The sequence below is a fragment of the Enterococcus sp. DIV0294 genome, from assembly GCF_050558155.1.
Taxonomy (GTDB): domain Bacteria; phylum Bacillota; class Bacilli; order Lactobacillales; family Enterococcaceae; genus Enterococcus; species Enterococcus faecalis.
Map to the genome: position 1 here is coordinate 1,514,214 of NZ_CP187889.1, position 115,343 is coordinate 1,629,556.

Annotated in this window: 119 protein-coding genes and 1 pseudogene (2 of these 120 cut by a window edge); 19 read left to right on the forward strand and 101 right to left on the reverse strand. The window is 38.1% G+C overall.

What is annotated here, in order from left to right:
- The 12 genes and pseudogenes from IGJ20_RS07450 to IGJ20_RS07505 form a co-directional block, all read right to left on the reverse strand.
- Positions 1-588, reverse strand: the 5' portion of a protein-coding gene (locus IGJ20_RS07450; RefSeq protein WP_002357457.1) for an ABC transporter ATP-binding protein. The gene continues 93 nt to the left of window position 1, outside the view; 588 of the gene's 681 nt are visible here — the first part of the coding sequence; its start codon is at positions 586-588; the stop codon falls past the left edge of the window.
- 192 nt (positions 589-780) lie between these two features.
- A complete protein-coding gene (locus IGJ20_RS07455) occupies positions 781-1,512 on the reverse strand; it encodes a hypothetical protein (protein WP_002357455.1) in 732 nt (243 codons plus the stop codon).
- 1 nt (position 1,513) lies between these two features.
- Positions 1,514-2,368 (reverse strand): ATP-binding cassette domain-containing protein, encoded by an 855-nt coding sequence (locus IGJ20_RS07460; protein ID WP_002360208.1) that lies wholly within the window; start codon positions 2,366-2,368, stop codon positions 1,514-1,516.
- Positions 2,365-2,733, reverse strand: a complete 369-nt coding sequence (locus tag IGJ20_RS07465; RefSeq protein WP_002357453.1) for a GntR family transcriptional regulator — start codon at positions 2,731-2,733, stop codon at positions 2,365-2,367. The genes IGJ20_RS07460 and IGJ20_RS07465 overlap by 4 nt, the downstream gene beginning before the upstream one ends.
- Positions 2,734-2,881: 148 nt before the next feature.
- A pseudogene (locus IGJ20_RS07470) lies at positions 2,882-3,332 on the reverse strand (hypothetical protein).
- A gap of 114 nt (positions 3,333-3,446) precedes the next feature.
- Positions 3,447-4,001 (reverse strand): signal peptidase I, encoded by a 555-nt coding sequence (gene lepB, locus IGJ20_RS07475; RefSeq protein ID WP_002382369.1) that lies wholly within the window; start codon positions 3,999-4,001, stop codon positions 3,447-3,449.
- Between the two features lie 18 nt (positions 4,002-4,019).
- Positions 4,020-5,462, reverse strand: coding sequence for a S41 family peptidase (locus IGJ20_RS07480; protein WP_181366870.1), 1,443 nt, complete (start codon positions 5,460-5,462; stop codon positions 4,020-4,022).
- 87 nt (positions 5,463-5,549) lie between these two features.
- The gene (locus tag IGJ20_RS07485; RefSeq protein ID WP_002357449.1) at positions 5,550-5,768 is read right to left on the reverse strand and encodes a YozE family protein; all 219 of its coding nucleotides are present in this window, start codon (positions 5,766-5,768) and stop codon (positions 5,550-5,552) included.
- Positions 5,769-5,773: 5 nt separating this feature from the next.
- Positions 5,774-6,289, reverse strand: a complete 516-nt coding sequence (gene msrA, locus IGJ20_RS07490) for a peptide-methionine (S)-S-oxide reductase MsrA (protein WP_002365716.1) — start codon at positions 6,287-6,289, stop codon at positions 5,774-5,776.
- Between the two features lie 16 nt (positions 6,290-6,305).
- The gene (locus IGJ20_RS07495; RefSeq protein ID WP_202522540.1) at positions 6,306-6,959 is read right to left on the reverse strand and encodes a YpmS family protein; all 654 of its coding nucleotides are present in this window, start codon (positions 6,957-6,959) and stop codon (positions 6,306-6,308) included.
- On the reverse strand, positions 6,952-7,851 hold the full coding sequence (locus tag IGJ20_RS07500; protein WP_002365717.1) for an SGNH/GDSL hydrolase family protein: 900 nt from the start codon (positions 7,849-7,851) through the stop codon (positions 6,952-6,954). Before IGJ20_RS07500 ends, IGJ20_RS07495 begins: the two co-directional genes overlap by 8 nt.
- Before the next feature lie 103 nt (positions 7,852-7,954).
- On the reverse strand, positions 7,955-8,797 hold the full coding sequence (locus tag IGJ20_RS07505) for a DegV family protein (protein WP_029682810.1): 843 nt from the start codon (positions 8,795-8,797) through the stop codon (positions 7,955-7,957).
- A gap of 131 nt (positions 8,798-8,928) precedes the next feature.
- Between IGJ20_RS07505 and trhA the strand changes: the two genes are divergently transcribed.
- Together trhA and IGJ20_RS07515 are read left to right on the forward strand one after the other, a co-directional pair.
- Positions 8,929-9,582 (forward strand): PAQR family membrane homeostasis protein TrhA, encoded by a 654-nt coding sequence (gene trhA / locus IGJ20_RS07510; protein ID WP_002357443.1) that lies wholly within the window; start codon positions 8,929-8,931, stop codon positions 9,580-9,582.
- Between the two features lie 193 nt (positions 9,583-9,775).
- Entirely contained in the window at positions 9,776-9,973 is a 198-nt protein-coding gene (locus IGJ20_RS07515) for a hypothetical protein (protein ID WP_002360203.1), read from the forward strand.
- A gap of 106 nt (positions 9,974-10,079) precedes the next feature.
- Here IGJ20_RS07515 and IGJ20_RS07520 read toward each other — a convergent pair whose 3' ends face one another.
- From IGJ20_RS07520 to IGJ20_RS07560, 9 genes are all read right to left on the reverse strand, one after another.
- The gene (locus tag IGJ20_RS07520; RefSeq protein ID WP_002357441.1) at positions 10,080-10,592 is read right to left on the reverse strand and encodes an adenine phosphoribosyltransferase; all 513 of its coding nucleotides are present in this window, start codon (positions 10,590-10,592) and stop codon (positions 10,080-10,082) included.
- Positions 10,593-10,594: 2 nt separating this feature from the next.
- Positions 10,595-12,907, reverse strand: a complete 2,313-nt coding sequence (gene recJ, locus IGJ20_RS07525) for a single-stranded-DNA-specific exonuclease RecJ (RefSeq protein WP_202522541.1) — start codon at positions 12,905-12,907, stop codon at positions 10,595-10,597.
- Positions 12,908-13,061: 154 nt separating this feature from the next.
- A complete protein-coding gene (locus IGJ20_RS07530) occupies positions 13,062-13,529 on the reverse strand; it encodes a LapA family protein (RefSeq protein WP_202522542.1) in 468 nt (155 codons plus the stop codon).
- Between the two features lie 16 nt (positions 13,530-13,545).
- On the reverse strand, positions 13,546-14,334 hold the full coding sequence (locus tag IGJ20_RS07535) for an SDR family NAD(P)-dependent oxidoreductase (protein ID WP_430605136.1): 789 nt from the start codon (positions 14,332-14,334) through the stop codon (positions 13,546-13,548).
- Positions 14,335-15,276, reverse strand: coding sequence for a ribonuclease Z (rnz, locus tag IGJ20_RS07540; RefSeq protein WP_128437497.1), 942 nt, complete (start codon positions 15,274-15,276; stop codon positions 14,335-14,337).
- Between the two features lie 214 nt (positions 15,277-15,490).
- The gene (locus IGJ20_RS07545) at positions 15,491-16,057 is read right to left on the reverse strand and encodes a hypothetical protein (RefSeq protein WP_002357436.1); all 567 of its coding nucleotides are present in this window, start codon (positions 16,055-16,057) and stop codon (positions 15,491-15,493) included.
- Positions 16,058-16,177: 120 nt separating this feature from the next.
- On the reverse strand, positions 16,178-16,423 hold the full coding sequence (locus IGJ20_RS07550) for a KH domain-containing protein (protein WP_002357435.1): 246 nt from the start codon (positions 16,421-16,423) through the stop codon (positions 16,178-16,180).
- 11 nt (positions 16,424-16,434) lie between these two features.
- On the reverse strand, positions 16,435-16,710 hold the full coding sequence (rpsP, locus tag IGJ20_RS07555; RefSeq protein ID WP_002357434.1) for a 30S ribosomal protein S16: 276 nt from the start codon (positions 16,708-16,710) through the stop codon (positions 16,435-16,437).
- Between the two features lie 145 nt (positions 16,711-16,855).
- Positions 16,856-17,659 carry a GNAT family N-acetyltransferase gene (locus IGJ20_RS07560; RefSeq protein WP_002398327.1) on the reverse strand — a complete coding sequence of 268 codons (804 nt, stop codon included), beginning with the start codon at positions 17,657-17,659 and terminating at the stop codon, positions 16,856-16,858.
- Between the two features lie 141 nt (positions 17,660-17,800).
- Here IGJ20_RS07560 and IGJ20_RS07565 point away from each other — a divergent pair, with 141 nt between their 5' ends.
- Both IGJ20_RS07565 and IGJ20_RS07570 read left to right on the forward strand, forming a co-directional pair.
- A complete protein-coding gene (locus tag IGJ20_RS07565; RefSeq protein WP_002357432.1) occupies positions 17,801-18,355 on the forward strand; it encodes an NADPH-dependent FMN reductase in 555 nt (184 codons plus the stop codon).
- Between the two features lie 114 nt (positions 18,356-18,469).
- Complete coding sequence (locus IGJ20_RS07570; protein ID WP_202522543.1) at positions 18,470-19,225, forward strand: MerR family transcriptional regulator; 756 nt, start codon at positions 18,470-18,472, stop codon at positions 19,223-19,225.
- Positions 19,226-19,299: 74 nt separating this feature from the next.
- Here IGJ20_RS07570 and ffh read toward each other — a convergent pair whose 3' ends face one another.
- The 3 genes from ffh to IGJ20_RS07585 form a co-directional block, all read right to left on the reverse strand.
- A complete protein-coding gene (ffh, locus tag IGJ20_RS07575; protein WP_002360194.1) occupies positions 19,300-20,718 on the reverse strand; it encodes a signal recognition particle protein in 1,419 nt (472 codons plus the stop codon).
- 4 nt (positions 20,719-20,722) lie between these two features.
- Positions 20,723-21,061, reverse strand: coding sequence for a putative DNA-binding protein (locus tag IGJ20_RS07580; protein WP_202522544.1), 339 nt, complete (start codon positions 21,059-21,061; stop codon positions 20,723-20,725).
- An 83-nt stretch (positions 21,062-21,144) separates the two neighbouring features.
- A complete protein-coding gene (locus IGJ20_RS07585) occupies positions 21,145-21,609 on the reverse strand; it encodes a DUF523 domain-containing protein (protein ID WP_002364031.1) in 465 nt (154 codons plus the stop codon).
- A 162-nt stretch (positions 21,610-21,771) separates the two neighbouring features.
- On the opposite strand from IGJ20_RS07585, the gene IGJ20_RS07590 reads away from it, so the two are divergent.
- On the forward strand, positions 21,772-22,482 hold the full coding sequence (locus tag IGJ20_RS07590; protein WP_002360193.1) for a response regulator transcription factor: 711 nt from the start codon (positions 21,772-21,774) through the stop codon (positions 22,480-22,482).
- Positions 22,479-24,254: a two-component system histidine kinase PnpS gene (gene pnpS / locus IGJ20_RS07595; protein ID WP_202522545.1), complete on the forward strand. Its 1,776-nt coding sequence runs from the start codon at positions 22,479-22,481 to the stop codon at positions 24,252-24,254. Before IGJ20_RS07590 ends, pnpS begins: the two co-directional genes overlap by 4 nt.
- Before the next feature lie 41 nt (positions 24,255-24,295).
- On the opposite strand, the gene IGJ20_RS07600 is transcribed toward pnpS, so the two are convergent.
- The 4 genes from IGJ20_RS07600 to IGJ20_RS07615 form a co-directional block, all read right to left on the reverse strand.
- A complete protein-coding gene (locus IGJ20_RS07600) occupies positions 24,296-25,186 on the reverse strand; it encodes a phosphate ABC transporter substrate-binding protein PstS family protein (protein WP_002357425.1) in 891 nt (296 codons plus the stop codon).
- Positions 25,187-25,296: 110 nt separating this feature from the next.
- On the reverse strand, positions 25,297-26,475 hold the full coding sequence (locus IGJ20_RS07605; RefSeq protein WP_002365726.1) for a pyridoxal phosphate-dependent aminotransferase: 1,179 nt from the start codon (positions 26,473-26,475) through the stop codon (positions 25,297-25,299).
- A gap of 161 nt (positions 26,476-26,636) precedes the next feature.
- Positions 26,637-29,327: an alpha-mannosidase gene (locus IGJ20_RS07610; protein ID WP_010820022.1), complete on the reverse strand. Its 2,691-nt coding sequence runs from the start codon at positions 29,325-29,327 to the stop codon at positions 26,637-26,639.
- 11 nt (positions 29,328-29,338) lie between these two features.
- Positions 29,339-30,628 carry a glycoside hydrolase family 125 protein gene (locus tag IGJ20_RS07615; RefSeq protein ID WP_002357422.1) on the reverse strand — a complete coding sequence of 430 codons (1,290 nt, stop codon included), beginning with the start codon at positions 30,626-30,628 and terminating at the stop codon, positions 29,339-29,341.
- A gap of 156 nt (positions 30,629-30,784) precedes the next feature.
- Between IGJ20_RS07615 and IGJ20_RS07620 the strand changes: the two genes are divergently transcribed.
- Entirely contained in the window at positions 30,785-31,831 is a 1,047-nt protein-coding gene (locus IGJ20_RS07620) for a GntR family transcriptional regulator (RefSeq protein ID WP_002374726.1), read from the forward strand.
- Positions 31,832-31,879: 48 nt separating this feature from the next.
- Here IGJ20_RS07620 and IGJ20_RS07625 read toward each other — a convergent pair whose 3' ends face one another.
- The 16 genes from IGJ20_RS07625 to IGJ20_RS07700 all read right to left on the reverse strand — a co-directional run bounded on the left by IGJ20_RS07625 (position 31,880) and on the right by IGJ20_RS07700 (position 49,419).
- Complete coding sequence (locus IGJ20_RS07625; protein ID WP_002361904.1) at positions 31,880-32,809, reverse strand: LysR family transcriptional regulator; 930 nt, start codon at positions 32,807-32,809, stop codon at positions 31,880-31,882.
- A gap of 18 nt (positions 32,810-32,827) precedes the next feature.
- Positions 32,828-33,541, reverse strand: a complete 714-nt coding sequence (locus IGJ20_RS07630; protein ID WP_002399017.1) for a carbonic anhydrase — start codon at positions 33,539-33,541, stop codon at positions 32,828-32,830.
- Between the two features lie 182 nt (positions 33,542-33,723).
- Entirely contained in the window at positions 33,724-34,356 is a 633-nt protein-coding gene (gene pyrE, locus IGJ20_RS07635; RefSeq protein WP_002357418.1) for an orotate phosphoribosyltransferase, read from the reverse strand.
- A 1-nt stretch (position 34,357) separates the two neighbouring features.
- Positions 34,358-35,071: an orotidine-5'-phosphate decarboxylase gene (pyrF, locus tag IGJ20_RS07640; RefSeq protein WP_002365730.1), complete on the reverse strand. Its 714-nt coding sequence runs from the start codon at positions 35,069-35,071 to the stop codon at positions 34,358-34,360.
- A complete protein-coding gene (locus IGJ20_RS07645; RefSeq protein WP_002369312.1) occupies positions 35,061-35,999 on the reverse strand; it encodes a dihydroorotate dehydrogenase in 939 nt (312 codons plus the stop codon). The genes pyrF and IGJ20_RS07645 overlap by 11 nt, the downstream gene beginning before the upstream one ends.
- Positions 35,996-36,787 (reverse strand): dihydroorotate dehydrogenase electron transfer subunit, encoded by a 792-nt coding sequence (locus IGJ20_RS07650; RefSeq protein WP_002365731.1) that lies wholly within the window; start codon positions 36,785-36,787, stop codon positions 35,996-35,998. The genes IGJ20_RS07645 and IGJ20_RS07650 overlap by 4 nt, the downstream gene beginning before the upstream one ends.
- A gap of 107 nt (positions 36,788-36,894) precedes the next feature.
- Positions 36,895-40,077 (reverse strand): carbamoyl-phosphate synthase large subunit, encoded by a 3,183-nt coding sequence (gene carB / locus IGJ20_RS07655; protein ID WP_002361908.1) that lies wholly within the window; start codon positions 40,075-40,077, stop codon positions 36,895-36,897.
- Positions 40,077-41,156, reverse strand: coding sequence for a carbamoyl phosphate synthase small subunit (locus IGJ20_RS07660; RefSeq protein WP_002364043.1), 1,080 nt, complete (start codon positions 41,154-41,156; stop codon positions 40,077-40,079). The genes carB and IGJ20_RS07660 overlap by 1 nt, the downstream gene beginning before the upstream one ends.
- 2 nt (positions 41,157-41,158) lie before the next feature.
- A complete protein-coding gene (locus IGJ20_RS07665) occupies positions 41,159-42,442 on the reverse strand; it encodes a dihydroorotase (protein WP_002364044.1) in 1,284 nt (427 codons plus the stop codon).
- 8 nt (positions 42,443-42,450) lie between these two features.
- Positions 42,451-43,377 carry an aspartate carbamoyltransferase catalytic subunit gene (locus IGJ20_RS07670; protein ID WP_002357411.1) on the reverse strand — a complete coding sequence of 309 codons (927 nt, stop codon included), beginning with the start codon at positions 43,375-43,377 and terminating at the stop codon, positions 42,451-42,453.
- A 13-nt stretch (positions 43,378-43,390) separates the two neighbouring features.
- Positions 43,391-44,671, reverse strand: coding sequence for a solute carrier family 23 protein (locus IGJ20_RS07675; protein ID WP_002357410.1), 1,281 nt, complete (start codon positions 44,669-44,671; stop codon positions 43,391-43,393).
- Between the two features lie 16 nt (positions 44,672-44,687).
- Positions 44,688-45,224 carry a bifunctional pyr operon transcriptional regulator/uracil phosphoribosyltransferase PyrR gene (pyrR, locus tag IGJ20_RS07680; RefSeq protein ID WP_002357409.1) on the reverse strand — a complete coding sequence of 179 codons (537 nt, stop codon included), beginning with the start codon at positions 45,222-45,224 and terminating at the stop codon, positions 44,688-44,690.
- Positions 45,225-45,565: 341 nt separating this feature from the next.
- On the reverse strand, positions 45,566-46,471 hold the full coding sequence (locus IGJ20_RS07685; RefSeq protein WP_002357408.1) for an RluA family pseudouridine synthase: 906 nt from the start codon (positions 46,469-46,471) through the stop codon (positions 45,566-45,568).
- A complete protein-coding gene (gene lspA, locus IGJ20_RS07690; protein WP_002360174.1) occupies positions 46,458-46,934 on the reverse strand; it encodes a signal peptidase II in 477 nt (158 codons plus the stop codon). The genes IGJ20_RS07685 and lspA overlap by 14 nt, the downstream gene beginning before the upstream one ends.
- 5 nt (positions 46,935-46,939) lie before the next feature.
- A complete protein-coding gene (locus IGJ20_RS07695) occupies positions 46,940-47,644 on the reverse strand; it encodes a CBS domain-containing protein (RefSeq protein WP_002360173.1) in 705 nt (234 codons plus the stop codon).
- A 104-nt stretch (positions 47,645-47,748) separates the two neighbouring features.
- The gene (locus IGJ20_RS07700; protein ID WP_202522546.1) at positions 47,749-49,419 is read right to left on the reverse strand and encodes a formate--tetrahydrofolate ligase; all 1,671 of its coding nucleotides are present in this window, start codon (positions 49,417-49,419) and stop codon (positions 47,749-47,751) included.
- A gap of 178 nt (positions 49,420-49,597) precedes the next feature.
- On the opposite strand from IGJ20_RS07700, the gene IGJ20_RS07705 reads away from it, so the two are divergent.
- Positions 49,598-49,804 (forward strand): cold-shock protein, encoded by a 207-nt coding sequence (locus IGJ20_RS07705; protein WP_002357404.1) that lies wholly within the window; start codon positions 49,598-49,600, stop codon positions 49,802-49,804.
- A gap of 104 nt (positions 49,805-49,908) precedes the next feature.
- Here the strand turns inward: IGJ20_RS07705 and IGJ20_RS07710 are convergent, their stop codons facing one another.
- Entirely contained in the window at positions 49,909-50,370 is a 462-nt protein-coding gene (locus IGJ20_RS07710; protein WP_002357403.1) for an EbsA family protein, read from the reverse strand.
- A gap of 100 nt (positions 50,371-50,470) precedes the next feature.
- Here IGJ20_RS07710 and IGJ20_RS07715 point away from each other — a divergent pair, with 100 nt between their 5' ends.
- Positions 50,471-50,878: a ribonuclease HI family protein gene (locus IGJ20_RS07715; protein WP_202522547.1), complete on the forward strand. Its 408-nt coding sequence runs from the start codon at positions 50,471-50,473 to the stop codon at positions 50,876-50,878.
- Positions 50,879-51,005: 127 nt separating this feature from the next.
- Here the strand turns inward: IGJ20_RS07715 and ybaK are convergent, their stop codons facing one another.
- From ybaK to IGJ20_RS07755, 8 genes are all read right to left on the reverse strand, one after another.
- On the reverse strand, positions 51,006-51,521 hold the full coding sequence (gene ybaK, locus IGJ20_RS07720) for a Cys-tRNA(Pro) deacylase (protein ID WP_025186625.1): 516 nt from the start codon (positions 51,519-51,521) through the stop codon (positions 51,006-51,008).
- Positions 51,518-52,279, reverse strand: a complete 762-nt coding sequence (gene aroD, locus IGJ20_RS07725) for a type I 3-dehydroquinate dehydratase (RefSeq protein WP_002365737.1) — start codon at positions 52,277-52,279, stop codon at positions 51,518-51,520. The genes ybaK and aroD overlap by 4 nt, the downstream gene beginning before the upstream one ends.
- 155 nt (positions 52,280-52,434) lie before the next feature.
- Positions 52,435-54,219 carry an ABC transporter ATP-binding protein gene (locus tag IGJ20_RS07730; RefSeq protein WP_002374713.1) on the reverse strand — a complete coding sequence of 595 codons (1,785 nt, stop codon included), beginning with the start codon at positions 54,217-54,219 and terminating at the stop codon, positions 52,435-52,437.
- Positions 54,219-55,970, reverse strand: a complete 1,752-nt coding sequence (locus IGJ20_RS07735; protein WP_142957132.1) for an ABC transporter ATP-binding protein — start codon at positions 55,968-55,970, stop codon at positions 54,219-54,221. Before IGJ20_RS07735 ends, IGJ20_RS07730 begins: the two co-directional genes overlap by 1 nt.
- 197 nt (positions 55,971-56,167) lie before the next feature.
- Positions 56,168-56,386 carry a YneF family protein gene (locus tag IGJ20_RS07740; RefSeq protein ID WP_002357397.1) on the reverse strand — a complete coding sequence of 73 codons (219 nt, stop codon included), beginning with the start codon at positions 56,384-56,386 and terminating at the stop codon, positions 56,168-56,170.
- A 193-nt stretch (positions 56,387-56,579) separates the two neighbouring features.
- Positions 56,580-57,473 carry a deoxyribonuclease IV gene (locus tag IGJ20_RS07745; RefSeq protein ID WP_104866541.1) on the reverse strand — a complete coding sequence of 298 codons (894 nt, stop codon included), beginning with the start codon at positions 57,471-57,473 and terminating at the stop codon, positions 56,580-56,582.
- A gap of 10 nt (positions 57,474-57,483) precedes the next feature.
- Positions 57,484-57,951: a DUF1801 domain-containing protein gene (locus IGJ20_RS07750; protein ID WP_231414692.1), complete on the reverse strand. Its 468-nt coding sequence runs from the start codon at positions 57,949-57,951 to the stop codon at positions 57,484-57,486.
- Positions 57,951-58,613: a YdeI/OmpD-associated family protein gene (locus IGJ20_RS07755; RefSeq protein WP_202522549.1), complete on the reverse strand. Its 663-nt coding sequence runs from the start codon at positions 58,611-58,613 to the stop codon at positions 57,951-57,953. Before IGJ20_RS07755 ends, IGJ20_RS07750 begins: the two co-directional genes overlap by 1 nt.
- 436 nt (positions 58,614-59,049) lie before the next feature.
- Between IGJ20_RS07755 and IGJ20_RS07760 the strand changes: the two genes are divergently transcribed.
- Positions 59,050-59,340 (forward strand): hypothetical protein, encoded by a 291-nt coding sequence (locus IGJ20_RS07760; RefSeq protein WP_002393362.1) that lies wholly within the window; start codon positions 59,050-59,052, stop codon positions 59,338-59,340.
- 255 nt (positions 59,341-59,595) lie between these two features.
- Here IGJ20_RS07760 and tyrS read toward each other — a convergent pair whose 3' ends face one another.
- Positions 59,596-60,858 carry a tyrosine--tRNA ligase gene (gene tyrS, locus IGJ20_RS07765; RefSeq protein WP_137007128.1) on the reverse strand — a complete coding sequence of 421 codons (1,263 nt, stop codon included), beginning with the start codon at positions 60,856-60,858 and terminating at the stop codon, positions 59,596-59,598.
- A gap of 184 nt (positions 60,859-61,042) precedes the next feature.
- Here tyrS and IGJ20_RS07770 point away from each other — a divergent pair, with 184 nt between their 5' ends.
- Positions 61,043-63,448 (forward strand): transglycosylase domain-containing protein, encoded by a 2,406-nt coding sequence (locus tag IGJ20_RS07770; RefSeq protein WP_202522550.1) that lies wholly within the window; start codon positions 61,043-61,045, stop codon positions 63,446-63,448.
- Positions 63,449-63,552: 104 nt separating this feature from the next.
- Here IGJ20_RS07770 and ccpA read toward each other — a convergent pair whose 3' ends face one another.
- Positions 63,553-64,554 (reverse strand): catabolite control protein A, encoded by a 1,002-nt coding sequence (ccpA, locus tag IGJ20_RS07775; RefSeq protein ID WP_002357319.1) that lies wholly within the window; start codon positions 64,552-64,554, stop codon positions 63,553-63,555.
- Positions 64,555-64,768: 214 nt separating this feature from the next.
- On the opposite strand from ccpA, the gene IGJ20_RS07780 reads away from it, so the two are divergent.
- The gene (locus IGJ20_RS07780) at positions 64,769-65,872 is read left to right on the forward strand and encodes an aminopeptidase P family protein (RefSeq protein ID WP_002379504.1); all 1,104 of its coding nucleotides are present in this window, start codon (positions 64,769-64,771) and stop codon (positions 65,870-65,872) included.
- 120 nt (positions 65,873-65,992) lie between these two features.
- Here the strand turns inward: IGJ20_RS07780 and IGJ20_RS07785 are convergent, their stop codons facing one another.
- The 6 genes from IGJ20_RS07785 to hprK form a co-directional block, all read right to left on the reverse strand.
- Positions 65,993-66,538: a YtxH domain-containing protein gene (locus tag IGJ20_RS07785; protein ID WP_231414693.1), complete on the reverse strand. Its 546-nt coding sequence runs from the start codon at positions 66,536-66,538 to the stop codon at positions 65,993-65,995.
- Positions 66,539-66,553: 15 nt separating this feature from the next.
- On the reverse strand, positions 66,554-66,985 hold the full coding sequence (locus IGJ20_RS07790; protein ID WP_002357316.1) for a DUF948 domain-containing protein: 432 nt from the start codon (positions 66,983-66,985) through the stop codon (positions 66,554-66,556).
- Positions 66,986-67,162: 177 nt separating this feature from the next.
- On the reverse strand, positions 67,163-68,059 hold the full coding sequence (gene galU / locus IGJ20_RS07795; RefSeq protein ID WP_002357314.1) for a UTP--glucose-1-phosphate uridylyltransferase GalU: 897 nt from the start codon (positions 68,057-68,059) through the stop codon (positions 67,163-67,165).
- A gap of 11 nt (positions 68,060-68,070) precedes the next feature.
- Complete coding sequence (locus IGJ20_RS07800; RefSeq protein ID WP_002357312.1) at positions 68,071-69,093, reverse strand: NAD(P)H-dependent glycerol-3-phosphate dehydrogenase; 1,023 nt, start codon at positions 69,091-69,093, stop codon at positions 68,071-68,073.
- A 68-nt stretch (positions 69,094-69,161) separates the two neighbouring features.
- Positions 69,162-69,995 (reverse strand): prolipoprotein diacylglyceryl transferase, encoded by an 834-nt coding sequence (gene lgt / locus IGJ20_RS07805; RefSeq protein WP_002381830.1) that lies wholly within the window; start codon positions 69,993-69,995, stop codon positions 69,162-69,164.
- Between the two features lie 17 nt (positions 69,996-70,012).
- Positions 70,013-70,948 (reverse strand): HPr(Ser) kinase/phosphatase, encoded by a 936-nt coding sequence (hprK, locus tag IGJ20_RS07810; protein WP_002357309.1) that lies wholly within the window; start codon positions 70,946-70,948, stop codon positions 70,013-70,015.
- 209 nt (positions 70,949-71,157) lie between these two features.
- Here hprK and IGJ20_RS07815 point away from each other — a divergent pair, with 209 nt between their 5' ends.
- Positions 71,158-72,120 carry a GIY-YIG nuclease family protein gene (locus tag IGJ20_RS07815; protein ID WP_430605142.1) on the forward strand — a complete coding sequence of 321 codons (963 nt, stop codon included), beginning with the start codon at positions 71,158-71,160 and terminating at the stop codon, positions 72,118-72,120.
- A gap of 34 nt (positions 72,121-72,154) precedes the next feature.
- Here the strand turns inward: IGJ20_RS07815 and IGJ20_RS07820 are convergent, their stop codons facing one another.
- From IGJ20_RS07820 to IGJ20_RS07910, 19 genes are all read right to left on the reverse strand, one after another.
- Positions 72,155-72,511 (reverse strand): phage holin family protein, encoded by a 357-nt coding sequence (locus tag IGJ20_RS07820; protein WP_002357307.1) that lies wholly within the window; start codon positions 72,509-72,511, stop codon positions 72,155-72,157.
- Complete coding sequence (locus IGJ20_RS07825) at positions 72,511-72,834, reverse strand: PspC domain-containing protein (protein WP_002357306.1); 324 nt, start codon at positions 72,832-72,834, stop codon at positions 72,511-72,513. Before IGJ20_RS07825 ends, IGJ20_RS07820 begins: the two co-directional genes overlap by 1 nt.
- Positions 72,835-72,908: 74 nt before the next feature.
- A complete protein-coding gene (gene liaX, locus IGJ20_RS07830) occupies positions 72,909-74,510 on the reverse strand; it encodes a daptomycin-sensing surface protein LiaX (RefSeq protein ID WP_010717009.1) in 1,602 nt (533 codons plus the stop codon).
- A 209-nt stretch (positions 74,511-74,719) separates the two neighbouring features.
- Positions 74,720-75,397, reverse strand: a complete 678-nt coding sequence (gene phoU, locus IGJ20_RS07835; RefSeq protein WP_002357304.1) for a phosphate signaling complex protein PhoU — start codon at positions 75,395-75,397, stop codon at positions 74,720-74,722.
- 14 nt (positions 75,398-75,411) lie between these two features.
- Positions 75,412-76,170 carry a phosphate ABC transporter ATP-binding protein PstB gene (pstB, locus tag IGJ20_RS07840; protein ID WP_002357303.1) on the reverse strand — a complete coding sequence of 253 codons (759 nt, stop codon included), beginning with the start codon at positions 76,168-76,170 and terminating at the stop codon, positions 75,412-75,414.
- Between the two features lie 10 nt (positions 76,171-76,180).
- Positions 76,181-76,990, reverse strand: coding sequence for a phosphate ABC transporter ATP-binding protein PstB (gene pstB / locus IGJ20_RS07845; RefSeq protein ID WP_002357302.1), 810 nt, complete (start codon positions 76,988-76,990; stop codon positions 76,181-76,183).
- Between the two features lie 16 nt (positions 76,991-77,006).
- Positions 77,007-77,891: a phosphate ABC transporter permease PstA gene (gene pstA / locus IGJ20_RS07850; RefSeq protein ID WP_002357300.1), complete on the reverse strand. Its 885-nt coding sequence runs from the start codon at positions 77,889-77,891 to the stop codon at positions 77,007-77,009.
- Positions 77,891-78,811, reverse strand: coding sequence for a phosphate ABC transporter permease subunit PstC (gene pstC, locus IGJ20_RS07855; RefSeq protein WP_002357299.1), 921 nt, complete (start codon positions 78,809-78,811; stop codon positions 77,891-77,893). Before pstC ends, pstA begins: the two co-directional genes overlap by 1 nt.
- A gap of 122 nt (positions 78,812-78,933) precedes the next feature.
- Positions 78,934-79,788 carry a phosphate ABC transporter substrate-binding protein PstS gene (locus IGJ20_RS07860; RefSeq protein ID WP_002357298.1) on the reverse strand — a complete coding sequence of 285 codons (855 nt, stop codon included), beginning with the start codon at positions 79,786-79,788 and terminating at the stop codon, positions 78,934-78,936.
- A gap of 175 nt (positions 79,789-79,963) precedes the next feature.
- Positions 79,964-80,848 (reverse strand): permease-like cell division protein FtsX, encoded by an 885-nt coding sequence (gene ftsX, locus IGJ20_RS07865; protein ID WP_002360154.1) that lies wholly within the window; start codon positions 80,846-80,848, stop codon positions 79,964-79,966.
- Positions 80,841-81,527, reverse strand: a complete 687-nt coding sequence (gene ftsE / locus IGJ20_RS07870; RefSeq protein WP_002361935.1) for a cell division ATP-binding protein FtsE — start codon at positions 81,525-81,527, stop codon at positions 80,841-80,843. The genes ftsX and ftsE overlap by 8 nt, the downstream gene beginning before the upstream one ends.
- A gap of 105 nt (positions 81,528-81,632) precedes the next feature.
- Positions 81,633-82,734, reverse strand: a protein-coding gene (gene prfB, locus IGJ20_RS07875) for a peptide chain release factor 2 (protein ID WP_202522552.1) whose coding sequence is annotated in 2 segments (ribosomal slippage) — positions 81,633-82,661 and positions 82,663-82,734 — 1,101 coding nt in all. Because the reading frame shifts where the segments join, the coding sequence is not laid out codon by codon here.
- Positions 82,735-82,810: 76 nt separating this feature from the next.
- A complete protein-coding gene (secA, locus tag IGJ20_RS07880; RefSeq protein WP_202522553.1) occupies positions 82,811-85,348 on the reverse strand; it encodes a preprotein translocase subunit SecA in 2,538 nt (845 codons plus the stop codon).
- Positions 85,349-85,603: 255 nt separating this feature from the next.
- On the reverse strand, positions 85,604-86,155 hold the full coding sequence (gene hpf / locus IGJ20_RS07885) for a ribosome hibernation-promoting factor, HPF/YfiA family (protein ID WP_002357293.1): 552 nt from the start codon (positions 86,153-86,155) through the stop codon (positions 85,604-85,606).
- A gap of 138 nt (positions 86,156-86,293) precedes the next feature.
- Positions 86,294-86,980, reverse strand: a complete 687-nt coding sequence (locus tag IGJ20_RS07890; protein WP_202522554.1) for a ComF family protein — start codon at positions 86,978-86,980, stop codon at positions 86,294-86,296.
- The gene (locus tag IGJ20_RS07895; protein ID WP_202522555.1) at positions 86,970-88,286 is read right to left on the reverse strand and encodes a DEAD/DEAH box helicase; all 1,317 of its coding nucleotides are present in this window, start codon (positions 88,284-88,286) and stop codon (positions 86,970-86,972) included. The genes IGJ20_RS07890 and IGJ20_RS07895 overlap by 11 nt, the downstream gene beginning before the upstream one ends.
- Positions 88,287-88,462: 176 nt before the next feature.
- A complete protein-coding gene (tnpA, locus tag IGJ20_RS07900) occupies positions 88,463-88,918 on the reverse strand; it encodes an IS200/IS605 family transposase (protein WP_142957203.1) in 456 nt (151 codons plus the stop codon).
- A gap of 202 nt (positions 88,919-89,120) precedes the next feature.
- Positions 89,121-89,456, reverse strand: coding sequence for a PTS sugar transporter subunit IIB (locus tag IGJ20_RS07905; RefSeq protein WP_002360150.1), 336 nt, complete (start codon positions 89,454-89,456; stop codon positions 89,121-89,123).
- Positions 89,457-89,576: 120 nt separating this feature from the next.
- Positions 89,577-89,864, reverse strand: a complete 288-nt coding sequence (locus IGJ20_RS07910; RefSeq protein WP_002357286.1) for a DUF7662 domain-containing protein — start codon at positions 89,862-89,864, stop codon at positions 89,577-89,579.
- Between the two features lie 142 nt (positions 89,865-90,006).
- Between IGJ20_RS07910 and IGJ20_RS07915 the strand changes: the two genes are divergently transcribed.
- The 4 genes from IGJ20_RS07915 to IGJ20_RS07930 all read left to right on the forward strand — a co-directional run bounded on the left by IGJ20_RS07915 (position 90,007) and on the right by IGJ20_RS07930 (position 92,407).
- Positions 90,007-90,669 (forward strand): YigZ family protein, encoded by a 663-nt coding sequence (locus IGJ20_RS07915; protein WP_010708717.1) that lies wholly within the window; start codon positions 90,007-90,009, stop codon positions 90,667-90,669.
- Positions 90,659-90,892 (forward strand): DUF2829 domain-containing protein, encoded by a 234-nt coding sequence (locus IGJ20_RS07920; RefSeq protein WP_002357284.1) that lies wholly within the window; start codon positions 90,659-90,661, stop codon positions 90,890-90,892. The genes IGJ20_RS07915 and IGJ20_RS07920 overlap by 11 nt, the downstream gene beginning before the upstream one ends.
- Before the next feature lie 62 nt (positions 90,893-90,954).
- Positions 90,955-91,740, forward strand: coding sequence for a 3-oxoacyl-ACP reductase (locus IGJ20_RS07925; RefSeq protein ID WP_202242593.1), 786 nt, complete (start codon positions 90,955-90,957; stop codon positions 91,738-91,740).
- A 145-nt stretch (positions 91,741-91,885) separates the two neighbouring features.
- Positions 91,886-92,407: a QueT transporter family protein gene (locus tag IGJ20_RS07930; protein ID WP_002385866.1), complete on the forward strand. Its 522-nt coding sequence runs from the start codon at positions 91,886-91,888 to the stop codon at positions 92,405-92,407.
- 39 nt (positions 92,408-92,446) lie between these two features.
- Here the strand turns inward: IGJ20_RS07930 and IGJ20_RS07935 are convergent, their stop codons facing one another.
- The 14 genes from IGJ20_RS07935 to IGJ20_RS08000 form a co-directional block, all read right to left on the reverse strand.
- Positions 92,447-93,160: a hypothetical protein gene (locus tag IGJ20_RS07935; RefSeq protein WP_202522556.1), complete on the reverse strand. Its 714-nt coding sequence runs from the start codon at positions 93,158-93,160 to the stop codon at positions 92,447-92,449.
- Positions 93,161-93,180: 20 nt separating this feature from the next.
- Entirely contained in the window at positions 93,181-93,510 is a 330-nt protein-coding gene (locus IGJ20_RS07940) for a DUF1648 domain-containing protein (RefSeq protein WP_010821661.1), read from the reverse strand.
- A gap of 128 nt (positions 93,511-93,638) precedes the next feature.
- Entirely contained in the window at positions 93,639-94,886 is a 1,248-nt protein-coding gene (gene purD, locus IGJ20_RS07945; protein ID WP_142956437.1) for a phosphoribosylamine--glycine ligase, read from the reverse strand.
- Positions 94,887-94,904: 18 nt separating this feature from the next.
- Positions 94,905-96,491, reverse strand: coding sequence for a bifunctional phosphoribosylaminoimidazolecarboxamide formyltransferase/IMP cyclohydrolase (gene purH / locus IGJ20_RS07950; protein ID WP_376708767.1), 1,587 nt, complete (start codon positions 96,489-96,491; stop codon positions 94,905-94,907).
- Positions 96,443-97,015, reverse strand: a complete 573-nt coding sequence (gene purN, locus IGJ20_RS07955) for a phosphoribosylglycinamide formyltransferase (protein ID WP_202522557.1) — start codon at positions 97,013-97,015, stop codon at positions 96,443-96,445. Before purN ends, purH begins: the two co-directional genes overlap by 49 nt.
- On the reverse strand, positions 97,012-98,043 hold the full coding sequence (gene purM, locus IGJ20_RS07960) for a phosphoribosylformylglycinamidine cyclo-ligase (RefSeq protein WP_202522558.1): 1,032 nt from the start codon (positions 98,041-98,043) through the stop codon (positions 97,012-97,014). Before purM ends, purN begins: the two co-directional genes overlap by 4 nt.
- A gap of 1 nt (position 98,044) precedes the next feature.
- On the reverse strand, positions 98,045-99,484 hold the full coding sequence (gene purF, locus IGJ20_RS07965; RefSeq protein ID WP_024041554.1) for an amidophosphoribosyltransferase: 1,440 nt from the start codon (positions 99,482-99,484) through the stop codon (positions 98,045-98,047).
- Positions 99,460-101,679, reverse strand: coding sequence for a phosphoribosylformylglycinamidine synthase subunit PurL (gene purL, locus IGJ20_RS07970; RefSeq protein ID WP_016615174.1), 2,220 nt, complete (start codon positions 101,677-101,679; stop codon positions 99,460-99,462). Before purL ends, purF begins: the two co-directional genes overlap by 25 nt.
- Positions 101,676-102,350 carry a phosphoribosylformylglycinamidine synthase subunit PurQ gene (gene purQ / locus IGJ20_RS07975; RefSeq protein WP_202522559.1) on the reverse strand — a complete coding sequence of 225 codons (675 nt, stop codon included), beginning with the start codon at positions 102,348-102,350 and terminating at the stop codon, positions 101,676-101,678. Before purQ ends, purL begins: the two co-directional genes overlap by 4 nt.
- Entirely contained in the window at positions 102,351-102,602 is a 252-nt protein-coding gene (gene purS / locus IGJ20_RS07980) for a phosphoribosylformylglycinamidine synthase subunit PurS (protein WP_002357271.1), read from the reverse strand. It abuts the gene before it with no gap.
- Positions 102,603-102,615: 13 nt separating this feature from the next.
- On the reverse strand, positions 102,616-103,329 hold the full coding sequence (gene purC / locus IGJ20_RS07985) for a phosphoribosylaminoimidazolesuccinocarboxamide synthase (protein WP_010824718.1): 714 nt from the start codon (positions 103,327-103,329) through the stop codon (positions 102,616-102,618).
- Positions 103,330-103,481: 152 nt separating this feature from the next.
- Positions 103,482-104,606: a 5-(carboxyamino)imidazole ribonucleotide synthase gene (gene purK / locus IGJ20_RS07990; RefSeq protein ID WP_002399033.1), complete on the reverse strand. Its 1,125-nt coding sequence runs from the start codon at positions 104,604-104,606 to the stop codon at positions 103,482-103,484.
- The gene (gene purE / locus IGJ20_RS07995) at positions 104,599-105,087 is read right to left on the reverse strand and encodes a 5-(carboxyamino)imidazole ribonucleotide mutase (RefSeq protein WP_002365766.1); all 489 of its coding nucleotides are present in this window, start codon (positions 105,085-105,087) and stop codon (positions 104,599-104,601) included. The genes purK and purE overlap by 8 nt, the downstream gene beginning before the upstream one ends.
- 172 nt (positions 105,088-105,259) lie before the next feature.
- Complete coding sequence (locus tag IGJ20_RS08000; RefSeq protein WP_002357267.1) at positions 105,260-106,126, reverse strand: SPFH domain-containing protein; 867 nt, start codon at positions 106,124-106,126, stop codon at positions 105,260-105,262.
- 149 nt (positions 106,127-106,275) lie between these two features.
- On the opposite strand from IGJ20_RS08000, the gene IGJ20_RS08005 reads away from it, so the two are divergent.
- Positions 106,276-107,151 carry an NAD(P)H-hydrate dehydratase gene (locus IGJ20_RS08005; RefSeq protein WP_002365767.1) on the forward strand — a complete coding sequence of 292 codons (876 nt, stop codon included), beginning with the start codon at positions 106,276-106,278 and terminating at the stop codon, positions 107,149-107,151.
- Positions 107,152-107,248: 97 nt separating this feature from the next.
- On the opposite strand, the gene IGJ20_RS08010 is transcribed toward IGJ20_RS08005, so the two are convergent.
- From IGJ20_RS08010 to IGJ20_RS08025, 4 genes are all read right to left on the reverse strand, one after another.
- Positions 107,249-108,889 (reverse strand): peptide ABC transporter substrate-binding protein, encoded by a 1,641-nt coding sequence (locus IGJ20_RS08010; protein ID WP_202522560.1) that lies wholly within the window; start codon positions 108,887-108,889, stop codon positions 107,249-107,251.
- A 62-nt stretch (positions 108,890-108,951) separates the two neighbouring features.
- Entirely contained in the window at positions 108,952-109,272 is a 321-nt protein-coding gene (locus tag IGJ20_RS08015) for a cupin domain-containing protein (protein ID WP_002365769.1), read from the reverse strand.
- Positions 109,273-109,406: 134 nt separating this feature from the next.
- On the reverse strand, positions 109,407-110,426 hold the full coding sequence (locus IGJ20_RS08020; RefSeq protein ID WP_086317935.1) for a branched-chain amino acid aminotransferase: 1,020 nt from the start codon (positions 110,424-110,426) through the stop codon (positions 109,407-109,409).
- Between the two features lie 190 nt (positions 110,427-110,616).
- Entirely contained in the window at positions 110,617-111,069 is a 453-nt protein-coding gene (locus IGJ20_RS08025; protein WP_010709492.1) for a DUF2188 domain-containing protein, read from the reverse strand.
- 216 nt (positions 111,070-111,285) lie between these two features.
- Between IGJ20_RS08025 and IGJ20_RS08030 the strand changes: the two genes are divergently transcribed.
- Complete coding sequence (locus IGJ20_RS08030) at positions 111,286-111,855, forward strand: polymer-forming cytoskeletal protein (RefSeq protein WP_202522561.1); 570 nt, start codon at positions 111,286-111,288, stop codon at positions 111,853-111,855.
- A gap of 46 nt (positions 111,856-111,901) precedes the next feature.
- Here the strand turns inward: IGJ20_RS08030 and IGJ20_RS08035 are convergent, their stop codons facing one another.
- The 3 genes from IGJ20_RS08035 to IGJ20_RS08045 form a co-directional block, all read right to left on the reverse strand.
- Entirely contained in the window at positions 111,902-112,546 is a 645-nt protein-coding gene (locus IGJ20_RS08035; RefSeq protein ID WP_086317937.1) for a DUF998 domain-containing protein, read from the reverse strand.
- 120 nt (positions 112,547-112,666) lie between these two features.
- The gene (locus IGJ20_RS08040; protein ID WP_002386882.1) at positions 112,667-113,821 is read right to left on the reverse strand and encodes an AI-2E family transporter; all 1,155 of its coding nucleotides are present in this window, start codon (positions 113,819-113,821) and stop codon (positions 112,667-112,669) included.
- A gap of 683 nt (positions 113,822-114,504) precedes the next feature.
- A protein-coding gene (locus tag IGJ20_RS08045; protein ID WP_231414694.1) for an endo-alpha-N-acetylgalactosaminidase family protein crosses the window boundary here: on the reverse strand, positions 114,505-115,343 show its 3' portion. The gene runs 3,136 nt beyond the window's last position; the window shows 839 of its 3,975 coding nt (coding positions 3,137-3,975); its start codon lies off the right edge, out of view — the gene reads right to left on this strand; it ends in the stop codon at positions 114,505-114,507.

The following is a 115,343-nucleotide window of genomic DNA, read 5'->3' on the forward strand; positions in this document are numbered from 1 at the left end:
GGTAATTCCTTTATTTTTATTTAAATCAAATAATAATTCTTCAATTTTCTTCCCAGTGGCAGAATCTAAATTCCCTGTAGGTTCGTCCGCAAAAATAATTTGCGGATTATTAACTAAAGCACGCGCTATGCATACCCGTTGTTTTTGACCACCAGATAAATTATTCGCTTTGTTTTGAACTTTATCTTCCAAACCGACTGCTTTTAACGCATCTAAAGCCATCTTTTTCCTTTTGCTACCGGAAATTCCACCAATTTTTAATGGTAAAAGAACATTATTTAAAACTGTATCCTTGGCATTCATAAAGAATTGTTGAAAAACAAAACCAAATTCTTCATTTCTCGTTTTATTCAGCACTTTCTTTCTAATACTAGTAACATTTTTACCATTTAAATAAATATCTCCTGAAGTTGGTTGATCTAACAATGCCAAAATGTGCATAAATGTTGATTTCCCAGAGCCACTTTTACCAATTATGGCCACAGATTCACCTTTTTCAACTTTTAAATCAACACCTTTTAACGCATCAAATTTTGTTTCGTTCTTTCCATAACTTTTTTTAATATTTTTTGCTTCAATTACCGCCATGTTACCCCTCCATTTTTCATTCTTTGTCGTTTACTTATTTACAAAGTTTTTTACTCTTTTCATACTCCTTTCTTCTCTTTCTATTTTGACGGAAGCCCTTTCCTTTGTCATGGTACTTCCGATGTATCTCTTAATTAAAACAATAAGAACATGTTCCAAATTCACCTCATTGAACATGTTCTTATTAATTAGTTATGCATTTACGCGTTTAATTTCACGATGTTTATTCAATAAATAGGCCAAACCAAGATTAATGCCAACAAAGCAACTGATTGTCAGAAGAAGTGGTAGGACAGTAAAACCAGTGGATTGATAACCAACCATTGCTTGCAAGACATGGAGCATTCTCAGGCGCATTGGTGCCCCCCCTAATTGTGCAATCGTGCCCAGTAAAATAGGAATCATTAATAACAGCAATAAAACAATGAGTTTTTTTACGCCATCTATCCGATCATTAAAGACACCTGCTAACAAGCCAAGTGAGCCACTAAGCATTAGTAAGATAAAAAAGAGCAACCACGACATGAAAAAGTTTCCTTGCGCATAGACATCAATTAATTTCATTGATAATTGAAAATGAGAAATGAAATTGCCGCTAAATACTTTAATCAGTACAAGTACAGCCAAGGATCCAACCAAAGATAAAATAGCATTACTTACAAAATTCACCAAAAAAATCGTCCAGCGGGAAAGCCCGTTTTGAATAAACAGTTTAAAATCTGTGTTTACCCCTAAAAATGATAGTATCCCCATAAAAACCAGACAAGGAATTACTGCATCAGAGCTGACAGTATTCACGTCGTTAGAAAAGAGCAACCCAATAAGAGGAAAAAGAATGCCGAACAAAGCATAAAAGCCAAAATAAATTGCTAAGGAACGGACTTGATAAATAACACGATACTGCAAAGCTGTTTTAAATTTCATTTTACTTTTCCTTCTTTCTATTGGTTAATTGTACAAAATATGTTTGTAAATTTAGCGGCGCAATTTGAACCTCTGCTTTTTCAGTCGGCAAGTCGCCGTACACGTAAGCCGTAACTGCTCCACCTAAAGTGTCCATGCCTAAGATTTCCAATGACTGAGTATAGCGCTCTACTTGTTCTTTCGGACCAGAAACAATGCGACCGTTTTTCAAAATTGTTTCAATAGATTCTGCGCGAATCAATTTTCCTTGATCAATGATGATAATATCTTCTAATAAATTCGCAATTTCTTCAATCAAATGGGTGGAAATCACAAACGTACGGGGACGTTCTTGGTATGTCTCAATTAAATAAGTATAAAATAATTCCCGATGATTGGCGTCTAAACCTAAGACTGGCTCATCTAAAAAAATATACTCACAGGGGACGGATAGCGCCACTATTAGTTTAGCAATACTCCGATAACCAGTTGATAATTTTTTGAATGTCTTTTTACCATCTAAACCAAAATCGCTTAACATTTGTTCGGCTAAAGACCAGTCAAAGGATCCATAAAAACCTTCAGTCGTTTTAAAAATATCTTTAATTTTTAACTGAGGAGGAAATAAATTATCTTCACTCATTAAGTAAATATGATTCAAAGCAGTCTCATTATCGGTCACTGTTTCTCCCGCCAATTGAACGGAACCTGAAGTGGCAAAACTTCGATTATTAATGATATTTAATAACGTACTTTTACCAGCCCCATTCCTGCCTAAAAGCCCATAAATTGTTTCTTTTTCAAAAGTAATTGAAATATTATCTAATGCCTTTTTTTGATGATATTTTTTGCTTACTGATTCCACCCGCAAACTCATGCGTCATACCCTCTTTCAATTAGTTGTTTTAATTGTTCGGCTGTAATCCCTAATTTTTTAGCTTCTGCGACAACTTCTAAGACTTCTTTATTTAAAAATTCTTCTTTCCGTGCACTTCTTACTCTCTCTTGAGCGCCTGGTAAAACAAACATGCCAATCCCCCGTTTCTTTTCAATCAGCTGTCGTTCTACTAATAAATTCATTCCTTTTAAAACGGTGGCTGGATTGATTTGATAACTTTTTGATATTTCTGTGGTTGAGGGAATTTGTTCGCCTTCTAAGTAAGCGCCATTAAAAATTCCTTCGGCAATCTGATCGGCTACTTGCTGAAATAAAGGCTTTTCCCCCGAAAAATTAAATTCCATTTTTACACCTCGCTTAAACAGTTAACTACTTATGTAACTAACTATATATCTTAGAAATTCTTTTGTCAACAAAAAAACCATTGTTTCCAAAGAAATTTTTCTTTGAAAACAATGGCGATACTTTTGAGTTTATTGAATGGTTTCGTTCTTATAGGGTTCCATTGTATAACAATTCATCGGTTGTTTCGTTGACAATTTTTAAGCGATTTTGTTTTTTTTATCAAAATACTTTTATAGGTCGTTCCTGTAGCCTTTTCTTCCATCACAAGAATGCGTTTATACTCATTATCAGTGACTTTCTTAATCGTTGTTTGATTTAAGGACGGGATTTTTTCTTTTAGCGTTTTTTCTTCCGCCAGACCTTTTAAGATTTCTGATTCTGTAGTGGAACTTGTGGATTTACTAGAATCGCTTGATACACCTTCGTTATTAGACGCACTTTCAGATGACTTGCGACTTGATTCGGTTACTTTAGGCTGTGATGATTCACTGGTATTGGTTGAATTCATTTGGGTTTGGGTTTGGTTTCCACATGCACCAATTAGCAACCCAACGCCTAAGATAGAACTTGCTAAAATTGTTTTTCTAATCATTTGCATGACCTCCTACATCTATCATTACTTTAACCTTAACATTTTTCAGCTAAGAGAACAATTTTTCAGATTAGAAAAGACCACTAGTCGTTATTTAAATAAACGAACTAGTGGTCTTACTTATTTAGGAATGATCTTCATATGAGTGAGTGGGTAATAAACAAATTGTGCTTTCCCTAAGATTTGATCTGCATGTATTGCACCAAAAGAACGGCTGTCTTTGGACATACGGCGATTATCACCAAGCACAAAATAGCTATCTTTAGGTAATTTTTCTTGCATTAACAATTCTTTTGAATCAAAATTCGTAGTGTAAGGCATCGTTTCATGATCTTTTTTTCTGTTTTTAGTTAAATACGGTTCAGCGATTGGCTGATTATTGACATATAATTGATCGTTTTCGTAACGCACAGCTTCTCCTGGTAAACCAATCACACGTTTAATCAGAATCGATCCTGTGTCTGTTTTAAAGACCACCACATCAAACCGTTTAATGGCGGAGAATTTTTCCATCACAATCATATCTCCTTGATTCAAGGTTTTTTGCATAGAATGGCCATCCACCCGAACAGGAATCAGGAAAAATCCTCTTAAAATAAAAACGGCTACGATTGCTGGTACTAAAATTTTCAGAAAGTACATTAAATACCCAACATAATCACGTTTCTTCTTCAACTTCGTGCCACCTTTTTTCTAGTTTTTTTGAATTTCTTTGACTGCTGTATCGTAGGCAGCGTCATTTTCAAGAATTAATTTACCTAAAGTGGCTTCAATTTTTGTGGCTGTTTCATTGTCGATTTCTCCAGTTACAGGCAAGCCATTTTTCTGTTGAAGATCGCTGACCGCTGCTTTTGTTTCTGCGGTGTAGTTTGCATTGTTTTCATCAACAGGATACGCTAATACAGCTAAAATAGCATTTAAGTTCTGAATATCTTCAGATTGATCTCCTTCTTTTAGCGTTTTATCGCGAGGAATCAATTTTAAATAGGCATACTCGGGGTAATCAGCTTTGATGGTTGGTTCAATTCCTTTTTCGTTGATCCATTCGCCTTTTGGTGTTAACCATTTTAAAACAGTCAATTTTATTTCGGTTTGGTCATTTAAATCTTTCACCGTTTGGACCGTTCCTTTGCCAAATGTTTTCGTTCCAATTAGTGAGACATTCGCAGATTCATGCAGTGCTGCAGCAAAAATTTCGGATGCACTGGCACTATTACCATCAATGATAACTGCAACAGGTTCTTTTACTTTAAAGCCGTCGTCTAATTCTTTGGAAGCAACTTCTTTCATCGTACGACCTTTTTTGTCTTCAAATTGAACAATTGTTTCGCCATTTTTTAAAAACATACTGGCCATTCGCTCTGCTTGATCTAGCAGTCCACCAGGATTTTGGCGTACATCAATTACAAAGGATTTAGCTCCTTTGTCACGTAAATTCGTGATTGTTTCTTTCAATTCTTGATATGTTTTTTTACCAAAGGACGTAATTTTAATCGAGCCAATTTGTGCATCTTTTTTGTCTAACTCACCAGTCACTGTTTTAACGGGAATTTTCCCACGTTTGATTGAGATATTTTTAGTTTCTCCCTCTCTTTGGATAGTCAATTCAACGGAAGTTCCTTTTTTACCTCGGACTTTTGAGACGACTTCTGCTAGTTTCATCCCTTTTGTAGCTGTACCATCAACTTTTTCAATAATATCGCCTTCTTTGATTCCCGCTTTTTCAGCTGGGGAATCTGCTACAGGGGCCTCTGCTACAACTGGTTCGCCATCTTTCATTGTCATAGTGGCACCAATTCCTTCAAAATCACCAGATAAGCTTTCGTTTAAATCATTGGCAGCAGATTCATTTAGATAAGTTGAGTATGGGTCTCCAATAGCTTCAGACATGCCTTTTAAGGCGCCTTCAACTAATTCATTTTTATCTACTTCACCTACATAATTGGTACTAATTTCATTATATAAATCCTGCACTTTGCTTAAATCAGCATTGGTAATTGCCCCTTCTTGACTCATCTTTTTAACACGATGATCAAAATAAATATAACTACTTCCTCCAGCTAAAAATGCGACACAGAGGAGCGAAATAATATATTGATAAAAAGGAACAGTTCGTTTGTTCTTCATAGATTTCATCTCATTTCTAACAAATTCGTCACTACTTTTGTTTACTATAACATGAATGAAAAAAGAGGAAAAGCTTTGTTTGCTTTTCCTCTGGATTTATTTATTGTTTTCAAGGTACTTTTCCCATAACTCATCAAAGATGTCCATGTTGCTTAAATAGTCAGCATTCATTTCTAAATAAGAAGAAAGTTCATGATAATCCTCGGTTTGTTTTGGAAACTGAATATCTTTGGCCGCTTCATTGGCAAAATCAGTTTCAGGATCTTTAGCCGGACCTTTTAATGTCATTAAGTAATGGTAAAAGCTTCGTCTCATGTAAATTAATCACTCCATTTTTCTTCAATAAATTCACTTCTACGTTGATGGGACAATCCATAACGCAAAGCATCTTTTTTATAAAAGTCTTGATGGTATTCTTCAGCAGGATAAAATGGTGCTGCTGGTTCGATGGTGGTAACAATTGGTTCTGTAAAACGGCCGCTATTAGCTAGACGTTCTTTACTTTTCTCAGCAGTTTCTTTTTGTTCTTGAGAACGATAAAAAATAACTGGCCGATAATTATCGCCGCGGTCTTGAAACTGACCGAAAGCATCAGTGGGATCCGTTTGTTGCCAATAAATATCCACTAATTGTTCGTAAGAAATAATCGCTGGATCAAAAGTGATTTCTACTGCTTCCGTATGGCCTGTTGTGTGTGTTAGAACCTGTTCATATGTTGGATTAGGCACATGCCCACCTGTATAACCCGAAACAACTGAGATAATCCCTGGTTGTGTGTCAAAAGGCTGCACCATACACCAGAAACAGCCGCCTGCAAAAATTGCTTTTTCTTCCATCTCTAACACTCCTTTTTTATTTCTCTTTTGGCAAGTATATATTCATCCGAATGTCATCGTCAACTAAATTAATCTTTTCTGCTCGAACAAATAGACCATTTTGCATTCTAAACTGATCTAAACGTAATAAAACAGTTTGATCATCTGGATTGATTTCAACCCATTTAGGTAGTTTGTAAGAACGTTTAGCAAATTTCAATACTTCTTTAATTGGCAAGCCTAACGTTCCTATAGATAAACTTTTTGCTTTTAATTGTACATTGCCATTCGCCATCACGTAAGGATCAAAATATAAGTAAAAAGGAATGTCATGCCCTAACACCTGAAATGTTCCATTTAATAAAGCATCATTTTCTAAATAAAATTTATATTTGATCTCCGAACCTTTTTGAAAGTCGGCTAAATAAAAGTCAATCAGTTTGTTCACCTGTTGTTTTTTTGACTGAATGGTGACGACTGGCTCGCCTTCTTTTTCAACAATTGCTGGTATTTTCTTTAAATCTGGTTCGCGAACTTGTGTTGCTCGAAATGTCACGAAAGCTACACTACCAATGACTACACCCACTAGAACAAGAAAAGCGATTTTCCAGGGATTTCGTTTAAGATTGGTTGGTTGTGTCTTTTTAATTGATTTACTTGTTTTTGGCTTTTCTTCATTCATTTTATTCACTACCTTCTGATTTGGTTATCCATTCTTTCTCTGTCTTGACCATTTCATCCCGGACAGCTCCGGCCATAATTTGGTAGCCAAGATTATTCGGATGGAAGCGATCTTCTTCATATAACAAATTGTTTAAATCCTCTTTGCTAGCACTACTTCCTGTAGTTTCTGAGTCGCCACCAGTTACGCCAACTTCATCGCCACGACCTTTATAGAGTAAATCATTGATAGGAATGAAATAGGCTCGTTTTTGCTCTTGAACCATTTCTTCGGTTGCTTGATTCCAGTTATCAACGATTTCTTGCATTTCTGTAATTTCGGAAAAGTTTAAGTAGAAGGGATTGTAAATTCCTAAGACATAAATAGGGGCCTTCTCGTTGTACTCTCGGATTTCTTCAAGTAGTCGTCTTACTCGGCGTTGATAGGCTTTTTGGGGACGATTGAACGAGCTAACTTTCAAGTCGAAAATATTACTACTAATTACTTTCATTAAGTCATTTCCACCAACCGTTAGCGTAATCACGTCCGCAGAGGCAAGGCCCTTTTGAATTTCAGGTTTCTCTTTGATTCGTTTTAAAATTTGATCACTACGATCCCCATTTTTCCCAAAATTGTCTGTTTGAACACCGTTCAAGTTGTAGTGTTCTTTTAAATCATCTGCCACAATAGGAACAAAACCTCCACTATTCGTCAAATCGCCAATTCCTTCAGTTAAAGAATCACCGATAGCTGTATAATGAATGACTTCTTTTTGATTTTTTTGAGCAGTTGTGGCCACTTTCTCTTGCTTTAATAGTGGCTTTGCTTTGGGGATGGCCACACTTAACAATGTAAAAACACCTAGCGCAATGAGGATAGGTGTTAAGACGGTCAGCAAAATATGCTGTGTTTGTTTTTTCATCTTCGTCACTTCCTTCTAAATAAACTAACAAGAAATTTTCCTTTTCTTGTTAGAAAGAGGTTGCGTCTACTCATTTAAGAGTGAGACCCAACCTCGTTATTTCTTAGTCTGTATAGTACATAATAGCAAAGGCATTTTTTCCTGTATGTGTTGCAATGACTGGATTCGTATGTAATACGGGAATATCCATGTCTTTAAAGATTGCTTGTAATCCTTCTTTGAATCCATTTGCTAGTTCTAGCCCATCCGCATGAGAAATGCCAATTTGTCGAACATTTGGAATCTTACTTAATTCTGATTTCAATTCGTCAAACCATTTATTAAACGTTTTAACGCCTCGGCCTTTCGCTACAGGAATCAATTCCGTATTTTCAAAGTCCATGACAACTTTCATATTAAAAATGTTTGATAATAATCCTGTTGTACGGCTGATTCGTCCACCTTTAACCAAATTATCTAATGTTGAAATGCCAATGTATAATTTAGTATTTTGTTTGACGCGTTCAATTTCAGCTAAAATTTCTGGAACACCCGCTCCCGCTTGTGCCAATTTTGCTGCTTGAATGACTTGGAAAGACAAACCTTGGTCTGTAAAATCGCTATCAATCACCGTTACTTTACTTGATGATAAGTTACTAGCTTGACGGGCCGCTTCAACCGTTCCACTTAAGCCTTTTGTCATGTGAATCGAAATTACTTCACTGCCATCTCCACCTAAGCGATCATATAATTCTACAAATTCACCAATTGGTGGTTGACTGGTTTTGGGTAAGGCCTTCGCATTAGCCATCATGTCCATAAATTTTTCGCCTGGCAAATGATCATCATCTGGATAAACAACGCCATCAACCATAATTGATAAAGGCATCATATGGATATTTAATTCATCTCTAAGACTTTTTTCCATCGTACATGAAGAATCCGTTACGATTTTAACGTTTGTCATAAATTTATCACTCTTTCTTTAAAAGGAACCTGTTTTCATGGTAGAATACCATTAAACGGTTAATTATCTAGTTATAGTATAACAGACACTGCCGAATTTTTCATCAAATTAAAATAAAGGAAGTGAATTTATTGGAAAAAACGCATTTCTCAAAAAAATACCTAATCGTGAACGAAGTCTTAAATGCAGTTACACATGGCATAGGCGCAGGTTTAAGTATTGCTGGTTTAGTCATTTTACTTGTTAAAGGAGCTCGTTTAGGCTCACCGATTCACGTGGTATCTTATGCTATTTATGGCTCCATGTTGATTCTACTTTTTTTATCTTCAACGTTATTTCATAGTTTAATTTTTACAAGAGCCAAAAAGGTCTTTCAGGTCTTCGATCATAGTTCTATTTTCTTATTGATTGCTGGCAGCTATACGCCGTTTTGCTTAATTAGTATTGGCGGTTGGTTAGGTTGGACCTTATTTAGTTTAGTCTGGTTAATCGCCATTGTCGGTATTGTCTATAAATCCCTCACGTTGCATAAACAAGAAACAGTGAAAAACATTTCAACGATTATTTATATTGTTTTAGGTTGGCTCTGTATCATCGCTGCTCGTCCGTTATATGAATCCCTTGGGTTTACAGGAACAGCGTTATTGGTCGCAGGGGGTGTGTCTTACACATTAGGTGCAGCCTTCTATTCATTGAAAAATGTGCGGTTTATGCATGTGGTTTGGCATTTGTTCGTCATGCTTGCAGCAATCCTCATGTATTTTTCTGTTCTCTTTTATACGTAACCACAGCACAATAAGAACACGATGCTCAAAGCATCGTGTTCTTTTATTGCCCTAAATCTCTTTATTATAAAGGATTATTCTTCTTTTCGAATTATTTTAACATAAATTAGTAGAAAAGACTTTACAAAACGAACATACATTCGTATAATAACAATACGAACACTCGTTCGAATCAAATGAAGAGGTGATACACATGGAAGCAATTCGTCGTGTTGGATTTTTATTTTTTGTATTGGTTATAGGTATTTTTTTGGGAACATTAGGATTACGTCTTGCTTTTATGATCGTGACGCCGTTATTTATTCTTTGGTTTATGTCATGGGATGAGAAGCGTTATACACGTACACGTAAACAACAGCAAGCAAGATACGTTTATCGTAAGTTCCCTTAATAAATAATAAAACGGTGTGTTCCCCCCAAGCTACGCTCCGTTTTTATAAATATGTCAAAGAAAGAGCGAAGGATTAAATTCCTTCGCTCTTTCTAATTAAATTAGATTAATATTCCATTAAGGTAACAATATCGTAGCCATCAATTTTATCGCGGCCATGTAAATCCATTAATTCAATTAGGAACGCACAACCAACCACAATACCACCTAATTGTTCGACTAATTCGATGGTTGCTTTAATTGTACCACCAGTTGCTAACAAGTCATCACAAATCAAAACACGTTGACCTGGTGTGATGGCATCTTTGTGCAACGTTAATGTATCTGAACCATATTCTAAGTCATAAGTCACTTCGATGGTTTCACGAGGAAGTTTTCCTTTTTTACGAACCGGAGCAAAGCCAACCCCTAGTTCATAAGCCACTGGACAGCCGACAATAAAGCCACGAGCTTCCGGTCCTACAACCATATCAATTCTTTTTTCTTTCGCGTAATCCACAATTTGTTTCGTTGCTTCACGATAGGCATCCCCATTAGCCATTAATGGAGAAATGTCACGGAACACGATCCCTTTCTCAGGATAATCTGGAATGCTTGCAATGTAATCTCTTAAATCCATTTTTATTTGTCCTCCTCATTCCACAGCCATTGTTGTATTGTTTGACAATCACTGTAAAGTAGAAATTCTTCTGTTTTTATTTTTTTCAATCGTTGTTGGTATACTTGACTTTCAGTCAATGGTCGATTGTCGGGTTTCTCAATACTGTTTAAAACACCGCTTTCTATTGTAACAAATCCTAAGTCAAAAAACACCTGAATCATGAAAATTAATAATTTTTCTTGGATATTTAAGTAATTTGCCACCTTCGATAGCTGGGAACGTAGATTTACTTCTTTTTGCTGCAAAATAAATTTATACAATGTTGCAAATTGTTCACGTGAAGCCATACCGTTTAAATAAGCTTCTTCTGGTGAAATAAACATCATGTATATACGTTGTATCTCAGTCGCTTCAACAATTTCTTTAACCGTGATTGCTTCCACAGGACAGTCGACAAAAACCAGTTGTTCGATTTGATTTTGAGAAACAGCTTCCACCAATTCTTCTTGGTTTGACCAAACAATAATATTAGCGGTTGGATCTGAAATGAATTTTTGATTTTTTTCATCAAACAAAAGATAAGCTGTTGCTTCTGAAGGAATTGGTTTCGTTTGATTATTTTTGCCACGAAAATCAAATAATTGTCTTCCCGATACAGCAAAATCAGTCACCATTAATTGTGGTTTCTTACGACCATTCCATTCATTGATGGAAAGTTGGCCTGCCACATCGGCGGTTCCTTGTGCTAGTTCATCCGCTTGAGGCCCCATTTGAAAAGCAATTGCATCCAATTGTGCCCCTTCTTGATTCATTTGAAATTTCAGATGTGCATTATCTGCACCAATTTGACGAATTTGCGTAGGCGTGATTTCCTTAAATACAAAAGTTGGCACAGTATTATCAGTCCCAAAAGGCGCCAAAATACGCAATTGATCAATAAAAGCAGTCGTTGCCTGCGAAACCGCTAAGCTCTCACTAATGAGCAACTCTTGTCCATTAGCCATATCAATTTGATTTTTTTCAATAAAGTGTGCCAAATGTTCTTGAACAAAAGGAATATTTTCAACAGGTAAAGTCATTCCCGCTGCCATATGATGCCCACCAAAATGAGTGAATTGCTCACGCACTTCGTTCAACGCCTCATAGAGATTCAATGCGCTAATGCTGCGTCCAGACCCTTTAGCGGTCGTACCAGATTCATCTATTGCTAAAATAATGGTTGGTTTCCGCGTTTCTTGCATAATGCGGCCCGCGACAATCCCCAAGACGCCTTCATGCCAGCCTTGTTTCGCTAAAATATGGACCGGCGCATTCGGGTCAATTAAATCCAGCGCTTCTTTGGCAATCGTCGTTACAATGTCTTTTCGTTCATTGTTTTGTTGATCGATATATTTAGCGATTTCCAGCGCTTGCTCTTCATCAAATGTAGTCATTAATTCAACACCTGGTGCGGCTTCCCCTAATCGACCTAACGCATTTAAACGAGGTCCGATGGTAAAGCCAATTGATTCTTCTGAAACAGCTTCCTTTTTCACACCCGCTTCTTGTAGTAAAACGTCTAAACCAATTCGATCACCAGTTTGAATCATTTGAAGGCCCATTTTGACAAACGTTCTATTTTCATCGGTTAATGAAACCAAGTCAGCAATTGTCCCAATTGCTACCAAATCTAATAACTCAATTGGCAATTCACCAAGTAACGCAGTAGCGACTTTGAAAGCCACGCCAACACCAGCTAAATCTCCAAAAGGATAGTCACCTTGCGGATGTCTAGGGTGGACAATCGCATAGGCTTCTGGTAATTGTTCAGGCAATTCATGATGGTCAGTAACGATTACATCTACTCCTTGTGCCATAGCGTAGTTAATTGCTTCATGTCCGGCTACACCATTATCAACGGTTACAATTAATTGGACTCCTTGTTCAATTTGTTCAGCAAATACGTCTTTATTAGGTCCATATCCATGAACAAAACGATTCGGTAGAAAGTATTGAACCATGCCACCGACTAATTCGATTGCTTCTTTCATAACCGTGGTACTAGTGATGCCATCTGCATCATAATCCCCATAGACAAGGATTTGTTCACCCGCTTCGACGGCTTTCTGGATGCGGGCTACCGCTTTCTCCATATCATGCATTAAGAACGGATCATAAATATCTTCGATAGTCGGATGTAGAAACTTACGTAATGCTTCTTCTGTCCGGATATTGCGGTGCCATAAAAGTTGGCCAATTAATGGATTAATTTCTTCTTTTTTTAATTGTTCTATAAATTCTACAGGTAATTCTGTCTTTGTCTGTAACTGCCATTGATAGTTTGATTTTTTCACGACGTCACTCCTAACCAAGTAATTATAGCAAAATTTTTCCAAAAACTAAAGAAAGCATTTTTTTAAATCTGAGAAAAAAACTGTGATATCTGTTAGATAAATAGCAGATATCACAGTTTTATTTTAAAAGAAACTTAGCGATAAAGTCTCTTCCTTATTTTTGTTCCTCTTCATTCACACGAGGTTTCACATAACGATCAATACGACTACCTGACACAGGCGTTGCGTCTACTTCTGTGTTTGATGTTTGTTCGTTGACCACTGGTTCTGCGACTTGTGGTGCTGCCGCTTGTTTGGCTTGCAAATCAGCCAATTGATTATCAAAATAACGTTGAACTTTTTCCGTTTCTTCTTTGACTAATTTATCCATATCATTTTTATAAATATCCAACTCTTTTTGTACAGCTTTTAATTCCTTACGTTGGTTCCAAATGGTGGTTGTGGAGGTTAGTAATCCAACTAGTGCGCCAATAATTGCAGAACCTAAAATAATTAAGATTAACGGTCCACTAATTTTAGTAAAACCAAAGTTTACTGGAACAGCTTGATTATTTAAAACAGCAAAAATAACAACAATTAAGACCAACACAAGGCCCAAAATAACACGCCATTGATTTTTCATGACTTGATCGACTCCTTTATTTTTTATTTAAAATATTTCCCGCTATGAAATCTCCTAAATGTGGAAACAATGTATAAAAGCGGGCAGCTACTTCCATGACAAACGGACGATTAATCTCACGTCGAGAAGTCCCCATACTCCCAACCACTTCTTTCGCTAATTTCGTAGGGTCTAAAACAATTTTATCCACCGCAGCTAGATAAGTGCCTGTCGGGTCCGCTTTATCAAAGAATTCTGTTTGGATTGGTCCTGGATTGACAGTCGTTACTGCTACACCCAACGGTTTCAATTCTAAACGTAAAGCATTTGAAAAACCTAACACAGCAAATTTCGTTGCAGAATAAACGGTTGATTTAGCTGTAGCCATCTTCCCAGCCATTGAAGCAACGTTGATAATATGTCCTTGCCCAGCTTCAATCATTTTAATAGCTACTTTTTGAGTAAACGTCATCATTCCTAAAACGTTGACATCAAACATTTGGCGTGCAACAGCCAAGTCAATCTCAACAAAATTTTCAAACAAGCCAAAACCAGCATTGTTGACTAAAACATCTATAGGACCAACTTCTGCTGAAATAGCTTCAACCACACGTTCAACGCTTTCTGGATCGGCAATATCTAATTGATAAGAAAATGCTTCTCGTCCGCTCAAAGCAGCACACTGCTCGCGAACTTTACCAATCAAATTAATTCTGCGGGCGCAGACAACGACGACCGCCCCTTGTTTAGCTGCTTCATAACAAATTTGTTCACCTAAACCAGCTGAACCTCCAGTTACGACAACGACTTTATTTGTTAAATCCATCTAAGCTCCTCCTTCATTGGCAAATGGAATCTCAATGATATCCATATCTTTTACGATTTTTGTATTGGGGAAAATTTCTTGGGCTTCTTCTTGAAGCTGATAGGCCTCTTTGGTTAAATAACGGGCACTAATATGCGTTAAGATAAGTTGTTTTACTTGCGCTTCTTTTGCAACTTCAGCTGCTTGTTGACTGGTTGAGTGGAAGTAGGCTTTTGCCATTTTTGCTTCGTGTTTATTAAACGTACTTTCATGGACTAAAACATCCGCTCGTCGTGCTAAGGTTACACTATTTTTAGTTTTGCGAGTGTCTCCTAAAATCGTCACGATTCGTCCAGGTTTACGCTCTCCCACAAACGCTTGTCCATTAATTTCCTGTCCATCAAAAACAATCGTTTCACCACGTTTGAGTTTGCCATACAATGGCCCAGAAGGAATCCCTAAAGCTTGAAGTTTCTCTACTTGTAATTCTCCTTCATGCGCTGCTTCCTCAATTCGATAGCCAAAGCTCGTGATGCCATGGTCCAAGATATTACAGCGAACAGTGAATTGTTTATCTTTAAAAATAACGTCATTTTCTTTCGTTAATTCAATTAATTTCAGTGGATAGGACAACCGCGATTGCGAGACCCGTAAAGAAGTCTTGACAAAATCAGCAATCCCAACTGGTCCATAGATTTCTAAAGGTTCTGTCCCGCCCTGAAAAGAACGACTACTTAACAAACCAGGTAAACCAAAAATATGATCCCCATGTAAATGTGTAATAAAAATCTTTTCAATTTTTCTTGGGCGAATACTACTTTTTAAAATTTGCAATTGAGTCCCTTCCCCACAATCGAAGAGCCAAACTGCATTTCGTTCATCTAATAATTTCAACGCAATCCCTGTGACATTGCGATGTTTTGCTGGCACACCAGCGCCTGTTCCTAAAAATTGTATTTCCATCTGCTACCATACTTTCTTTTAAACTTCCTTTTTATTTTAGAAGAAGTTTGCTCCTTTAGCAAATAATAATTTATCTATTTTCTCAAAGTTTTCTTCTTAGTTTACCGTATTTTACGATAAAATAACAAAAAATTAGCAAACTACCATAAAAAACCGTGATTTCTTAGTATTTTAAAAGACTGTTTTCCTTTATTCAGAAAACAGTCTTTGCTCCTTATTCTTCTTTCGATGTTGCTTCTTTGTGTTGTTCTTTTTTTGCTTGCCACGATTGTTTCGCTTCATTTGCAACTTCGTTCGCATCGTTAATTTCTTGTTGGACTTCCTCTAAATCAAGCCGCGTGATTTCGCCACCTAAGTCAAACATAACCAATTGGTTGAGCGGACGGTTGTCTTCTTCTTCTGCAATTAATAATAATCCCGTTTGTCCTTCATCAATCTTTTGAATCACATGTTCAAAAACCGTTTGTGCTTCTTGAATTTCTTTGGCGTCTTTGCTTGCACCATACATACTTCCAGCAAACCAGCCAAAAAGAATGCCCAGAGGACCACCTAATATGCCTACTAGCATCCCAATCATGCTATCTTTTGATGTATGATTGTTGCCTGTAAAATCGATAAAATCATTGATTTTAAATTGATGCTGGCCATCATTAACATGCGTAACAACCGCCATTTGCTCACCTTTAAGCTGTCTTTCTGCCTGCATCTTTTTTATTTCGGAAAATGCTTGGTACGATTTACTTTCAATATCAAAGTTCATAATGATAATTCGTTTTGCCATACAAATCGCTCCTTTATTCTGGATACATCTATTTTAGCAAGAAAGGCCTGTCTCTAGCAATGAAAACTTTTTGGTTATGTATAAAAAAAGAAGATAGCTGGGCTACCTCCTTGTTAATGCTTATTTACCATCAAGAATATTTAAACGGACCTTTTTCGGACCATCGATACGTACACTATAAACAATTGTCCGAATTGCTTTTGCAACACGCCCTTGTTTACCAATGATACGTCCAATATCTTCTTTGGCCACAGTCAAATTATACTCGAGGAAATCAGTTGATTCCTCAATTTCTAATGAGACTGCTTCAGGTTGACTGACTAACGGACGGACAATAGTTAAAATTAACTCTTTCACATCTGCCATATTCAATCACCTTATTTCTTAACGTTTTTAGCTTCATGATGTTTTTTCATAACGCCTTCTTTTGAAAGGATGTTACGAACTGTATCAGAAGGTTGCGCACCTTTAGATAACCAATCTAAAACTAAATCTTCTTTTAAAACTACTTCTGCAGGGTCTTTCAAAGGGTTGTAAGTACCTACAGTTTCGATGAAACGTCCATCACGAGGAGAACGAGAATCAGCTACTACAATACGGTAAAAAGGACTCTTTTTAGAACCCATACGTTTTAAACGAATTTTAACTGCCATTATTAAATACACCTCCATTAACTTAATCACAAGAGTTAGTTTAACAGATTAACAACAACCTGTAAAGAGTTTTTTCTTGACACCTTTACTTTTTTTCAATTTTTTAGCCTATTTACAGGAAAACAAACGAAATAATGAAGAATTTTTACAAAATTTGATAATAGTTGTACTGGTTTCTCACTTGAAAGCCTTCTGTTTGATAGAGATGAAGCGCTGCTTGATTTTCTGTTTCAACTTCTAAAAAAATAGTCGCTGAAGCTGAATTTTCTAAAATCATTCGGAGCGCAGACTGTAACACTTGACGGCCAAGACCGCGACCTCGTTGCGTTTTTGTCACAACAAAGCCATAAATCCCCCATTCGTTTTCAAAATGATCCAAACGTAGCGTGGCTAAAAGTTGATTGTTTTCTTTATAAATAAGTGTTCGTTGAAGGTCCTCCGGCAAAGGCGTACCTTCTAGTAACCTAGCCAAGGAATCCAAATCAGCCACTTGCGGTCGGAGAAGTGTCAGCTTCGCCAACTCCTGTGAGTATGTTTCTCTTTGAAAAACCAGATACTGTTCTGAAAAAGCTGGCACAATTCCTTGTCTATTAAAATAATTCAGGCCAACAGATTGCTTGTCTTCCATCACGAGAAAGACTTCTTTCATTCCCCACAAAGCTGCTTGCTTTTCGAGTTCTTGAACAAGTTCTTCAAAAAATGGTCCTACATTTGGCGCAACAATCGTCGCTTCCAAGGTTTCCCCATCAAAACAATACCCTACGATATACGCTTGAATGGCTTGTCCCTTCCTGTATAAACCATAATAAGTATAAGCTGATTCCTCAGGAAATGTTTGTTCCAATTTATAAAAAGTTCCTTGTTTAATCATTTCCTTGTTTCTTAATTCAGTCAATGTTTGTTTCTCCGACGGTGTTAATTGTCGGCGCCAATTTATTTTTTTATTCAAGCAGTTGCTCCTTTACTCATCCTTTTACTAGCTATTATACGTGAAGTTACGAAGTTCAACAATGTACAAGGATAAAACGTTTGCGCTTTTTTCGAAAAAGTACTATCATAAAGTAAGTAAAAGAAAAATGGAGGGATTTACATGACAAAAAAAATTGGTATTTTTGTAGGGAGTTTAAGAAAAGATTCATTTAACAAATTGGTAGCAAAAACAATGGCGGACTTATTTCCAGCTGATTTCGAACCTGTTTTTATTAACATTGGTGATTTAGAATTATACAATCAAGATTTGGATGATGAAGGAACCCCCACTGAAGCTTGGACAACATTCCGTGAAGAAGTTAAACAAGTAGATGGCGTAATGTTTGTAACACCAGAATATAACCGTTCAGTACCAGCTGTTTTAAAAAATGCATTGGATGTCGGTTCACGTCCGTATGGCGAAAGCGTTTGGGATAAAAAACCAGGACTTGTGGTGAGTGTTTCACCAGGTGCAATTAGCGGATTTGGTGCAAACCATCATTTAAGACAATCATTAGTCTTCTTAAATGTTCCAACTTTACAACAACCTGAAGCCTATATTGGCGGCATCACGAACTTAATTGGTGAAGATGGTAAAATTATTGATGGCACTGTTGGTTTCTTACAATCAATTGTAGATGCTTACGTGGATTTCTTTAATCGCTTAACTGCCTAATTGAATCAATCGAGAAAAAATGAGGCAACTTTTAACAGGTTGTCTCTTTTTTTATTTTTTGCTTGACCTTCTCGTTACGTAAAGGTTTATGATAGATTTTGTCAGGAGGAATGAATGATGGAATATACAATTAAAAAAATGGCTTCACTATCTGGCGTCAGTGCACGGACGTTACGATATTATGATGAAATTGGTCTTCTTCAACCAGCCAGAATTAATTCTTCTGGTTATCGAATTTACGGGCAAGCCGAGGTGAATCGTTTGCAACAAATTCTTTTTTACCGTGAATTGGATCTGAAACTAGATGAAATTAAAGAAATTTTGGAGCAACCTGACTTTAATGTTGAACGGGCTTTATACGAGCATCAACAAAAGCTATTGGAAAAGCGCAATGAAATTGATCGTCTTTTAGCCTCTGTTCAACAAACCTTACACCATTACAAAGGAGAGATAAACATGTCAGATCAGCAAAAATTCGAAGCATTCAAACAACAACGAGTTCAAGAAAACGAAGAAAAATATGGTAAAGAGATTCGGGAAAAATATGGCAACGAAACGATTGAACAAGCCAACAAAAAATATTTAAACTTGACGGAAAAAGACATGCAAGCAATGCAGAACGTGGAAAAAGATTTATTTTCTAAGTTAGCCATGTATCAAAAATCACCCAAGTTGACTAGCCAACTTGCGCAAGAAATTTTCCAATTACACAAAGATTGGTTAATGTACTCTTGGTCAAGCTATTCGCCAGAAGCACACAAAGGGTTAGGCCTTATGTATGTTGGCGATGAACGATTTACGTCATATTATGAACAACACGGCGCTGGTTTTGCCGAAGCGTTAAACGCAATTATCCAAAACTACGCTTAAACAGAAAGTGCGCCATCAGTCGAAGAGACTGATGGCGCACTTTCTGTTTCTTATGATAATTAACTAAAGCCTGTTTATCTTTTTTTCTTTTTCTTTTTTTTGTTTTTCTTCATCATACGATTCATGGCCATTTTACCTAACTTGCCTTTAACGCCGCCACCTAGCATTTGATCCATACCAGGAATGTTCATATCCCCTTTGGACATTTGTTGCATCATTTTTTTGGATTCTTTAAATTGTTTAATCATACGATTGACTTCAACCACACTATTTCCTGAACCAGCTGCAATTCTGCGACGGCGACTAGGATTTAATAGATCAGGATTTTCACGTTCTGCAGGGGTCATTGATAGGACCATCGCCCGTTTCCGTGCCACATCTTTTGGATCGACTTTGACATTTTCAATACCAGGCATGTTACTCATTCCAGGGATCATTTTTAATAAGTCTTCAATCGGTCCCATGCCCATAACTTGATCCAATTGCTCAATGAAATCGTTAAAGTCAAAACTGTTTTCTTTCATTTTTTGAGCAAGTTCTTCTGCTTTTTTCTCATCGTAATCTTGTTGCGCTTTTTCAATTAGCGTCAACATGTCCCCCATACCTAGGATACGACTCGACATACGATCGGGATGGAAAATTTCTAAATCGGTTAATTTTTCACCAGAACCGACAAATTTAATCGGAGCCCCCGTTACTGCCCGAATTGACAGCGCAGCCCCCCCACGAGTATCGCCGTCCATTTTGGTAATAACAACCCCAGTAATTCCAAGCTGTTCATTAAAACTATCTGCAACGTTGACAGCATCTTGCCCCGTCATCGCATCAACAACTAACAGAATTTCATTGGGATTAGCCAACTCTTTAATTTGTTTCAATTCGTCCATTAAAGCTTCGTCAATGTGTAAACGGCCGGCCGTATCAATTAAGACATAATCATTTTTCTTTTCTTTTGCTAACGCTAACCCTTGACGAACAATTTCCACTGGATTAGCATCTGTTCCCATATCAAAAACGGGAACTTCTAATTGTTGACCTAAAACCTTCAACTGATCAATCGCTGCTGGACGATAAACGTCACCAGCAATTAAAAGCGGACGAGCGTTTTCAGTTTTCATTAAGTGTTTGGCTAATTTACCAGTAAAAGTTGTTTTACCAGCCCCTTGTAACCCTGTCATCATAATCACTGTTGGGATTTTTGGAGATTTATTCAGTTCAACCGTTTCTGAACCTAACGTTTTCGTTAATTCTTCATCAACAATTTTTACAATTTGTTGGGCTGGTGATAAGCTTTCTAATACTTCGACTCCTACTGCTCGTTCTCTGACGCGTTTTGTGAAATCTTTGACCACTTGTAAATTAACGTCGGCTTCTAATAAAGCCAAACGGATTTCTCGCATCATTTCTTTTACGTCGGCTTCGGAAACTTTTCCCTTACGACGGATTTTACTCATTGCCTGTTGTAGGCGGTTTGTTAAACTCTCAAAAGCCATAGTTTCATTCCTCTATTTCTTGAATTTGTTCAATATATTTTTTGATTTCACTATCTTTGGGATAAGTTTCTTGAACATACTGCTGTAGTTGTTCAAGATATTCTTTCCGTACAACATAGTTTGAATAAAGATGTAACTTTTTTTCGTATTCTTCTAAAATTTTTTCGGTTCGTTTAATGTTATCATAAACCGCTTGGCGACTAACCTCATATTCTTCCGCAATTTCTCCTAAAGAAAAGTCATCAGCATAGTAAAGCTCCATATAATTCATCTGCTTTTCCGTTAATAATGTCGAATAAAATTCAAATAACGAATTCATGCGGTTTGTTTTTTCCATTTCCATGAGCCGTGCTCCCATCTTCAATCCCTTATAGGTTACCGATTTCATAGGGAATAGTCAATCTTTTTTTACTAAGTTTTTACCTTTTAAAAAGAAATGTCCGCAAGTTGCCATGTTTCTTCAGAATAAACGGTCATTCCTTGTTGAATAAAATAAGCAGTTGCGACTCCAACTCCAGCTTTTTTAATGCCAGAAAATTGTCCATCATAAATCAGCTGGCTGCCACAGCTGGGACTTTTTTCTTTCAAAATCAAGGTTGTAATTTGTTGGGCTTTTAATTTTTGATACGCGCGTTGTGCCCCTGCTTTAAATGCCTCAGTGACATCTTCCCCGTTATCCGTATATACATAAGCAGTATTCGCCCAAACATCGAAGCCGTCCCCGCCAATGATTTCTGCTGGCGGACGTGGAATGGGCAACTCTCCTAAAACTTCGGGACAAATCATTATTGCTTTTCCATTAGTTACAAGTTGTTTTAACGCTTCTTGTTCTTGAGATTTTCCATCGTAACGGCAACAAATCCCACCTAAGCAACTACTAATACCAATCATTCGCTTCTCCTCATTTCATTTCTCTATTATACCATGAGTTGACTTTTCTCAAAAGTAGCATTCTCGCTTACTTTAAAGTACGTTCTTCCTCTAAAAATATGTTAAACTAACAATAGTGAAATATACACTTATTTTCAGAAATTTCTTGAAGGAGTTATGTAAATGAAAAAAGTTCTTGTCGTCGATGATGAACCATCGATTTTAACTTTGTTAACCTTTAATTTGGAAAAAGAAGGCTATCAGGTGACTACTTCCGAAGATGGTAAAAACGGCTTCGAATTAGCTTTGTCTAATCAATATGATTTTATAATTTTAGATGTAATGCTTCCTGGTATGGATGGCTTAGAAATTACCAAAGCACTTCGTCGAGAAAAAATTGACACGCCTATTTTGATTTTAACTGCCAAAGATGAACAAGTAGATAAAATCATCGGCTTAGAAATTGGGGCAGATGATTATTTAACAAAACCTTTTAGTCCCAGAGAAGTCCTAGCACGCATGAAAGCTATTTTTCGTCGTTTAAAACCTACCACGACCGAACCGCTTCAAGAGGACACACCTAAAGCTCCGCTTGTGATTGGCGAGATTCGTGTGGATGAACAAAATTATGAAGTCTTTGTGCGCAATCAGCCCATTGAACTAACACCAAAAGAATTTGAATTACTCGTTTACTTCATGAAACGCAAAGATCGGGTCATTAATCGGGAAACCTTGTTGGAACGAATTTGGCAATATGACTTCGCTGGACAAAGTCGCATCGTCGATGTCCACATTAGTCATTTACGTGATAAAATCGAGCCTGATCCCAAACGGCCCGTTTACTTAGTAACTGTCCGTGGCTTTGGCTACCGTTTTCAGGAGCCAAAACGATGAAAAAGAGACTGCGGATTGAATATTTTTTAGTTGCGGCAGTCATGCTTTTATTATTTGTCGGGAGTATTGCAGCGACCAATTTTTTCTTTCAAAAAGAAATGGTTGCTCAACAAGAAACCTATTTAAGAAGAAAAAATACCCTTTTAACAGACCAGTTGCCCCCTTCCGTTTTCGAAAAAGGGCAACTGACAAACCAACAACAACTCCTTGTCACCCATGCGTTAGATGATGCAGAAGAACGGGTAACTTTGTTGCAAAAAAATGGTACCGTCTTTTTTGACAGCAGCCAAAATGAACCGCTAGAGTCGCACAAAAAACGGCCTGAAATCGCTGCGGTTCTATCAGGAGCTACCTATGGTTCAGCTTTACGAAAGAGTAAAACGTTAAATAAAGAACTTCTGTACGTTGCCACGCCCGTTTTAAAATCAGGAGAAATCGTTGGCATTATTCGGATTTCGGAACAAACCGCGCTATTTTCTAAAAATATCCAATCTTTTCGTCGCTATATTATCTTTACATTTGGCATCTTGTTCCTACTAATTACCTTGTTTATCTTTTTATTGTTACGGCAAAAAAATCAACCGCTAGTGACTGTCTTACCGATTCTGAAACGAATGCTTAAACATCCAGATGAAAATCGATCCATTATCCAGCAATCTTCTGAATGGAATGAACTTTACGAAACTATTAACTTACTGAGTCAACAAGTAAGTCAAACGTATAAAGCGTATACGTCTGCGGATGAGCAATTTCACGAACTTTTAGATGAGCTGATGATTGGTGTCTTTATCATTGATACGCGAGGACGGCTTCGTCTGTTGAACCCTAAAATGCAGGAAATGTTAGGACTCTCTGCTAAAAATATGCAAAGCAATTATCTTGAAGTGATTCAAGACGCCGATTTGATTCATTTAATCCATCAAGTCGTCGCTGAAAAAAACAGTTTACATCAAGAAATTACTGTGACACAAGGACCCACACCTTTACGCTTAGATCTTTCTCTTCGTTACTTGGATGATCAAAGCGCCAATGATTATCAAGTGTTAGGAATTGCCTATGATTTAACGCGCGTTCGCCAACTAGAAAAAATGCAAAAAGATTTTGTATCAAATGTGTCTCATGAATTAAAAACGCCTGTCACTTCTCTTTTGGGCTTTACCGAGACACTCATAGATGGCGCCAAAGAAGATCCGGAAGTTCTTGATCAATTTTTGCACATCATGCAAAAAGATGCCCAGCGTCTGCAACAATTAATTCAAGAAATTTTAGAACTTTCTCGAGGCAGTGCAACAATTCCTTATGCGGAACAAGAAATTACTTTAGAAAAATTTATTACAGAAATTCTCAGCTCTTATCAGCAACAATTGGCAGCAAAACAGCTGAAAACAGTCGTTCATGGTCTGCCAGAGAGCCAGTTTTTCACCAAATACGAATTGTTTTATCCAATCGTGAAGAATCTAATTGAAAATGCCATTCAGTATTCCCAAGAAAATGGACAGATTACTATTTCTTATGCTATTGAAAATCAGCAATTACGTTTATCTGTTCAAGATACTGGCATTGGCATTAGTCAAAAAGACCAAGAACGGATCTTTGAACGGTTCTATCGTGTCGATAAAGCACGTAGCCGTCATTCTGGTGGCACCGGTCTAGGTCTAGCTATTGTCCAAAATTACACAGAATTATTAGGCGGTAAAATCGCCATTGATAGTCACTTAGGCTTAGGGACCACTTTTACAATCACCTTGCCTTTAACAAAAAAAGAAGCCTAAAAAAACTCAGCCAATCCTGTTTATTGGCTGAGTTTTTTTGTTTATTTTTCAGTTACTTTTCCATTTACATCACGTTCTACTTGCATGTCTGTGATGGCTAAATAACCTAAGTCTTTGACAATTGTCTTTTGAACATCATCGGTGACCATATAGTCTAAGAAGGCTTTTACTTCTTTATTAGGCTCCCCTTTTGTATACATATGTTCATAAGACCAGATTTTCCATGAATTGTCTTTCACGTGTTCTTCTTTTGGTTCAACACCATCAATGCTTAAGGCAACGGTGGAATCATCCATATAAGAAAAAGCTAAATAGCTGATTGCTCCTGGTGTTTGTTCAACAATTTTACGAACTGTTCCCGAAGAATCTTGTTCTTGTGATTGAACTGGTTTAGCTCCATCTAAGCCCCATTTTTCAAATGTTGCTCGGGTGCCACTTCCGTTTGCGCGGTTTATTACGACGATTTCTTGATCTTTGCCGCCCACTTCTTTCCAGTTTTTGACTTTGCCAGTAAAGACATCAATCAATTGTTGCTTTGTTAAATTCTTCACGCCGACTTCTTTGTTGACCACTGGTCCCATACCGACCACGGCCACCCGATGATCAACTAATTTAGAGGCATCCACGCCATCTTTCTCTTCGGCAAACACATCGGAATTTCCAATGGTCACTGCGCCATCTGCAACTTGCGAAAGTCCTGTTCCGCTGCCGCCACCTTGGACAGAAACTGTATAATTAGGATGTTCTTGTGTAAATTGATCTTTCGCAGCATCTACTAACGGTTGTAAAGCGGTGGAACCAACAGCGACAATTTTAACTGGTTTGTTACTATCCGCTTCGCTGGATTTTTCAGTTGTGCCTCCTTGAGCTCCGCACCCAGTTAATAATAACCCTAGACTCAGCATAGTTGCTGCAATTACACGTTTTTTCATCTTTGCACTTCCTTTTCAATTAGTTACAAGTTTAGTCTACCAAGACTCTGTTAATTCTGTTTCAATTAAATGTAAATAAAAGGTAAAGGTGTGTAAAGAATCTATAAAGGCTAGTGCGTTACGCGTTGTGTCGCCATGTAATGTGCAATTCGTTCCATGGCCGTTGTTAATTTATCCATATCGGACGCATAACTAATTCGGACGTATCCTTCTGCTTCTGGACCAAAAGAAATACCTGGAATCAACGCTACTGCTTCTTTTTGCGCTAAATCAATACAAAATTTCATAGAATCTTGTTCATAACCAGTAGGAATCTTAGCAAAAATATAAAAGGCGCCATTTGGACGCGCAACTTCAAACCCCAATTGAGTCATCTGTTCATAAACAAAATCGCGCCGTTTCCGATACTCTTCTTTCATAATTTCAGCATCATGCATTCCTTCGATTAGGGCACGAACAGCCGCTTTTTGAGACACAGTTGCAGCCGCAGTAACTAAATACTGATGAACTTTAATGATCTCCGCTGTTAAAATCGCTGGTGCAAAAATAAAGCCAATCCGCCAGCCTGTCATGGCATGTGATTTCGACAAACCGTTAATTAAAATCGTTTGGTCACGTAACATTTCAGCAATCGAAACATGACTCTCATCATAAGTTAACTCACTATAAATTTCATCGCTAATCACAAAAATGTCGTATTTTTTTAGAACATCAGCAATTGCTTGCAACTCTTGGCGGTTATAGGTGACACCAGTTGGGTTGCTAGGATAATTTAAAATAATTGCTTTGACTTGTTCCCCATGCTCGGCCATTGCCGCTTCAATCATTTCAGGGGTCAAGACAAAATCGTTGTCTCGTGTATCCAAATATACCGGCTCCGCCCCCGCCAATGTAATAATTGGTTCATACCCTGGGTAAATAGGTGCTGGCAATAGCACTTTGTCACCTTGTTCTAAAATTGCTAATAACGAAGCTGAAATCGCTTCTGTTGCTCCAACTGTTACTAAAATTTCTGTCGCAGGCTGGTAAGTCAAATGGTACTTTTCTTTCATAAAATAAGCGGCTGCTTCACGAACATCTAACAAACCAGACATCCCTGTATAATGAGAAAAATTCGCATCAATTGCTTCTTTGGCTGCTTTTTTGACATGCTCAGGTGTGTTAAAATCTGGCTCTCCTAGCGTTAATTTTAAAATACCTTCAATTCCTGAGACTTGTTCGTCAAATTGACGAATTAAAGAAACAGCAATTTTATTTACTTGACGATTAAAACGATTGGTTAAATCCATTTAGCTTCACTCCTTCAGTTGACGTTATAGTAGCACAAATTGACCGTAAAATGAATGATTTTCTCATTGTTTCGCTAGATTTTTATTATAAATATCTCAAAAAAACGACAGAAAAGAAAATAGGAGAACTTTGTCCTTTTCAACAAAGTTCTCCTATTTATTTATTTTTCGAAACGCCATGTCCGAATTTCAAACGGACGTAATGGTGCATCAACTTCTATCGCTGGTGTCAACGGTTCTTCTAATACATTTGTTAAACAAGTCGCTGGTTGTGTCTCTTTGTGAAGTTCGCAAGGAATATTTTGCGCTGTTAGATTAAAGCCACGAACGACTAAATGATTCGTTTGCTCTTGACGTTTAACGGCTGTCCAACCAATCGGTCCTTCTGCCGTTGTCAAATAAACATGGTTCGGTGCTAGTTTACCTTCATGACGCGCAGTAGTAGCTGCAGTAAAAGGAATTTGTGCACTATAGGCTTGTTGATACGTAGCAAAGCGTTCTTCTGGTTTTCCATGCAATGACAAACCATATTTAAAGGTATATTCTCCTTGGCATTGTGCTTCTGGTGTCGCAAAATAGCCCCAATCACCTAGTTCGCCAACACAACGAATTAATGTGACCGCAATGGTTCCATCTGCCAAGACTTCATACTCATTTAAGCCTTCATTGAAGATAGTCACGCCTTTGTTTTGGTCATGAACATTCACAAACGCTTGTTGGTGCTGCGGGTTTGTTGGATTTTCCCATGTGTCGCTTACTTGATTTGGTCGTGTCACGACTTCATAAATACTATCCGCTTCGTGTGTTTCTGTGACCATGCCAGTTGGGAAAAGCACGCGTAAACGATGATCTTTGATTTGATTATTAATGGTTGTTTCAAAGAACAATTGGTTACTTTCTTTGATCATTGTAACCACTGTCGTTATTTCGAACGGGCGAAGCGTCGTTGAACGTTGTGCTTGGCGTTCTCTAAACTCACGAACAGCCTTTTGTTCTTCTTCTAATCGTTCATCTGCTGAAACTGGTAACATGACGGTTTGTTTAATTTGATAACTTGCTTTTACAGGGGAATTTTCTTTATTCGTAATTTCAGCCGTTACATTTTCGGTTGTAATTCCTTGGTCTTCGGTCGGTTTGAAAAAGATATATTCATTCCCAATGTCGCCAGTATCTTCAAATGTTAACAATTTTGAAAATGTTTCTCCTGTTTTTTTGTCAGCAATGGTTAAGCTACCATTGTTTTCAATTTTCACTTGAATAAATTCGTTTTCCATTTCATTTGTTGCTGGTTGAGCCAAAAGACTTCCTTCAAAAGCTTTCGTTTCTCCTTGAATCAATGCAAAGCTATCCCAAGAGAATGGCGCCATTTCTTTGACAGATAATTCGACCGTTAGGTATTTAGCCATGTACGGTTGACGGAAAGCATCTTTAGGTAAATCGTAACCAAAACGAACATCTTCTTTGACAATACGGCTTGCAACGGCTTTTCCAGTTGGATCAATCACTTGATAATCTGGTGTCGCTTTTTGTTTTAATTCATGATAAAGATCTTCCGGTTTTCCTGTATAAAATGGCAATCGTTCAATCTCCACTTCCACAGTGACAACCTCCGTTTTCTGATAGCCACTAGTATTAAATAAAACAAACGGGTGCGCTTTTTCTGGGAAAACACTTGTATCAATTGCTTCTGTTAATTGTCGTGTTGCTTCATCTGCTAAGAAATGCCCGACATCATTGGCATTTTCAAAGCGAGTCATCATGCCTCGGTGAACCTCGTCGACAGAACAGCCACAAATGCTATCGTGCGGATGGTTTTGAAGCAATGTTTTCCAAGCATAATCAAATTGGTCATGTGGGTAGTCGCCAGTTACTTCGTAAGCCATTGCTGCTAAAGGTTCTGCGATATTTTCTAATTGGCGTTGTACTTTTGTGTTCCACTGTTTTAAATAGACGCGAGCAGAAGAAGTATTGGCTAATGTGTACCAGCCATCCGTTTCTTGACTCGTTAATTCGCCTGTTACTGTTCCTAAATCTTCTGGTAACTCCTCTTGAACAGCTTTCAAATAGTCATCGAAATTGGAATGAATAAATTCATATTCTGGGAATAGTTCATTGGCTAAAGCGATGGCCTTAGTAATATCTCTTTGTACAGGTTGGTGGTCGACCCCATTCATCATCAATAAATGGTTTGTGGAAGCGTAACGTTCCACATCAGCCAATTTTTGTTTCCAAAAAGCGATTGCCGCTTCTTTTTCTGAAGGAATTTCGTTCCCGTTACTATACCAGTTCGCAAAAAGCAAGCCGAAAATTTTCGTTTGGTCAGGACCTTCCCACCACATTTCAGAATATTGTGAGCTATAGTCGCTTTCTAAGACTTGGTTATCAAAGCCAATCGGTTTCACCCCGCGTCCAAAGGCAGCCGCAGGCAGATTTGCTAATTGCATCATTTGAGGCGTTTGACCCATGTTACCAAATGTATCCGGGAAGTAACCTAATTGAACTGGTGCTCCCCATTTTTGACTTTCTAAATGCCCAATCAGCATGTTTCGAACATTGGATTCAGAGCTAATTAAAAAGTCATCTTGTAAAATATAAAATGGTCCGATTTTTAGTTTGCCTGCTTGGACAGCTTTTTTCACGGCTTCTTTTTTCTCTGGGCGAACTTGTAAATAGTCGTCTAAGATAATCGTTTGTCCATCTAAATGGAAACTGTTAAACTCTGGATCATTTTCAATTAAATCTAATACATTATCCACTAATTCAATTAAGCGCATATGATGTTCTTCATAAGGAAGATACCATTCACGATCCCAATGACTATGGGAAACAATATAGACTTTTTTCTTTGTCATCACTTTTCCTCCTATTTTTCCACTCGGATGTCAAAATAATCCATAACTAATTCACAAAACATCATATTAGCCCATGAAAACCATTCTCTTGTATAATTTTCAGGATTATCTACGTCAAAACCTTCATGCATCAAATGAGTCCCCGCATCTGTGGCAACTAATAAATCTAAAATTCGTTCTTTTTCAGCTTTATCTTTGGTTGTCATTCCTTCCATTGCTAAAGCAATCGGCCACACGTAATTTTCTGGTGTATGCGAGCTACCAATCCCTTTCGCGTATTTGCCTTCATAGAAGTAAGGATTTTCTTTACTTAATAAGGTTTGACGCGTTGTTAAATATTGTTCATCCTCTGTTGAACAATAACCCAGATAAGGGGCTGCTACTAAATTGGGAACATTACTGTCATCCATCACGCTTGCATTGCCTAAGCCATCCACTTCATACGCATAAATCGTTTCGTTATTTTGATTTTTTGTTCGTCCAAATGTTTGGATGCCTTCTTCAATCTCTTCTTGTAATTTTTTAGCAATCGCCACAATCGTAGCATCTTCTAAAACATCAGAGAAAATTTCTTGAATATAGCCTAAAATTACGACTGCAAACATATTAGAAGGAACTAAGTAACCATATTGGCAGGCATCATCACTAGGACGGAAGCCTGACCATGTCATCCCTGTTTTGCCGACTGGCGTTCCTTTCCCTGCTTCAACCAACGTATCTTCTTGACGCCACGTATCTCGTTCAAATAAATAAGGTGACTGTGCGTGATCTTGTTCTGTTGTAAAAACGTTGAGAATTTTTTTGACGCCTTCCACAAAATCTGAATTAAATTGTTCGGTCATCCCAGTATTTTTATAAAGTAAATAGGCTAATTGGACCGGGTAACATAATGAATCAATTTCATATTTCCGTTCCCAAATCCAGCCATTCATTTCGGTCTTATCAGTTTGATGGCCTGCATGATTATCTGTTTCATTAAACGCATTGGCATAAGGATCAATGCAAATATAACGAAACTGGCGCTTAACCAACCCAGCAATCATTTGAGCAAGATCTTCGTCTTCTTTCGCAATCACTAAATAGGGACGAACTTGCGCTGTTGAGTCTCTCAACCACATTGCTGGAATATCGCCTGTTAATAAAAAGGTAGTACCATCTTCTTGACGTTTCACTGTTGTTAATAAAGTATTGGCAAAGGCCGCCTGAAAGTTTTTTGCCCAATCTTGATGTGCTTCACCGCATTTTTCTGTAATTGTCTCCATAAATGTTGCTACGGATTTTGGAACTTCTGTATAAACCATTCTCGTCACCTCTTAAATTTGATATATCATTTAACAATTGAATTATAGCGTTTACATTTCACTTTGTCTAGTGATTTCGATCATTTTTTTCATTTTAAAACCAATTAATTTATGGTAAACTATAAATAAGATATATCTTATTGTGAGGTGAAATGAATGAAGCAACCATTATATCAACAAATTATTGATTATTTACAAAATGAAATTGATTCAGGGCGATTGCCTGTTGGAGCGCAAGTGCCTACCGAAAAAGAATTATCGGCTCAGTTTAACGTCAGTAGAATTACGTCCAAACGAGCGCTAACTGAGTTGGAAACGCAAGGCGTAATCCAACGTCACCAAGGAAAAGGAAGTTTTGTTCAAGCGCCAAAGCATCCTCTTCATACCTCTTTAAATAAAGTTCTTTTTTTATTGCCTTTTGCAGACGATTTATCAGTAGGAAATTTCTATAGCGGTTTGGCCCCTACTATTCAAGCAGCTGGTTTAGAAGTCTTTATGACCTCGCCTAATTTTTTGAGAGAGAAAAATGCTGCGGACATTGTGAATGAGTTTGCCGGGCTTGTCTATTATGCTGCTACTAGTAATGACTACCTCGACTTATTGTTTGAGTTGGCTTTGATGAATTTTCCAGTCGTTGTCTTGGATAAAAAGATCCATGATTTACCTTTTGCAACCATTCAATCAGACAACTTTGCTGGTGGTAAAACAGCAACCGAACGCTTAATTGGCTTAGGACATACAAAAATTGGATATATCCTTTCAGGAAGTCCAGCCCTACAATCCGTTCGGCAACGTTATTTAGGTTATCTCCAAGCTTTAAAAGAAGCCAATCTGGCGTTCCATACAGCAATCACAGAAACCAATCTCTTAGATGAACACAACTTTAAACAGTATTTTGAGGCGCACCAACTCACAGCCGTGGTCTGCGATAATGACTTCAGCGCGTTACATTGTTTACGAAACTGTAAAAACCTAGGTATTCATGTGCCAGAAGAATTATCGATTATTGGTTTTGACGATATTCAAGCAGCAGCATTTGTCGAACCGCCATTAACAACCATGGCGCAAGACTTTAAAGAAATGGGAAAACTAGCTGGTGAAGTGTTATTACAAACGATGCAACAAGACCTTCAAATCATAGAAGACATTCAAGTGCCTGTAACATTAATTGAAAGAGAAACCATTTCTACTGTTTCAAAATGAGCCAAAAAAGAAGGAACTATCAGTCAACTCACTGATAGTTCCTTCTTTTTATTCCTTAGTGCTAAACGTTTTGGTATCTACCTCTTTTTTAAACAACGCTTTTAGTTCTTTGATAAAGTAGCGACCAATCGGACTGATTTCCCGATTTTTGGGAAAGAGTAAACAAATACGATTTTCCAAAGCTGGCGCCAATGGCACTAACCGAATTTCTTTCTTCGTAAAACCCGTTACGACACCTGAACCAGAAGCATAAGCATTGGTTTCTACCAACAAATTCATTAAAGTTCCACGATCCGTAGTATGAATGACCGATTCCTGTTCAGGAATTTCAACTAAATCTTCAGAAAAATAGGAAAAATTGCTTCCTTCTTGATTAAAGCGAACTTGTGGATAGGGAACTAATTCCTCTAAATGAATTTCTTTTTGCTTGGCTAAAGGATGATGATTTCCTAAAAAAATGTGTGTATTAAAAGTACTAATTACCTCGTAGGCTAGATTAGCTTGTTCTAAATACCGTTCAATACTGACACTATTTTGTTCATTTAAATAAATAATCCCCAATTCACTGTGAAATCCTTTGACGTCTTCAATTACTTTTAAGGTTGTGGTCTCAAAGACACGAAAATCTTTATATTGATCCCCATACTTTTTAAGAACTTTGGCAATTACCTCACCTAAAAAATCGTAATGTTGCGAAGAGATGGAGAATCGTTCGCTGGTCACTGTCTCGCGATAGCGATTTTCCAATAACTCCATTTGAACTAAGACTTTCTCTGCTTGTTCTAAAAAAACCATTCCTTCTTCTGTTAAAAAAGCGCCCTTATTGGTACGTAAAAAGAGGGAAATCCCTAGTTCTTCTTCTAATTCTCGAATACTATTTGACAAGCTAGGTTGTGTAATAAATAGTTTTTTGGCTGCTTCCCGAAAACTCCCATTGTTAGCTATGGCAGCAACATACTTCATTTGTTGAATATTCAACACTTTTTCCTCCACACACTAATCATTTGAAAAATAAATCTTACGCCCATTCAACGGCTGAAGGGGCCGATTATTAAAGGCCAACATACCTTCCTTGATCTTATTTAAAAAGGCTTGATCCATTTTTTGAATGGTATCAAATACAAACCATTTCACTGGACCCTTAGTTGGCGGTGTTGTTAACGAGCCTACATAATGGTAGTATAGACGCTCCTCTGGTAAAAAGATTGACGGATTAAACCATTGTTGGTGCGTGCCGTTTTCCCAGTCCATCGGATGATTCGCTTCTGAAAAACGATTTTCTTCCTCTGTGATGGTAAACAGGCAACCGACAACTAAATTTTCGCCAGCATCATTCATATGAACCAAATGGAATTCTAGCGGATACTGCTTTCCCGATAGCAAATGTTCGCTAGGCATATGAAAATGAATATCGGTTAAATGATACGCAACATTTTCAAACATTACGTAACTTTCCGTATTTGGTGGTACAAAATGAAACGTATTTTTGAATTCCTTTTCAGTGAATTCTTCTTTTTTATAATGAAACGTAATCTGAGAATTTACTGTCTCAGCACTTTCTTTTTCTAAAGCAATTGGCGATTGATAAGCAAACTTAGCACCTTCTGCAAACCAGTCACATAGCGTATGCCAATGTTCCGGTCCATCGTTGCCTGTATAGCTCCATTCAACGTCCATATTTTTTATTTTTTTCATACACTCTTCCTTCATTTCCACATAGTAATCAGGTAAAACTCATGTTAAAACTCTATCCTAACATCTTTTCTACGTCAAACAAAAGAACTTAGATCATTACGCTCCTCGGCAAATGACCTAAGTTCTCCTACCGTTAAATCTGGTTACTGAAAATGACACTAAAAATCAGACGACAAGAACTATCTTTAGTTCAACGTTTATTTGCCCCAGTTTTCAGGATCTTTTTTCCATTCTTGTAATAAGGTAACATCTTTTTCTTCGATATAATTTGCTTCTAATGCAGCATCAATTAAAGTTGAATAATTGGTTAACGTTAGTAACGTCATCTGTTTATCTGCAAAATTTGCCGTTCCTTTGGGTAACTCATAAGTGAAGATTGCCGCAACGCCTAAAACCGTTGCTCCTTCACGTTCCGCCGCTTCTGCCGCTTCTAAAACGCTACCGCCGGTTGAAATTAAATCCTCGATAACTACCATTTTTTGTCCTTCAGAAATTCGGCCTTCAATTTGATTCCCTTTGCCGTGATCTTTGGCTTTACTGCGGATATAAACCATTGGTAATCCTAAAATATCGGCTACCCATGCCGCATGTGGAATCCCTGCGGTAGCTGTCCCAGCAATCACTTCGACTTCTGGGAAAGTTTCTTTAATTTTTGCCGCTAAGCCTTCTGCAATTTCTTTACGCACAGCAGGATAACTCATCGTGATACGGTTATCACAATAAATCGGGCTTTTTATGCCACTAGCCCAGGTAAACGGCTCATTAGGGTTTAAAAATACCGCTTCAATATCTAATAAATCTTTGGCAATCTTTTTTGCTACTTTTGTCATGTTACTTTCCGCTCCAGTCTTTTTTGATTTCTTGATAGGCTTCGTAAGGATTTTCTGCTTGGGTAATAGGTCGGCCAACAACGATATATGTGGACCCGATTTCGCGAGCATGTTGCGGCGTAACGACCCGTTGTTGGTCACCTACTGCACTTCCTGCTGGACGAATACCAGGTGTTAAGCAAATAAACGTTTGCTTGGTTGCTTCTTGAATACCACGTGCTTCTAATGCTGAACAAACCACGCCATCCAGACCCGCTTTTTCCGCACATTTAGCATAATGAATGACACTTGTCTCTAAAGAAACGTTGATTAATTGATCATGGTGCATCTCTTCTTCACTAGTAGAAGTCAACTGGGTTACAGCAATTAACTCAGGAACCTTAGCGCCTGGCTGAGTCCCTTTGATTAGACCTTCCTTAGCTGCTTGCATCATTCGAACGCCCCCTGCTGCATGGACATTGGTAATGGCAACGCCTAATTTTGCTAAATTTGTCATCGCTTTTTCCACAGTATTCGGAATATCATGTAATTTTAAATCCAAGAAAACATCATGTCCTTGTTCTTTAAGCCAGCGAACAATCGCTGGTCCTTCTGCGTAAAAAAGTTCCATTCCCACTTTAACAAACAAGGCTTCTTCCTTAGGAAATTTTTCTAAAAAAACAGCCACTTCTTTTTGCGTGGGAAAATCTAACGCAATAATTGGTCTATCGTGCATTTTGCTGCCCCTCTCTCACTTCTTTAATTAATTGTTCCAACGATTCAATACCTAACTCTTCCATTCGCTTAGGTAATCCGTCAATCAACTTCGGACAAATATATGGATCTGTAAAATTGGCCGTACCAACACCGACAGCGCTAGCACCTGCCATGAACATTTCCAAGACATCATCCACTGTTTGAACACCGCCCATTCCAATAATTGGCAACTGAGAAACACTGGCGACTTGTCGGATTAAGCGAATAGCAACAGGTTTAATGGCTGGTCCAGATAGTCCACCAGTTTGATTGGCTAAAATAGGTTTTCTCGTTTTTAAATCAATGCGCATCCCGAGCAATGTATTAATCATAGAAAAACCGTCTGCGCCCCCTGCTTCAATTGCTTGGGCGATCGGCACAATGTCCGTTACGTTTGGTGATAGTTTAACATAAATCGGAACAGAGGCGACTTTTTTGACTGCTTGTGTTAATTGAAAAGCAACCTCTGGATCTGTACCAAAAGCTATGCCGCCATGTTTCACATTAGGACAGGAAATATTCAATTCAATTGCTTTGACGTTAGGCGCTTGCCCAATTTTTGCGCAAACAGCCACATAGTCCTCTTCGCAAGCACCTGCAACATTTGCGATAATCGGTAAGTTAGGGTATTTTTCTAATTTCGGTAATTTTTCTTGCATCACCACTTCTAAACCTGGATTCTGCAATCCAATGGCATTTAGCATACCACTAGGTGTTTCAGCTACACGTGGCGTGGGATTTCCATATCGTGCTTGGGGCGTTGTTGCCTTAATCATAATTGAACCTAATTGATCAAGGTCATAATAGTTAGCATATTCTTCCCCGAACCCAAAGCAACCACTGGCGGGAATAATTGGATTTTTTAATGTTAAACCTGGAATTGAAACAGCTAAAGGATTTTTCATCATAAGATAACCTCACTTGCTTTAAAAATCGGACCTTCATCACAGACCTTGACACTTTTTGCTCCAGTAGTGTCTCCTTTTTTATGGCAAACGCAGGCATAGCAAGCCCCAATTCCACAGGCCATCCGTTCTTCTAAAGAAAGGTAAACGTGTGGATGTGTTGGAAATAAAGAATCAATTGCTTTTAACATACCATTCGCACCACAAGCATAAACTGCATCAGGGATCCGTCCTTTTGCTAACGCTTCTGACAATAAACGGCCCACGTTGCCATGAGCGCCAAACGAGCCGTCATCTGTGGCAAAATGTGTTTCTCCTAATGCCATAAATTCTTGTTGGTAATAAGCAACCTCTTTTGATGCATAACCAAGAAAATGAATCACTTTCACGCCTTTTTCATTGAGTTGTTTTGATAATTCATACAATGGGGGAATCCCGATTCCTCCGCCAACGATAAAAGCAGTTTGACCAGCTGCTACGGTAGTTATATCAAAGCCGTTTCCTAAAGGACCTAAAATATCTAATTGTTCACCAGCCTTCATGGTGGCAAACACTTCCGTTCCAGCGCCTTCGACTCGATAAATCAAACGACAGGTTTCGTTCGAATGATCAATTTGGTTGATGCTAATCGGTCGCCGCAAAAGTAAATCTGCACGCGGAACCTTGATATGCACAAACTGTCCAGGTCGTGTCATCTCTTTCACTAACTCGCCTTGTAAGTCTAACTGATAAATCCGTGGCGCTAACTGTTTTTGAGCTACAATGGTCATCATTTCTTGCTTTCTCTGCATCAGTATCCTTCACTCCTTTATTCTCTGATTCCCCTATAAATGATTTTCTATTTCTTCGTAAAAGAATCTGGAACAGTCCTCCTCAGACGATTGTTCCAGATTTTTGCTTAAATGGCTTCTGTCGTAAAGGCTCTTGATTCTAAAACTTTTAAAATCGCATTCGCTGTGTCAAGTGAGGTAAACAATGGAATCCCATGTTCGACTGCTTCCCGACGGATTGAAAACCCATCTTGGTTGGCACTGGAACGATTTTTATCCATGGTATTGATTACCACTTGTGCATTCCCATTACGAATGACATCCAGCACGGTTTCCCCTTCAGGATTAGAAATTTTCGTCACTTTCTTAACAGGCAACTGATGCTTCGCTAAAAAGTCAGCGGTTCCTTCCGTTGCGACTAAACTATAGCCAATTGCTGAAAAACGCTTAGCAATTTCTAACGCCTCTTCTTTTGTTTCATCAGCAATGGTGAAAAGTACAGCTCCATAACTTGGCAAATGCAAGCCAGATGCTTCAAAGGCTTTATACAAGGCTTTTTCTAAATAATAATCACTACCCATAACTTCCCCAGTTGATTTCATTTCAGGCCCTAAGTACGTATCTACTTTTTGTAGTTTCGTAAAGGAGAACACAGGGGCTTTCACATGAACTTGTTTACTTTCAGGGTATAATCCATCTTGATATCCTAGGTCAGTCAGTTTCTCACCAAGAATCGCTTTTGTAGCAACTTGGGCCATCGGAATCCCTGTGATTTTACTTAAGAAAGGAACTGTTCGACTCGCACGAGGATTCACTTCAATCACATAAACACGATTTTCATGAATAACAAATTGAATATTCATCATGCCTACACAGTTTAAACCAAGTGCTAGTTTTTTTGTATAATCGGCAATTGTTGCCTGAATTTCTTGAGAAAGATACTGCGGTGGATAAACCGCCATTGAATCGCCAGAATGAACGCCAGCTCGTTCAATATGTTCCATAATCCCTGGAATTAGTACTGTTTCACCATCACAAATGGCATCAACTTCACATTCTTGTCCCAATAAATAGCTATCAACCAAGACAGGATGTTCTGGAGAAGCTTTGACTGCATGTCGCATATAATCTTCCAAATCCTTTTGATTTTCGACAATTTCCATTGCACGACCACCTAAAACATAACTTGGACGCACTAAAACGGGATAGCCGATACGATCAGCAATCACGACTGCTTCTTCTGCACTTGTGGCCGTATCTCCTGGTGGTTGAGGAATCTCTAACTCTTGCAAAGCTTGTTCAAATAAATCACGATTTTCCGCACGATCTAAATCTTCAATCGTTGTTCCAAGAATTTTAACGCCTTGTTTTGTGAGCGGCTCAGCTAAATTAATCGCTGTTTGTCCACCAAATTGGACGATCACGCCAATCGGATTTTCTAAATCAATCACATTCATGACGTCTTCTAAAGTTAATGGCTCAAAGTATAATTTATCAGAAACAGAGAAATCTGTTGAAACTGTTTCAGGATTACTATTCATAATAATTGCTTCATAACCAGCCGCTTGGATCGCTTTGACAGAATGAACCGTTGCATAATCAAACTCGACCCCTTGACCAATGCGAATGGGACCAGAACCTAATACTAGTACAGAAGGCTTTTTCGAAACATTGCTTTCGTTTTCCACTTCATACGTGCTATAAAAATAAGGCGTGTGTGATTCAAACTCTGCAGCACACGTATCCACCATTTTATAGACGGGCACAATTTGATTGGCTCTGCGGAAGTCAGCGATGGCTTGTTCTGTTTGTCCCCAAAGTGCTGCGATTTTCCGATCAGAAAAGCCATTTTGTTTGGCTTCTTTCAAGACAGCTACGTTGTCCACGTGACTTTCAAGGGTCGTTTCAATTTCGATAATGTGTAAAAGTTTATCCAAGAAGAATAAATCAATTTTCGTTAAACTTTGTAATTCTTCGATGCTATATCCTCTGCGAATGGCTTCTGATAAGTAGAACAATCGATCATCTTGCGCATGAACCATTTTCTTCGTTAATTCCAGATCACTGACATGACTTAGTTCTGCTAATTCGTTGTGATAAGCACCAATTTCTAAAGAACGAACTGCTTTTAATAAGGATTCTTCAATATTGCGGCCAATTGCCATGACTTCCCCGGTTGCTTTCATTTGCGTTCCTAGTTCTCGAGCACCTTTTTCAAATTTGTCAAAAGGCCAACGAGGAATTTTGGAAACAACATAGTCCAAAGCCGGTTCAAATTCGGCATAAGTGGTTCCAGTAACTGGATTTTTCATTTCATCTAATGTTAAACCAACAGCAATTTTTGCGGCTAACTTCGCAATTGGATACCCTGTGGCTTTACTAGCAAGTGCAGATGAACGAGAAACACGAGGATTAACTTCAATCACATAATAATTAAAGCTATGTGGATCCAAAGCTAATTGAACATTACAGCCACCTTCAATTTTTAATGCACGAATAATTTTCAAAGACGCATCTCGCAACATTTGGTATTCATAATCTGATAAGGTTTGACTCGGAGCAAAAACAATCGAATCCCCAGTGTGAATGCCGACAGGATCAAAGTTTTCCATGTTACAAACCACAATCGCATTATCAGCCGAGTCACGCATCACTTCATATTCAATTTCTTTAAAACCAGCAATACTTTTTTCAATTAAACATTGTGTAACTGGTGATAATTTCAGACCATTTTCAGCAATTTGGCGGAGTTCTTCTTCCGTATCGCACATGCCGCCGCCTGTTCCACCTAAGGTAAATGCGGGACGAACGATAATTGGATAACCAATTCGTTTGGCAAAAGCCACGGCTTGTTCCACCGTATTGACAATTTCACTTTCTGGAATCGGTTGTTCTAATTCTTCCATCAATTGTTTAAATAAATCACGGTCTTCCGCTTGGTCAATCGCACTGAGCTTTGTTCCTAGCAATTCTACATTTAGCTCATCTAAAATTCCTGATTCCGATAATTCCATCGCCATATTTAATCCAGTTTGACCACCTAATGTTGGTAGAAGAGCATCAGGACGTTCTTTTCGCAAAATTCTTGAAACAAATTCTAAAGTAATCGGTTCGATATAAACATGATCCGCGATTTCCTTATCGGTCATGATAGTCGCTGGATTTGAGTTTACTAAGACAACTTCATACCCTTCTTCTTTTAGCGCTAAACAGGCTTGTGTGCCTGCATAGTCAAATTCTGCTGCTTGTCCAATAATGATTGGTCCTGAACCAATCACCATGATTTTCTTGATGTCCGTTCGTTTTGGCATTAGTTTTGCTCCTTCCATGCATCCATTAATTCCATAAATTCGTCAAATAAATGAAGACCATCGTGCGGTCCTGGAGCCGCATCTGGGTGATATTGCACAGTAAAAGCTGGATAATCTCGATGACGCACGCCTTCAACCGTTCCATCATTGACTTCCACGTGGGTCACAAGTAATTTTTCTGGATCAATTGTTGCTTCATCTACGGCATATCCGTGATTTTGTGAAGTGAAATCAATGCGTCCTGTTGCAATTTCTCGTACAGGATGATTCAAACCGCGATGTCCAAACTTCATCTTATACGTATCCGCACCATTTGCTAATGAAAATAACTGATGACCTAAGCAGATGCCGAAAATTGGAACTTTTCCTTGGATTTCTTGAATCATTTCAATAGCTTCAGGCACATCTTTGGGATCTCCAGGCCCATTTGTCAACATGACACCATCGGGACTTAATTCTAAAATCTCTTCGGCCGTTGTATTATAAGGCAACACGGTTAAGTTGCATTGCCGTTTTGATAATTCTCGCAAAATACTATGTTTCAACCCGAAATCAACGACGACTACATTACGCCCAATACCTGGACTCGGATAAGGTTTAGTGGTGGAGACTTGTGCCACTTGATTTTTCGGCATGACCGTCGCTTTTAGTTGATCAAATGCATGCGGCAAATCATCCACGGCATCAATGATGCTCCCTTTCATTGTTCCAGCTGATCGTAACTTACGAGTCAGCGCACGCGTATCAATTCCTGAAATTCCCGGAATCCCTTTGCGCTTTAAAAATTCATCCAAGGTCATTTGTTGACGCCAATTTGAAGCAACCCGCGCATGCTCTTTAACAATGACACCTTTACAGGTTGGTGCAATGGATTCATAATCATCTCGGTTGACCCCGTAATTTCCAACTAATGGATACGTAAAAGTAATCATTTGTCCATTAAAACTTTGGTCAGTAATTGCTTCTTGGTAACCTGTCATGCCAGTAGTAAAAACAACTTCTCCTACTACATTGCCTTCTGCACCAAACGCTTTTCCTTCAAATACTGTTCCGTCTTCTAAAATCAATAACCTTTTCAAACCTACTGCGCCTCCTCCGACCAAGCTAATGCTCCGTCAACAAATGTCATAAGTGTCTTTCCTTTGACTGTCCACCCTGTAAATGGTGTATTGACAGCCATTGATTCAAATGCTTCTGCATCAATTGGTGCAGCTGTTGCTAAGTCAAAAACTGCAATATCTGCTGGTGCACCAATTGTTAGTGTTCCTGCGTTTAATCCAAAAATTTCTGCCGGTTTCACTGCCATCCAATCAATCACTTGTTCTAATGTGAAAATGCCTGTTTCGACAAAGTTCGTATAAATCAATTGGAAGGCCGTTTCACTACCGACAATGCCAAAAGGTGCGTTTAAAAATGATTGTTGTTTTTCTTCTAAACCATGGGGCGCATGGTCGGTAGCAATACAGTCAATCGTGCCATCTAACAAGCCGTCAATCAATGCTTGTCGATCTGCTAAACCACGTAATGGCGGGTTCATTTTCCAAAACCCTTCGTCACCAGGAATATCCTCATCGACTAAAATTAAATGGTGTGGCGAAACTTCGGCTGTTACGTGAATCCCTGCTTTTTTAGCATCTCGAATAACGCGCACGCTTTCTTCTGTTGAAACATGACAAACATGATAATGAACGCCTGTTTCTTTTGCTAAAGTAATATCCCGAGCAATTTGTGAAGCTTCCGTTGCACTTAAAATCCCTGGTAGGCCTAATTTCTTAGAAACTTCTCCTTCATGCATCACACCACCAAATAATAAAGATTCATCTTCCGTGTGCGCAACAAGCGCCATATTTAATGCAGCCGCTTCTTTCATGGCTAAGTACATCGTTCCTGCCGTTTGGACACCAACACCATCATTCGTAAATGCAAAGGCGCCCGCTTCTTTTAAGGCCTTCTGATTGGTTAAAACTTCACTCCGTAGCTCTTCTGTAATGGGGGCATATTGTAAAACTTTCACGACTGCATCTTTTTGAATTAAGTCGTAAACCTCACTTAATTTTTCAGCCGTATCTGGTACTGGATTCAAATTGGGCATTGCGCAAACCGTAGTAAAACCACCGCGAGCAGCAGCTTTACTGCCCGTTTTAATCGTTTCTTTATACGTAAAGCCTGGTTCTCTAAAGTGAACATGCACATCGACCAAGCCTGGTGTAATTAGTTGCCCTTTCGCATCAAACACTTGCTCAAAATCTGCTTCGTCAAACGATTCACCTATTGCGTGAATCACACCATTTTCTAGCCAAAGTGCTGCCTCAATCAATTGATTCTCTTTTTTGATGATTTTTCCATTCTTAATTAACGTCTTCATTTCTCCACCTAGGCCTTTCCATGTAAAATTGCTTCTAAAATTGCCATGCGCATAAAGACTCCGTTACTCATTTGCGCGACGATTCTTGATTGCAGACTTTCCACTAATTCATCTGCCAGTTCAACATCCCGATTGACTGGCGCTGGATGCATAATAATTGCGTGTTTCTGTAAACGAGTTGCCCGTTCGTTGGTTAAACCATATTCCAAATGATAGCCTTCTTTTGAAAAACTTTCCTTACCATCATGACGTTCGTGCTGCACGCGAAGCAACATCATCACATCGACTTTTTCAACAATTTCATCTAATGGCACATATTGTCCATAGACATCAAACTGATGATCGTACCACTCTTCTGGACCTGAAAAATAAATTTCAGCGCCTAAACGGTTTAATAACTGCATATTTGATTTAGCAACGCGAGAATGTGTAATATCTCCCACAATCGCCACTTTCAAGCCTTCAAATCCACCAAATTCTTCATAAATAGTCATCAGATCCAATAAACATTGTGTAGGGTGTTGTCCACTCCCGTCCCCACCGTTAATAATAGAACATTGAATCGTTTTACTTTGAATCAATTCATCGTAATAATTTTCTTTACCATGACGAATGACTGCTACATCTACACCAATTGCCGACATCGTTAGTACTGTGTCGTATAATGTTTCTCCTTTTTGAACAGAACTTCTACTTGCTTCAAACTCAATCACTTCTAAGCCTAATTTTTTCTCAGCTACCTCAAAACTTTTATGTGTTCGAGTACTATTTTCAAAAAACAAGTTTGTTGCAAAATATTGACGTTCTTCTGGGTGCCATTTTGCCCCCTGTTTAAATTCTCCTGCGCGACGGATTAACCCCATGACTTCACGGTCGGTTAAAGCCTCAGCAGTTAAAAGATGTTTTAAACTAATTCGTTCAGATGTAATAATCATTCGTCCAGTCCTCCTACTGTTCTTCGCTACGTGCGTTTTCCGGTAAAATTAAATTCAAAACAATTCCTAAGACGGTTGCTAATGCCATTGAAGACAATTCAAAGGTTCCTACTTTGAAGACTAAGCCACCAATGCCGATAACTAAAATTACTGAAGCAATCAATAAATTCTTTTTCTTATCAAAATTAATCTTATTATCGATTAAGATTTTCAAACCACTTGCGGCAATCACACCGAACAAGACGAAACTAATTCCTGAAATAACTGGTCCTGGGATACTTAGAATCAAGGCACTTAATTTTCCAACAAAGCCTAAAGCTACAGCGAACACCGCGGCTCCACCAATTACGAAGACACTGTGTACTCTTGTAATTGCCAGCACGCCGATATTTTCACCATAACTTGTAACTGGCGGTCCACCAACAAAACCTGCTACAATTTGCGCTAAGCCATCTCCCATTAAAGTTTTAGATAAGCCTGGGTCTTGGAAAAAGTTGCGCTTGGTTAATTTATTCAAGACCATTAAATGACCAATATGTTCTGTCATTGTTACAAAAGCAATTGGTGCCATTGTTGTAATGGCATTTAAATACAATTTCGGTTCATATTGAACAAAAGGTACTTCAAAATTAGGTAAAGCAAACCACGCAGCTTCTTTAATAGGGGTTAAATCAATAATTCCGAAAGCTAAAGCGACTAGGTACCCACTGACAATTCCCAAAAGAATTGGAATTAATCCTAAGAAGCCTTTGAAAAACATGTTGTAAAAAATGGTTAAGCCTAAAGTAATCAAGGCTACGGCAATATATTTAAAATCATAAACGTTGTTGTTATACATTGCGTTATTTGCGGCATTAGCTGCCAAGCCTAAACCGATAACCATCACGACAGGTCCTACAACGATAGGCGGTAAAATTTTATCCAACCAGTCGGAACCAATTTTTTTAATGATTAATGAAACGATTAGGTATACCAAGCCGGTTGTCATAGCACCTTGGGCAATGGCTGGATAACCATCACTCTTCATTAACATCTGCATCGCTGCAATAAAAGCAAAGCTACTGCCAAGATAAGCGGGGATTTTTCCTTTTGTAGTAATCAGATAGACCATTGTTCCTAATCCTGAACTGACTAACGCAATCCCTGGGTCAATTCCTACTAAGATTGGTACTAAAACCGTTGCACCAAACATCGTAAATAAATGTTGTAAACTTAGGCCAACCCAGTGAAAAGCTTGCGGTCTGTCTTTAATATCTAAGACTGCATCCTCATTTCGAAATTCTTTTTCTGACAACGTTGTTCACTCCTTTTTATTCGTTTCCTTTACTGATCATAATACGATCTGCGCCGTCACGCTCTTCCATTTCCACAATAATTTCCTCAGTTTTTGATGTTGGAATATTTTTTCCTACATAATCGGCACGAATCGGTAGTTCCCGATGCCCACGATCTACTAAGACTGCTAAAGAGATTTTTCTTGGACGACCTAAATCCATAACTGCGTCCATTGCAGCACGAATGGTCCGGCCCGTGTACAAGACATCATCCACTAAAATAACTTCTTTACCTTCAATTGAGACTGGTACGTCAGAAGAATGTAATTCAGGTTCCTCCATATCTTTCACATCATCACGATACAAAGTAATATCTAATTCACCAACTGGCACGTCAATATCTTCTAATTGTTTTAAGCGTTCGGCTAGACGTTGTGCAATGTATATCCCACGCGTTTTAATTCCTACTAAAACAATGTCTTGAATTCCTTTGTTTCTTTCAATAATTTCATACGAGATTCGAGTAAGCGCTCGTTTCATTGTGACTGCGTCAACAACTTCTTTCTTTGGCATAATAAATTCCTCCTCATTTCTTTTTTATCTACGTCCTCGCTGTCTTGGGGTCAGCGATTCTTCCTTCAATTGAGCAGCTGAAAAATAAGTGGGTTTTTATTGAAATTGTCCTGTTATTTTTTCCAACAAAAAATCCTCCTACCCGTATGAGGATAGGAGGATGTTGGTTACAGTTTAAAAAGGTACAAGGGTACTATGTAGCCCACACAACTTACTAACTAAGCGCACCTAGTGTTCTTTTGCATGATTCCTTCTTAGCCTCACGGGACTAAACTTAAAGGTTACAGTTATTTAGTTATTTTTCTTCTTAAAAAAGAGTTTACCTCTTCTTCAGAAAAAAATCAATGATTATTTCTTAATTGGTGTAAAGTTTTTTCAAAAACTTCTGGTAAAGGTGCTTCAAAGACTAATTGTTCACCTGTAGTAGGATGTGTAAAGCCTAATAACTTCGCATGTAAAAATTGTCCATTGCCAGGCAATGTTTTTTTCGGTCCATATAACGGATCTCCAGCTAATGGATAACCGATATATTTCATGTGAACACGGATTTGATGTGTCCGGCCCGTTTCTAGTTGTAATTCAACTAAGGTAAATGCATCAAAACGCTCTAAAACAGTAAAATGCGTGACTGCTTCTTTACCGCCTTCAATGACCGCTTGCATTTTGCGGTCAACCTTGGAACGACCAATAGGCGCATTTATCTCTCCCTTATCGTGAGGAATAACACCGTGGACCAAGGCAACGTATTTACGTAACGATGTTTTTTCTTTTAGCTGTTTCGCTAATGATTCATGGGCTTGATCATTTTTAGCCACCATCAATAGCCCCGAAGTATCTTTATCAATTCGATGAACAATTCCCGGTCGCACCACATCATTAATCGCCGATAAGTGATCCGCATGATGAAGTAACGCGTTCACTAATGTACCCTTGGGATGCCCTGCCGAAGGATGAACAACCATGCCTTGAGGTTTGTTGACGACAATCACATCATTGTCTTCATAAACAATGGTCAAAGGAATATCCTCTGCTACCATATCTAGCACTTCTGGTTCAGGAATCGTTACCACAATTTCATCGCCTGCTGTAACTTTGTAATTTGCGCGGACCGTTTCACCGTTAACTGTTACGTGTTTTTCTTTTAACCATTGTTGAATTTGCGAGCGGGAATGATTGGGTAAATGTTCACTTAATACTTTGTCAATCCGGCCTTTTTCTGTTTGAATCGTTACGTTAATTTGTTCCATTTTTGCCTTCCTTTGCTGCTTTTTCATCTAAAATCAAATAAATAAATATACAAATAACGCCGACCACTAACGTACTATCTGCAACATTAAAAATAGGAAAATTCATAAAATCCGTTTGGAGCATGTCCACCACGTAGCCTAACCGTACACGATCAATAAAATTCCCAATGGCACCTGCTAAGACAAAAGATAAACCTACAGAATACCAGATACTTTTTTTATAATTCTTAATTAATAAATAAATAATCACGACACTAACAATTACTGTGATGACATAAAAGAATATCATCTTTCCTTCTAATAAGCTCCAAGCAGCTCCGGTATTTCTTAAATGGGTCAGCGACAAAAATCCAGGAATGAATTCTTTTGTTTCACCCAAAGAAATGTTTTGGACCGTCAAATATTTGCTCCATTGGTCAAGCCCTACTAATAAGGCACTGATTAAAAAATATACTACTAACAATCGCGTCATTCCTTTTCTCTATGAATACTTGCTAAATCTCTTGGTCGAACAATGCCTACTAACTCACCATTAGGATGGCCACTTTTACTAATAAGCACAGCTTCTAAGCGTGGCTGCTCCCGAAACATTTGTTCAACTTCAAAAACGGTTGCTTCAATTGAAACAAATTGATAGTTGCTGCGTTTATAATTTGATGCCAACAATTCTCGCACCGTTCGGTTGGCAATGTGAACTTCGCCTTTGGTGCTCTCAATGGCAAACCATACACCAATCCCTCGAACCGTGATTAATCCTTTAAATACACCTTTTTCATAAATCGGAAATTGAGAATATTGTTTTTTTGCAATAATCGTTAATAACGTTTCTAAAGAAGTGGTGATTTCAAAAGCTGTAACACGTTTCGCAAATTTAGGCACTACTTTTTCTGGTTTTGTTAAAGCTTGTTCAATCGTTTCAATTCGTTGAACCGCCCATTCGTTTGGCTCTGCAATTACAAAATCATCAGCAATTCGCTCATGAACAATGGCATTTCTTAACTGAGCCATTTGAAGCAAATCCTCTTCAAATTGAGCAATCTGTCCTTTTTCTTTTCGGGAAAGACGTCTTGTCATTTCACTGAATCCCATGTTGACAGGATTGTTCAGTCTCTCTCTCATCCACTTTTCAATGCGATTAAAGTGTGCTAAAAATGTATCTGCTCGTTCCCCCATAATCGTTGCCCCTTATAATAAACTACGCAATAAATTTCCGTCATTATTTTTTATTGAGCTACTTTCAAGTATATACTAAAAATAGGTCTCAGGAAAGAGCGGCTTTAAAAGAGACCGCTCGCTTGACCCGTTTCGTCCACATCCATATTTAACGCAGCAGGAACTTTCGGCAAGCCAGGCATCGTTAAAATGTCACCCGTTAACGCCACGATAAACCCTGCACCGATTTTTGGAACTAGTTCACGAATCGTAATCGTAAACCCTTCTGGCCGTCCTAGTTTTTGAGGATCGTCAGAAAGTGAATACTGTGTCTTCGCCATGCAGATTGGTAATTGATCCCAACCATTTTTTGTAAAGTCTGCAATTTGCTTTTGCGCTTTCGGAGAAAAAATCGCCTGTTCCCCGCCGTAAATCGTTTGTACAATGGCTTGAATTTTTTCTTCAATTGTTTGGCGAGGATTATATAAAGGTTGAAACTGTTTTGTATTGGCTTCAATCTCTGCTACTACTGTTTTCGCTAGATTCGTGCCACCTGCGCCACCTTGCGCCCAAACACTTGTTAACTCGACGGGCACGCCTAACGCTTGGCAGGCTTCTTTCAACAGTTGAATTTCCTTCTCTGTATCCTGTGTAAACTCATTAATTGCAACAACTACTGGTACATCATAACGTTGCATGTTTTGAATATGTTTTTCTAAGTTGGCAAAGCCTTTTTGTAACGCTGGTAAATTTTCTTCTGCTAACTGATCTTTCGCCAAACCGCCATGCATTTTCAACGCGCGAATCGTTGCCACAATCACAACGGCATCGGGTGCTTTTCCTAAAGAAGGTACTTTAATATCTAAAAATTTTTCGCCACCCAAGTCGCCACCAAAACCTGCTTCTGTTACGACATAATCCCCTAGATGCAAAGCCGTTTTTGTCGCTAAAATACTGTTACATCCATGAGCGATATTGGCAAAAGGACCACCGTGAACAAAAGCTGGAGTTCCTTCAATCGTTTGAACTAAATTAGGTTTTAAGGCGTCTTTTAATAATAAAGTCAGCGCACCTGCCACGTTTAAATCTTTAACCGTCACCGGCTCTCTTTGGTCATTATAGGCGACAATAATCCGACTTAAGCGTTCTTTTAAGTCCGTTAAATTTTGCGCTAAACAAAGAATCGCCATAATTTCGCTCGCCACAGTAATATCGAAACCGTCTTCTCTTGGTACACCTTGGAAAGGACCGCCTAAACCAACAACGACCTGTCTGAGCGCACGATCATTTAGATCCACTGCCCGTTTCCAAATCACCCGCCGAGAATCAATCTTTAATTCATTTCCTTGCTGTAAATGATTATCTAGTAACGCAGCTAAGGCATTATTGGCTGTCGTAATCGCATGCATATCACCAGTAAAATGCAAATTGATTTCTTCCATTGGTAATACTTGTGCGTAACCGCCACCTGTTGCGCCACCTTTAATCCCCATCACAGGACCTAATGATGGTTCTCTTAGGGCAATAACTGTTTTTTTATTGATTCGATTTAATGCATCTCCTAAACCAATGGTCACGGTTGATTTTCCTTCTCCTGCTGGTGTTGGATTAATCGATGTAACAAGGATTAATTTACCTTCTGGTTGCGCTTCTAAGGATTGAAGCGTTGGAAAATCTATTTTCGCTTTGTATTTTCCATAAAGTTCGAGCGAATCTTCTGAAAGACCGATTGTTTCGGCAATCTCTTGAATAGGTTTTAATGTTGCTGCTTGTGCAATGTTAATATCTGTCTTCATAACGGACCCCTTTTCAATTCTTTATCGTCTTTGTGACACATTGTTTCTTTTAAATTATAGCTTGTATTGAATAGAATGGCTAGAATAACCTTTTTTAAACAACCCAACCATTGACGTTTGGTAGCCTTTTCTCGTATAATGAAAGTGTCTTTACAAATCTAAAAGGAGCGTGAATTGGATGCAAAAAGGAATTGTCAAATGGTTCGATAACAGAAAAGGTTATGGTTTTATCGTTTACAACGAAGAAGATGAGATTTTTGTCCACTTCACTGCTATAGAAGGTGACGGATTCAAATCACTTGATGAGAATCAATCTGTAGAGTTCGAGATAATGGAAGGCAATCGTGGGCTACAAGCAGCACATGTCAAAAAAATAGATAACTAAAAAAGCTGAACCAACAACGCTTTGCTCCAAAAAGTAAGTAAACGTAGCGTTTGTTTCAGCTGATTATTTTAAGATTTTGAGAGTGGGTCACCAGTCGTTTCGACTTATGACTCACTCTTGTTTTTTTCTTCTTTTTTATGAAGGCCCAAAGAATGATCTTCTGCTACCTTCAATTCAGGCTTTTTTACCTTAAGTGCCTCAAGAAATAACGGAATCGTTTTCTTTTTCATTAAAAAGACTTTTGAGCCTTCCTTAAATTCTGAGGAAAAAATTTCGATGCTTTTTTCATTGTAGGTTACTTTTTCTATCTGAGAAAGCGGAAGTGCTTTTTTGCGAAACCACAAAACATCTCTGACAATTAAAGATGTTTCTGTCATGTTAAAAGACCGCGCAATTCCTAGATACGCAAACACAAAAAATGGAACCATCACCAGATTACTAATCAAGTAAGGACCATTATTTTCCAATGCTAAAATTAAACTAATAAATAATATACAAAATGTGCAAGACCAGTAAATAATTGTTGATGCTAATTCTGGCTGCCAATAGAATTTCTGTTTTTTCATAAAGTGCCCTCACTATTTCTGGATCAACGCCGCTAAATTTAAATATGTTATAATAGTAACATACTTTTTTTAAGAACAAAAAGAAATTAGGAGTAATTTTATGTTAAGAATTTATGTAGATGCTGCAACAAAAGGCAATCCAGGTGAATCTGGCGGCGGTATCGTTTACCTCACCGACCAATCGCGGCAACAATTGCATGTGCCTCTAGGCATTGTTAGTAATCACGAAGCCGAATTTAAAGTGCTGATTGAAGCTTTAAAACAAGCGATTGCCAATGAAGACAATCACCAAACCGTTCTTCTCCACTCAGATAGTAAAATTGTTGTCCAAACAATTGAAAAAAACTATGCTAAAAATGAAAAGTACCAGCCTTATTTAGCAGAATATCAACAACTAGAAAAGAATTTCCCTTTGCTCTTAATCAAATGGCTACCTGAAAGTCAAAACAAAGCGGCCGATATGCTCGCACGGCAAGCATTACAAAAATTTTATCCCAATAAAAAGTAGCACAGATTAGTCAATGCTTTTCCTTTATTAATTTGATAGTTAAGCGTGGAGCAAAAATCCCTAGTGTTTTTTGCTCCACGCTTAAAAACAGATAAACGGTTCTGTCTCAACCTCTTCTTATAACCACTTATTCTTCTGTCGTTATTCCCGCAAATTGTCCATTGGTTAGCGAAAGGATTGCTTCAGGCGCTAATTCAATTTGCATGCCACGTTTGCCTGCAGAAACAATAATTGCAGAATATTGTTGAGCTTCTTCAGCCAAATAGGTGGGAAATTGTTTTTTCATCCCAATTGGGGAACAGCCCCCACGAATATAGCCTGTGGTTGCTTCTAAATCTTTTAAGTGAAGCATTTCTACCTTTTTGTTGCCACTAGCTTTCGCTAATTTTTTCAAATCTAATTCTTGATTACCAGGAATGACAGCCACGACTGGACCTGTTTTATTACCTACTGTAACCAAGGTTTTAAAAATTCGTCCTTTGTCAATACCTAAACTTTCAGCGACACTTTCTGCACTTAAATGATCTTCACTCCAAGCGAATTCATATTCTTTATATGGTACTTTATGTTGTTCTACCATGCGCATCGCATTCGTTTTTTGTTGTGTTTTTTTCTTTGCCACTTTTTTCACCTTCTGAATCACTTGTTTTGTTCGAATGTCTTTAAATAATTTCTTAATACTTGTACGGATAGTTGGCCTGGTGCAGACGCTTGCTGGGCTGAGCCAAAAGTTAGTGCCGACCCGAACAGTTGACCTGTTACGCGACTAATCATCCCTAACTGTCCCATTGACATAGTAACGATTGGGACGGATGCATAATGGGTGTACATTTCATTGGTTGCTGAAAGTAACGTAAGTACATCTGTCGCATCTTGTGGCATCACAGCTATTTTACAAATATCCGCCTGACGCATTTGCATTTGGCGTAACCGCGCGACAATCTCCTCTTGCGACGGTGTTTTCTGAAAGTCGTGATTACAGAGAACAATTTTAATCCCCATCTTTTTAGCTTCGTAAATTAACGTATCTGCCGCCAGCGGATTCGCAAATAATTCAATATCTAATAAATCCAACGCACCTTTTTTCACTAATTCATGATACAAAGCAAAATAATTTTCCTCAGAAAAAGCCATTTCGCCGCCTTCTTTTTGTGTACGAAAAGTTAACAATAACGGTTTTTGCCCCAACCGTTCCATTACTTGTTGTGAAAGATTACATACATCGGAAAAATCAGCGACATTTTCATAATAGTCTAAACGCCATTCCACCAAATCACAATCTAGTGTTTGGCTCGCCGTTGCTTCGGCCAAAATATCCTCGGCTGTTGGAGCAACAATGGGCACCACAATTTTGGGATTCCCTTCACCTATTCGCACATTTTTGACTATAACTGGCTTCACAGTTCCACCTAACTTCCTCGTTTGTTTTTCTCTCTTCATATCATACCATTTCTATTCTTTTTTGCAATTTAAAGAGCTACAAAGACACCTAGAATTAGGAATTTCCTAACACTAAATGTCTTTGTTTGGGTTATTTAACTCTTTCTGTTGTTACGTTAAACTTCCGTACTTTGTAACTGATACATATCCGCATAAAGGCCACCTTCTGCCAGTAACGTTTCGTGCGTTCCTCGTTCTACAATCTGCCCTTTGTCTAAAACTAAAATCAAGTTTGCGTCACGAATCGTCGAAAGGCGATGCGCAATCGCAATTGTCGTTCTCCCTTGACGCATTTTGGCTAATCCTTCTTGAATCAATCCTTCTGTTTCTGTATCAATATTAGCGGTTGCTTCATCTAAAACTAAAATTTTGGGATCAGTTACAATTGTTCGTGCAAACGAAATTAATTGACGTTGTCCGCTAGAATAACTCGCTCCTCGTTCAATGACTTTCGCATGATAGGTATTGGGTAACGTGTGAATAAATTTATCCGCCTGAACAAATTCCGCAGCCTGTTTAATTTGTTCATCTGTGATGTTTGGATTCAGTAAACGGATATTTCCAGCAATATCTCCATAAAACATGAAAGCATCCTGCAATACTAAGCCCATCTTTTCCCGTAATTCTGTCATGGGAAAATCACGAATGTCACGATCATCAATTAAAATCTGGCCTTCATAAAATTCATAGAAACGCATGAGTACATTAATAATTGAACTTTTACCACTTCCAGTATGACCGACTAAAGCGACGGTTTCCCCGGGATTTGCAACAAAGCTAATATTTTTCAATACTTCGTTTTTGCCGTCATAAGAAAAAGTAACATTGCGAAATTCAATTTTCCCGCGAATAATTTCCCCATTCGCACCTACTGATTGTTGCGGCGTTAATTCTTCCGTATCCATAATTTTTAAAATACGGCTACCTGCGACAATCCCATCTGTAAAGATACTTAGGAAGTCCATCATTTGTGTCATCGGATTAAAAAAAGCTTGGACATACGTTACAAAAGCATAAATCATCCCCGCTTCAACAGGTGAATGTAAAGCATCGATGCCAAACATAGTTAAGGCCAATGCAATCGCCAACGTATACAACAAATTAATGATGGGACTTAATAATAACGAATTCATACGAATCATTGCTACTCGTGTTTTTAAATAGTCATCATTGGTTTCTTCAAATTCTTTTTCCAAACGCTTTTCTTGGCGAAATTGTTGAATGATTTGCATACCAGAGATGTATTCATTTAGTTTGGTGTTTAATTGACTTAATTTTTCCCGCATACTGCGATATAATTTTGAACTAAATTTTTGGTAATACCAAATTACAACTAATAAAATTGGCAAGAAAATTAGACAATAAAATGAGATTTCTGGACTGAGTTGAAACATTGCAAAAAATGACGAAATTACGGCAAAAATTCCTGTAATCACCATTAAGAATACATACCAGAATTCAAACAATGTTTCTGTGTCATTTGTAACACGAGACACCGTCGAACCCGCTGGTGTTTGATCAAAATAACGCATACCTAAAGTGTGTAATTTTTCAAATAATTTCACTCGTATATATTGATACGTTTTTAAAGAAGCCATCGAATACAAATACCATTGGAAAAACCAAACAATACTTTTGACAATGACACCAAAAAAATAAATAGCAGCAAAAGTTAGAATCACTTGCATTGTAGCAGTTTTAGGCGTTAAATAATTATCCATAAAAACTTGAATGACTCTAGGCAAAAGAATATTGATAATTGATAAGCCAAATGCAAAGAGAATAGCTGTGTAAAACATGCGTCGAAACGGTTTGGCAAAACGAAACAAACGCTGAACAATCGTTAATTGTTCTTTCAGCGGTAACTCTCTGGACCATTCGGATTGATACTTTTCTTCCATTAACTCTCACTCCCTTCAATTTTCGCTTCTAATTGCTGTTTTTCCCACATCCGCTGATACCAACCCTTCTGAGCCAGTAACTCTTGATGCGTCCCCCGTTCAATAATTTTCCCTTCATCCAACACTAAGATTTCTTTTGCATGCATGACACTACTTAAACGATGTGCTGTAATGATAGTGGTTTTTTCTTGGCGCGTTTCTTTTAGATTTGATAAAATCGCCTCTTCAGTCTTCGCATCGACTGCAGATAAGGCATCGTCTAAAATTAACAATTCTGGTTCAACAATCAAGGCTCGTGCAATAGAAATCCGTTGTTTTTGTCCTCCAGAAAGCGAAACGCCACGTTCCCCAACCATTGTGTCATAGCCTTCAGGGAATGCTTTAATTTCTTGGTTAATAAATGCTAATGCTGCCGCTTGTTCAACTGCCGCTTGTCCCAAGTCTGGTTTAGCAAAACGAATGTTATCTCGTACCGTCATGGAAAAGAGAAAATGGTCCTGTGGCACGTAACCCATTGCACCCATCAATGCATCTAATGTGTAATTTTTAATGTTATGTTTTCCAAAGGAAATCGTTCCTTGGTATTGGTCATATTCACGCATCAACAACTTCAAAATAGTGGTTTTACCAGCGCCTGTTTTACCAACAATCCCCAAGGTTTCTCCTTCTTGCAACGAAAATTGGATATTTTCCAACGCCACCGTCTCTTCTTTTGGATAAGAAAAAGAATCAATCTTCATTGAAATTGTCCCTTGCGCCATTGTTTTGATGGCATCTTTTCGTTCGATAATATGCGTTTTTTCATGTAATAATTCGTTCACACGATCGTAACTAGCATTCCCACGTTCTAACACATTAAATAAGCGCCCAATCGCAAACATTGGCCAAACTAGCATCCCAATATAGGCAATGAAAGAGACCAACTGACCTAAACTAATCGTTCCTTCCATGATGAAACGACCACCAATAATAATTGTCAAAACATAAGAAACACCAATAATCAGCGTAATAAACGGATCAAATAGTGCATCTAAAAAGTTCGTTCGTTTATTTTTGACGATAGCATCATCAATTTTCTCTGTAAAATCAGCAAGATCTTCTTTTTCTTGCCCAAATGTTTTAATGACTTTAATTCCAGTGATACTTTCTTGTGTTTTATCATTAATCGCTGAAAAAGCAGCTTGTGAATCTCGAAAGGCATCATGCAACTTAGAACCTAGAACTCGTGAAGTGACGGCTAATAAAGGCAGCGGTAATAAAGCAATTAATGTTAAGCGCCAATCAACAAATAGAACCATTGCGATAATCGTTGTTCCTCCCGTAATCACAGAGTCGGCAAACGTTAAAATCCCAGCTCCAGCCACATTTTGGATGGCATTTAAATCATTGGTTGCATGCGCCATCAAGTCACCTGTCCGATATTTCTGATAAAAGATGCTATCCATTTTTGTGAAATGATGAAATAATTGAGTCCGTAGCTCTTTTTCCAAACGAGCGGCACTCCCCCAAATATGCATCCGCCAAATATAGCGAAAAAGATATTGGGCAAGCCCAGCACCAATCAAGAGTGCAACCCACACGATAATTTTCGTTAAGCGAATTTCTTTGTTAACGATTTCATCTACAACGACGCCAATAACTTTGGGCGGGACTAATTGAACAAGAGCGACCATCATTAATGAGAAAACCCCAATAATATAACTTTTTTTCTCTTGCTTAAAAAACCAGCCTAATTTTTTGAATATGGACATTCAGTTGTCCCTCCTTTTACTTTGTTGTTCTACGAAGACTACTTTCGAGCTAGAAGGTTTCTTCGTTATTGTTGTTTTTGATTAAACGTCTCGCTCTTTTCCTCCTAGATTATCCTATTCTCCCGCAAAACAACAAAAAAACGGACTGAAAATCAGCCCGTTTTTACACTTATTCATGATTACCTGAATAACCTTTACTATTTTCCTTGGTTTTTCATTTGTTGCATCATTTGTCTAACCTTTTTCTCTGACGGTTTTTGACCCATTGATGCCATCATCATGCGTAACATATCCTCATTAACGGGAGGATTTTTTTTGAAATAATCTTGCATATATTTGCGTGCAAGGAAAAAGCCCCCTGCAGCGCCTACTAATAAAGCGATTACTGCGATTAATACTACCCAACCTGTTGCCATTGAAACTCTCTCCTCTCCGTATAGTTTTGCTCTCAATGAATTATTTTACTAGAAATAGCAAAAAAAGAAAAGTTCTTTTTGCGGGATTTCTCTTAAATAATGAAAAAAGTCTGATTTTTTTGCAAAATAGTGATTAAAAGTCAAAAATATACGCTCTTAAATGTCAATAGGACCTTTAAGAGCGATTGTTGCTTTAGTTTTGTCCTTGAATTTTTTCTAATAATTCTGGATCAAATGTTTGATTTTTTAACATCGCAATTTCAAAGCCGTAAGGGGCCTTTTTATTTTTTTTGTCTTCTCCGACATAAGGTGTTTCTAAAATTTTTGGTAAAGCAGCTAATTTTCCATGGTGAACCACACCATTTAAAGCTTCAAAACCAATAGTGCCAAAGCCAATATTGGCATGACGATCTTTATGTGAGCCCATAGGATTTTTAGAATCATTCACATGAATAACTTTTAAACGATCCAATCCGATAATTTTATCAAATTCAACTAATACGCCATCAAAATCATCTTTTACATTATAACCTGCATCATTAATGTGGCAAGTATCCAGAGTGACAGAAAGTTTATCATTTAGCGTAACTCCGTCAATAATCGCAGCTAGTTCATCAAACGTACGGCCGATTTCGGTTCCTTTACCAGCCATTGTTTCTAAAGCGATTTGAGGGATTTGCTCTTTCCACAAGACTTCATTTAGACCTTTAACAATTTGTTTGATGCCGGCTTCTGGACCTGCACCAACATGCGCACCTGGGTGTAACGTGATTTGCGTTGCTCCCAACGCTTGTGCTCGCTCAATTTCTTGACGCAAAAAGTCTACGGCAAAACCGAAATTTTCCGTTTTAATTGTATTACCTAAATTAATAATATACGGGGCATGAACGACGATATTACTTAAATTGTGTTCCTTCATAAAAGCTTGCCCAGCTTCAATATTCATTTCTTCAATCGGTTTCCGGCGCGTGTTTTGTGGCGCACCTGTATAAATCATAAAGGTTGTTGAGCCATAACTAGCCGCTTCCTCGGCAGATCCTAATAGCATTTTCTTGCCACTCATACTAACGTGTGATCCTAATAACATGTGGTTCCTCCTAATAATTCTTCTTTTTCTTTTGGTAGTGTTGATACTGTTGCAGCCATTCTTCTAGCGTGATTTTTGTTACTAATTCGCCAATTAGTTCATAGGGTATTCGCTTAGGATTAGTGAAGCGAAGACAACTTTTCCCCATGTTTATCTTTGTTGACACTTGTTCCTGATAGGCTTCTTGAAACCAACTTCGGATGGCTTCATTTCCCATTAATCCCATGTGATATAAAGCTACTTGCCTTTTAGTAGCGCCTAAGCTGATAAATGGTAACGGTTCATCCACACGGTTAAGATAGCCTTCTGGAAATACTGAAAGCGGCACAACAAAGGTTGGCATGCCATATTGCATTGTTAATTCAAATCCTGCTGGCAAATTTTGCGAAACGACATCTAATACTTGCTGATAAGCAATTCGCCATTTTGGTTCAACTGTTTCGATGTATGCTGTAACTGTTTCAATTGACTGCGCCATTATTTCTTCCTTTGCTGATAAAGCGCTTTGGTTTTATAGCCTTCTTTTAAAATGACTAACATTTCAGTTTGCCGCTTTTTCCGTGTCTCCGCTCGCTTTGCACTAAATACATACCGCGCCCACTCTTTTTGATAACCAGGCGTTAATGCAGCGAATGTCGCTGCAGCAGCTGGTTCTGTTTGTACCAACGCTTCAATTTCCGGTAAATATTGAACATAATCCCCAACAGCAGAACTGGTCTGATTCTTCGCTTGCTTTTTAAGAACATTCTTCATGCCGACAACCGTAAAAGTCTCATCTAAACTAACCATGTGATTAAATTTTAAGGTTGAGCCTTTAATATACCCATCTGCCTCGTTTACTTGTAATGTTGGAAAAATTTCATCTCGGTGGACAAAGGTTGGATACATTTTATTGCCTTTTTTCGGATAAGCCACATATAACAACCCATTTTCTACTAAATGTTGACCTTCAATCACCATTGAAACAATCTCTTGAAATTCCGCCATCGTTTTCACAAATGCAAAAATCAGCTCAACTGGTTCTGAGGGTAATTGCTGCGCGGCTGAAGCAAATTCAGATAGATACTCTGCCTGTGGTCTATTTAAAATAACTGGTTGCTGATACTTCGTTAAGTTTAACTTTTCGACAATTGATTTCATAACCTACTCCTTATAGCGACTGCACTTTTTATTCTAGCATAGCACAAGTTATCTGTAATTGAATATGCCCAATAGTAAAAAAGAGTTTTTTGTAACATTTGTCCTTTTGATTTTCAGCTTTTTATTTCAATACTATCATAACAAAGGACTTTTCTTACAGTCCTCCTTATTGTTGATACAACAGTACCCACCCATTACTTTTCTAATATAGTCTATAACAAATTTGAATTTTTATTGTAGACTTTTGTGAACATTGATATACTATCTTTAACGTCTATATGCTTTAACCAATACTTTTCCTTAATGAATCACCATAGAGAGGAATAATAGTCTAACTTTATTAGTGATTAACACTTTGGACATTTACAAAAAGCTTGAAGCAATAAATATATTAGCAATAATAATTTTACTGGAAAGGTGGTGAAATAGAGTGGGAATGTTTACAAAAGGACAAAAAAGTGCTGCAGAATCTATTTATCAAAAAGAAATAAAAAAATTTTTAAAACCTAAAGATGGTTTAACTCATCTAGTTATGGTAAATAGTTTTAGTAAATGGATTAATCAAAATTTTGGCTGTGAGGACAAATACACTACGCAAATTGATGAAATAATATCTTCTATGCAGTTAGATGGTTATGAAATTGTTGATATAAAAATTGATTCACTACAAAATCAAGGTCTGTCAGGATCTATGGAAGGTTTCCATACAGTAATATTATACAAGTAAGGATTGGCTATCTGTAGTGAGACTTAAAAATTAGACAGAATACCGACCAGAGAAACTTGGTCGGTATTTTTATATAATAAACCGTTCAAGATAATGTTGGTGACTATTGATTCTAGTACTATAAGCAAAACTTTATAAAAAGACTTGCTTACATTAAGGTAAACAAGTCTTCCTAAAGCAAAATATTAAGCTATTATTAACTGTTAACTATTATTTTTAATTTATAAACCGCATAAGATTGAAGTTCACAGTGTTTTAGTATTTTAACAAGAAATATTTTTTCTTACCGCGACGAATCACAGTAAATTGTCCTTCGATTTTATCAGTTTCTGTCAATTCAGCTGCTAAATCTTGTCTACGTTCTCCATTGACGTAAATCGCTCCATTTTGAACATCTTCACGGGCTTGACGTTTGGATGGTTCTATTTTTGAGGTAACTAATAAGTCGACTAAACTTAATTGATCCTCTGGTTGCACCTCATACGTTGGTACATCTTTAAAGCCTTGTTTAATTTCTTCTGCTGTTAAGCTTTGGATATCCCCGCTGAATAAAGCTTCTGAAATTTTAACCGCTTGATGATAGGCTGCTTCACCGTGGACTAAAGTAGTAACTTCTTTGGCTAACGCTTTTTGCGCAGCACGTTGACCTGGGTTCGCTGTAAATTCTTCTTCAATTGTTGCAATTTCATCCAATGTTAAGAAAGTAAAGTATTTCAAGAATTTCACGACATCACGATCATCTGTGTTAATCCAGAATTGATAAAATTCATATGGCGAAGTTTTTTCCGCATCTAACCAAACTGCGTTTCCTTCTGTTTTACCAAATTTGGTACCATCTGCTTTTGTAATTAAAGGCATGGTTAAGCCGAATCCTTGAACTTCTTGTTCTCGGCGTAATAATTCAATCCCTGAAGTAATGTTCCCCCATTGATCACTGCCGCCTAATTGCAATAAACAGCCTTCTGTTTCGTACAATTTCAAGAAATCATACGCTTGTAATAATTGATACGCAAATTCAGTATAAGAAATTCCTGTTTCGATTCGGCGTTTCACGCTTTCTTTACTCATCATATAGTTAATTGTAAAGTTTTTTCCAACATCACGTAAGAAATCAATTAACGAAAGTTCTCCAAGCCAATCATAGTTATTTGCTAGAATCGCTGGATTTTTTTCATCTTCAAAATCGATAAAACGTGACAACTGGTCCTTAATACTTTCAGACCAAGCTTTCACTGTATCAAGTGTGTTTAAACTACGTTCTGCATCTTTGAATGATGGATCACCAATCATGCCTGTTCCGCCACCAACTAAAGCAATGGGCACATGACCATTTTGTTGGAAACGACGTAACATAAGAATTGGCAGTAGATGCCCGATGTGTAAACTGTCTGCCGTTGGATCAAAACCGATATATAATTTAACAGATTCTTCATTTAATTGTTTTTGTAAGGCTTCTTCATCTGTGACTTGGTAGACCAACCCACGGGCTTTTAATTCTTCAAAAAAAGCTGAATTCATGATTTTCCTCCTATAGTAAAACATAATAATAGATCAAATTCCCCTATTCATAGTAACCGATTCTGTCACACTTGAAAAGTCAAAAAATGAGATTTCCCTATTTTCTCTTAAGTTTTTTCAACAAAAAATGGCAATTGGTGTAGAAACTATTCATATAAGCTTTTTTTTGCTATAATAACACAGAATGTATCATTTTATTGAGGTGAAGCTTTTGAAAAATAATTCAAGTAACAATAAGCAAAAACCAACGACCTCTTCTGGCGGCAATGTCTTTTTACTTATTTTAAATGTCATTATTCGCGTTTTTCAGTCATTAGTGGTTTTTGGGGTTATTCTGATTGTCTTAGGTGGCTCTCTTGGCTTAGGTATTGGAATGGGCTATTTTGCTTTTCTAGTTGAAGATACACAGCCCCCAACAAAGGAAGAATTGCAAAAAGAAATCAGTGATATTACCGAAGTGTCAAAAATGACTTACGCAGATGGTACTCCGATTGCTAACATCAAATCAGATTTAATTCGGACACGAATTAATGGCGATCAAATGTCTCCATTGCTAAAAAAAGCCATTATTTCAACAGAAGATGAATATTTTGAAGAACATCATGGGGTGGTACCAAAAGCGCTAGTTCGAGCGTTGATTTCTGATGCGACAGGTATCGGCGGTTCTTCTGGTGGTTCAACATTGACTCAGCAATTGGTCAAGCAACAGATTTTAACTGACGAAACGACTTTTAAACGGAAAGCCAACGAAATTTTATTAGCTTTACGTATTGAAAAATACTTTTCTAAGGACGAAATCGTGACAACTTATCTAAATGTCTCCCCTTTTGGTCGTAATAACAAAGGTGAAAATATTGCAGGCGTGGAAGAAGCAGCCAAAGGACTCTTTGGTAAAAGTGCCAAGGACTTGAATCTCCCTCAAGCGGCCTTTATCGCAGGACTTCCCCAAAGTCCCATTGTTTACACGCCCTATACTAACACTGGTGCCTTGAAAGACGATTTGTCTTTAGGAATGAAGAGAAAAGATTTTGTTCTTTTCAGTATGTACCGAGAAAAAGCTATTTCGCAAAAGGAATTTGAAGAAGCCAAAGCTTACGACTTGAAAAAAGACTTTTTACCAACTGAACAGGCCAATGTCAATACAGAAGGCTATCTATACTATACGGTGTTAGATAAAGCAGTTGAGATTGTCATGGATTTAGATATGAAAAAAGCTAAAGTTAATCGTGATGATTTAGATCAAGTTGGTTTAGATCAATATGAAGAACAGGCACGTCGCGAAATCCAGTCGCAAGGCTATACAATCCAATCGACCATTGACCAGAATATTTACAACACGATGCAAACCGCTGTCGCAAATTATGGTTATTTGCTTGATGATGGCACTGCAGATGTCAATGGGAATACAATGATTGAAACTGGCAATATTTTAATGGATAACGCTACTGGTCGTATCCTCGGTTTTATCGGCGGCAGAAACTTCGATATTAATCAAAACAACCATGCCTTTAATGCCGATCGTCAAGTTGGTTCTACGATTAAACCAATTTCTGTCTATGGCCCTGCGATTGATCAAGGAATCATTGGTTCTGAAAGTCGTCTGGCCAACTACCCAACGACTTATGCTGATGGTACAGAATTTGTTAATTCCACAAATGTGGATTTAAATCAATTCGTGACTGTTCGGAATGCCTTGAATTGGTCTTTCAATATCCCTGTCATTCATGTTAATAATGAGCTAAGGAAAAAAATGGGTGATGATAATTTCTCTTACAATCACTACTTAAGTAAAATGAACTATCCAGCTTCAGATGCTTGGGCTTACGAATCTGCGCCATTGGGTTCAGTAGAAACAAATGTTGTAACACAAACAAACGGCTTCCAAGCGCTTGCTAACAAAGGTAAATATCAAAAAGCCTACATGATTGAAAAAATTACAGACAATAGTGGACATGTGGTCTATGAACACAAAGATGAAGGAACGCAAGTTTATTCACCGGCGACCGCTTCTATTATGAATGACTTGTTGCGCTCAGTGGTGGATTCTGCGAATACGACAAAATTCAAACCAACGTTAGCTGGCTTGAATCCTCATTTAGCTAGTGCTGATTGGGTTGGAAAAACTGGGACAACTGATGAGTTTAAAGATTCATGGCTGATTGTCTCTACTCCAACTGTGACACTGAGTTCTTGGGCGGGACATGATCTACCAGCACCAATGACGACGACCAGCGGCGACAATAACGGGAATTATATGGCGAACTTAGCTAATGCGCTGTACTATGCGAATCCAGAATTGTTTGGCATTGGTCAAAAATTTGAATTAGATCCAAGCGTTATTAAATCAAAAGTTTCTGAATTTACTGGTGAAAAACCTGGCTCAATTACCTATAATGGTGCCAAGTTCAACACACCTGGCAAAACAACGACTTCATACTATGCCAAAGATGGTGCACCACAAAGTACCTATAAATTTGGGATCGGTGGAACAGACAGCAATTACGCTTCTTACTGGGGAAATCTTGCTCCACGTGCCACTACAAATAATAACAACAATAAAAACAACGATAATAAAAAGAACAATAATTAACTTGCTAAAATGAGCCAGAAAACGTATTTTTCTGGCTCATTTTTAGGTATCAAAAAACGGCTAAACTAAGAGTTAACGCTCTTAGTTTAGCCGTTTAATTCAATTTATTTTGTTGAACCTTTTTGATCAATTCCATAAGGTAAAACAACTGTTTTTTCTTCAATTTCTTCTTTGTTCATTAGTTTTGTTAATAAGCGCATTGACACGGCACCGATATCATATAAAGGTTGTGTAATACTTGATAGACGTGGACGAGAGACTTCTGTAAGCAATGAGTTATTGCTTGTAATGATTTCAAATTCTTCTGGAACTTTCACACCAGCATCTAGCATCCCATCTAATAAACCAATCGCTAGCTCATCGTCTGTAACAAAGGCAGCTGTTGCTCCACTGTTACGGACACGCTCAGCCAAATTAATACCTGCTTTAAATTTATATTCAGATTCAAAAACTAAGCCTTCATTATAAGACAAGCCATTTTCCGCTAAAGCTTCTTTGTAGCCTTTCATTCGGTTTTGACCATTAATTGGATCGATTAATGCACCACTAACAAAAGCAATTTTTTTGTTCCCATTTTTCGCTAAAGTCGCTGTTGCATCTTTCGTTGCTTCTGTGTAATCAATATTAACGCTACCAACTTGTTCGTCTGGATCAATTGAACCTGCTAAGACAACAGGTGTTTTTGAACGTGAAAATTCACCACGAATATCATCTGTAATGCGATGACCCATAAAGATAATCCCATCTACTTGCTTGGCAAGTAAATTGTTTAATACAGTAACTTCTTTTTGATCGTCTCCATCTGAATTAGCTAAAATGATATTATATTTATACATTGTAGCCACGTCGTCAATGCCACGTGCTAATGAAGCAAAAAATGCATTACTAACATCTGGAATAATGACACCCACTGTTGTCGTTTTTTTACTTGCTAAACCACGTGCGACTGCGTTAGGACGGTAATCTAAGCGATCAATCACTTCTAAGACTTTTTTACGCGTTGCTGGTTTTACATTGGGATTACCATTGACAACACGAGAAACAGTAGCCATAGATACATTTGCCTCTCTAGCAACATCATAAATTGTAATTGTTTGTTTTTCCATGTTTCTTCTCCTATAAATATGAATTTGTTCTCATTTTCTGAAAACACTGTTTACATTTCTTTCCTAGCCTAGAATATCAAAATTCTTCTATTTTTGCAACCGTTTTATCGTTTTTTCATGAAAATTTACTTTCCATTTCAAAAGGAACTTTTTGTCATTTCATGTTATGATAGTACTGTGATTCACTTCAGAATAAAAGAAAGAAGGATGTTTTATGAATCAAGAAAAAATTGCCGATTTAAAAAATTGGATGCACCAAGAAAAGATTGACTTCACTTATATTAGTGATCCTGGTCATATCGCTTACTTTTCTGGTTACGAAAGCGAACCTCATGAACGCGTGTTAGCTTTGTTTATCGCTGCGGACGACCAATCATTTTTATTTACACCTGCATTAGAAGTCGAAGATGCCGAAAAGAGTAGTTGGACTTATCCCGTTTATGGTTATTTAGATAGCGAAAATCCTTGGGAAAAAATTGCGGCTTTATTAAATAAACGGACACAAGGCACGCCACGCTTTGCTTTAGAAAAACAAGCTCTTTCTTTAGCTCGTTTTGATCAATTGAAAACCTATTTTCCAGCTAGCGATTTTTCGCATGATGTTACGCCTTTAATTGAAAAACTTCAATTAATTAAAACAGAACCTGAAATTCAACGTTTACTAGAAGCTGGTAGTTGGGCTGATGTCGCTTTTGAGATTGGCTTCAAAGCAATTCAAGCAGGCGTTGCGGAACAAGAAATTGTTGCAGAAATCGAGTATCAATTAAAACGTCAAGGTATTCGCTCAATGAGTTTTGATACGTTAGTCTTAACAGGAAAAAACGGAGCTAGTCCTCACGGGGTACCTGGCGAAACAAAAATTGAGCCCCATGACTTAGTGTTATTTGATTTAGGTGTCGTTCATAATGGCTATTGCAGTGATGCCACACGAACAGTCAGCTACTTGGAACCTTCTGATTTCCAAAAAGAAATTTATGGAATTGTTTTAGAAGCACAATTAGCAGCAACTGAAGCGGTGAAACCTGGTGTTACAGCAGGCGAATTAGATGATATTGCTCGAGGTGTAATCACAAAAGCTGGTTATGGTGAATACTTTAACCATCGCTTAGGCCATGGCATTGGAACCACTGTCCATGAATACCCATCGCTGGTTCATGGCAATGATTTAGTCATTGAAGAAGGTATGTGTTTCTCTATTGAGCCCGGTATTTACATTCCTGGAAAAGTAGGCGTTCGTATTGAAGATTGTTTACACGTAACCAAAACAGGCTCCGAACCATTCACTAAGACAACCAAAGAATTGCAAATTATTGAATAGCATAAAAATAAAATGAGGCCATCAGTCAACCGGACTGGTGGCCTCATTTCTAAATTTTAAGGTAAGCCGCTGAACAAAAGCAACACGATCCGTTGCTAACTTTCATAAGCTAAACGCTTGTTACCCTTTAAATTCTTTTTTTACGTCTTTCGCTGCATCTTTAACATCTTCTTTTGCTTCATCGACACCAGCAGAAACAGTTTCTTTGGCCGCTGCCGCAGAATCTTTAACGTCAATATAGATATCTTCTGCTGCATCTTCGGCAATTTCACCTAAATCTTCTGCGTGATCTTGAGCATCGTCAGCTGCTTTTTTAAATTGATCAGATAAATCACCTGTTTGTTTTTTAAAGTTATCAAGCATGTCGCCAGAAACACCTTGTGCTTTATCCAATGAATCTTTTGTTTTTTCTTTGACAGAACCTGCCAAATCAGAGGCTTGATCTGATAAAACGCCGGCTTTTTGTTTTGCGATTTCTGTTAATTCTGTTCCTTTTTGAACAGCATAATCTGTGTAATCTTGCGCTTTGTTTTTTAAATCATCTGTTTGATTTGATAAATCATCACGTAATTCTTTACCTGATTTTGGTGCAAGTAATAATGCGGCAACGGCTGCTGCTGTTCCACCAATTACTGCTCCTAAGAAAAATCCGCCTTTTTTAGCCATAAAAATCTCCTCCAATTAGTTATTTGTTTTTTTATTTTTTGAACGCATTGCTCTAAAAGCAGAACCGCCTACTTTACTCACTAAACCAGCTTTCGCTGTGCCTTTCCCTACGGTTCCTACCTTTGTAATCAAATGTTTACTTGAGGTGTTCAATTCAGAGACACTTTCGCTTAAATCAGCAACGGCCGTAAACAACGGATCAATCGTTGCCACTTTTTGATTCACATCTGTCAATAGTTCATTACTTTTAACAAGCAAGCCTTCCACTTGGCGACTCAATACATTCACATCGCTAGTCACGACTTTGATTGTTGTATTTGTTTCATCAATTGTATCTTCAATTTTTGAAACAACTTGAGAAACTTTATATAACACAAGTACTAAAAAGATGACTAAAACAACAAATGCTACCGCTGCAATTAAGGCAGCAATTTCCCCACCTGACATATCATTACTCCCCTCTGAAATTTTATTTATAATCTTAGGATAACACCAACTTATATTTTTCACAACTCATAAAGCTAAGAATGCCAATTTATTTTATAAAATTCTCATGCCCTTTTCTTTAAGAAAATAAGCGTAAAATTTCCTTCTAACGAATTGAAATTTTACGCTTATTTTTATTTATTTTTCTTTTGGTTGCTCTTTTTTCGCTAATTGAGCACCTAAATTAATAATGTATTCTCGTAAATTATCTTTTACTTCTGGATGAGTCAAACCATATTCAATGCTTGTTTTCATAAACCCAAATTTATCGCCAACGTCGTAACGTTCTCCTTTAAACTCACGAGCAAAAACGCGTTGTGTTTTATTTAAAGTGTCAATCGCATCTGTTAACTGAATTTCGTTACCAGCGCCTGGTTTTTGATTTTCAAGTACATCAAAAATTTCAGGGGTTAATAAATAACGGCCGATAATCGCTAAATCACTTGGTGCTTCCTCGGGCTTTGGTTTTTCAACAAAATTCTCGACATTGTATAGTCCTTTTTCGATTTCTTTTTCTGGATTGATAATACCATATTTTGAAGTATCTTCATGGGGTACTTTCATTACCGCAATTGTCGAAGCATGTGTTTGTTCGTAATCATCCATTAATTGTTTCGTTAATGGCACTTTATCTTCCATTAAATCGTCGCCTAACATCACGACAAAAGGTTCATTGCCAACAAATGCTTTCGCTTGTAAAACAGCGTGTCCTAAGCCTTTCGGATGGGATTGACGAATAAAATGTAAATTAACATCCGTTGTTTCTTCGACTAATTTCAATAAATCGGTTTTATTTTTTTCTTTTAAATTATTTTCTAATTCAACATTTGAATCGAAATGATCTTCAATCGGACGTTTAGCTTTGCCTGTCACAATTAAAATATCTTCGATTCCTGAAGCTAGTGCTTCTTCTACAATAAATTGAATCGTTGGTTTATCAACAATCGGTAACATTTCTTTTGCCATCGCTTTAGTAGCCGGCAAGAAACGTGTTCCTAACCCAGCTGCTGGAATAACTGCCTTTTTAACTTTCATCTTTTTTCCTCCTAAAAATCAAGTGTAAATTCGTTTTCGGTTTTGCCATCGCGCAACATGATTTCTTTTGCTGCTTGTTGTACATCTTCGTCATTGTACAAGACATTGTAGATTGTTTCTGTGATTGGCATTTCGACTTCTAATTGTTGTGCCAATTCATAGGCTGCTTTAGTTGTTGAAACACCTTCCACAATCATGCCCATGTTTTCTAAGACTTCATCTAACTTATGGCCTTTTCCTAATAAATTACCCGCACGCCAATTTCGAGAATGGACACTTGTACAAGTAACAATTAAATCCCCAACACCACTTAAACCAATAAATGTTAATGGGTTTGCTCCCATCGCAACCCCTAAACGACTAATTTCTGCTAAACCACGAGTCATAATTGCCGCTTTGGCATTATCACCAAAGCCTAAGCCATGAATCGCTCCGGCGCCCAAAGCAATAATATTTTTTAAGGCCGCCCCTGTTTCTACACCAATCACATCATCATTCGTATAAATTCTAAAGTAATCATTCATAAACAACTCTTGCACATACACAGCGTCTGCTAAATTTTCGCTTGCTGCTGTAATGGTTGTGATGTCATGAACAGCGACTTCTTCTGCATGGCTTGGACCAGATAAAACCACAATCCCTTGCCGTTTTTCTGCTGGAATCTCTTCCGCTATCACTTCTGAAATCCGCTTATGTGTACCTTGTTCGAGCCCTTTACTTGCATGAATAATAATTGGTTTTGTTTTTAAATGTTGGGCCACTTCTTGTGCTACTGAACGAATGGCTTTAGTTGGTACCACAAACAGTACCGCATCCACATCTACTAAAGCAGTAGCTAAATCAGTGGTTGCCTGAATTGAAGTAGGTAAGATTAATTCTGGTAAATAATGTTTGTTGGTATGTTTTGTATTTATTTCATCGATTTGCTCTGGTTTATTTCCCCAAATACAGACCTCGTGTCCATTTTCGGCTAATACTTGAGCTAAAGCTGTCCCCCAGGAACCTGGACCTAAAACAGCGACTTTTTGTTTCATCGGTGAAACTCTCCTTTCGCTAAACAACGTTACTTCTTTAGTTTACCATATTCTTCGATCAAGTTGGATTAAGAAGTTGTTATTTTTTTCTTTTGTTTCTCCCGATTGTAAAATTTCAAATTGGGATTTCTTCTACGAACGATCACAATAACAATTGCTGCCACGAACATCACTAAAGACAACAATTGTGAGACACGAATGTTACTAAACGCATACAAACTGTCCATCCGTAAGCCTTCGATGAAGAAACGGCCGAAAGAATACCATATTATATAACCTAAAAAGACTTCGCCTTCTTTTAAAAAGTGTGGCTTTTTGCGTAATAACACTAAAACGATAAAGCCTAAAACATTCCAGACAGATTCATATAAAAATGTTGGTTGATGATACGTTCCGTTGATATTCATGTTATCAATGATAAACGTTGGTAAATGGAGATTTTCTAAAAATTGTCTGGTGGTCGCTGGCCCATAGGCTTCATGATTCATAAAGTTGCCCCAGCGACCAATTGCTTGCGCTAAAATCACACTTGGTGCGGCAATATCTAAAAAAGTCCATGTAGAAATGAAACGATGACGCGTAAAGAAAAACAGCGCCAGTCCCCCACCAATAAGACCACCATAAATCGCTAAGCCACCATTTCGAGTAAAGAAAATTTCAATCGGATTGTCTACATAGTCTTGCCATTGAAAAGCGACGTAATACAAGCGCGCGCCAACAATTGCTGCAGGTAATCCCCAGAGCATAAAGTCAAAGACATCATCTTCTTTTAAACCAACACGAACGGCTTCACGACTACTTAGCCAAACAGCTAAAGCAATCCCTGAAACAATAATAATTGCATACCAATAGACGGGAATACCGAAAAGGCGAAATGCAATTGAATTTACTTGAGCTAACATCATCACATCTTCTCCTTCTATTCTCCTGAATTTTCTTCAATCAAACGGGTTAAGCGCTCTTCAAACGTTTTTGTTGCATCATAGCCCATTGTTTTCGCGCGGAAGTTCATTGCTGCCACTTCAATAATAATGGCCACATTTCGGCCGGTCTTAACAGGAATACGAATCTGAGGGACATCAACGTTAGCTATTTCAACCATTGCATCATCACTACCGAGGCGATCATATTTCTTGTCTTTTTCCCATGCCTCTAAATAAACGACCAATTGAACTTGCATAAAGCCGCGGACCGCACTAGCTCCAAACAGGTTCATGACGTCAATAATTCCGATACCACGAATTTCAATTAAATGCTGCAAAATTTTTGGTGGCTCTCCAACCACGGTTAATTCATCTTGCTGATAAACATCGACACGATCGTCTGCGATTAGCCGATGTCCACGTTTAATAAGCTCTAAAGCTGTTTCACTTTTACCAATACCGCTATCTCCTTGAATCAAAACACCAAGTCCATAAACATCAACTAAAACCCCATGGACACTTGTCCGAACAGCTAAACGGCCATCTAAATAACTGGATAGTTCCCCTAGTAAACGGGAAGTTGAAATCGGTGAACGTAATACAGAAACCCCATTTTCTTTTGCTGCTGTAATTAATTCTTCGGGGATTTCTAGTCCTCTGGATACTATAAAGGCTGGAGTATCTTTCGCACATAAACGGCGCATCACTAATAAACGCTCTTCAGGCATCATTCGTTCCGCAAAGGTAATTTCTTTGCTCCCAAATAATTGTAAACGGTCATGGGAATAATAATTAAAATACCCAGTTAATTCTAAACCTGGCCGGGAAATTTCACCAGTTTTAATTGTTCTATTTAAGCTTTCTTCATCTCCGTATACTACTTCTAAAGAAAGATTTTCTACCAGTTGATAAATCTTTACCACTTCTGTCATATCGAATGTCAGTCCTTTCTGCTACTTGTTATATTTTATCATTTAAAAATACAAGTTTCTAGCTATTCACTAGATAATTCCTAGAATTATCATATTTCAAAAAAATGAAACTATTTTTCAGTGAAATTACCTATGCTATTTCTGTTACTTGACTATTTCAGAAAACTTTGTATACTTGAAGCCGATCCTTTTAAGAAAAGAGGAAACTTATGAAAGAATATTTAAAGGAAAAAGCCCATCAATTACCGTTAACACCGGGTGTTTATTTAATGAAAGACGCAACCGACACAATTATTTATGTGGGTAAAGCCAAAAAATTAAAAAATCGCGTGTCGAGCTATTTTATTAATAGTAATCAACATTCTCGAAAGACGATGCGCTTAGTCAAACAAATTATAGACTTCGATGTTCTCCATACTGACACAGAATTAGATGCGCTCCTTCTAGAATGTCAACTGATTCAACAGTATCGGCCGCGCTACAATCGCCAAATGAATGCTTATGAACAATATTCTTATGTATCGGTAGCCGTTAATGAGCGGCAATTAGAGATTAAACTCTTAAATATTCCCACTAAAGAGAACTGTTTTGGTCCTTATTCGATTCGCCGAAAATTAAACCGTTTAAAAATAATTTTGGATAGTATCTACGATCTCGTCCCAACCAACTACTGGCATCAAACCTTTCAAAAAGAGAGTGCCATTCCGACCGAACTATTTCAACAAGAATTGTTCGACTTTTTCCATAATCAAGGACGAGAACCAATCAAACGAATTGCTCAACAAATGCAAGAGGCTGCTGAAAAACAAGCTTTCGAAAAAGCGGCAAAACTCAAAGAAGATTGGCTCTTTTTGACGCGCTTTGCAAACCAAAATCAACGAATTGGTCAAGCTAACCAACGAGATTGGCAACTGATGTGGTTACCTTGTCAGAAAAAAATCAAATACTATTTAATTTACCAAGGCTTGGTGGTAGCAACACGTGTTGTAACTAAACAAACGTTTCAAAAATATTCACCGCTTGAACTAGCAAAAAAAATCATGCCCAAAAAATCACCGAAAACAATTGAGCATTACTCAAAGCAACAAGTTGATTTTTTAAATATTTTATATGGCTATATCAGCCGTCATCCAGAATGTCATCTAGAAAATTTAACCATCGAAAAAGCCTGAAGAACGCATTTTATGCTACGTTCTTCAGGCTTTTTTATTCATATTTAGATAAATTGTGATCCGTAACGATCGTATTGACAATTGACATAATTACAGCCATTAGCACCGCTGCCCAAAAACTTGAGAAGCCAAAGTTCATTTCCCCCACAAAAAACGAGGTCATTTGTAAAATCGCTGCATTGACAACAAAGCTAAATAGACCAAACGTTAATAAAGTAAATGGGAGCGACAAGATTGTTAAGACTGGTTTCACCAACATATTTAGGATTGAGAGAACAAAAGCGGCAATAATTGCAGGCATTATGCCTCTCACATGAATCATGCCAGGAAAAACAACTGATAAAGAAATGAATGTCAGTGTATTAACAACCAATCGCTGAAAATATGTCATTAAAAGTCACTCCATTCGTCATCATCAATTTTTTCCGCTTCTTTACGTTGCTTTTTATTGGCAGCATAAGGATTTTCATTGCGAACATTTCTATTATAAGGATTTTGATGGCCGTAGCCGCGATCGCTTCCTGTTCTTCCAGAAGGGATCAAGACTGCTAAGGCAATGTATAAGAGAATGCCTGGAAATCCTGCTGAGAAAAAGCTGAGCAAGACATAAACGACACGAATAATTGTTGGGTCAATTCCTAGCCAATCAGCAATCCCAGCTAAGCTTCCTGTTAAAACCACGTTATTCGGAGATTTTGTTAGTTTTCTTTTCATATGTTTTCACCTCGTCTACTAAATTTTACACTAGAAAGGCTGATTCGTCAGCCCATCTAGCTTAAAATTATTAATTATTTATCCGTATCTTTTAGGAAAATACTTCCCGTTGTTGTAGAAGCATTAATTTGAGCCATTGATTCTTCCAGTACACGTCTAAAATGTAATTGTTGATTGCCGCGATCTTTCTTTTCACGAACAACTTCAATATCTGTTAAACGGCTGTTAATACTACCTAAATTCGTTTTAACTTGCCCTTCAACGCCTAAGTTATTTGGCAAGGCCAACTTGATATTCCCATTTGCAGAGCTTGCTTCAACACGGCGAAGCGTTTTTTCTTTAGCTGTAATGCGGATATCTCCATTAATCAGAGAAACACTTAGACTTTCTGGTGCCGCGGAAATAGACACATCACCATTGACTGTTTCAATAATGTTATCTAAAATCGTTCCTTCTAGGACTTTAATTTCACCATTCACGCCTTCAATTTCTAGCATAGTTGCATCAATTTTTTTAAACGTAATCGTCCCATTCGTTGATTTTGTGTAAACATCTTTCGCTGTTAACTCTTCTACTAAGACATTTCCGTTTAATAATTTAACAGATACATGATCGTAAGTGCGTTTTGGTAAATAGAACGTTAAATCTGCTTTCACCCGTTTGTTTGGCACTTGGAAAGAAATCGTTTCATCATCCACATCAATGTCACTTCGTTCTAAGAAAGCTTCCATTGGTGAATCTCCTGCCATTTTACCATATAATTTGATTTTTGCTTCGACTTTCACATCTTCTTGATCCCAAGTTTTGAAAACCACGGTACCATTTGCTACCTTGACATCAATTAAACTTGCTTGTGGATTTGGATAGTTAAATTCATGTTCAAACTTAGTTGTTGCCACACCAGGAACTTTCATTTTAATGTCTTTCCATTCCACATTATCATTCATGGTGTCACTGAAAGAATTAAATGTTTTTTTCAAGAATTCTCCCACTTGGCCGCCAACTTCGGCAACTTTGCCGCCGACTTGGTTAAAGGTATCTGTGGCTTGATCTTTCCACTCTTCAGAGAATTGAGAAGAAACTTTTTCTTTTGTATCATTCCATTGACCTTTCCATTGTTCTTTACGAATGTTTTTTAGTTCTTCTTCCAGTGCTGTTTTTTCAGTACTTTGAGTCGCTAATTTTTCTTCTAATTGTGCAAGTAAAACGTGCAAGTCTTTTCGTTGAACTTGTTCATCTTCTGTTAATGCATCTAATTCTTCTTTTGTATCTAATGTTCCAATTTCTTCTGCGACTTCTTTAATTTCTTCTTTGATGCCGGCAATTTCTGCGTTGACTTCATCCAATTCAGCCGAAGCACGATTGGCTTTTGTTGCTAACTCATCAAGAATTCTTTCTAAGTTTTCACGATCTTTTTCTGCACTGTCCTGTGTATTTTCTTCAAACGAATCAACAGTAGGTCCTTCTGATTCGCCTTTTTCTAATGCATCCATTAAATCTGCGACTTGATCTTCTTTATTTGTTGTTCCAATATTTTGTGTATCAACTTTTTCAGCAGCTTTTTCGATTTGTTTTTCATCTTTTTCAGTTGCCATATTTTCTAATAAAATTAACGCTTCTTCTGACGTTAGAATACCTTTTTTCACTAATTCTAATACGCGTTCTCTTTCTTTCATGGATATTGCCTCCTTAGCAAATTTTTCACTCAATAGTGTTTTCCTTACATGCATTATTATGCCTTGTTTTTGATCATTTGTCATAGGACTTAAGAACGATTTCTTCTCATTAGTAAGGACTAGTTTTATAAAATCAGTTCATTTTACGCTAAAAAAACTAGGAATTGGTCTAAAAAAGGCCGTCTCCTAGTTTTTTTTATTTGTTTTTCTTAAAATTGTTCGTCACGATTACTATTCAATTCGGTAATTTTACCAGTTGCCAAGTAAACAATCCACTCACAAATATTTGTGACATAGTCGCCAATTCTTTCCAAGTATTGTGCCACATGTAGATAATCAGTTCCGCTAATGACCGTTTCTGGATTAGCTTTCATTGCTTCTACGGCATGTTTGTAAATACTATCGAAATATTCATTAGTACGATCATCCATTTGTGCAATCATTCGTGCATCTTTTTGATCCGTTTTAACATAGGCGATTAAAACATTATCCACCATTTTTTTCACATAATCAGACATATCTGAAATTTCTTTTTCAATTTCAGGAATACGTGTTTCTCCTTTTAAGCGAATCGTTGATTTAGCAATTGAAACGGCATGGTCCGCCATTCTTTCTAAATCCGAACTAGCTTTCATAACAGTGATAATCATACGTAAGTCTGTTGTCACTGGTTGTTGTAACGCAATCATTTCAAAACTCTTTTTCTCAAGTTTGACTTCCATATCATTGATTTCAATATCGCGATCAATCACTTCTTGAGCTAATTTTTTATCATGATTAATATATGCCTTCACGGATTTATGGACGGCACTACTAACCATCATACCCATTTCATAAAATTGATTGTGCAGATTCAATAGTTCTTCTTCAAATTGTGTCCGTAACATTCTTTTTCCCCCTTTTAACCAAATTTACCAGAAATGTAATCTTCTGTTTGTTTTTCTTTTGGATTTAAAAATACTTTTTTCGTGTCATTAAATTCAATTAAATCACCTTGTAAAAAGAAGGCCGTTTTATCAGAGATCCGTGATGCTTGCGACATATTATGTGTCACCATAATCATGGTATATTTCTCTTTTAATGTTAACAGCATGTTTTCAATTTTACCACTAGAAACTGGGTCCAAGGCGCTAGTTGGTTCATCTAATAAAATAATATCTGGTTCCACAGCTAAAACACGAGCGATACAAACCCGCTGTTGTTGTCCACCAGAAAGTGAAAGTGCACTTTTGTGAAGTTTATCTTTGACATCCTCCCAAACGGCAGCTGCTTTCAAACTGGTTTCAACTGCTTCATCTAAGACTTGCTTGTCTTTGACTCCTTTTAGGCGCAAGCCATAAATCACATTTTCATAAACTGAAAATGGAAATGGATTAGGTTGTTGGAAAACCATCCCAATTTCTTTACGTAATTCAACGTTATCTGTTTTCGGTCCATAAATATCTTTTCCTTTATAGACAACACTTCCAGTAATAGTTACATCTGGAATTAAATCATTCATACGATTCAAGCAACGTAAATACGTTGATTTCCCGCAACCAGAAGGACCAATCATGGCAGTTAATTCTCCTTGATTAAAAGTTAAATCAATGCCTTTCAATGCTTCTTTTTTCCCGTAATATAAATGTAAATCTTTTGATGAAATAATTTCTTTGCCCATCTTGCTCCTCCTAACCAAAATGTCCTGAAACGTAGTCTTCCGTTGCTTGAATTTTTGGTCGTGTAAAGATTTTTCTTGTATGGTCGTATTCAATGACTTTACCCATATAGAAGAAAGCTGTATAGTCACTAATCCGCGCCGCTTGTTGCATGTTATGTGTCACAATGATGATCGTGTAATCATCTTTTAAATTCACTAACGTTTCTTCAACCGTTCCTGTTGAAATCGGATCTAACGCGCTTGCCGGTTCATCTAATAATAAAATATCTGGTTTCATCGCAATTGCCCGAGCGATACACAAACGTTGTTGTTGCCCACCAGACAGAGCTAAGGCGCTTTTGTTTAAGTTATCTTTCACTTGATCCCAAAGTGCGGCTTGCTTCAAACTTGTTTCAACGATTTCATCTAATTTTTTCTTATCCTTTTCACCATGCTGTTTCAATGCGAATGTGATATTTTCATAGATAGATTTACTAAATGGATTGGGCCGCTGAAAAACCATGCCAATGCGTTTTCTCATTTCGTAGACGTCAACTTCTTTCGTATTGACATCGACATCTTTATACATGATTTTTCCAGTAACACGTGAATTGGCAATGCCATCGTTCATACGATTTAGCGAACGTAAATACGTGGATTTACCGCAACCAGAAGGTCCAATTAAGGCGGTTATTTTGTTCTTTTCAAATTGCAAATCAACACCTTTGATAGCCTCATTGTCCCCGTAAAAGACATGTAAGTCTTCCGTGTGTAACGCAATCGGGTCTTTTTGGCTATCTAGTTGAAGTAAATGGGTATCATTTAAATTGTATTCTTTCATGCTAATTCCCCTAACATTAAGCTGATGTCATTCTCTTATAAAGACGGTTGCCGATAAAACGAGCGCCGAAATTGAAAAGTAAAACTACTAAAATTAACACAGCGGAGGCACCTGCTGAGACCGCAGCGCCATCTGGCATCGTTCCTTCGGTATTAATTTTCCAAATATGCACAGCCAACGTTTCCGCTTGACGGAAAATGCTAATTGGACTTGAAACGCTCAATGGATTCCAATTACTGAAATCTAAGGCAGGTGCGCTTTGTCCTGCTGTATAAATTAGCGCAGCGGCTTCACCGAAAATCCGACCAGAACTCAAAATAACACCTGTCAAAATTCCTGGTAACGCTTCTGGCAAAATAACTTTTTTAACTGTTTCCCAACGTGAAAGACCTAAGGCTAGCCCCGCTTCACGCTGTGTATAATGAATGGCTTTCAAAGATTCCTCAACATTTCTAGTCAATAATGGTAAGTTAAAAAATGTTAATGCTAACGCACCTGATAAGATTGAAAAGCCATATCCGATTTGTACAACGAAAATCAAGAAGCCGAACAGCCCGACAACAACGGAAGGCAATGAACTTAAAATTTCAATCGAGGTACGAATTAAATCAGTTAACCAATTCTTTTTCGCATATTCCGATAAGTAAATTCCAGCACCCAATGAAATTGGAATACTAATAATCATTGTAATCAATAGTAAATATAGTGAGTTGAAAAGCTGAATACCAATCCCACCACCAACTTGATAGGCTCTGGATGGTTGTGTTAAAAATTCCCACGAAATATGTGGAATTCCTCTAGCTAAAATGTAAATCAGTAAGGCCGCCAAAATTAAAACAATGACGCCAGATACGGCATATAAGATACCTGTTGCGATTTTATCTGCTTTTTTTGCATTCATTATTTTAAGGCTCCTCTCTTACCGATAATTCGGATAACAATGTTGAATAGTAAAGACATCAACAATAGAATCAAGGCTAAAGACCAAAGAACGTTGTTTTCAACTGTTCCCATAATCGTATTCCCAATCCCCATTGTCAAAATACTTGTTAGTGTCGAAGCTGGTGTCGTCAAACTAGTTGGCATCACAGCTGCATTTCCGATTACCATTTGGATTGCTAAGGCTTCACCAAACGCACGAGCCATACCAAAGACAACCGCAGTTAAAATACCAGGTACAGCTGCCCGCAAGACAACTTTATAAATCGTTTGCCAACGCGTAGCACCAAGCGCCAACGACGCTTCACGATAATGTCTAGGCACGGCTTTTAATGCATCTACGGTCATCGTAGTAACCGTTGGTAAAATCATGACAAATAGCACAAACGTACCAGCTAAAATACCGAAGCCAGTTCCGCCAAAGATTGAACGGACAAAAGGAACAATGACAGATAAACCAATAAATCCATAAACAACAGAGGGAATCCCTACAAGTAATTCAATAACTGGTTGTAAAAATTTCGCTCCTTTTTTAGGTGAAATTTCTGTCATAAAAACAGCCGCTCCAATCGCAAATGGCGTCGCAACAATCGCTGACAAAAACGTTACAATAAAGGAACCCGCAATCATCGGTAAAGCCCCAACCATGGGTTTACCGTCTGCACCGATATCACTTGGGTTCCAGTTTGTTCCAAATAAGAAATCAAACACGTTAATCTTATCTTTAAAGAATGTAGCAAGTCCTTTACTTGCAACAAAATAGAAAATTGAAACAACCACTGCTACAATTAAGGCAATACATAGGAAACTAATAAATTTCCCTCGTTGCTCCATCTTGGCTCTTTTCGATTTTGTTAATAATTTTTTCTGTACATCTTCCAAGAATATTTCCTCCTCAAACAATCCAACTTTTACAGATAAAAATAGTGTACCTTTTTTACATCAATTTGTTTTTAATAACATGTAAATTTTATGTTAAGTTTGTAAATTTTGTGTTAAGAGAATTATTTAATGACATTTCCTTGCCAATCCCGTTCAATTTCCATTTTCGAAACAGGAATATACCCTAATTGACCAATCACACGTTCTTGGATATCATCTGACAACATAAAGTCTAAAAACTCTTTGGTTAAATCACTTGGATTTTTACGAGTGTACATGTGTTCATAAGACCAAATAATCCATTTATTGTTCATTACATTTTCATCTGTTGGCTGAACACCATCAATACTTAACGTAGCTACTTCATCAGTAACATATGAAAATGCGGTATAACTAATCGCTCCTGGTGTATCAGAAACAATGGAACGAACCATGCCGCTGGAATCTTGTTCTTGCGCACGAATGGCTGTTTTATCTCCCAAGACCCACTTTTCAAAAGTCGCACGCGTACCACTACCGGCCGCTCTGTTCAAAATAACAATTTTTTGATCTTTCCCGCCAAGTTCTTTCCAGTTTGTTACTTCACCTAAAAAGATTTTCTTTAAATTTTCCATTGAGATATCTTTGACACCGACATTTTTGTTAACGATTGGTGTAATCCCAACAACAGCAACTTTATGATCAATTAAGTCTTCCGCTTTGATGCCCTTTTTCTCTTCTGCAAATAAATCAGAATTACCAATGTCTACCGCACCAGATTGGACTTGACTCAGACCTGTTCCGCTTCCGCCCCCTTGGACATTAATAAATCTTCCCGGATTTTGACTTTGATATTCCTCACTCGCTGTCTCTACTAATGGTTGTAAAGCTGATGAGCCTACCGCTGTGATGGATTCACCACGATCAATCCATTTTGCACATCCTGTCAAAGTAAGTATACTTGCCAAACCAATAAATAATAGCAATCTTTTTTTCATCGATTCATTATTCCTCCAATTAATTTCAATCTATTCTATTTTACCATTATATGTAGGACTTGAAAATTATAAGTTATCAATTTGTTGGTACAACTGAGAAAACTTTTAAATTAAATAACAAGTATTTTAAAACTAAAACAAAAAAAGCTCTCCAAAATGGAGAGCTTTTTTTCGTTTAAATTTTCAAGAAACGACGCATTGAAATAACTGAACCTAGTGATCCAATAATCATTCCTGTTGCAATCATTAATAGATTAACTTTCCAGATAAAATCTTCTGGACGAATTAATGAATAATTCGAACGCAATAACTGCGGGTTAAACATGTTATAAACTTGATGGTAGCCTAACGTCATAATGATGACTGGCACGATTGCGCCAATCAACCCAATCCAAGCACCTTCTAAGAAGAACGGCCAACGAATGAAACTGTTTTTCGCTCCTACAAGACGCATAATTTGGATTTCTTTTTGACGAGATAAAATCGTAATCCGAATGGTGTTGGAAATTAAGAACACTGCAACGAATAAAAGTAATGCAGCAGCTGCTAAGCCCCAAGTTCGAACGGTTTGAGCGATTTTAAAGATTTTGTCTGAGTTTACACCACCGTAATCGGCTTTAAAAACACTTGGGAATTTAGCTGCTTGTTTCGCAATATCTTTCGTGTCTTCTGGTGTTTTTGCACGGACATAATACACGTCGTATAATGGGTTACTGTCGCCTTCGAAAAGATTCCAGGCATCCCCCATTTGTTCTTGGATTTTTTTCAATTGTTGATCTTTGTTTGAATAAGAAATATCTTCAACATTGTCTAATCCTTTAAGTTGTTTTTCTAATGTTTTCATTTCATTTTGTTTTGTACCAATATCGACAAAAACAGATACTGTCACGTTTTTTTCGACATCATCAGCAAGTTTCGTTGCATTAAAAATAACGCCCATAAAAATACCAACTAAAACTAATGTAATTGTAACCGCACTTGCTGAGGCAACAGTCATCCAACCGTTCCGTTTTAAACTTTTGATACTTTCAAATAAATGAGAAAAGAATGTTCTAATCATCGTAGCCGTATTCTCCTTCCACTTGGTCACGGATAATGCGACCATTTTCAATGGCAATAACACGGTGACGAATCGTATTTACAATTGTACTATTATGCGTTGCCATCACGACTGTTGTTCCTTGTGCGTTAATCCGGTCCAACAATTTCATGATTTCCCATGAATTCTCTGGATCTAAGTTCCCAGTTGGTTCATCGGCAATTAAAACTTTCGGTGTATTTACGATTGCTCGTGCAATGGATACCCGTTGCTGTTCCCCACCAGAAAGTTCGCTTGGAAAAACACGTACCTTATGTTTTAGACCGACTAAATCTAAAACTTCCATCACGCGTTTTTTGATTTCGCGAGGACGTCGTCCGATAACTTGCATCGCATAGGCCACATTCTCATACACAGTTTTCTTAGGTAATAGTTTATAGTCTTGGAAAACGATGCCGATTTCACGACGTAAATAAGGAACTTCTTTATTTTTTATTTTCATTAAATCATGACCTGCAACTGTCAAATTACCTTTTGTTGCTTTTTCTTCACGATACATTAATCTAATAAAGGTTGATTTCCCTGCACCTGAGGGACCAACCACATAGACGAACTCGCCTTGGTCAATCTCTACTGAAATATTCCGAATCGCTGTTGTACCATTCGAATATTTCTTCATTACATCTTTCATTTCAATCATGGCGTTCTCTCCATCTCTTTTTTCTTCAATCCTACTCATTATAACATGTCAATATTGCAAACTTCTTGCATTAAGTTACATTTTTATTTCAATTTAATGAAGAGCTTAACGTAAGCGCTGTTTTAAGTAGGCATCAATGAAACCATCAAGGTCTCCATCCATCACAGCTTGTACATTACTGGTTTCGTAATTTGTCCGATGGTCTTTGACCATTGAATACGGATGGAACACGTAAGAACGGATTTGTGAGCCCCAGCCAATTTCCATTTGTTCACCACGTAAACTTGCTGCTTCTTGGGCTTTCTTTTCCATTTCCAATTGATATAATTTGGCTTTTAACATACTCATTGCTTGCTCACGGTTTTTTAATTGAGAACGTTGTGCTTGGCTTGCGACAACGGTGCCTGTTGGAATATGTGTGATTCGAACAGCCGATTCTGTTTTATTAATATGTTGACCACCGGCACCACTTGCTCGATAGGTATCAATTTTTAAGTCATCTGGATTGATCGCAATCTCTATTGTATCGTCTAATTCAGGCATTACATCAACTGAACAAAACGAAGTATGACGGCGTTTGGCGGAATCAAAGGGCGAAATCCGCACAAGACGATGGACACCTTTTTCAGATTTTAGGTAGCCATAAGCATTGTAACCTTTGATTAATAAGGTGACACTTTTAATCCCTGCTTCATCTCCAGCTTGGTAATCCAACGTTTCAACTTGGAAACCGTGACTTTCTGCCCAACGTGTATACATTCGTAAAAGCATACTTCCCCAATCTTGTGATTCAGTACCACCGGCACCAGGGTGTAATTCAATTAGGGCATTATTATGATCATATGGCTCATTTAGTAGTAAGGATAGCTCATACGTCGTTAAACGTTCTTGCAAGAGATGAATTCTTTCTTCCAATTCTTCTTGAATCTCTGCATCATATTCTTCTTGTTGTAATTCAAACATCACCGTTAATTCGTCAAGTTCCTCAGAAAGCTGATGAAATTGTTGATATTTTTCTTTCAAACTATTGGTTTCGTTAATTAGCTTTTGAGCCGTTTCTGTGTTGTCCCAAAAACCAGGTTCTCCCATCCGATTTTCCGCCTCGGCAATGTCTTCTTCTAACTGGTCTAAGTCAAAGAGACCTCCTGAAGCTAGTAATTTTTTGTGTCATTTCGTCTAATAATGTACGAATTTCTGGGTTTTCCAAAATGATTCCTTCTTTCTCTTTATGGTAAAAAGAGCAAAGGCGGGACAAATTGCCCCACCCTGCGTTTTTTCTTTAATTAAGCGTTTTTCCCATGACAATTTTTGAATTTTTTGCCACTTCCGCATGGGCATAAATCATTACGGCCCACTTTTTTATCTACACGCACAGGTTGACGCTTCGCACTTGTGTTGCTTTGTGCAGCTGCATCTTGTTCTGTTTCTGGATGTTCCGCTTGTCCTTGGACTACTTGCTCACGTTGGACATTTTGGCGAATTTCCGATTTCATGAATAAACGTGTTACTTCATATTCGATTGAACCCACCATATTGTTATACATAGAATAACCTTCTGTTTGATATTCTACTAATGGGTTGTTTTGACCGTACGCACGTAAGCCGACAGATTGGCGTAATTGATCCATTGCATCAATGTGATCTGTCCATTTAGTATCGACGACACGCAAGATGACAACTTTTTCAAATTCTAGCAGTTGTTCTTGACCATTCAATTGTTGAGATTTTTCTTCAAATACTTCTTGCGCACGTGCCACTAAATAGTCTTTGATTTCTTCAGCTGATTTATTTTCTAAGTCTTTTTTAGAAATCGTATCTTCATGGACAAGTGTTGAGGCTGCAAAATCGACAATCCCATCTAAATTCCATTCTTCTTTTTCTAATTGTGTATGGCTATCCACCACTCGGCCAATCGTCCGTTTTACCATGCCCATCAATACATCAGACAAGTCATTTTCTTCCATAATTACTTCTTGTCGTTGCGCATAAATAACTTCACGTTGCTCGCGCATCACGTCATCGTATTGTAAGACATTTTTACGTGTGTCATAGTTATTTCCTTCCACACGTTTTTGAGCAGACTCTACTTGGCGAGTAAACATTTTACTTTGAATAACTGCATCTTCTTCTTGCACATTCATTCGTTCTAAGAATGTTTTAATTCGTTCTGAACCAAAGCGTTTCATTAAGTCATCTTCTAAAGATAAATAAAATTGTGAAACCCCTGGATCCCCTTGACGTCCTGCACGTCCACGCAACTGATTATCAATACGACGTGACTCATGACGTTCTGTCCCGATAACTGCTAGACCACCTAGTTCAAGTACACCTAAGCCAAGTTTAATATCCGTTCCACGACCAGCCATATTTGTTGCAATTGTAACTGCGCCTTTTTGACCGGCGTTCATAATGATTTCGGCTTCTTTAAAGTGATTTTTCGCATTTAATACTTCATGAGGAATTTTAGCTGCGTTTAATTTATCAGAAAGTAATTCTGACGTTTCTACCGCAACAGTCCCCACCAACACTGGTTGTCCTTTGTGGTAACGTTCTTTAATATCTTCCACCACTGCATTAAATTTACTTTCTAAGGTTGGATAAAGTAAATCTGGACGATCGTCACGGATAATTGGACGATTGGTTGGGATTTGAATGACTTGAATATTGTAAATTTCACGGAATTCTTCTTCTTCTGTTTTAGCAGTACCAGTCATCCCGGCTAGTTTTTTGTACATCCGGAAGTAGTTTTGGAACGTAATCGTCGCCATTGTTTTTGTTTCATCTTCAATTTCGACGCCTTCTTTTGCTTCAATCGCTTGATGCAAGCCATCAGAATAACGACGACCATCCATGATACGACCAGTAAATTGGTCAACAATTAAGACTTTATTGTCTTGAACCACGTAATCAATGTCTAGTAACATGATATAGTTTGCCCGTAACGCTTGATCTAAATGGTGCGTTAATGCTGTATTTTCAATATCGTAAAGGTTATCCAATCCGAAAGTTTGTTCAGCTTTTTCAATACCTGCTTCTGTTAAACCAATTGTTTTAGACTGAATATCAATTTTGTAATCTTCGTCTTCTTTTAAGCGTTTGACAAAATTATCGGCACGCGTATAGAGTGCTGTCGATTTTTCAGCTTGTCCAGAAATAATTAATGGGGTTCTTGCTTCATCAATTAAGATTGAATCCACTTCATCGACAATTGCATAGTTTAATGGACGTTGAACCATTTGGCTGCGATAAACAACCATGTTATCACGCAAATAGTCAAATCCTAATTCGTTATTTGTACTATAAGTGATATCACAGTTATACGCTTCACGTTTTTCATCAGAAGATTTAGAGTTAATGTTTAAGCCAACGCTTAAGCCTAAGAAATTATATAATTCTCCCATTTCGTTAGAGTCACGGGTTGCTAAGTATTCATTAACTGTAACAACGTGTACTCCTTCGCCAGATAGTGCATTCAAGTATACAGGCATTGTGGCAGTCAAGGTTTTCCCTTCACCTGTTCTCATTTCAGGAATGTTCCCGTCATGAAGCACAATCCCACCCATTAATTGGACACGGTATGGGAATAAACCTAGTACTCGTTTAGCAGCTTCACGGACAACCGCAAACGCTTCTGGTAATAGTTCATCTAAGGTTTCCCCTTTTTGATAACGGGCTTTAAATTCATCTGTTTTTTCACGTAATTGTTCATCGCTGAGTTGTTCCATTGCACTTGCATGTGCATCAATTTTATCGGCGATTTTTTCTAATCGTCTTAATTCTTTTTTATCGTTTTCGATCATTTTTTTCAAAAAATTTGCCATTGGTATCTGTGTTCCTTTCAATTACCTCTTTTTATTTTTGTATCCTTTTTGTACAAGAAGCACAATCTATCCGTTTTATTTTATCATTACTTGACGAGAAAGAAAACCATTTCTCTCTATTTTACAGACATTTTCCTTTAAAAGAGGAACTTTTAAAGTTATTTTATGTATTTCTTTATTTTTTCTTTACTCTGTGCTTTAAAGATGTTTAAAGAGCTGAAATGCACGAAGGCATTTCAGCTCTTATTTTAAGCTTTAGTCTGTTTCAATCAAGCCATATTTGCCATCTTTACGACGGTAAACAATGCTTGTTCCATTTGTTTCAGCATCTTCAAAAATGAAGAAGTTGTGTCCTAACATGTTCATTTGTAAAACAGCTTCTTCACTGTCCATCGGTTTTAATGATAGACGTTTTGTACGAACGATGTCTAATTCTGAAGGTGTTTCTTCTGTTTCTTCACCAACTAAGAAGACAGCGGCTTTTGTATTGTTACGTCCTGTTTCACGAGATTTTCTGTTGATTTTTGTTTTAAATTTACGAATTTGTCGTTCTAATTTATCGACAACCAAATCAATACTTGCGTATAAATCAGGTGACGTTTCTTCAGCTCGTAAAACTAGATAAGGAAGAGGAATAGTAACCTCGACTTTGGCTGTTTTTTCAGTGTACACTTTCAAATTCACGTGAACCGTTGCTTCAGGTGAATCGCTGAAATATCTTTCTAATTTACCGACTTTTTTCTCAACATAGTCTCGAATCGCTTCGGTTACCTCGATATTTTCTCCACGTACATTATATCTAAACATAACAATTACCCCTTTCATCTACCAGTAAAGAAAAGATTAAAGGACCACTCTTTAATTCCCTTCTTCTTAATTTCATTATATCGAATAATCTGGGTTTTGCCAACAAAATAGTCATCAAATTTATGAATTCTTTTCTTTTTACCGCGCGAGAGTAAACGTATTCAAACTTTTAGGATAACAGTCATTGATAACAGCAGCTGCGTGGAAAAGAGTTCGTCCAGTGGTATAGATGTCATCCACCAAAATAACAGAACAATTTTTTAATTTTTTTTGGTTTTCTTTTTGGATGGCAAATGGTTGTTGCAACCGCATCCTTTCCTTTCTAGTTTTCTTAGATTGCGGAACATTTTCCTCTTTTCTAATTAAAAAAGGGCTGTACGGAACATCAGCCGCTTCTAGTAAGCCAATTACTTGGTTGAAGCCTCGTTTTTGCATTCGTTTTTCGGATAAGGGTATCGGAATAATATAGTCCACAGATTGTTGCTGAAAGTAAAAGTTGATTTCCTCATTAAAACACGTTCTTAAGCGGTAGTCTCCTTGAAATTTATAGCGTTCCATCCACTCTTGCATTCCTTCATCATAATGAAACAACGCTGCATTATGAAAAGAATACTCTGGATAAAGCAGCTGCCACCTTTGACAATCAAAACAATAGCGCTCTTGGCTGACGCGACTACAGCCAAAACAAGTGCCTATCATTGGCAGTTTCTGGAACTTTGCTTGGCAGTGCTGGCAAAGTGAAGGCCTCGCCCATTTTTTAAAACGTAAGAGCATTTTTAATGTTATCTCCAATCGAATGGGCTCTGCGCAATTTTTACAATCCATCTAACATCCCTCGTTTGCTAGCCAAGCGATTCATTTGCTTTATTTGCCGAATTGCCTCTTTCATGTCTCTTGTTTCCCCATCATGTAAAAATAAAACTTCGCCGTAATTGAATTCTTGTCTTCGATCGACTCGGCCCGCAATTTGGACAAGTGTTGAAGAAGTGAAGACTCGATGATTGGCACCATAAACAATAACTGAGACTGCATCAAAAGTCACACCACGTTCTAAAATGGTTGTAGTGATCAAAATATCCGTTTTCTGCTGACGCATTGCTTGAACTTTTTCCAGGCGAAGCTCATCACTACCATAAACGGCGACAACTTCTTTGTCGGAAAATCGCTCAGCTATTAACGCATGCAATTGGTGAATTAATGAAATGCTTGGGCAAAATAGTAAAACTGAATTACGCACCAATAAACGTTTCAAATGATGTGCAATGATTTTAATATTTTTGCTAGAAAGACGTTGCCACGACTGAATCCAAAATCGGCGTGGCACAGGTAATGGCCTACGATGATATCTTGCTGGCAAAATACTGGCTGCTAACTTCTTTTGCTGTAAAAGCTTCCGCAATTCTTTCGTAGGGGTTGCTGTTAAGTACACCAAACTACTTCTTTTTTTTCGTGCGTTACGCACTCCATAATAAAGATGCTCGTTATTAACAAAAGGAAAAGAGTCGACTTCATCAACGATAAGTAAATCAAATGCTTGATGGAATTTCAATAATTGATGCGTGGTGCAAATCACTAGTTTCGTATAACGATACGGCTCTTGACTGTTTCCATGAAGTAAAGCAATTGCTTCGTGAGGAAAAACCGCTTGGATTCTGGGAAACAGTTCTAAGCAAACATCGACACGCGGCGAAGCCAGCGCAATCCGCCCCCCTTCTTGTAAGGTTTGGTGCAAAACAGCAAATAACATTTCTGTTTTGCCCGCACCTGTAACTGCCCACACTAAGCGATTCTCTCTTGCTTTTGCTGTCTCACAAAGTTCAACCGAGATCGCTTGCTGTCCCTTTGTTAATTGTCCAGACCACTCAAAAAAGACAGTTCTTGGGCTATTGGGCCTTTCTGGTAAATGACAAAATTTTTGACAAGAAGTCACACGGCCTAATTGAATGCACGCATGACAGTAGTATACATTTGTCGCTAGTCTATTTTCTTTTTTTGATACGACTTCCCCGCACCGCTGACATTGAATTGTTAGGGGTGAATGCTCTAACATTGTTGGTAAATAAACCAGTTTTGTCTGTATTGAAGGTTCTGTTTCTTCAAGAATTATTTTACGTCCATGCAAATCTTCCATGTTAACCACCTCAATTATAAAATACGCATTTCTCTAGCTTTTTTGCGAAAAGTAAATATCCACCCGCATAGCGGGTGGCTTTTTAATAGCCCTAGAAGGGCTCGCTACCTGCTGCTCCCTTTAAGGGAGCTTTTTTAGAGACCGCCAACCGCTACCTTTCTATTCTTATCTAGCTGTTACTTCCTAAATGGATCTTTATACTCTCTTTTGTTTATACTATCCCTTACTCGATCTTCTGCTTCTTGTTCTCGTATACACTTTGCTATCGTTTTTTGGTTCAGTCCTACAGTGCTCACATAATAACCTTTTGACCAAAAGGATCGATTTCCATAATTGTATTTTAAATTCGCATGACGTTCATGAATGATTACTGCACTTCTTCCTTTTAAGAAACCCATAAAACCTGATACACTCAACTTCGGTGGAATTCTTACCAACATATGGATATGGTCGGGCATTGCATGCGCTTCAATGATTTCGACTTCTTTCATCTCACACAATTTTCTTAGTATTTTCCCTATATCTCGCTTCAATTGACCATAGATTACTTTTCTTCTATATTTTGGTGTAAACACAAGATGATACTTACAATTCCAACGAGTATGTGCTAAACTTTTATCGTCGTTCGACATTCAAAAACTCCTTTCGATTTGATAACGGTTGGTAGCCTTTATCTATTATATCGAAAGGAGTTTTTATCGCTAAAGCTCTGACCTCCACGCGCAGTACGCGTGGTTTTTTTGTCGAAATCTCTTTAGAGATTTCAACTGACTAAAGTCATTAAAAAAGACAAGTTGCTTTTTCGAAAATTCTCGAAAAAAACAACTTGTTTTTTCACTCTTTTTTATCTGCTTGTGCTAACAAACCCAAGGCTTGTTCCAACACTTTTTCCCCGTTCATTAAGCCGTAATCAGACATGCTAATGACATCTGTTGGGATACCTTTTGGTGATAGACGCTTTTCAAAATCACTCTTCATATAACGAACTTGTGGACCTAACAATAACACATCGACTGGATTATTTTCTAAATTTGTTTCTGCTTCCGATGCAGAAGCCGCAAATATATGGGCATCTAAGCCTTGATTAAATGCTGCTTTTTGCATTTTTGTAACAAGTAAACTAGTACTCATTCCTGCGGAGCAAACTAACATAATTGTTTTTTTTGACATTTTAACAGCCCCTTTTACCTTTGCCTTTTTCAATTTTCAACATTATCTATTAAAAATATTATAGTGTAAAGTTAATTTTTGTCAATCATTCTTGTTTTTTAAAGCGGATACAATCCTAGTTTAAACGTACCATGCTGACTTCAGCAATTTATTAAATACCACATATTCTTTTTCCAAATTCACTTGAACTACTTGGTAACTCGCATTCAACCAACCATAAGCGCCCTTTTCTGGATGCTTATAATCGTTCGCCCACCAATCGACATCTGTCTTAGCAGTTTTTGGTAAACCAGAATGAGGGAATAACAATTCATCAAACTGAGTAAAGGTCAAAGTAACTTGGGAACCGCCATTCGTTTTCAAATAATGAGTAATTGTATCATATTTTTTCTGTCGTGTATGTACCATTTTCCAGCGCCTCCCTTTTCTCTATCATACCTTATTATAACGTTTTTTTCCAAAAAATCTCACAAAAAAGATGAGAGAAAAAGTTGCTATTCAGTTGATTCTTTTTTATACTGACTTTATTACGAGAGAAAAGGATACCCATATGTTAGAAAGCTATATTACAGTCAAACAAGATGGTTTCAGCGAGATTGAAATCAAGAAATCGCGGTTTATCTGTTCTGTAAAGCGCGTAACATCAGAAGAAGAAGCAAAAGCCTTTATCGCCGCAATAAAAAAAGAACATTGGAAAGCCAATCATAATTGTAGTGCTTTTGTGATCGGCGAAAAAAATGACATTCAGCGGAGCAGCGATGACGGCGAACCTAGTGGCACTGCTGGTGTTCCAATGCTGGAAGTCTTAAAGAAAAAAGAGTTAATCAATGTAGTGGCGGTTGTCACTCGTTATTTTGGCGGAATAAAATTAGGCACTGGTGGTTTAATCCGAGCATATAGTCATGCTCTTTCCCACACTTTAGATGAAATTGGTTTAGTCATTGGCAAATTGCAACAAGAGCTATTGATTACGATCGCCTATCCTTTATTAGGAAAAGCCCAAGCCTTTTTGGAACATAGTCCCTACACGCTTAAAGAAACTATTTACACAGAGTCTATTCAGTTAATTTGTTTAGTAGATGAACAAGCAACAGAAACATTTATAGCTGAAATGACGGATCTACTTAACGGTCAGTTGACAATTGAAAAAGGCGCAACGAGCTATCACGAACTACCATTTAACGAAAAAGGAGCACAATCAAATGACATTTGAAGAAGTATTGCCACAGATTAAAGCAGGAAAAAAAGCCGTACGTAAAGGCTGGAGCGGTTTTGAACTTTTTATTGAATTACGTGATGAAATTGGCACCTCCGAAGGTGAATTTTTACAAGTTACCCCGTATTTTTTAATCAAAACTTCTGATGAAGGCTACAGCATGTTTTCACCAACACCCTGTGATGTCTTAGCAGAAGATTGGGTGATTGTTGAAGCATAACTACACACATAAGGTCTGGCAGATTACGGCGATTGCTCGTTCTTCCAGACCTTAATTTTTAAATGTTTAAAGGAGTTTTTCTTATGCCAAAAGAATTTGAAACAAAACGGGTGCTTGTAACCGGTGCAGCTTCAGGGATTGGCCAAGCACAAGCAATTGCCTTTGCTGAGCAGGGCGCTGAAGTTATTGGCATCGACCTAGACGAAACGGGGTTAAAACAGACAGCCGCACTGGTTAACCCAGATTCTGCTAAGTCATTTACTTATTTTGTCGGTGATGTGTCTTCTCCCTCATTTGTGCAAGCCACGATGAAACAAATTGTGAAAAACAACGGCCAAATTGATATTTTATTAAATACGGCAGGTATTTTAGATGATTATCGTCCTTCTCTAGAAACTTCGGAAGCTTTATGGGATCAAATTTTAGCAACCAATTTAAAAAGTGTCTTTTTAGTGACCAATGCTCTATTACCTTATTTCCTCCAACAAAAAAAAGGAGTAATCGTTAATATGGCATCTATCGCTGGCTTAGTGGCCGGGGGCGGCGGCGCAGCGTACACTGCCTCCAAACACGCAATCATCGGGTATACAAAACAACTTTCCTACGATTATGCCAAATTAGGCATTCGAGCAAATGCGATTGCGCCAGGTGCCATCCAAACACCCATGAACGCAGCTGATTTTGCAGGAGAAGGTGAAATGGCTACTTGGGTAGCACGTGAAACACCTGCGGGCCGTTGGGCACAGCCACAAGAAGTAGCAAAACTTTCATTATTTCTAGCTAGTGATAACGCTGATTATATCCACGGCACAGTTATGACCATTGATGGTGGTTGGACCATGAAATAAAAAGACTTTACAGAGTGTCTGTTCTTCAGTAACATGTAACACAGTGAGGCAACTCACACCATAACACTTCAGTTGGCTTTGCTGCCCTTCCTTTGGTTATGGTTATCACTAAAACACGTCGTTGTTTTATAAAGGAGAATCTTAAATGAATCATTCATCAAATCCACAAACCAGTACGTGGTCAGCTACGGCTTTGGCTAAAATGGCGCTGGTTACCGCTTTGTATGTCGTTGTCACTGTACTTCTCGCTCCGCTTAGTTTTGGTCCGATACAGCTTCGTCTTGCCGAATTATTTAATTATTTAGGCGTTTTTAACAAGCGATATATCTGGTCCATTACGTTAGGGGTTGCGATTGCCAACACCGCTTCGCCTCTTGGTATCATCGATATAGTCATCGGTAGTGCTGGAACGTGCGCAGTCTTATGGATTGCCTATTTTGCGACAAAAAACCAGCAAAATTTATTGATTAAACTAATGCTGACGGCCATTCTTTTTGCTTTGTCCATGTTCACTGTCGCCGGACCCTTAACGTTCTTTTATCAGTTACCTTTTTGGTACACATGGTTGACCGTTGGACTTGGTGAACTTCTTTCAATGACGGTCGGCGGCATCCTGATTTACGTATTAAATAAAAAAATACAGCTTGTAAAACGCATCGAAGAATAAAAAAGCGCTTGGGGTTTAAACCCCAAGCGCTTTTTAGCACTATCCTTTAGGTTGAATGAAGTCTGCTTGCCATTTTCCAAGAGATGGATTGTAATCAAAATACCAAAGTTGTGAAAAATATTGTTTTTGATGCTTGTATCCCGATAAAAAACGACCGCTTTGAGTATCTTCCTCGTAGTCAATACAAGAAAAATGAAGCATCAGTGAAAAACTGGTTTCACTAATAGGATGATAATTCGAAGCTGGCGCTACTTTCACTTTTTTCACATGATTTCTGATGCCCGCTTGTTGATTTGCTTGTAATACTGCAAGATGTTTTTGATAAAGTTTTTCTGTATAGTTATCTTTGACCACAGACAAGTTTTCTTGATCCCACGCTTGTTGTATTTCTTTTAAGAGTGCCTTTTTTTCTTTTGATGTTCCAGGTAATGCTGCCCACATTTCTTGAAAAGCTCCTTCATCGACTGGTTGATTTCTACGGCGTCTTTGCCAAATCATCGTGCCCCCAAAAAGAACAAAAAACACTGTTGAAATTAAGCCTTCCAGTGGCGTTGTGTTGCTGGTCCCGGTCTCGTTATGATGAACATAACTTCTTGATCCATCACCGCTTGGCGAAAAACCATTCGAGGGATTACCTCCGCTAGGACTTTCTACACGTCCGCCGCCATAGCCACCAGCTACAGCCGCCGATTGATTAGGCCATAAACAAAAGGCCATGGCACAACCCACAAAAACTAAAATTAACTTTCTCATTTTCTCACCTTTCGACCCCTTCAAACCAACAAATGAATAAATAGACGCAGAATACTAAACAAAGCGCCAAGATTAACAATGATTAATAATACCTTCAGCCATCTGCCATATGGTTGTACTGATTGATAACTTCGTTGATAAATACTCAAGCCAAACAGGACCGCTGGCCACATAAATATACTAGATCTTGGGCCAAACGAATTCCCCTCGCCCCAAAAATTCACATGAATGGGCACATGAGCTGGTAAATCAGGATAAACCACCGCACTTAATAACAGTAAACAGACTGCCAAGACACTTGTAACAATAAACAACCCCTGACTAACTTTTTCAATCTGCTTGTTTCTCATTATCTTAGCTTTCTCCTCTAGTTTAATGATGGATATACTTTCAGTTTATGCCTCCCTATCTGAATTTGCAATAAAAAAAAGACAAGGAAACATTCGATTAAATGTCCTTGCCTCTGTTTTTGAAAATCCTAAATCAAGCCTTTCACGCCTATATCTTTTCGATAGTACATTCCAGGAAATGAGTAATTATCCAATGTTTGATAAACTTTTTTGCGGGCTTCTTCAAGAGTCGAAGCAGTTGCTTCTGCTAAAAAGATTCGTCCGCCAGCCGAAACCAGAGCCTGTTCTGAACGAGTTACCCCTGCATAATAGATGGTTTCACCAGACATTTCGGGTAACGGTAGATTTGTCTTGTATTGATTAGGATAGCCTTCTGCTGCTACAACAACACCAACACTCGCTAACTCATTCCATACAATCGTTGGTTGCTCTTTCGCCAGCAATGAAGAAATTATTTCTGAAAGGGGACTCTCTAAACGTGCCAACACAACTTGTGTTTCTGGATCCCCAAATCGAGCATTAAATTCAATAACCTTGGGGCCAGTTGCTGTTTGGATTAAACCAGCATATAAAATCCCTTGAAACGGACGTTTTTCAGCCACCATTCCTTTAGCAGTCGGTTTCAGGACTTGACTAATGGCTTGCTGAACCGCTTCTTCTGGGATCTGAGGCACTGGTGTGTAAGCACCCATCCCCCCTGTATTCGGACCAGCATCCCCATCGAAAATCCGCTTATGATCTTGAGCAATCACCATCGGATATACCTTCTCATTAGAAACAAAGGCCATTAAGGAAAATTCTTCTCCTTGCAAAAATTCTTCGATTACAACCGTTTGACCGCTTGCTCCAAATTGTTGATCCTCCATCATCGCAACTAGCGCCCGTTTTGCGGCTGCTTTTGTTTCGGCAACTACTACTCCTTTTCCAGCTGCCAAACCATCCGCCTTAATAACAATTGGTACTCCTTGCTGTTCAATATATTCTAAGGCAGGTGCCAAACGTTGAAAGACCCGATATGCTGCCGTTGGAATCTGATATTTTTGCATAAAATCTTTCGCAAAACTTTTTGAACCTTCAATTATTGCAGCTGCTTTTGTCGGGCCAAAAATCAGTAATCCCGCTGCTTGAAAGGCATCTACAATACCTTCAATTAATGGCGTTTCCGGTCCGACGAATGTCCAATCAATCTGATTATCCTTCGCAAATTGAATTAGTTCCGTTTGCTGCTCTTCACTGATAGGTACAGTCCGAATATTATCACCACTCATACCAGGATTACCTGGTGCACAATAAACAGTCTTGACTTTATTTTCTTGCTGTAATTTTTTGGCGATTGCATGTTCACGACCACCACGCCCAATCACTAATATATTCATCGGTTTCTCCTTTAAAAATTAATGTTTGAAATGACGAGTCCCAGTAAAAATCATCGCAATACCATAATGATTCGCTAGATCAATTGATGCTTGATCTTTAATGCTCCCGCCTGGCTGAATAATTGCTTGAATGCCATGTTGTGCAGCATATTCCACGCTATCTGCCATGGGGAAAAAGGCATCACTTGCTAAGACGGCCCCTTGTAATTTTCCAGCTGCTTGGGCTTGATCAACTGCAATTTTTACTGAACCAATTCGATTCATTTGACCAGCGCCAATCCCCACCGTTTGGCTTTCATTGGCTAAAACAATAGCGTTTGATTTTACATGCTTGACTGCTTTCCAAGCAAAGTTCAAGGCGTCTCTTTCGGCTGGTGTGGGTTGGCGCTCTGTAACAACTTGCCATGCTTGGTCATTTTCAACAACTGTATCCTGTTCTTGAATTAATAACCCACCCATAACAGAAACTAATTCCTTCGCTTTTTTTTCTTGAGCATGAAAATCTAACGTTAACAAACGAAGATTCTTTTTCTGAGATAACAGTGCCAGAGCTTCTTCCTCAAAACTAGGCGCAATAATTATCTCTAAAAAGATTTGATGCATTTCAGCCGCAGTCGCTTGGTCCACTGGACGATTCAAAACAACAATGCCACCAAAAATTGAAACTGGATCTGCTTCAAATGCCTGACGATAGGCTGCCAAAATCGTTTTTCCTGTTCCTATTCCACATGGGTTCATATGTTTAACAGCGACGACCGTAGGTTCTGTAAACTCGCTAGCAATCCGGAGCGCTGCATCAGCATCTCGAATATTGTTATATGACAGTTCTTTGCCATGAAGTTGTCGAGCGGAAGCAACGGATAATGATACAGGTACAACGGATTGATAAAAGGTGGCCTGTTGATGGCTATTTTCGCCATAGCGCAATGTTTGCTTACGTTCATAAGTAAGCGTCTGTTTCTCTGGTTCAGTTTCACCCACTTGCGTCGTTAAATAGTCAGCGATAAGCGCGTCATAAGCAGCGGTATGACGAAAGACTTTTGCTGCTAATCTTTTTCTAGTGGCTAACTGGCTAGTTCCAGTGCTGCTAATTTCACTTAATACCTGTTCATAATCACTAGGATCAACCACTGCTGTTACGTCTTGATAATTTTTTGCCGCTGAACGTAACATGCTAGGACCGCCAATATCAATCATTTCAATCGCTTCTGCTTCAGAGATCGCTGGTTTTAAAATTGTTTCTTTAAATGGATAAAGATTCACTACTACAAGGTCAATAAATTGAATGCCTTGTTCAGTCAGTGCTTTTTGATGCGTTTGGTTTCCCCTTTTTGCCAAAAGTCCGCCATGGATATTCGGATGTAACGTTTTGACACGGCCATCTAACATTTCTGGAAAGCCAGTGATGTCGTCAATAGCAAGTGTCGGTACCCCCGCTTCTTCTAAGACAGTCCTTGTTCCCCCAGTGGAGATAATTTCAAAGCCATTTGCAACTAAGCCTGCTGCAAATGTTGTCACTTCTGTTTTGTCTGAAACGCTAATCAATGCTCTTTTGGTCATTTCGTTGTCTCCTTTACAATTTGTGAAATTATTTTTGGGTACCATTCGTGCTCAAGAGCATGAATTTTCTCTGCTAATGTGTCCAATGTATCTTCAGTATCAATCTTGGTGGTTGTTTGGAAAATAATCGGTCCTGTATCAACCCCAGAGTCAACATAATGGATAGTGATTCCTGTTATTTTCACTCCATAATGAAATGCCTCTTCAATTCCGTGAAGACCTGGAAAACTAGGTAACAGAGAAGGATGAATATTGACGATTCTCTTTGGATAAGCCTCCAGTAAAGTCCTGCCGATAATTCTCAAATAACCAGCTAACACGATTAAATCGATCTGATGCTCTTTTAAATGTTTCAATACTTGTTCTTCATACTGCCCACGAGATGGAAAATCAGATGGTGAAAAGCAAACAACGGGAATCTTGCGTTTTTTGGCACGGGTCAATACATAGGCTTCAGGCTGGTCACAAAAGACTAAGCTCAACTGCCCTGCGATTTTTTTTTGGGAAAAAGCTGCAGCAATCGCCTCAAAATTGCTACCATTGCCAGATGCAAAAACAGCTATCTTCATAAGGCTTCCTTAAAAATAACGGCTTTCGTTTTCCTAGGTACCAAACGACCAATTTCAAAAGCTTCTGGCAAAAGCTCCTGAACTTTTTTAACATGCTCTGGACTCACCGCTAAAATCATCCCTAAGCCCATATTGAAAATTTCATACATTTCTTCAGATGGAATTTCACCATATTTTTGAATCAATTTAAAAATTGGTAGCACTGGCCAACTATTTAATTGAATCTCTGCAGCTAGTGAGGAAGAAAACATTCTTGGTAGATTTTCTAAAAACCCGCCGCCGGTAATATGCGCAGCCCCATGCACGAGTCCTGCTTTTAACAATGGCAATAATTCCTTCACATAAATTTTTGTTGGTGTTAATAATTCTTCCCCTAACGTTTTGGGTGCCAATTCTGGAAGCTTGTCCGTTGTTTTAAACGAATGTTTCTTAAAAAAAACATTTCTTACTAACGAGTAACCATTAGAATGAAGACCACTTGAAGGAAGACCAATCAAAAAATCGCCTTCTTTTACGTTACTTGGAGTCAAGAGTTGACTTTTCTCAGCAATACCCACGGCAAAACCAGCCACGTCATAAGCATCTGCTTCATACATATCAGGCATTTCAGCTGTTTCGCCCCCAATTAAGGCTGCATTCGCCTCACAACAGCCAGCCGCAACACCCGCAACAATTGCTTCAACTTTAGCTGGATTAACGGTCCCTAACGCTAAATAATCTAAAAAATATAACGGTTCGGCGCCTTGTGCGACGACATCATTGACACACATTGCTACACAATCAATTCCGATTGTCTCGTGTCTCTGTTCTTCAATTGCCAAGAGTAACTTTGTGCCTACGCCATCCGTTCCTGATACCAAAACTGGTTCTTTAAGCTTGTAACTGCTTAAATCAAAACAACCACCAAAACCACCAAGCATGCCCAACGTTCCCGTCCGTTGTGTCTTTTGGCTATGCTTTTGAATTCGTTCCACTACTTCGTATCCTGCCTCAACATTTACGCCAGCTTTTGAATAGGCATTTTCCATGTCAATTCCTCCTAGTTTCTTTTTTCAAGGATGCTTGATATTGTTCTTCATAATCATACAAAGGCGTTGGATAGTCTCCATTAAAGTAAGCCATACACAGCCCAGAATAAGGAGCATCATAATTTAATTGAATCCCATCAATCAGCCCTGCTTCACTCAAAAAAGCCAGCGAATCTGCGCCAATCTGCTCTTTGATTTCTTCAATTGAATAGTTTGCCGCAATTAGTTCGTCCCGCGTCTGTATATCAATGCCATAAAAACACGGATATTTTAATGGTGGTGAAGCAATTCTGACATGAACTTCTTGCGCTTCTGCTTCTTTTAATAAATGGATAATGCGCCGAATAGTGGTTCCGCGAACAATCGAATCATCTACTAAAACGACTTTTTTTCCTTTGACCACGCCACGAACTGCCGATAGTTTCATACGGACACCTTGTTCTCTTAATTCTTGTGTCGGCTGGATGAATGTTCGAGCGACATATTGATTTTTTACTAAACCTAGTTCGTAAGGTATCTGTGCTTCTTCTGCATAGCCGCTAGCTGCAGACAATGACGAGTTCGGTACCCCAACTACCATATCAGCTGCGACTGGACTTTCGATTGCCAAGTTCTTTCCCATTCTTTTACGAGCTGTATGCACATTAACTCCAGCAATATTTGAATCTGGCCGTGCAAAATAAATATATTCCATTGCACAAATTGCCGGTTGGACTTCCGTAGTGAAAACCTCTATTTTCAAGCCTTCATCAGAAATGATGACTACTTCACCAGGCGCCACGTCTTGAATAAAGCGAGCCCCAACTGTTTCTAATGCACACGTTTCGGATGCCACAACGTACGCCCCATTGTTCATTTGTCCGATGGAGAGAGGGCGAAAGCCGTTGGGATCGAGTGCAGCAATCATCATCGTTTCTGTTAATAAAAGATAAGCAAAGCCCCCCTTAACCAAATTCAAGCTCTCTTTTAGTTTATCGAGAAACGAGGCAGCAGTGCTTTTTCGAATCAAGTGCATTAAAATTTCAGTGTCTGAATTGGAATGAAAAATAGCGCCTTCTCTTTCTAGTTGTTTTCGTAAACGCTTGGCATTTGTCAAATTGCCATTGTGTGCTAACCCAATTTGACTATCATAAAATTTAAATAAAAATGGCTGAATATTATCCACGCTACCCGTACCAGCGGTTGCATAGCGTACATGACCAATAGCCGCCGTTCCTTCTAACGCATTCAGTTGTTCTCGCTTTTGGAATACTTCTGCTAATAAACCTAAATCACGGTGGCCATCTAATTTCCCAGAATTGTTCGCCACAATTCCCGCGCCTTCTTGGCCTCGATGCTGTAAGCTGTGTAAACCAAAATAGGTCACTTGTGCCGCATCAGGATGACCCCAAATACCAAAAATACCACACTCTTCATTTAAGCTTTTTGCTTCATAAGACATGGAATCGCATCCTCCCATAAGGCTTTGGCTTCTTTTGTTGAACAATTGATCACATCATCTAACGCATGAAGGACCAAACCAGTTTCAGTCACTTTCCCAATATGTTGAGCTTTTCTTCCGATAAGTGTTTCAAATGCTTCTTGATGCTGGGGACTAACTGAAAGAATAAAACGGGATTGCGTCTCCGCAAATAGATATTCTTTTTTTAATGGCAGTGTCACCTGTAACCCCAGTTCGTTAGCAAAAGCCGACTCGGCTAAAGCAACGGCAACGCCGCCTTCAGCGCAATCATGCGCGCTAGCAACTAGGCCTGCTTGAATTGCTTTTAAAACTAATTCTTGGTTTGCTTTTTCCTCTTTTAAATCAAATGAGCGTAATTGCCCTTCAATTCGACCCAGTTGCATTTTCTGAATTTCTGAGCCGTTAAAATCTGCGTGGGTTTCACCGATGAGATAAATTAAGTCATCCACTTGTTTAAACGCTTGTGTGGTAATTTGTGAAACATCTTCAATCACTCCCACCATGCCGATCATTGGCGTTGGATAAATGGCTTGACCATCTGTTTCATTGTAAAGAGAGACGTTCCCAGAAATCACGGGTGTTCCTAGCTGACGGCAAGCTGCGGCGATTCCATCCGCCGACGTCCATAATTCCCAAAAACTTTCTGGTTTATCAGGGGAACCATAATTCAAACAATCAGTGATAGCCAAAGGTTGTGCTCCACTTGCTACAATATTACGAGCTGCTTCTGCAACCGCAATTTGCCCACCAATTTCAGGATTTAAATACAAATAACGGCTATTACAATCTGTCGTCATCGCTAAGGCTTTATTGGTGCCCCGCACTCTTAAAACAGCTGCATCACTTCCTGGTTGCACCACTGTATTCGTTTGTACTTGACTATCATAGGTTTCGTAAACTGATTTTTTTGATGCAATCGTTGGCTGTTGCAATAGGCGTTTTAATAATTCCGTGCTATTCGTAATTTCTGGAATGAAGGGCGCTAATTTTTTAAAAGCACGCATCCGTTCTGGTTCTTGATAGGCTTTCTGGTAAACAGGTGCTTCTTCTGCTAAAGCATCTACTGGTACATCTGCGACTATTTTGTCACTGTGAAAGACACGATACTGTCCATCATCCGTTACGGATCCAATCGCTACCGCTTCTAAGTCATACGTTTGAAACAATTCACAAACTTGCTGTTCTGCTCCTTTTTCCACACAGATTAACATCCGTTCTTGGGACTCAGACAAGAGCATTTCATAGGGGCTCATCTGCGTCTCTCTCTGCGGAACTTTATCCAGCTCTAGAATCAAGCCTGAACCTGCTTTTGATGCCATTTCAGCACTTGAAGAAACCAAGCCAGCCGCCCCCATATCTTGGATGCCGATTAAAATATCTTGATGATTTTTGATTAAATCAAGACAAGCTTCCAATAATAATTTTTCCATAAACGGATCACCTACTTGTACTGCAGATCGTTGCTGTTCTTCACCTTCACTAAATTCTTCTGAAGCAAAGGTCGCACCATGAATTCCATCTCGTCCTGTTTTCGCACCTACGTAAAGAATGCTATTTCCGACGCCTTTTGCTTGGCCTTTTTGAATCTCATCATGACGAATCAATCCCACACACATAGCATTGACAAGTGGGTTTCCTTGATAACATGGCTCAAAAGCAATTTCGCCGCCAACGGTTGGAATACCAATACAATTTCCATAACCGCTAATCCCCGCCACAACTTCTTGAAACAAATAACGTGTTCGTGCATCCGTCAGTTCGCCAAATCTTAGCGAATCCAGTAAAGCAATCGGCCGCGCCCCCATACTGAAAATATCGCGAATAATTCCACCAACGCCTGTAGCTGCTCCTTCGTAAGGTTCTACTGCAGAAGGATGATTATGGCTCTCTGCTTTAAAAACAACAGCTAATCCGTCACCAATATCGACAATCCCAGCTCCTTCACCAGGGCCTTGAAGCACTTGTGGCCCTTCCGTCGGAAACTTTTTTAAAACGGGCTTGGAATTTTTGTAAGAGCAATGTTCACTCCACATCACGGAGAATAAGCCAGTTTCTGTATAATTAGGTTCTCTTTGCAAAATGGTCTCAATCTGATGATATTCTTCATCTGTTAGTCCCCATTCTGCATACAACCGTGTCTCCTTGATTTCTTTTGGTGTTGGTTCATTCATCATTGGCTTAATTCCTTTCCAAAGTTTTTAATGATTGAAGCAAAAAAGCTGCGTCCATCTGTTGAACCTAACAATTCTTCCATCGCTCGTTCCGGATGAGGCATCATTCCTAGAACATTGCCCTGTTCATTACAAATACCAGCAATATTCTCAAGACTACCGTTCACCTTTTCTTGATACGTAAAAACAATTTGGTTCTTTTCTTTCAGCTCTTTCAACGTTTTTTCATCACAATAGTAATTCCCTTCGCCATGTGCTACTGGTAAATGTATCGAAACATTTTCAGGATACTCGCTTGTAAACTTTGTGTGCGTATTCACTTTCAATGGGACACTTTTACAAATAAAACGAAGCGAATCATTTCTTAACAACGTACCAGGAAGCAAGCCAATTTCTGTTAAAATTTGAAAGCCATTACAAGTACCAAAAACCATTTTGCCTTCTGTAGCAAAGCGAATCACCTCATTGATAATTGGCGAAAACCGAGCAATTGCACCACAACGTAAGTAATCGCCATAAGAAAAACCACCAGGCAATAACACGCCATCAAATTTTGCTAAAGAAGTGGCATCGTGTCGGACAAATTCTGCATCGATGCCCATCACCTCTTTGACAGCCCACAATAAGTCTGCATCACAATTGGATCCTGGAAAAACAATCACTGCCAATTTCATTTAAATTTCCTCCAAAGATAAAATTTCAAAACGATAGGATTCCATATTTACATTGGCTAATAGTTGATCACAAATTTGTTCAATTTTCTCTTCAATTGCTTCTGTCTGCTGGACGTGCATTTCAAAATACTTACCGACACGGATTTCGGCTACTTCTGTAAAACCAAGCCGATGGACTGCTTCCTTAACCGCTTCACCTTGGGGATCCAAAATTGATTCTTTATACGTAACATAGACTTTGACAAAATACATACGCGCTTCCTCCTCAATTAGCTGTTAGTAAACGTTGTAAAACTTCTTCATATACAGGAACTATTTCTCCTAATTCACGGCGATAAACATCTTTATCCAGATGTTCGTTTGTGTTTAAATCCCATAAACGACAGGTGTCTGGAGAAATTTCATCTGCCAGTAACAATTGATTGGCCTTCGTCCGACCAATCTCGATTTTAAAATCGATCAAACAAATATTGAGGCGTTGAAAGAGTTGACTAAGCGCCTGATTAATTTGTAAAGCCAATGCTTTGATTTCCACAATTTCAGCAGGAGTGGCTACTTTTAGAAATTGAATATGGTCTTCGTTAATAAAAGGATCATCCAGACGATCTTCTTTGTAATAAAATTCGATAATGGGCGTCACTAATTTAGTGCCCTCTTCAATCGCTAAACGCTTCGAAAAACTTCCTGCCGCATAATTACGTACGACAACTTCCAAAGGAATCATTTCTACGGCCTGAATTAATTGTTCGTGTTCAGATACTTTTTTGATAAAATGATTGGGAATCTTCTGTTGCTGTAAATGTTCAAAAATTAGACTAGTGATTTGATTATTCAAAGCGCCTTTCCCAAGAACTTTGTCTTTTTTTTGACCGTTTAAAGCTGTTGCTTGATCAAGATATTCCACAAAAAGAACCGCTGCATTTTCTGTTTGATACAAATTCTTCGCTTTTCCTGTATACACAAGTGCTTTCTTTTCCATTCTTTCCCTCTTCTCGTTAGCTTCATGAACCCTATTCTTTCTAAGTCAGCTGATTTACATCAGACAAAAACTTACATTAGTTACAAAAAAAACAATAATCGTTCGTGTTTGTCGAATGTAAAAATAAAAAACTTTCTTGGAGCAAGCATTTATTAAGTTACATTCCAAATACCAACAGTCTCAATTTCCTTTAACGTTTCTGATAAGCAAGGTGTTGTAATGGTGACGTGGCCCATTTTTCTGCCAACTTTTGATTCGGCTTTTCCATAGTAATGGACTTGCCAAGTGGGTTTTGACGTGCATAACTGGTAGCTTTTTTCTAAGTGTTCGCCTAAGAGATTCACCATAACCACTGATTGAAGTAATTGGGGTAACCCAATGCCCCAATTGCTAATCCCTCGAATATGCGCATCAAATTGACTAAATGAGCAAGCTTCAATAGAGTAATGACCTGAGTTATGAGGCCGTGGCGCTAATTCATTGACGTACAACTCTTCTGAATCCGTTAAAAACATTTCGATAGCTAAAACCCCAGATAGATTTAATTCCTCAGCAATGTATTGCGCCAATTCCGCTGCTTTTTGTTGCACATTCTCAGAAATTCGTGCTGGCACAATTGATTCATGCAAGATATTCTTTCGATGAATGTTTTCAGATACAGGAAAGCTTTGGTAACCATGCTTATTCCCTGCAACGATGATTGAAAGTTCTTTAGTGAAAGGCACCCACTTTTCTAATTCACAAGTGGCGTTAGCTAATAATTTAGTCGCTTGGGAGAAATCCTCTTCGCATTTTAAGACGACTTGTCCTTTTCCATCGTATCCACCTTGAATAGTTTTTAAGACACATGGAAAACCAATCTTTTCTATTGCTTGTGGCAGCTCTTTCTGGCTTTTTACTTCCGCAAAAGGGGCAATCTTACAGCCAATCGATTGAAGAAACGTTTTTTCAAGCAATCGATTTTGAGTAATTTTTAACAATTCTGTTCCTTGTGGCAACTTTTCTAGTGGAATGGCCTTTTCTAGGGAGGCCACTTCAATATTTTCAAATTCATAAGTGATCACATCGCATAACTCTGCTAGTTCAGTTAAAGCAGATGTCTGATCAAAGGCTGCCACAATTTGACGGTCAGCTACTTGACCAGCTGGACTATTGAGCGTTGGGTCCAACACAATCATTTGGAAACCCATTTTTTTACCACTCATGACTAGCATTCGCCCTAACTGTCCTCCACCTATAATGCCAATAGTTGCTCCGACTTTTAAAGGTTTATTCAAGTTGTTCCCCACTTTCCATAACCGCTTTTTCCAATGATTGTCGTCTTGCTTGGATTCTTTCTGCTAACTGTAAATCATCAATACTTAGTATTTCTGCAGCTAATAACCCAGCATTGGTAGCACCTGCTGAGCCAATCGCAGTTGTTGCTACAGGAACTCCGCCTGGCATCTGCACAATAGACAACAGTGAATCAATACCGTTTAATGTTCGTGTTTTAACTGGAACACCAATGACAGGTAAGGTTGTCTTTGCAGCTACCATCCCTGGTAAATGGGCCGCTCCACCAGCGCCAGCGATAATAACCTTCAATCCTTTTGTTCGTGATTCCTCTGCAAAACGAAACATCAAATCAGGGGTCCTATGTGCTGATATCACTCGTTTTTCATAAGGAATTTTCAACTCTTCTAACACAAGACAAGCAGCTTTCATCGTTGCCCAGTCTGAGGTACTTCCCATAATCACAGCGACTAATGGTTTCATGAATATAATAACTCCTTCCGCCTTTTTTCACTGTTATTCTAACAATGAGAAAAAGAGATGTCAAAGAAAAACCGAAATATTATAAATTAAAATTATATAATGTTCGTGTTTACCAAAAAAAGAGCCATCGGAAAGATGACTCTTTTTTGCTATTTTTAGCGTTGCTTCCTCTTTAAGAAGAAACGTCGCCTGTATTAATAACTGGTTGTGTGCCCTTATCAGTAATGATTGAGACTAGTAAATTATTAATAAGTTGTACTTTTCGTTCATCGGTAAAATTAATTTCTTGCCCTTCTTCAATCTGTTCTAAGGCCATTTGTGTCATGCTTACCGCACCTTCCACAATTGTTTGTCGGGCCGCTAAGATTGCTTTTGCTTGCTGTCTTTGCAACATGGAGCTAGCTATTTCAGTTGCATAAGCTAAATGATTCAACCGTGTTTCGATAACCTCTACACCAGCCACTGCTAAGCGTTCTTGCAATTCTTTGGTTAACTCCTCGGAAATTTGTTCGGTATTTCCTCGCAGAGTTACATCATTATCTGAAAAAGTGTCATAAGGATATTGTGTTGCTACATGCCGGATTGCCGTTTCGCTTTGAATTTCCACAAAGTCTTGATAATAATCGACATTAAATAACGCCTTAGCTGTATCGACTACCCGAAAAACGATGACCGCAGAGATTTCGATTGGATTCCCGTCAGAGTCATTGACTTTTAATAGAGAACTATTGAAATTTCGTACTTTCAAAGAAATGTTCATTTTTTGCGTAAATGGAATGGTAATAAACAACCCATTTTCTTTAATCGTACCTAAGTAGCGACCAAAAAATAAAATAGCTTTCGCCTGGTTGGGACTAACAATGGTTAAGGAACTTAAAAATAAAATAGCCCCAACTAACAAAATAATACCTAAAACAACAAGAACACCATTGGTATGACTCGCTCCATAAATAAATAAACCAATTCCCGCAATTAAAATAACTAATAAGCTCGCAATTCCTACGTAGCCACTCATATAAAATGTTTTTTTCTCTTCCATCTGTTTCACTCTCCTAACTCATTTATCTGGTCCTTATTATACACCTCATTGCCTTCAATAGAGTAACTTTTAACATTAAATAAACTGATTTTTTCGGGGCTCTTGTAGTATACTGAGAACAAAGAAATCCCAAGAAAAGGAGTGATAGAATGCGCTATTTAAGCAAGGACATTTTAGAGGAAGTCATCACTCAACGCCCCTCTGACTCTTATAAAAGTAATTTTGGGCGTGTTGTATTAATCGGAGGAAACCGACAATATGGCGGAGCCATCATCATGAGTACCGAAGCGTGTATCAATAGTGGCGCTGGTCTCACCACTGTGATTACTGATGTTAAAAATCACGGGCCTTTACATGCAAGATGCCCAGAAGCGATGGTCGTGGGCTTTGAAGAAACAGTCCTTCTGACGAACGTCGTAGAGCAAGCGGATGTTATTTTAATTGGTCCAGGTTTAGGCTTAGATGCTACTGCACAACAAATATTAAAGATGGTACTCGCCCAACATCAAAAACAACAATGGTTAATTATCGATGGCTCAGCAATTACCCTGTTTAGCCAAGGCAATTTCTCCCTTACCTATCCTGAAAAAGTTGTTTTCACACCTCATCAAATGGAATGGCAACGTTTGAGTCACTTACCTATCGAGCAACAAACACTGGCAAATAACCAGCGCCAACAAGCAAAATTAGGCAGTACGATTGTTTTAAAAAGTCATCGCACCACAATTTTCCACGCAGGAGAACCTTTTCAAAATACAGGTGGCAACCCTGGGATGGCTACTGGCGGAACTGGGGATACCTTGGCTGGCATCATTGCTGGTTTTTTAGCTCAGTTTAAGCCGACAATTGAAACCATTGCTGGCGCCGTCTACTTACACAGTCTCATTGGAGATGATTTGGCCAAAACTGACTATGTTGTTTTACCAACGAAGATTAGTCAAGCCTTGCCGACATATATGAAAAAATATGCCCAGCCCCACACTGCACCTGATTCTGAACTATTAGAACAGAAGCGTTCGAGATAAAACCCGAAAAGGCTAAATGGTGACAAATTTTGGGTTAAAAAGCAGGATTTAAGCCTGGGCCGAAAATCAAAAGCGATTTTCAGCCCAGGCTCTCTTTTTATTTTTCCTTATAAACATTTTTTAACGTTAATGGAGCGCCAAAGGTATGAAAATTCAAGCCTTTGACTTTATCATTTTGCAGGACTGTTTGTTCATTTTGGCTAAGTGGAATCATGCCAGCAGTCGTTTCAATCACTTCTTTTTCAGCTGCAATCAGTGTCGCCCATCTTTTTTCTGGCTCTAAGGCATAGGTTGTGGCTGCTTCATCTAATAATTTGTCATAGACAGGGTTCTGATAATTGCGATCATTGCCCTTGTATAAAGTCATCAGGGTAGAAATAGGGTCTTGATAGTCTGGTGTCCAGTAAATTAAGAATAAATCATAGTCACTTTCTCGCCCAAAGTTCAATGCAGCTTCAGTCGGCAATGCGGTTAGCTCTATTGTCAAACCAGGAAACAATTCTTGTAGCGAGCCTTGCAAAATTTCACCAATTTTTTTGTAAGAACCATCATCTGTTACCATCAATTCAACGTTAACCTTTTCTCCTAATTCTGCTTGTGCTTTTTTCCAATAACTTTGCGCTTTTTCTTTGTTATAAACCATTAAATTACCTGCTTCTTGACGAAAATCGAGACCCGTTGTGGGATTCGTCACAAAGCCTTCCGTAATCGCACCATATAGCGCTTTAGAACCATCTGCAATAATATTATTGACTAGATTTTCTTTATCTATTCCTAAAGCCAACGCTTTACGCAGGTTTTCGTTTGCAAGCGGCGTTGCTTGCCCTTTCCGTTTTTGATTTAAGCGCAAATAGTTCATTGTCGCTGTTGGATACGAATGATACAACGTATTATTTTTATTCTGTTGCGCCAGTTCACCACTTAGTGTAGCCACATCTAATTGTCCATCTTCAAAAAGATTCAATGCAGTAGATGTTTCTTTGATAACCGTATAATTGATAATGTCTGAGCGCACGTTCTGGTGATCCCAATAGCGATTATTTTTTGCTAGTTGCCAGTCCATCTTTGTTTGCTGCCAATCTTTTACCACAAACGGGCCATTATAGACGACTTTATCGCTAGCAGTTCCATAGTCCGCACCAAATTGTTCGACTACTTTTTGATTTTGCGGGAAAAATGTAGGAAAAGCTAACAAGGACGTAAAGTACGGTTTTGGCTCTTTGAGCGTCACCTTTAATGTATAATCATCCACAGCTGTGACACCAAGTTCATTGGGTGCTAATTTTCCCGCTGAGATTTCTGCACCATTTTGAATTGTTTCAACGATGAGGAAGCTATAAACAAAGCCGTTTTTAGGATCAATCATTTTTTTCCAAGCATATTCAAAATCATGCGCTGTGACAGGATCATCGTTACTCCAAACCGCTTCTTTTCTCAAAGAAATCGTGTAGGTTTTTCCATCTTCTGAAATCGTCGGCAATGCTTTTGCTACGGCTGGTACCAATTGGTCTTGTTCATCTAAACTATATAACCCTTCAAACGCTGCTGTTTGGACAATAGCATCTGGAAAATCCAATAATACAGAGGTGTTGAGCGTTGTTAATTCCGAGGGTGACATCAGTTGAACGGCTTCTTTGGTATTTTTCTGTTTCTTTTTATTTTCATTTTTATTGGTACACCCAGCTAAAAATCCTACCAATAAAATACAAACCATTGTGATTTTTAAATACTTTTTCATCTTCTTTCTCCTATAACTCTTCATTTTTTTATGCTCTTACTTACAGAAAGACAGCTCCCCTTTTATTTTGTCCTTTCCACAAGCATCCAGACAACGACCGCTGGCTCCAACCCATCATTATAATTAATGTGCCCCTCACCAGCTTCAATTAATTGGGCTTGTCCAGCTTTTCCAACTAAGTCTTGACCATCTTCTAAAATCGTATGTGCTTCGCCAGAAATCACATAAGAATATTCATCCTGTTCATGGCGAGCATATCCAGCTAAAGGCCGTTTTTCACCAGGTTGTAATGTAATAATGCCCATTTGAACTTGTGCATTTGGTTGGTTTTCTTTATCAAAAAAAATCGTCATTTCTTCTGATTCTGCTGATTTAATAAGCAATAGCTTCCCCTCCTTTTTTAAATCTTGTATCTTCCATTATTCCTTTAAATAGTATTAAAGTCAATCTTTTTATAGAAAATTCTGAATATTCTACACAAAAAAAAGAGAGCATGAATTCTCTCTTTTTTGTCTCTTTAAACTTTTACAATCCAGCCTTCTGGCGCTTCTTTGTCACCAAACTGTATGCCAACCAATTCATCATATAGTTGTTTGGTCACTGGTCCAACTTCTGTTTCACTATAAAACACATGGAAATCTGTGCCATTTTGAATCCCTCCAATAGGAGAAATAATCGCCGCTGTGCCACAAGCACCCGCTTCGGAGAAGTCCGCTAATCGATCAATGTAAACGTCTCCTTCAAGCGCCGTCATCCCTAAACGTTCTTCTGCTAGCGTCAATAATGAATATTTAGTAATACTTGGTAAAATAGACGCTGATTTCGGCGTAATAAAAGTACCATCTTTGGTTATGCCAAAGAAATTGGCTGCACCAACTTCTTCAATTTTCGTATGCGTATACGGATCTAAATAAATGCAATCACTAAATTCTTTCTCATGTGCTTCTGCACCTGGTAAAAGACTAGCTGCATAATTGCCCCCCACTTTAGCGGCCCCAGTTCCTCGACCCGCTGCTCGATCATAGTCAGAAACAATAAAGTTGGTTGGTGCTAAACCATTTTTAAAATACGAACCAACCGGCACGCAAAAAATAGAAAAAATGTATTCTTTGGCGGGTGCTACGCCAATATTATCGCCGACACCAATCATATAAGGGCGAAGATACAACGTACCGCCCGTTCCATATGGCGGTAAATAAGCAAGGTTGGCTTTCACCACTTCTTGGCATGCAGAAACAAAGGTTTCTACTGGTACTTGTGGCATCAGTAGACGCGCACAACTTTTTTGTAACCGTTTGGCATTTTCATCTGGACGAAACAAATTGACAGAACCATCTGCACATTGATACGCTTTTAATCCTTCAAAACATTGTTGGCCATAATGTAAAGCAGGCGAACCTTCACTAATCGTTAACTGATTGTTATCTGTTAGCGTGCCTTCTTCCCACTTGCCATCTCGCCAATAACTAATATAACGAAAGGGCGTTTTAATGTAAGAAAATCCTAAATTATTCCAATCAAGATTGGCTTTTTCCATTGTCGTAGCACCTCAATTATTTTGATTTTTTATCTTAATTAGTGTAATTGTACCCACCAAAAACTAGAAAAGCAAGTCTTATTCTCATTCTTAACTTTTGTTATTTTTTCTTACTTGTCCATTTCTCCCTCGCAAAAAAACCTTGATAACCGTTTCTTGAATTGCAACGGAATATCAAGGTTTCGAAAAATTATTCAGTATATTCTTTGGTTTCTTGTAACGTACCATCTTGCTTATAGATTTTCAACTTTGTTTGCTTATTCCGAGCAATTTCTTGAGCTCGTTCAACCGCCTCTTGTTTGTGGGTAAATGTATTACTTGCTTTTTCAGCGCTGTCTGAAATCACCAACCATTGGCCGTCTTTATATTTAACGTTGACAGCCGCCGTTAATAATTTTCCCGCATGTTTATCCTGTTTATGCGAATCTTGTTTCGTAGGATTTGCTTCTTGTTCGAAGGCTTTTTTGTCTGCTGCACTTGCCTCTTGATACCATTTCTCCGCTTGACTAATCGCAATTGGAATGGCGCGATCATCAGGGTAGCCATCCGCAAGCAACGCATTGCCAATATCTATCGCTTTTTTCCGAATCAAAGGTGCTAAATTTTTCATTGATGTAGGATAATCATTCATATTCCAAGGCATCAAAATCTCCTCCTTAAATTCTGTCTATTACTAGCTTACTACAGAAAAGGAACATTTGAAAAAGAAATGATTACTTTGAATATTTCCTGAACATTCTTGAGAGAATAAGCCTAATTTCCCGTTGGCCAAACTTCTCAATCTTTGAGTGTATGATTACTCATTTCCCTTTGAATCAGTTATGATAAAGGAAGAAATAAATTTTTTGGAGGGATTTTTATGAAAATGTCTAAAGTACTCACCCCTGTTTTGACGGCAACTGCTGCTCTTGTGCTGCTTAGTGCTTGTTCATCTGATAAAAAAACAGATAGTAGTTCTAGTAGCAAAGAAACAGCTAATTCAAGTACAGAAGTAGTCTCTGGTGCTTCAATTAGTGCCAAGCCTGAAGAACTCGAAATGGCGTTAAGTGATAAAGGAAATTGGATTGTCGCAGCTACTGACAATGTCACTTTTGATAAAGAGGTAACAGTTGCTGGTACTTTCCATGATAAGGGGAAAGATTCCAACGATGTCTATCGCAAATTAGCGCTTTATTCTCAAGATGATAATAAAAAAGTAACTACTGAATATGAAATCACGGTTCCTAAACTAATCGTTTCTTCTGAAAATTTCAACATCGTTCACGGGACTGTCAAAGGTGATATTGAGGTGAAAGCAAATGGCTTTACTTTAAATGGTACCAAAGTTAATGGCAATATTACTTTTGATAAACAAGAATACAAAGATTCTGCTGACTTAGAAAAAGATGGTGCCACTGTTACTGGTGAAGTCACCGTAGCCAATAATTAAGTTCTTACCAGACAATTTTAACTAGTAAAAAACCAATGACGAATGTTCAATCAAATTTGTCATTGGTTTTAGTTTGTAAACACAGTGCCAGCATTGGTAGATAATTACAAAATGAACTCACTCTTTGCCATAAGCCTAAATAATTAAATGGTTTTACCTGTTGTAGTTGTGGAATCCTTGCTAAGCCATATAAGCCGGCTGCAAGCATACATAAAATAAACAAAAAGCCAAAAAGTTTTTTATTTTTTTGCGAACCGTATTTACTATAGATAATGGTTAAGACGCCTGATAACAACAAAAAGCCTGTATAACCGACTGCTGATCCTCCGTTATGAAGCGCGGCAGCAACTGTGCCAGCGCTTGAAGTGTCTACGCTGAAGAGCCCACTGAAAATACAATCAAATAAACCATAAGCGCCAATCATTGCCACTACTAACCAAGCACCTTTTTTCGTTTTTCTGGAAAAAATAGCATATATCCTAGGTAAACTTGCTAACATCAACATTCCCGCAATGATAGTTAACCGATTAAAGTTTTCCCTAACTGGACTATTCACATCACCTAATAAGCTAATTACTTCTGTCAATTGATTGTAACCTTGATCTTTGAATCCGACATAATAAGGTGTAAAAAAATCAAGTAAGACCCCTAAAACTAAAAAATAGCCGCCATATTTTTTTAAAAGCTGCATTTATTCACCTCAATTTTGATTTTCTATTTATTTTAAGTATAGCATATCAAAAATTCCAAATAATGAAACTTTCTGTTCCACTAAAAAACTTTTCGTCAACGCGAGACGAAAAGTTTTACTTTAGGATTCAATAGAATCTACAATCTTATCATTTTCTTTTGATTCATTTAGCCACTCCGAGACAATAATTTTAATGATTGCAGCAACAGGAACTGCTAAAAACATCCCTAAGACGCCGAAGTACGCTCCCCCAATCGTGATTGAAACAATAATTAAAATCGGATTGACATTTAGGGCATCTCCCATAATTCGAGGACCAATAATATTGCCGTCAATTTGTTGTAAAATTAATAAAACTAGTAACACCGTAATTGCTTGAGTAACACCACCTGTGAAAAGCGTAATCACACCAGCAACAATTGATGCAAAAATCGAACCAAAATAAGGAATCATATTACAAATACCTAATAAAATCCCCAAAGTCACAGCAAATTTCACATTCAAAATACTTAACAAAATCGTTGATGAAACGCCAATTATACAAGCATCAAGAAATTGGCAACTGATAAATTTATAGAAAATTTTATTCGTTGTATTTAACCAGGTTTGTGTTTGCTTGTACACTTTTTCAGACAGCAATTTGTGGGCAGCCTTTTCAACAAATGTCAAAATAGATTGCTTAAATACCAGCGCATAAATTGAGATAATCAACGTTAAAAATGCATTTAAAAAGAATGAGGAAACATTTTTAGTCAACGTTCCTAATGAAAATAACGCTTGTGTCCATTGATTTAAAAAACGTTCCGGCGACAAATCTTTAAGGACGCTATTTAAATATTTTTCAATCGCAGCTGTTTTTAAAATCCCTTTATCTTCTAAACTCATCACAAACTGAACCATGTGATCATAAAAAGTGGGTAAAGAGTTTGCTAAATCTACTAAATTACTAATGAGTAGCGGAACGATATAGTTTAATGTCAAAACAAAAATAAACAAAATAATCAGGTACAAAAGGAGTACGCTCAAGCCGTGTTTCGCTTTTTTAACGACTGGTAAAGGAACTCTTTCTAGTAATCCCTCGATTTTTTTCTGACTTCCACTCAATAAATAAGCAATCACAAACCCAGTAATGAATGGGGATAAGATGCCTAATAAACCCGAAACACTATGGACAAAGTGCTGATAATTCGTGATTAATAAATAGCCAACAATCAGCGCCATTACAAATAAAAAGCGGACAACCCAGTAATTCCAATCAACATTGTATTTCTTCAATCACTTCACCTCTAAATAAATTATGCCTATCATTGTAATTGTAAACGATTTGTGGCAAAAGGCAAGTTTGTCCATTCGTTCTTGATGAAATACACAAAGAAGCCTGACACTTAAAAAAATGTGTCTGTTTATTCTACAGTATAAAAATGAGGCACTAGACCTTGCTTCTTTTCATAAAAGAAGTAGAGCGTGGGACAAAAATCACTTTGGATTTTTGCTTCACGCTCAAAAACTGATAAACGGCGAGAACAGAAGCAACACTACGCGTTGCTCCGATCTCAACAACTTCTAAGGTGTTTTCTCGACATGCGTCTCGTCACAGTACAGCCTTCAAAAGAGCTACAGCTCTAAGAGTTGCGATGTTTCACTGTGAAGCATGAACAGATGAAATCATCGTACCTACTTGGTGAAGGTCCTTCGGAAATAAGCCGAAATTGTTGAGAATCACGAAGAACGTAGTGATTCGATGATGAACAATACCTACTTGGTCTCCAAAAATTATAGAACACCGGGTAGGTATCATGCAACATCAACTCGTTCCTCGTTGTGTTTTATGACAATTTTCGGAAATTTCTTCTTATTGCTGAGAAACACTATTTGCAAAGCAAATAGATGTTGAACAGTACCTACTTGGTTCTCGGAGTTAAGCACTTCTGTCCCGACCTCTTCTAGATAGACTAAATTTATTTTTTCGATTCCACTGTGACCGTAAAGTTATCCATAATGAAATCTTTATCGGCACCTGTTGTAAAAATACCAAACGTAGTGTTTCCTGAAGCATCCCCAATTATTTCTGCTTCATAATGCTTGGTTTGACCATCTGCTGCTGTCGAAGTCAACTCACCGACTGGCTTAAAGTCATTGTTATTTTTCAACTCCCCATTAATGGTCCCAGCAGTAAAGACATTTTCACCATCAGTTTGATAATCAAATTGGACCGTATATTTCTTGTTCGGTTCAAATTTAATATTTTGCGGAATTGTTTGAAGCATCAAACCTGCTCCTTGTTTATGGACCTTCAAGGACCAGTTGCCTTCTAATACATCTGAAACAAGGTTTCCATTCCAACCATATTGTGTGTAAGGTTCATTTCTTTCTGATAAATGAATCCGTGGATCTTCTACACCACCAGCTGAGCCTTTAACAAACGGATATAACCCAACTGCTTGTGTGTCTTCAAAATCTTGCTTAATAACTGTTTGTTTGTCTGGGTTCATGATATCCGTTTGACGCTCAACAATTCGTAAATCATCAAATTTTGTAACGGAATTGCCTTTATCAACCGCTAACGTCACCGAGCCTTTTTTGGCATTATCTGGGATTTCAAAATCAATTCGCATATTTTGCATATACTGCGGATTTTTCCTGCTTGTATGGTTAATATCTGCCTGAATGTAGTTTTGGGCAACCGAATTATTCACTGTCCGCGTATATTTCTTACCACCAATTTTAACAGTTACTGTGGCTTTACGATCATGTGTTTCTGTGTTTAGATACAAACTATATTTTCCTGGTTTAGGAA

Excerpts from the sequence above, each read along its gene's own strand:
- IGJ20_RS07455 (WP_002357455.1), bottom strand. The coding sequence starts at position 1,512 with ATGAAATTTAAAACAGCTTTGCAGTATCGTGTTATTTATCAAGTCCGT.
- IGJ20_RS07460 (WP_002360208.1), bottom strand. The coding sequence starts at position 2,368 with ATGAGTTTGCGGGTGGAATCAGTAAGCAAAAAATATCATCAAAAAAAG.
- IGJ20_RS07465 (WP_002357453.1), bottom strand. The coding sequence starts at position 2,733 with ATGGAATTTAATTTTTCGGGGGAAAAGCCTTTATTTCAGCAAGTAGCC.
- IGJ20_RS07480 (WP_181366870.1), bottom strand. The coding sequence starts at position 5,462 with ATGAAATCTATGAAGAACAAACGAACTGTTCCTTTTTATCAATATATT.
- IGJ20_RS07485 (WP_002357449.1), bottom strand. The coding sequence starts at position 5,768 with ATGAGACGAAGCTTTTACCATTACTTAATGACATTAAAAGGTCCGGCT.
- msrA (WP_002365716.1), bottom strand. The coding sequence starts at position 6,289 with ATGGAAGAAAAAGCAATTTTTGCAGGCGGCTGTTTCTGGTGTATGGTG.
- IGJ20_RS07500 (WP_002365717.1), bottom strand. The coding sequence starts at position 7,851 with ATGAAAAAACAAACACAGCATATTTTGCTGACCGTCTTAACACCTATC.
- IGJ20_RS07505 (WP_029682810.1), bottom strand. The coding sequence starts at position 8,797 with ATGACAAACGTTAAAATCGTAACGGATTCTTCATGTACGATGGAAAAA.
- IGJ20_RS07515 (WP_002360203.1), top strand. The coding sequence starts at position 9,776 with ATGGAAGCAATTCGTCGTGTTGGATTTTTATTTTTTGTATTGGTTATA.
- IGJ20_RS07520 (WP_002357441.1), bottom strand. The coding sequence starts at position 10,592 with ATGGATTTAAGAGATTACATTGCAAGCATTCCAGATTATCCTGAGAAA.
- IGJ20_RS07530 (WP_202522542.1), bottom strand. The coding sequence starts at position 13,529 with ATGAAAAATCAATGGCGTGTTATTTTGGGCCTTGTGTTGGTCTTAATT.
- IGJ20_RS07535 (WP_430605136.1), bottom strand. The coding sequence starts at position 14,334 with ATGGATTTAACAAATAAAGTCGTTGTCGTAACTGGAGGTTCAGCTGGT.
- rnz (WP_128437497.1), bottom strand. The coding sequence starts at position 15,276 with ATGGAAATACAATTTTTAGGAACAGGCGCTGGTGTGCCAGCAAAACAT.
- IGJ20_RS07545 (WP_002357436.1), bottom strand. The coding sequence starts at position 16,057 with ATGGCAAAACGAATTATCATTATGAACTTTGATATTGAAAGTAAATCG.
- IGJ20_RS07550 (WP_002357435.1), bottom strand. The coding sequence starts at position 16,423 with ATGGCAGATGTGAAAGAGTTAATTTTAACTATTGTCCGTCCGTTAGTC.
- rpsP (WP_002357434.1), bottom strand. The coding sequence starts at position 16,710 with ATGGCAGTTAAAATTCGTTTAAAACGTATGGGTTCTAAAAAGAGTCCT.
- IGJ20_RS07565 (WP_002357432.1), top strand. The coding sequence starts at position 17,801 with ATGACAAAAAAAATTGGTATTTTTGTAGGGAGTTTAAGAAAAGATTCA.
- IGJ20_RS07570 (WP_202522543.1), top strand. The coding sequence starts at position 18,470 with ATGATGGAATATACAATTAAAAAAATGGCTTCACTATCTGGCGTCAGT.
- ffh (WP_002360194.1), bottom strand. The coding sequence starts at position 20,718 with ATGGCTTTTGAGAGTTTAACAAACCGCCTACAACAGGCAATGAGTAAA.
- IGJ20_RS07580 (WP_202522544.1), bottom strand. The coding sequence starts at position 21,061 with ATGGAAATGGAAAAAACAAACCGCATGAATTCGTTATTTGAATTTTAT.
- IGJ20_RS07585 (WP_002364031.1), bottom strand. The coding sequence starts at position 21,609 with ATGATTGGTATTAGTAGTTGCTTAGGTGGGATTTGTTGCCGTTACGAT.
- IGJ20_RS07590 (WP_002360193.1), top strand. The coding sequence starts at position 21,772 with ATGAAAAAAGTTCTTGTCGTCGATGATGAACCATCGATTTTAACTTTG.
- pnpS (WP_202522545.1), top strand. The coding sequence starts at position 22,479 with ATGAAAAAGAGACTGCGGATTGAATATTTTTTAGTTGCGGCAGTCATG.
- IGJ20_RS07600 (WP_002357425.1), bottom strand. The coding sequence starts at position 25,186 with ATGAAAAAACGTGTAATTGCAGCAACTATGCTGAGTCTAGGGTTATTA.
- IGJ20_RS07605 (WP_002365726.1), bottom strand. The coding sequence starts at position 26,475 with ATGGATTTAACCAATCGTTTTAATCGTCAAGTAAATAAAATTGCTGTT.
- IGJ20_RS07610 (WP_010820022.1), bottom strand. The coding sequence starts at position 29,327 with ATGACAAAGAAAAAAGTCTATATTGTTTCCCATAGTCATTGGGATCGT.
- IGJ20_RS07615 (WP_002357422.1), bottom strand. The coding sequence starts at position 30,628 with ATGGTTTATACAGAAGTTCCAAAATCCGTAGCAACATTTATGGAGACA.
- IGJ20_RS07620 (WP_002374726.1), top strand. The coding sequence starts at position 30,785 with ATGAAGCAACCATTATATCAACAAATTATTGATTATTTACAAAATGAA.
- IGJ20_RS07630 (WP_002399017.1), bottom strand. The coding sequence starts at position 33,541 with ATGAAGGAAGAGTGTATGAAAAAAATAAAAAATATGGACGTTGAATGG.
- pyrE (WP_002357418.1), bottom strand. The coding sequence starts at position 34,356 with ATGACAAAAGTAGCAAAAAAGATTGCCAAAGATTTATTAGATATTGAA.
- pyrF (WP_002365730.1), bottom strand. The coding sequence starts at position 35,071 with ATGCACGATAGACCAATTATTGCGTTAGATTTTCCCACGCAAAAAGAA.
- IGJ20_RS07645 (WP_002369312.1), bottom strand. The coding sequence starts at position 35,999 with ATGATGAAAAATCCTTTAGCTGTTTCAATTCCAGGTTTAACATTAAAA.
- IGJ20_RS07650 (WP_002365731.1), bottom strand. The coding sequence starts at position 36,787 with ATGCAGAGAAAGCAAGAAATGATGACCATTGTAGCTCAAAAACAGTTA.
- carB (WP_002361908.1), bottom strand. The coding sequence starts at position 40,077 with ATGCCAAAACGAACGGACATCAAGAAAATCATGGTGATTGGTTCAGGA.
- IGJ20_RS07665 (WP_002364044.1), bottom strand. The coding sequence starts at position 42,442 with ATGAAGACGTTAATTAAGAATGGAAAAATCATCAAAAAAGAGAATCAA.
- IGJ20_RS07670 (WP_002357411.1), bottom strand. The coding sequence starts at position 43,377 with ATGATTATTACATCTGAACGAATTAGTTTAAAACATCTTTTAACTGCT.
- pyrR (WP_002357409.1), bottom strand. The coding sequence starts at position 45,224 with ATGCCAAAGAAAGAAGTTGTTGACGCAGTCACAATGAAACGAGCGCTT.
- IGJ20_RS07685 (WP_002357408.1), bottom strand. The coding sequence starts at position 46,471 with ATGGAACAAATTAACGTAACGATTCAAACAGAAAAAGGCCGGATTGAC.
- IGJ20_RS07695 (WP_002360173.1), bottom strand. The coding sequence starts at position 47,644 with ATGGGGGAACGAGCAGATACATTTTTAGCACACTTTAATCGCATTGAA.
- IGJ20_RS07700 (WP_202522546.1), bottom strand. The coding sequence starts at position 49,419 with ATGAAGACAGATATTAACATTGCACAAGCAGCAACATTAAAACCTATT.
- IGJ20_RS07705 (WP_002357404.1), top strand. The coding sequence starts at position 49,598 with ATGCAAAAAGGAATTGTCAAATGGTTCGATAACAGAAAAGGTTATGGT.
- IGJ20_RS07710 (WP_002357403.1), bottom strand. The coding sequence starts at position 50,370 with ATGAAAAAACAGAAATTCTATTGGCAGCCAGAATTAGCATCAACAATT.
- IGJ20_RS07715 (WP_202522547.1), top strand. The coding sequence starts at position 50,471 with ATGTTAAGAATTTATGTAGATGCTGCAACAAAAGGCAATCCAGGTGAA.
- IGJ20_RS07730 (WP_002374713.1), bottom strand. The coding sequence starts at position 54,219 with ATGGAAGAAAAGTATCAATCCGAATGGTCCAGAGAGTTACCGCTGAAA.
- IGJ20_RS07735 (WP_142957132.1), bottom strand. The coding sequence starts at position 55,970 with ATGTCCATATTCAAAAAATTAGGCTGGTTTTTTAAGCAAGAGAAAAAA.
- IGJ20_RS07740 (WP_002357397.1), bottom strand. The coding sequence starts at position 56,386 with ATGGCAACAGGTTGGGTAGTATTAATCGCAGTAATCGCTTTATTAGTA.
- IGJ20_RS07745 (WP_104866541.1), bottom strand. The coding sequence starts at position 57,473 with ATGTTATTAGGATCACACGTTAGTATGAGTGGCAAGAAAATGCTATTA.
- IGJ20_RS07750 (WP_231414692.1), bottom strand. The coding sequence starts at position 57,951 with ATGGCGCAGTCAATTGAAACAGTTACAGCATACATCGAAACAGTTGAA.
- IGJ20_RS07755 (WP_202522549.1), bottom strand. The coding sequence starts at position 58,613 with ATGAAATCAATTGTCGAAAAGTTAAACTTAACGAAGTATCAGCAACCA.
- IGJ20_RS07760 (WP_002393362.1), top strand. The coding sequence starts at position 59,050 with ATGTTTACAAAAGGACAAAAAAGTGCTGCAGAATCTATTTATCAAAAA.
- tyrS (WP_137007128.1), bottom strand. The coding sequence starts at position 60,858 with ATGAATTCAGCTTTTTTTGAAGAATTAAAAGCCCGTGGGTTGGTCTAC.
- IGJ20_RS07770 (WP_202522550.1), top strand. The coding sequence starts at position 61,043 with ATGTATCATTTTATTGAGGTGAAGCTTTTGAAAAATAATTCAAGTAAC.
- ccpA (WP_002357319.1), bottom strand. The coding sequence starts at position 64,554 with ATGGAAAAACAAACAATTACAATTTATGATGTTGCTAGAGAGGCAAAT.
- IGJ20_RS07780 (WP_002379504.1), top strand. The coding sequence starts at position 64,769 with ATGAATCAAGAAAAAATTGCCGATTTAAAAAATTGGATGCACCAAGAA.
- IGJ20_RS07785 (WP_231414693.1), bottom strand. The coding sequence starts at position 66,538 with ATGGCTAAAAAAGGCGGATTTTTCTTAGGAGCAGTAATTGGTGGAACA.
- IGJ20_RS07790 (WP_002357316.1), bottom strand. The coding sequence starts at position 66,985 with ATGTCAGGTGGGGAAATTGCTGCCTTAATTGCAGCGGTAGCATTTGTT.
- galU (WP_002357314.1), bottom strand. The coding sequence starts at position 68,059 with ATGAAAGTTAAAAAGGCAGTTATTCCAGCAGCTGGGTTAGGAACACGT.
- IGJ20_RS07800 (WP_002357312.1), bottom strand. The coding sequence starts at position 69,093 with ATGAAACAAAAAGTCGCTGTTTTAGGTCCAGGTTCCTGGGGGACAGCT.
- lgt (WP_002381830.1), bottom strand. The coding sequence starts at position 69,995 with ATGTTAGCTCAAGTAAATTCAATTGCATTTCGCCTTTTCGGTATTCCC.
- hprK (WP_002357309.1), bottom strand. The coding sequence starts at position 70,948 with ATGACAGAAGTGGTAAAGATTTATCAACTGGTAGAAAATCTTTCTTTA.
- IGJ20_RS07815 (WP_430605142.1), top strand. The coding sequence starts at position 71,158 with ATGAAAGAATATTTAAAGGAAAAAGCCCATCAATTACCGTTAACACCG.
- IGJ20_RS07820 (WP_002357307.1), bottom strand. The coding sequence starts at position 72,511 with ATGACATATTTTCAGCGATTGGTTGTTAATACACTGACATTCATTTCT.
- IGJ20_RS07825 (WP_002357306.1), bottom strand. The coding sequence starts at position 72,834 with ATGAAAAGAAAACTAACAAAATCTCCGAATAACGTGGTTTTAACAGGA.
- liaX (WP_010717009.1), bottom strand. The coding sequence starts at position 74,510 with ATGAAAGAAAGAGAACGCGTATTAGAATTAGTGAAAAAAGGTATTCTA.
- phoU (WP_002357304.1), bottom strand. The coding sequence starts at position 75,397 with ATGTTACGGACACAATTTGAAGAAGAACTATTGAATCTGCACAATCAA.
- pstB (WP_002357303.1), bottom strand. The coding sequence starts at position 76,170 with ATGGGCAAAGAAATTATTTCATCAAAAGATTTACATTTATATTACGGG.
- pstB (WP_002357302.1), bottom strand. The coding sequence starts at position 76,990 with ATGAAAGAATACAATTTAAATGATACCCATTTACTTCAACTAGATAGC.
- pstA (WP_002357300.1), bottom strand. The coding sequence starts at position 77,891 with ATGAATGCAAAAAAAGCAGATAAAATCGCAACAGGTATCTTATATGCC.
- IGJ20_RS07860 (WP_002357298.1), bottom strand. The coding sequence starts at position 79,788 with ATGAAAAAAAGATTGCTATTATTTATTGGTTTGGCAAGTATACTTACT.
- ftsX (WP_002360154.1), bottom strand. The coding sequence starts at position 80,848 with ATGATTAGAACATTCTTTTCTCATTTATTTGAAAGTATCAAAAGTTTA.
- ftsE (WP_002361935.1), bottom strand. The coding sequence starts at position 81,527 with ATGATTGAAATGAAAGATGTAATGAAGAAATATTCGAATGGTACAACA.
- secA (WP_202522553.1), bottom strand. The coding sequence starts at position 85,348 with ATGGCAAATTTTTTGAAAAAAATGATCGAAAACGATAAAAAAGAATTA.
- hpf (WP_002357293.1), bottom strand. The coding sequence starts at position 86,155 with ATGTTTAGATATAATGTACGTGGAGAAAATATCGAGGTAACCGAAGCG.
- IGJ20_RS07890 (WP_202522554.1), bottom strand. The coding sequence starts at position 86,980 with ATGGATTGTAAAAATTGCGCAGAGCCCATTCGATTGGAGATAACATTA.
- IGJ20_RS07895 (WP_202522555.1), bottom strand. The coding sequence starts at position 88,286 with ATGGAAGATTTGCATGGACGTAAAATAATTCTTGAAGAAACAGAACCT.
- tnpA (WP_142957203.1), bottom strand. The coding sequence starts at position 88,918 with ATGTCGAACGACGATAAAAGTTTAGCACATACTCGTTGGAATTGTAAG.
- IGJ20_RS07905 (WP_002360150.1), bottom strand. The coding sequence starts at position 89,456 with ATGTCAAAAAAAACAATTATGTTAGTTTGCTCCGCAGGAATGAGTACT.
- IGJ20_RS07910 (WP_002357286.1), bottom strand. The coding sequence starts at position 89,864 with ATGGTACATACACGACAGAAAAAATATGATACAATTACTCATTATTTG.
- IGJ20_RS07915 (WP_010708717.1), top strand. The coding sequence starts at position 90,007 with ATGTTAGAAAGCTATATTACAGTCAAACAAGATGGTTTCAGCGAGATT.
- IGJ20_RS07920 (WP_002357284.1), top strand. The coding sequence starts at position 90,659 with ATGACATTTGAAGAAGTATTGCCACAGATTAAAGCAGGAAAAAAAGCC.
- IGJ20_RS07925 (WP_202242593.1), top strand. The coding sequence starts at position 90,955 with ATGTTTAAAGGAGTTTTTCTTATGCCAAAAGAATTTGAAACAAAACGG.
- IGJ20_RS07930 (WP_002385866.1), top strand. The coding sequence starts at position 91,886 with ATGAATCATTCATCAAATCCACAAACCAGTACGTGGTCAGCTACGGCT.
- IGJ20_RS07935 (WP_202522556.1), bottom strand. The coding sequence starts at position 93,160 with ATGAGAAAGTTAATTTTAGTTTTTGTGGGTTGTGCCATGGCCTTTTGT.
- IGJ20_RS07940 (WP_010821661.1), bottom strand. The coding sequence starts at position 93,510 with ATGAGAAACAAGCAGATTGAAAAAGTTAGTCAGGGGTTGTTTATTGTT.
- purD (WP_142956437.1), bottom strand. The coding sequence starts at position 94,886 with ATGAATATATTAGTGATTGGGCGTGGTGGTCGTGAACATGCAATCGCC.
- purH (WP_376708767.1), bottom strand. The coding sequence starts at position 96,491 with ATGGTACCCAAAAATAATTTCACAAATTGTAAAGGAGACAACGAAATG.
- purN (WP_202522557.1), bottom strand. The coding sequence starts at position 97,015 with ATGAAGATAGCTGTTTTTGCATCTGGCAATGGTAGCAATTTTGAGGCG.
- purM (WP_202522558.1), bottom strand. The coding sequence starts at position 98,043 with ATGGAAAATGCCTATTCAAAAGCTGGCGTAAATGTTGAGGCAGGATAC.
- purF (WP_024041554.1), bottom strand. The coding sequence starts at position 99,484 with ATGTCTTATGAAGCAAAAAGCTTAAATGAAGAGTGTGGTATTTTTGGT.
- purL (WP_016615174.1), bottom strand. The coding sequence starts at position 101,679 with ATGATGAATGAACCAACACCAAAAGAAATCAAGGAGACACGGTTGTAT.
- purQ (WP_202522559.1), bottom strand. The coding sequence starts at position 102,350 with ATGAAATTGGCAGTGATTGTTTTTCCAGGATCCAATTGTGATGCAGAC.
- purS (WP_002357271.1), bottom strand. The coding sequence starts at position 102,602 with ATGTATTTTGTCAAAGTCTATGTTACGTATAAAGAATCAATTTTGGAT.
- purC (WP_010824718.1), bottom strand. The coding sequence starts at position 103,329 with ATGGAAAAGAAAGCACTTGTGTATACAGGAAAAGCGAAGAATTTGTAT.
- purE (WP_002365766.1), bottom strand. The coding sequence starts at position 105,087 with ATGAAACCATTAGTCGCTGTGATTATGGGAAGTACCTCAGACTGGGCA.
- IGJ20_RS08000 (WP_002357267.1), bottom strand. The coding sequence starts at position 106,126 with ATGGAAGAGAAAAAAACATTTTATATGAGTGGCTACGTAGGAATTGCG.
- IGJ20_RS08005 (WP_002365767.1), top strand. The coding sequence starts at position 106,276 with ATGCGCTATTTAAGCAAGGACATTTTAGAGGAAGTCATCACTCAACGC.
- IGJ20_RS08010 (WP_202522560.1), bottom strand. The coding sequence starts at position 108,889 with ATGAAAAAGTATTTAAAAATCACAATGGTTTGTATTTTATTGGTAGGA.
- IGJ20_RS08020 (WP_086317935.1), bottom strand. The coding sequence starts at position 110,426 with ATGGAAAAAGCCAATCTTGATTGGAATAATTTAGGATTTTCTTACATT.
- IGJ20_RS08025 (WP_010709492.1), bottom strand. The coding sequence starts at position 111,069 with ATGCCTTGGAATATGAATGATTATCCTACATCAATGAAAAATTTAGCA.
- IGJ20_RS08030 (WP_202522561.1), top strand. The coding sequence starts at position 111,286 with ATGAAAATGTCTAAAGTACTCACCCCTGTTTTGACGGCAACTGCTGCT.
- IGJ20_RS08035 (WP_086317937.1), bottom strand. The coding sequence starts at position 112,546 with ATGCAGCTTTTAAAAAAATATGGCGGCTATTTTTTAGTTTTAGGGGTC.